The sequence below is a fragment of the Bacillus pumilus genome, from assembly GCF_009937765.1.
GTDB classification, from domain to species: Bacteria; Bacillota; Bacilli; order Bacillales; family Bacillaceae; genus Bacillus; species Bacillus pumilus_O.
Window position 1 is genome coordinate 2,075,332 of record NZ_CP047089.1, and the last position, 115,343, is coordinate 2,190,674.

114 protein-coding genes, 1 pseudogene and 1 riboswitch (2 of these 116 only partly in view) are annotated in these 115,343 nt (G+C 41.2%); of the genes and pseudogenes, 72 read left to right on the plus strand and 43 right to left on the minus strand.

Annotation, left to right across the window (positions count from 1 at the left end; genetic code table 11):
- Both GPS65_RS10160 and GPS65_RS10165 read left to right on the plus strand, forming a co-directional pair.
- Positions 1–218: the end of a lysine N(6)-hydroxylase/L-ornithine N(5)-oxygenase family protein gene (locus GPS65_RS10160; RefSeq protein ID WP_012009443.1), read on the plus strand. The gene continues 1,057 nt to the left of window position 1, outside the view; 218 of the gene's 1,275 nt are visible here — the last part of the coding sequence; its start codon lies beyond the left edge, outside the window; the stop codon is at positions 216–218.
- Between the two features lie 166 nt (positions 219–384).
- Entirely contained in the window at positions 385–1,155 is a 771-nt protein-coding gene (locus tag GPS65_RS10165; RefSeq protein ID WP_238389091.1) for an enoyl-CoA hydratase, read from the plus strand.
- A gap of 226 nt (positions 1,156–1,381) precedes the next feature.
- Here the strand turns inward: GPS65_RS10165 and GPS65_RS10170 are convergent, their stop codons facing one another.
- Positions 1,382–1,570, minus strand: coding sequence for a YhzD family protein (locus GPS65_RS10170; RefSeq protein WP_012009445.1), 189 nt, complete (start codon positions 1,568–1,570; stop codon positions 1,382–1,384).
- Between the two features lie 172 nt (positions 1,571–1,742).
- Here GPS65_RS10170 and GPS65_RS10175 point away from each other — a divergent pair, with 172 nt between their 5' ends.
- From GPS65_RS10175 to GPS65_RS10190, 4 genes are all read left to right on the plus strand, one after another.
- Positions 1,743–2,957, plus strand: a complete 1,215-nt coding sequence (locus GPS65_RS10175) for a metallophosphoesterase family protein (RefSeq protein ID WP_161985413.1) — start codon at positions 1,743–1,745, stop codon at positions 2,955–2,957.
- Positions 2,958–2,973: 16 nt separating this feature from the next.
- On the plus strand, positions 2,974–5,763 hold the full coding sequence (locus tag GPS65_RS10180) for an ATP-binding protein (protein ID WP_012009447.1): 2,790 nt from the start codon (positions 2,974–2,976) through the stop codon (positions 5,761–5,763).
- 62 nt (positions 5,764–5,825) lie between these two features.
- Positions 5,826–6,770 (plus strand): 3'-5' exoribonuclease YhaM, encoded by a 945-nt coding sequence (yhaM, locus tag GPS65_RS10185; RefSeq protein ID WP_003211952.1) that lies wholly within the window; start codon positions 5,826–5,828, stop codon positions 6,768–6,770.
- A 116-nt stretch (positions 6,771–6,886) separates the two neighbouring features.
- A complete protein-coding gene (locus tag GPS65_RS10190; RefSeq protein ID WP_012009448.1) occupies positions 6,887–7,117 on the plus strand; it encodes a sporulation YhaL family protein in 231 nt (76 codons plus the stop codon).
- Between the two features lie 53 nt (positions 7,118–7,170).
- Here GPS65_RS10190 and GPS65_RS10195 read toward each other — a convergent pair whose 3' ends face one another.
- A complete protein-coding gene (locus tag GPS65_RS10195; protein ID WP_012009449.1) occupies positions 7,171–8,049 on the minus strand; it encodes a peptidylprolyl isomerase in 879 nt (292 codons plus the stop codon).
- 161 nt (positions 8,050–8,210) lie between these two features.
- Here GPS65_RS10195 and GPS65_RS10200 point away from each other — a divergent pair, with 161 nt between their 5' ends.
- The gene (locus GPS65_RS10200) at positions 8,211–8,297 is read left to right on the plus strand and encodes a YjcZ family sporulation protein (RefSeq protein WP_008361129.1); all 87 of its coding nucleotides are present in this window, start codon (positions 8,211–8,213) and stop codon (positions 8,295–8,297) included.
- 145 nt (positions 8,298–8,442) lie between these two features.
- Positions 8,443–8,532, plus strand: a complete 90-nt coding sequence (locus GPS65_RS10205; protein ID WP_017360317.1) for a YjcZ family sporulation protein — start codon at positions 8,443–8,445, stop codon at positions 8,530–8,532.
- Positions 8,533–8,584: 52 nt separating this feature from the next.
- On the opposite strand, the gene GPS65_RS19460 is transcribed toward GPS65_RS10205, so the two are convergent.
- Both GPS65_RS19460 and GPS65_RS10215 read right to left on the minus strand, forming a co-directional pair.
- Positions 8,585–8,770 (minus strand): hypothetical protein, encoded by a 186-nt coding sequence (locus GPS65_RS19460; protein ID WP_072368131.1) that lies wholly within the window; start codon positions 8,768–8,770, stop codon positions 8,585–8,587.
- 82 nt (positions 8,771–8,852) lie between these two features.
- Positions 8,853–9,371: a DUF3267 domain-containing protein gene (locus tag GPS65_RS10215; RefSeq protein ID WP_003210901.1), complete on the minus strand. Its 519-nt coding sequence runs from the start codon at positions 9,369–9,371 to the stop codon at positions 8,853–8,855.
- A 233-nt stretch (positions 9,372–9,604) separates the two neighbouring features.
- Here GPS65_RS10215 and GPS65_RS10220 point away from each other — a divergent pair, with 233 nt between their 5' ends.
- Positions 9,605–9,949 (plus strand): YhaI family protein, encoded by a 345-nt coding sequence (locus GPS65_RS10220; RefSeq protein WP_012009451.1) that lies wholly within the window; start codon positions 9,605–9,607, stop codon positions 9,947–9,949.
- Here GPS65_RS10220 and GPS65_RS10225 read toward each other — a convergent pair.
- Positions 9,927–10,547 (minus strand): HTH-type transcriptional regulator Hpr, encoded by a 621-nt coding sequence (locus GPS65_RS10225; RefSeq protein WP_012009452.1) that lies wholly within the window; start codon positions 10,545–10,547, stop codon positions 9,927–9,929. The genes GPS65_RS10220 and GPS65_RS10225 overlap by 23 nt on opposite strands.
- Positions 10,548–10,734: 187 nt before the next feature.
- The gene (locus tag GPS65_RS10230) at positions 10,735–11,091 is read right to left on the minus strand and encodes a YtxH domain-containing protein (RefSeq protein ID WP_007497160.1); all 357 of its coding nucleotides are present in this window, start codon (positions 11,089–11,091) and stop codon (positions 10,735–10,737) included.
- A gap of 128 nt (positions 11,092–11,219) precedes the next feature.
- Between GPS65_RS10230 and yhzF the strand changes: the two genes are divergently transcribed.
- Entirely contained in the window at positions 11,220–11,411 is a 192-nt protein-coding gene (gene yhzF / locus GPS65_RS10235; RefSeq protein ID WP_003211362.1) for a membrane protein YhzF, read from the plus strand.
- Between the two features lie 50 nt (positions 11,412–11,461).
- Here the strand turns inward: yhzF and GPS65_RS10240 are convergent, their stop codons facing one another.
- The 3 genes from GPS65_RS10240 to GPS65_RS10250 all read right to left on the minus strand — a co-directional run bounded on the left by GPS65_RS10240 (position 11,462) and on the right by GPS65_RS10250 (position 13,773).
- Positions 11,462–11,980 (minus strand): tryptophan transporter, encoded by a 519-nt coding sequence (locus GPS65_RS10240; protein ID WP_003212065.1) that lies wholly within the window; start codon positions 11,978–11,980, stop codon positions 11,462–11,464.
- A 125-nt stretch (positions 11,981–12,105) separates the two neighbouring features.
- Positions 12,106–13,185, minus strand: coding sequence for a 3-phosphoserine/phosphohydroxythreonine transaminase (gene serC, locus GPS65_RS10245; RefSeq protein ID WP_161985414.1), 1,080 nt, complete (start codon positions 13,183–13,185; stop codon positions 12,106–12,108).
- 159 nt (positions 13,186–13,344) lie between these two features.
- Positions 13,345–13,773, minus strand: coding sequence for an HIT family protein (locus GPS65_RS10250; RefSeq protein WP_008348883.1), 429 nt, complete (start codon positions 13,771–13,773; stop codon positions 13,345–13,347).
- Between the two features lie 487 nt (positions 13,774–14,260).
- On the opposite strand from GPS65_RS10250, the gene GPS65_RS10255 reads away from it, so the two are divergent.
- Genes GPS65_RS10255 through GPS65_RS10265 form a run of 3 tightly spaced genes read left to right on the plus strand, consistent with a single transcriptional unit; the run spans position 14,261 to position 16,975 of the window.
- Positions 14,261–15,001, plus strand: a complete 741-nt coding sequence (locus GPS65_RS10255) for an ABC transporter ATP-binding protein (RefSeq protein WP_003212171.1) — start codon at positions 14,261–14,263, stop codon at positions 14,999–15,001.
- Positions 14,994–16,214: an ABC transporter permease gene (locus GPS65_RS10260; protein WP_119124644.1), complete on the plus strand. Its 1,221-nt coding sequence runs from the start codon at positions 14,994–14,996 to the stop codon at positions 16,212–16,214. The genes GPS65_RS10255 and GPS65_RS10260 overlap by 8 nt, the downstream gene beginning before the upstream one ends.
- 53 nt (positions 16,215–16,267) lie before the next feature.
- Positions 16,268–16,975 carry an EcsC family protein gene (locus GPS65_RS10265; protein WP_119124645.1) on the plus strand — a complete coding sequence of 236 codons (708 nt, stop codon included), beginning with the start codon at positions 16,268–16,270 and terminating at the stop codon, positions 16,973–16,975.
- Between the two features lie 28 nt (positions 16,976–17,003).
- Here GPS65_RS10265 and GPS65_RS10270 read toward each other — a convergent pair whose 3' ends face one another.
- Both GPS65_RS10270 and GPS65_RS10280 read right to left on the minus strand, forming a co-directional pair.
- Positions 17,004–18,191 carry a M20 family metallopeptidase gene (locus GPS65_RS10270; RefSeq protein WP_119124646.1) on the minus strand — a complete coding sequence of 396 codons (1,188 nt, stop codon included), beginning with the start codon at positions 18,189–18,191 and terminating at the stop codon, positions 17,004–17,006.
- A 492-nt stretch (positions 18,192–18,683) separates the two neighbouring features.
- Positions 18,684–19,169 (minus strand): antibiotic biosynthesis monooxygenase family protein, encoded by a 486-nt coding sequence (locus GPS65_RS10280; RefSeq protein ID WP_119124647.1) that lies wholly within the window; start codon positions 19,167–19,169, stop codon positions 18,684–18,686.
- 127 nt (positions 19,170–19,296) lie between these two features.
- Between GPS65_RS10280 and GPS65_RS10285 the strand changes: the two genes are divergently transcribed.
- The 7 genes from GPS65_RS10285 (at position 19,297) to GPS65_RS10315 (ending at position 29,341) form a co-directional block, all read left to right on the plus strand.
- Positions 19,297–21,432, plus strand: a complete 2,136-nt coding sequence (locus GPS65_RS10285; protein WP_119124648.1) for a transglycosylase domain-containing protein — start codon at positions 19,297–19,299, stop codon at positions 21,430–21,432.
- Positions 21,433–21,556: 124 nt separating this feature from the next.
- The gene (gene hemE / locus GPS65_RS10290) at positions 21,557–22,615 is read left to right on the plus strand and encodes a uroporphyrinogen decarboxylase (protein ID WP_012009461.1); all 1,059 of its coding nucleotides are present in this window, start codon (positions 21,557–21,559) and stop codon (positions 22,613–22,615) included.
- A gap of 32 nt (positions 22,616–22,647) precedes the next feature.
- On the plus strand, positions 22,648–23,586 hold the full coding sequence (gene hemH / locus GPS65_RS10295; protein WP_012009462.1) for a ferrochelatase: 939 nt from the start codon (positions 22,648–22,650) through the stop codon (positions 23,584–23,586).
- A gap of 22 nt (positions 23,587–23,608) precedes the next feature.
- Positions 23,609–25,021, plus strand: a complete 1,413-nt coding sequence (hemY, locus tag GPS65_RS10300; RefSeq protein WP_012009463.1) for a protoporphyrinogen oxidase — start codon at positions 23,609–23,611, stop codon at positions 25,019–25,021.
- A gap of 174 nt (positions 25,022–25,195) precedes the next feature.
- Positions 25,196–25,774 carry a TetR/AcrR family transcriptional regulator gene (locus GPS65_RS10305; protein ID WP_012009464.1) on the plus strand — a complete coding sequence of 193 codons (579 nt, stop codon included), beginning with the start codon at positions 25,196–25,198 and terminating at the stop codon, positions 25,772–25,774.
- 64 nt (positions 25,775–25,838) lie between these two features.
- On the plus strand, positions 25,839–28,148 hold the full coding sequence (locus GPS65_RS10310; protein WP_119124650.1) for a YhgE/Pip domain-containing protein: 2,310 nt from the start codon (positions 25,839–25,841) through the stop codon (positions 28,146–28,148).
- Between the two features lie 143 nt (positions 28,149–28,291).
- Positions 28,292–29,341, plus strand: a complete 1,050-nt coding sequence (locus GPS65_RS10315; protein WP_161985415.1) for a M42 family metallopeptidase — start codon at positions 28,292–28,294, stop codon at positions 29,339–29,341.
- Positions 29,342–29,374: 33 nt separating this feature from the next.
- On the opposite strand, the gene GPS65_RS10320 is transcribed toward GPS65_RS10315, so the two are convergent.
- Positions 29,375–30,664 (minus strand): glutamate/proton symporter GltT, encoded by a 1,290-nt coding sequence (locus tag GPS65_RS10320; RefSeq protein WP_119124651.1) that lies wholly within the window; start codon positions 30,662–30,664, stop codon positions 29,375–29,377.
- A gap of 339 nt (positions 30,665–31,003) precedes the next feature.
- Positions 31,004–31,141: a protein YhfH gene (yhfH, locus tag GPS65_RS10325; protein ID WP_008359029.1), complete on the minus strand. Its 138-nt coding sequence runs from the start codon at positions 31,139–31,141 to the stop codon at positions 31,004–31,006.
- A gap of 156 nt (positions 31,142–31,297) precedes the next feature.
- Here yhfH and GPS65_RS10330 point away from each other — a divergent pair, with 156 nt between their 5' ends.
- The 3 genes from GPS65_RS10330 (at position 31,298) to GPS65_RS10340 (ending at position 34,759) form a co-directional block, all read left to right on the plus strand.
- The gene (locus tag GPS65_RS10330; protein WP_186299634.1) at positions 31,298–32,041 is read left to right on the plus strand and encodes an MBL fold metallo-hydrolase; all 744 of its coding nucleotides are present in this window, start codon (positions 31,298–31,300) and stop codon (positions 32,039–32,041) included.
- Between the two features lie 2 nt (positions 32,042–32,043).
- Positions 32,044–33,033, plus strand: coding sequence for a lipoate--protein ligase (locus tag GPS65_RS10335; RefSeq protein ID WP_012009470.1), 990 nt, complete (start codon positions 32,044–32,046; stop codon positions 33,031–33,033).
- Positions 33,034–33,205: 172 nt separating this feature from the next.
- Positions 33,206–34,759 (plus strand): fatty acid--CoA ligase family protein, encoded by a 1,554-nt coding sequence (locus tag GPS65_RS10340; protein ID WP_119124652.1) that lies wholly within the window; start codon positions 33,206–33,208, stop codon positions 34,757–34,759.
- 80 nt (positions 34,760–34,839) lie between these two features.
- Here the strand turns inward: GPS65_RS10340 and GPS65_RS10345 are convergent, their stop codons facing one another.
- Positions 34,840–35,247: a YhfM domain-containing protein gene (locus GPS65_RS10345; RefSeq protein WP_012009472.1), complete on the minus strand. Its 408-nt coding sequence runs from the start codon at positions 35,245–35,247 to the stop codon at positions 34,840–34,842.
- A gap of 177 nt (positions 35,248–35,424) precedes the next feature.
- Between GPS65_RS10345 and GPS65_RS10350 the strand changes: the two genes are divergently transcribed.
- Positions 35,425–36,705 (plus strand): M48 family metallopeptidase, encoded by a 1,281-nt coding sequence (locus GPS65_RS10350; RefSeq protein ID WP_144468237.1) that lies wholly within the window; start codon positions 35,425–35,427, stop codon positions 36,703–36,705.
- Between the two features lie 41 nt (positions 36,706–36,746).
- On the opposite strand, the gene GPS65_RS10355 is transcribed toward GPS65_RS10350, so the two are convergent.
- From GPS65_RS10355 to GPS65_RS10370, 5 genes and pseudogenes are all read right to left on the minus strand, one after another.
- Positions 36,747–37,892 (minus strand): serine alkaline protease SapB, encoded by a 1,146-nt coding sequence (locus GPS65_RS10355; protein ID WP_012009474.1) that lies wholly within the window; start codon positions 37,890–37,892, stop codon positions 36,747–36,749.
- 389 nt (positions 37,893–38,281) lie between these two features.
- Positions 38,282–38,866 carry a histidine phosphatase family protein gene (locus GPS65_RS10360; protein WP_144468236.1) on the minus strand — a complete coding sequence of 195 codons (585 nt, stop codon included), beginning with the start codon at positions 38,864–38,866 and terminating at the stop codon, positions 38,282–38,284.
- A gap of 61 nt (positions 38,867–38,927) precedes the next feature.
- A complete protein-coding gene (locus GPS65_RS19860) occupies positions 38,928–39,539 on the minus strand; it encodes a methyl-accepting chemotaxis protein (RefSeq protein WP_404841273.1) in 612 nt (203 codons plus the stop codon).
- A gap of 144 nt (positions 39,540–39,683) precedes the next feature.
- Positions 39,684–40,223: pseudogene (locus GPS65_RS19865) on the minus strand (protoglobin family protein); the annotation flags it as partial.
- Between the two features lie 91 nt (positions 40,224–40,314).
- Positions 40,315–41,847, minus strand: a complete 1,533-nt coding sequence (locus GPS65_RS10370; protein ID WP_119124654.1) for an FAD-dependent oxidoreductase — start codon at positions 41,845–41,847, stop codon at positions 40,315–40,317.
- A 145-nt stretch (positions 41,848–41,992) separates the two neighbouring features.
- Between GPS65_RS10370 and GPS65_RS10375 the strand changes: the two genes are divergently transcribed.
- Positions 41,993–42,853, plus strand: coding sequence for an SDR family oxidoreductase (locus GPS65_RS10375; protein WP_012009478.1), 861 nt, complete (start codon positions 41,993–41,995; stop codon positions 42,851–42,853).
- A 62-nt stretch (positions 42,854–42,915) separates the two neighbouring features.
- On the opposite strand, the gene GPS65_RS10380 is transcribed toward GPS65_RS10375, so the two are convergent.
- The gene (locus GPS65_RS10380; protein ID WP_003210924.1) at positions 42,916–43,146 is read right to left on the minus strand and encodes an IDEAL domain-containing protein; all 231 of its coding nucleotides are present in this window, start codon (positions 43,144–43,146) and stop codon (positions 42,916–42,918) included.
- Between the two features lie 288 nt (positions 43,147–43,434).
- On the opposite strand from GPS65_RS10380, the gene GPS65_RS10385 reads away from it, so the two are divergent.
- From GPS65_RS10385 to GPS65_RS10395, 3 genes are all read left to right on the plus strand, one after another.
- Positions 43,435–44,013: a competence protein ComK gene (locus tag GPS65_RS10385; RefSeq protein WP_012009479.1), complete on the plus strand. Its 579-nt coding sequence runs from the start codon at positions 43,435–43,437 to the stop codon at positions 44,011–44,013.
- A gap of 159 nt (positions 44,014–44,172) precedes the next feature.
- Positions 44,173–45,279: a D-TA family PLP-dependent enzyme gene (locus GPS65_RS10390; protein ID WP_012009480.1), complete on the plus strand. Its 1,107-nt coding sequence runs from the start codon at positions 44,173–44,175 to the stop codon at positions 45,277–45,279.
- Between the two features lie 312 nt (positions 45,280–45,591).
- Complete coding sequence (locus GPS65_RS10395) at positions 45,592–46,074, plus strand: hypothetical protein (RefSeq protein WP_012009481.1); 483 nt, start codon at positions 45,592–45,594, stop codon at positions 46,072–46,074.
- Positions 46,075–46,104: 30 nt separating this feature from the next.
- Here the strand turns inward: GPS65_RS10395 and pdxR are convergent, their stop codons facing one another.
- A complete protein-coding gene (pdxR, locus tag GPS65_RS10400) occupies positions 46,105–47,544 on the minus strand; it encodes a MocR-like pyridoxine biosynthesis transcription factor PdxR (RefSeq protein WP_012009482.1) in 1,440 nt (479 codons plus the stop codon).
- A gap of 144 nt (positions 47,545–47,688) precedes the next feature.
- Here pdxR and GPS65_RS10405 point away from each other — a divergent pair, with 144 nt between their 5' ends.
- From GPS65_RS10405 to GPS65_RS10435, 7 genes are all read left to right on the plus strand, one after another.
- On the plus strand, positions 47,689–48,858 hold the full coding sequence (locus GPS65_RS10405) for an MFS transporter (RefSeq protein WP_119124655.1): 1,170 nt from the start codon (positions 47,689–47,691) through the stop codon (positions 48,856–48,858).
- A 65-nt stretch (positions 48,859–48,923) separates the two neighbouring features.
- Positions 48,924–49,199 carry a barstar family protein gene (locus tag GPS65_RS10410; protein ID WP_119124656.1) on the plus strand — a complete coding sequence of 92 codons (276 nt, stop codon included), beginning with the start codon at positions 48,924–48,926 and terminating at the stop codon, positions 49,197–49,199.
- Between the two features lie 166 nt (positions 49,200–49,365).
- A complete protein-coding gene (locus GPS65_RS10415; protein ID WP_119124657.1) occupies positions 49,366–50,316 on the plus strand; it encodes an ABC transporter permease in 951 nt (316 codons plus the stop codon).
- Positions 50,309–51,259 (plus strand): iron chelate uptake ABC transporter family permease subunit, encoded by a 951-nt coding sequence (locus GPS65_RS10420; RefSeq protein WP_119124658.1) that lies wholly within the window; start codon positions 50,309–50,311, stop codon positions 51,257–51,259. Before GPS65_RS10415 ends, GPS65_RS10420 begins: the two co-directional genes overlap by 8 nt.
- On the plus strand, positions 51,250–52,008 hold the full coding sequence (locus tag GPS65_RS10425) for an iron ABC transporter ATP-binding protein (RefSeq protein ID WP_088002161.1): 759 nt from the start codon (positions 51,250–51,252) through the stop codon (positions 52,006–52,008). Before GPS65_RS10420 ends, GPS65_RS10425 begins: the two co-directional genes overlap by 10 nt.
- A gap of 22 nt (positions 52,009–52,030) precedes the next feature.
- Complete coding sequence (locus GPS65_RS10430) at positions 52,031–52,975, plus strand: siderophore ABC transporter substrate-binding protein (RefSeq protein WP_012009488.1); 945 nt, start codon at positions 52,031–52,033, stop codon at positions 52,973–52,975.
- Positions 52,976–53,115: 140 nt separating this feature from the next.
- Positions 53,116–54,084, plus strand: coding sequence for an LCP family protein (locus GPS65_RS10435; protein WP_012009489.1), 969 nt, complete (start codon positions 53,116–53,118; stop codon positions 54,082–54,084).
- Between the two features lie 68 nt (positions 54,085–54,152).
- Here the strand turns inward: GPS65_RS10435 and GPS65_RS10440 are convergent, their stop codons facing one another.
- Positions 54,153–54,515, minus strand: coding sequence for a YhjD family protein (locus tag GPS65_RS10440; RefSeq protein ID WP_041815357.1), 363 nt, complete (start codon positions 54,513–54,515; stop codon positions 54,153–54,155).
- A gap of 152 nt (positions 54,516–54,667) precedes the next feature.
- Here GPS65_RS10440 and GPS65_RS10445 point away from each other — a divergent pair, with 152 nt between their 5' ends.
- Together GPS65_RS10445 and lepB are read left to right on the plus strand one after the other, a co-directional pair.
- Positions 54,668–55,285 (plus strand): TVP38/TMEM64 family protein, encoded by a 618-nt coding sequence (locus GPS65_RS10445; protein WP_012009491.1) that lies wholly within the window; start codon positions 54,668–54,670, stop codon positions 55,283–55,285.
- Complete coding sequence (gene lepB / locus GPS65_RS10450) at positions 55,285–55,797, plus strand: signal peptidase I (protein WP_041815362.1); 513 nt, start codon at positions 55,285–55,287, stop codon at positions 55,795–55,797. Before GPS65_RS10445 ends, lepB begins: the two co-directional genes overlap by 1 nt.
- A gap of 35 nt (positions 55,798–55,832) precedes the next feature.
- Here the strand turns inward: lepB and GPS65_RS10455 are convergent, their stop codons facing one another.
- Positions 55,833–56,978, minus strand: a complete 1,146-nt coding sequence (locus tag GPS65_RS10455) for an AbrB family transcriptional regulator (RefSeq protein WP_012009492.1) — start codon at positions 56,976–56,978, stop codon at positions 55,833–55,835.
- A 266-nt stretch (positions 56,979–57,244) separates the two neighbouring features.
- Between GPS65_RS10455 and GPS65_RS10460 the strand changes: the two genes are divergently transcribed.
- Genes GPS65_RS10460 through GPS65_RS10470 form a run of 3 tightly spaced genes read left to right on the plus strand, consistent with a single transcriptional unit; the run spans position 57,245 to position 58,967 of the window.
- Complete coding sequence (locus GPS65_RS10460; protein ID WP_041815366.1) at positions 57,245–57,667, plus strand: BlaI/MecI/CopY family transcriptional regulator; 423 nt, start codon at positions 57,245–57,247, stop codon at positions 57,665–57,667.
- Complete coding sequence (locus GPS65_RS10465; RefSeq protein ID WP_012009493.1) at positions 57,660–58,499, plus strand: M56 family metallopeptidase; 840 nt, start codon at positions 57,660–57,662, stop codon at positions 58,497–58,499. The genes GPS65_RS10460 and GPS65_RS10465 overlap by 8 nt, the downstream gene beginning before the upstream one ends.
- A 57-nt stretch (positions 58,500–58,556) precedes the next feature.
- A complete protein-coding gene (locus GPS65_RS10470; RefSeq protein WP_025093362.1) occupies positions 58,557–58,967 on the plus strand; it encodes a DoxX family protein in 411 nt (136 codons plus the stop codon).
- Positions 58,968–59,163: 196 nt separating this feature from the next.
- Here the strand turns inward: GPS65_RS10470 and GPS65_RS10475 are convergent, their stop codons facing one another.
- The gene (locus GPS65_RS10475; RefSeq protein WP_041815371.1) at positions 59,164–59,610 is read right to left on the minus strand and encodes a ferritin-like domain-containing protein; all 447 of its coding nucleotides are present in this window, start codon (positions 59,608–59,610) and stop codon (positions 59,164–59,166) included.
- 164 nt (positions 59,611–59,774) lie between these two features.
- On the opposite strand from GPS65_RS10475, the gene addB reads away from it, so the two are divergent.
- The 5 genes from addB to GPS65_RS10500 are packed head-to-tail and all read left to right on the plus strand — an operon-like array spanning position 59,775 to position 71,879.
- Positions 59,775–63,284 carry a helicase-exonuclease AddAB subunit AddB gene (gene addB, locus GPS65_RS10480; protein ID WP_119124659.1) on the plus strand — a complete coding sequence of 1,170 codons (3,510 nt, stop codon included), beginning with the start codon at positions 59,775–59,777 and terminating at the stop codon, positions 63,282–63,284.
- Positions 63,262–66,966, plus strand: coding sequence for a helicase-exonuclease AddAB subunit AddA (gene addA, locus GPS65_RS10485; protein WP_012009495.1), 3,705 nt, complete (start codon positions 63,262–63,264; stop codon positions 66,964–66,966). Before addB ends, addA begins: the two co-directional genes overlap by 23 nt.
- A 26-nt stretch (positions 66,967–66,992) precedes the next feature.
- Positions 66,993–68,168 (plus strand): exonuclease subunit SbcD, encoded by a 1,176-nt coding sequence (gene sbcD / locus GPS65_RS10490; protein WP_012009496.1) that lies wholly within the window; start codon positions 66,993–66,995, stop codon positions 68,166–68,168.
- Entirely contained in the window at positions 68,165–71,560 is a 3,396-nt protein-coding gene (locus GPS65_RS10495; protein WP_144481828.1) for an AAA family ATPase, read from the plus strand. Before sbcD ends, GPS65_RS10495 begins: the two co-directional genes overlap by 4 nt.
- 19 nt (positions 71,561–71,579) lie before the next feature.
- Positions 71,580–71,879: an HNH nuclease-like protein HlpB gene (locus GPS65_RS10500; protein ID WP_012009498.1), complete on the plus strand. Its 300-nt coding sequence runs from the start codon at positions 71,580–71,582 to the stop codon at positions 71,877–71,879.
- Positions 71,880–71,925: 46 nt separating this feature from the next.
- Here the strand turns inward: GPS65_RS10500 and GPS65_RS10505 are convergent, their stop codons facing one another.
- The 8 genes from GPS65_RS10505 to GPS65_RS10540 all read right to left on the minus strand — a co-directional run bounded on the left by GPS65_RS10505 (position 71,926) and on the right by GPS65_RS10540 (position 75,392).
- The gene (locus GPS65_RS10505; RefSeq protein ID WP_003211468.1) at positions 71,926–72,144 is read right to left on the minus strand and encodes a spore germination protein; all 219 of its coding nucleotides are present in this window, start codon (positions 72,142–72,144) and stop codon (positions 71,926–71,928) included.
- Between the two features lie 22 nt (positions 72,145–72,166).
- Positions 72,167–72,598, minus strand: a complete 432-nt coding sequence (locus GPS65_RS10510) for a spore germination protein GerPE (RefSeq protein ID WP_012009500.1) — start codon at positions 72,596–72,598, stop codon at positions 72,167–72,169.
- A complete protein-coding gene (locus GPS65_RS10515) occupies positions 72,598–72,774 on the minus strand; it encodes a germination protein GerPD (protein ID WP_003210893.1) in 177 nt (58 codons plus the stop codon). Before GPS65_RS10515 ends, GPS65_RS10510 begins: the two co-directional genes overlap by 1 nt.
- Positions 72,771–73,385, minus strand: coding sequence for a spore germination protein GerPC (gene gerPC / locus GPS65_RS10520; protein ID WP_144481829.1), 615 nt, complete (start codon positions 73,383–73,385; stop codon positions 72,771–72,773). Before gerPC ends, GPS65_RS10515 begins: the two co-directional genes overlap by 4 nt.
- Before the next feature lie 31 nt (positions 73,386–73,416).
- Positions 73,417–73,650, minus strand: coding sequence for a spore germination protein GerPB (locus GPS65_RS10525; RefSeq protein WP_012009502.1), 234 nt, complete (start codon positions 73,648–73,650; stop codon positions 73,417–73,419).
- 14 nt (positions 73,651–73,664) lie between these two features.
- Positions 73,665–73,886, minus strand: a complete 222-nt coding sequence (locus GPS65_RS10530; protein WP_003211745.1) for a spore germination protein — start codon at positions 73,884–73,886, stop codon at positions 73,665–73,667.
- A 127-nt stretch (positions 73,887–74,013) separates the two neighbouring features.
- Positions 74,014–74,175: an aspartyl-phosphate phosphatase Spo0E family protein gene (locus GPS65_RS10535; RefSeq protein ID WP_012009503.1), complete on the minus strand. Its 162-nt coding sequence runs from the start codon at positions 74,173–74,175 to the stop codon at positions 74,014–74,016.
- 122 nt (positions 74,176–74,297) lie between these two features.
- Positions 74,298–75,392 (minus strand): CotH kinase family protein, encoded by a 1,095-nt coding sequence (locus GPS65_RS10540; RefSeq protein WP_012009504.1) that lies wholly within the window; start codon positions 75,390–75,392, stop codon positions 74,298–74,300.
- 449 nt (positions 75,393–75,841) lie between these two features.
- Between GPS65_RS10540 and GPS65_RS19980 the strand changes: the two genes are divergently transcribed.
- The 3 genes from GPS65_RS19980 to GPS65_RS10555 all read left to right on the plus strand — a co-directional run bounded on the left by GPS65_RS19980 (position 75,842) and on the right by GPS65_RS10555 (position 77,672).
- Positions 75,842–76,264 carry a hypothetical protein gene (locus GPS65_RS19980; RefSeq protein WP_186312736.1) on the plus strand — a complete coding sequence of 141 codons (423 nt, stop codon included), beginning with the start codon at positions 75,842–75,844 and terminating at the stop codon, positions 76,262–76,264.
- A 41-nt stretch (positions 76,265–76,305) separates the two neighbouring features.
- Positions 76,306–77,211 carry a fumarylacetoacetate hydrolase family protein gene (locus GPS65_RS10550; RefSeq protein WP_012009506.1) on the plus strand — a complete coding sequence of 302 codons (906 nt, stop codon included), beginning with the start codon at positions 76,306–76,308 and terminating at the stop codon, positions 77,209–77,211.
- A 92-nt stretch (positions 77,212–77,303) separates the two neighbouring features.
- Positions 77,304–77,672 (plus strand): YisL family protein, encoded by a 369-nt coding sequence (locus tag GPS65_RS10555; protein ID WP_012009507.1) that lies wholly within the window; start codon positions 77,304–77,306, stop codon positions 77,670–77,672.
- Positions 77,673–77,710: 38 nt separating this feature from the next.
- On the opposite strand, the gene GPS65_RS10560 is transcribed toward GPS65_RS10555, so the two are convergent.
- The gene (locus GPS65_RS10560; RefSeq protein ID WP_012009508.1) at positions 77,711–78,238 is read right to left on the minus strand and encodes a DUF2777 domain-containing protein; all 528 of its coding nucleotides are present in this window, start codon (positions 78,236–78,238) and stop codon (positions 77,711–77,713) included.
- A gap of 155 nt (positions 78,239–78,393) precedes the next feature.
- Here GPS65_RS10560 and asnB point away from each other — a divergent pair, with 155 nt between their 5' ends.
- The 4 genes from asnB to GPS65_RS10580 all read left to right on the plus strand — a co-directional run bounded on the left by asnB (position 78,394) and on the right by GPS65_RS10580 (position 84,204).
- The gene (asnB, locus tag GPS65_RS10565) at positions 78,394–80,235 is read left to right on the plus strand and encodes an asparagine synthase (glutamine-hydrolyzing) (RefSeq protein WP_041815384.1); all 1,842 of its coding nucleotides are present in this window, start codon (positions 78,394–78,396) and stop codon (positions 80,233–80,235) included.
- 147 nt (positions 80,236–80,382) lie between these two features.
- Complete coding sequence (locus GPS65_RS10570) at positions 80,383–81,900, plus strand: phytoene desaturase family protein (RefSeq protein ID WP_012009510.1); 1,518 nt, start codon at positions 80,383–80,385, stop codon at positions 81,898–81,900.
- On the plus strand, positions 81,897–83,372 hold the full coding sequence (locus tag GPS65_RS10575) for a phytoene desaturase family protein (protein WP_119124664.1): 1,476 nt from the start codon (positions 81,897–81,899) through the stop codon (positions 83,370–83,372). The genes GPS65_RS10570 and GPS65_RS10575 overlap by 4 nt, the downstream gene beginning before the upstream one ends.
- The gene (locus tag GPS65_RS10580) at positions 83,365–84,204 is read left to right on the plus strand and encodes a phytoene/squalene synthase family protein (protein ID WP_012009511.1); all 840 of its coding nucleotides are present in this window, start codon (positions 83,365–83,367) and stop codon (positions 84,202–84,204) included. Before GPS65_RS10575 ends, GPS65_RS10580 begins: the two co-directional genes overlap by 8 nt.
- A gap of 25 nt (positions 84,205–84,229) precedes the next feature.
- On the opposite strand, the gene GPS65_RS10585 is transcribed toward GPS65_RS10580, so the two are convergent.
- Positions 84,230–85,606 carry an MATE family efflux transporter gene (locus tag GPS65_RS10585; RefSeq protein WP_119124665.1) on the minus strand — a complete coding sequence of 459 codons (1,377 nt, stop codon included), beginning with the start codon at positions 85,604–85,606 and terminating at the stop codon, positions 84,230–84,232.
- Between the two features lie 113 nt (positions 85,607–85,719).
- Here GPS65_RS10585 and GPS65_RS10590 point away from each other — a divergent pair, with 113 nt between their 5' ends.
- The 4 genes from GPS65_RS10590 to GPS65_RS10605 all read left to right on the plus strand — a co-directional run bounded on the left by GPS65_RS10590 (position 85,720) and on the right by GPS65_RS10605 (position 87,789).
- The gene (locus GPS65_RS10590; RefSeq protein ID WP_119124666.1) at positions 85,720–86,586 is read left to right on the plus strand and encodes an AraC family transcriptional regulator; all 867 of its coding nucleotides are present in this window, start codon (positions 85,720–85,722) and stop codon (positions 86,584–86,586) included.
- A gap of 14 nt (positions 86,587–86,600) precedes the next feature.
- On the plus strand, positions 86,601–87,158 hold the full coding sequence (locus GPS65_RS10595; RefSeq protein WP_012009514.1) for a GNAT family N-acetyltransferase: 558 nt from the start codon (positions 86,601–86,603) through the stop codon (positions 87,156–87,158).
- A 63-nt stretch (positions 87,159–87,221) separates the two neighbouring features.
- Positions 87,222–87,497 (plus strand): hypothetical protein, encoded by a 276-nt coding sequence (locus tag GPS65_RS10600; protein ID WP_012009515.1) that lies wholly within the window; start codon positions 87,222–87,224, stop codon positions 87,495–87,497.
- Positions 87,498–87,525: 28 nt separating this feature from the next.
- Positions 87,526–87,789, plus strand: coding sequence for a hypothetical protein (locus GPS65_RS10605; protein WP_012009516.1), 264 nt, complete (start codon positions 87,526–87,528; stop codon positions 87,787–87,789).
- Here GPS65_RS10605 and GPS65_RS10610 read toward each other — a convergent pair.
- A complete protein-coding gene (locus tag GPS65_RS10610) occupies positions 87,771–88,319 on the minus strand; it encodes a serine O-acetyltransferase (RefSeq protein WP_088002112.1) in 549 nt (182 codons plus the stop codon). The genes GPS65_RS10605 and GPS65_RS10610 overlap by 19 nt on opposite strands.
- Before the next feature lie 386 nt (positions 88,320–88,705).
- On the opposite strand from GPS65_RS10610, the gene GPS65_RS10615 reads away from it, so the two are divergent.
- From GPS65_RS10615 to GPS65_RS10640, 6 genes are read left to right on the plus strand one after another with little or no spacing between them, the layout of a single operon-like run.
- Complete coding sequence (locus GPS65_RS10615) at positions 88,706–90,052, plus strand: aspartate aminotransferase family protein (protein ID WP_119124667.1); 1,347 nt, start codon at positions 88,706–88,708, stop codon at positions 90,050–90,052.
- Complete coding sequence (locus GPS65_RS10620) at positions 90,039–91,535, plus strand: pyridoxal phosphate-dependent decarboxylase family protein (RefSeq protein WP_119124668.1); 1,497 nt, start codon at positions 90,039–90,041, stop codon at positions 91,533–91,535. Before GPS65_RS10615 ends, GPS65_RS10620 begins: the two co-directional genes overlap by 14 nt.
- Positions 91,532–93,313 carry an IucA/IucC family protein gene (locus GPS65_RS10625; RefSeq protein ID WP_119124669.1) on the plus strand — a complete coding sequence of 594 codons (1,782 nt, stop codon included), beginning with the start codon at positions 91,532–91,534 and terminating at the stop codon, positions 93,311–93,313. Before GPS65_RS10620 ends, GPS65_RS10625 begins: the two co-directional genes overlap by 4 nt.
- Entirely contained in the window at positions 93,310–93,864 is a 555-nt protein-coding gene (locus GPS65_RS10630) for a GNAT family N-acetyltransferase (protein ID WP_161985416.1), read from the plus strand. The genes GPS65_RS10625 and GPS65_RS10630 overlap by 4 nt, the downstream gene beginning before the upstream one ends.
- Positions 93,839–95,188, plus strand: a complete 1,350-nt coding sequence (locus GPS65_RS10635) for a lysine N(6)-hydroxylase/L-ornithine N(5)-oxygenase family protein (protein WP_119124670.1) — start codon at positions 93,839–93,841, stop codon at positions 95,186–95,188. The genes GPS65_RS10630 and GPS65_RS10635 overlap by 26 nt, the downstream gene beginning before the upstream one ends.
- A gap of 13 nt (positions 95,189–95,201) precedes the next feature.
- Positions 95,202–97,016 (plus strand): IucA/IucC family protein, encoded by a 1,815-nt coding sequence (locus GPS65_RS10640; protein ID WP_119124671.1) that lies wholly within the window; start codon positions 95,202–95,204, stop codon positions 97,014–97,016.
- 42 nt (positions 97,017–97,058) lie between these two features.
- Here the strand turns inward: GPS65_RS10640 and GPS65_RS10645 are convergent, their stop codons facing one another.
- The 4 genes from GPS65_RS10645 to GPS65_RS10660 form a co-directional block, all read right to left on the minus strand.
- A complete protein-coding gene (locus GPS65_RS10645) occupies positions 97,059–97,916 on the minus strand; it encodes a GNAT family N-acetyltransferase (RefSeq protein WP_119124672.1) in 858 nt (285 codons plus the stop codon).
- A 166-nt stretch (positions 97,917–98,082) separates the two neighbouring features.
- Positions 98,083–101,511 (minus strand): methionine synthase, encoded by a 3,429-nt coding sequence (metH, locus tag GPS65_RS10650; protein ID WP_119124673.1) that lies wholly within the window; start codon positions 101,509–101,511, stop codon positions 98,083–98,085.
- The gene (locus tag GPS65_RS10655) at positions 101,495–103,336 is read right to left on the minus strand and encodes a bifunctional homocysteine S-methyltransferase/methylenetetrahydrofolate reductase (RefSeq protein ID WP_012009526.1); all 1,842 of its coding nucleotides are present in this window, start codon (positions 103,334–103,336) and stop codon (positions 101,495–101,497) included. The genes metH and GPS65_RS10655 overlap by 17 nt, the downstream gene beginning before the upstream one ends.
- A 78-nt stretch (positions 103,337–103,414) precedes the next feature.
- Positions 103,415–103,533: riboswitch (SAM riboswitch) on the minus strand.
- 81 nt (positions 103,534–103,614) lie between these two features.
- Positions 103,615–104,106, minus strand: a complete 492-nt coding sequence (locus tag GPS65_RS10660) for a YajQ family cyclic di-GMP-binding protein (RefSeq protein ID WP_012009527.1) — start codon at positions 104,104–104,106, stop codon at positions 103,615–103,617.
- 237 nt (positions 104,107–104,343) lie between these two features.
- On the opposite strand from GPS65_RS10660, the gene GPS65_RS10665 reads away from it, so the two are divergent.
- The 3 genes from GPS65_RS10665 (at position 104,344) to GPS65_RS10675 (ending at position 108,037) form a co-directional block, all read left to right on the plus strand.
- Positions 104,344–105,192 (plus strand): CvfB family protein, encoded by an 849-nt coding sequence (locus GPS65_RS10665; protein WP_012009528.1) that lies wholly within the window; start codon positions 104,344–104,346, stop codon positions 105,190–105,192.
- Positions 105,193–105,413: 221 nt separating this feature from the next.
- Positions 105,414–106,391 carry a BMP family lipoprotein gene (locus tag GPS65_RS10670; protein ID WP_041816205.1) on the plus strand — a complete coding sequence of 326 codons (978 nt, stop codon included), beginning with the start codon at positions 105,414–105,416 and terminating at the stop codon, positions 106,389–106,391.
- Positions 106,388–108,037: a methyl-accepting chemotaxis protein gene (locus GPS65_RS10675; RefSeq protein WP_012009530.1), complete on the plus strand. Its 1,650-nt coding sequence runs from the start codon at positions 106,388–106,390 to the stop codon at positions 108,035–108,037. The genes GPS65_RS10670 and GPS65_RS10675 overlap by 4 nt, the downstream gene beginning before the upstream one ends.
- 47 nt (positions 108,038–108,084) lie before the next feature.
- On the opposite strand, the gene GPS65_RS10680 is transcribed toward GPS65_RS10675, so the two are convergent.
- The gene (locus GPS65_RS10680; protein WP_012009531.1) at positions 108,085–108,939 is read right to left on the minus strand and encodes a DegV family protein; all 855 of its coding nucleotides are present in this window, start codon (positions 108,937–108,939) and stop codon (positions 108,085–108,087) included.
- A 140-nt stretch (positions 108,940–109,079) separates the two neighbouring features.
- Between GPS65_RS10680 and GPS65_RS10685 the strand changes: the two genes are divergently transcribed.
- A complete protein-coding gene (locus tag GPS65_RS10685; protein ID WP_012009532.1) occupies positions 109,080–109,922 on the plus strand; it encodes a YitT family protein in 843 nt (280 codons plus the stop codon).
- A gap of 14 nt (positions 109,923–109,936) precedes the next feature.
- Entirely contained in the window at positions 109,937–110,392 is a 456-nt protein-coding gene (locus GPS65_RS10690) for a BsuPI-related putative proteinase inhibitor (protein ID WP_041815389.1), read from the plus strand.
- Between the two features lie 60 nt (positions 110,393–110,452).
- On the opposite strand, the gene GPS65_RS10695 is transcribed toward GPS65_RS10690, so the two are convergent.
- The 3 genes from GPS65_RS10695 to GPS65_RS10705 all read right to left on the minus strand — a co-directional run bounded on the left by GPS65_RS10695 (position 110,453) and on the right by GPS65_RS10705 (position 111,694).
- Positions 110,453–110,644: a DUF3813 domain-containing protein gene (locus tag GPS65_RS10695; protein ID WP_012009534.1), complete on the minus strand. Its 192-nt coding sequence runs from the start codon at positions 110,642–110,644 to the stop codon at positions 110,453–110,455.
- Positions 110,641–110,793, minus strand: a complete 153-nt coding sequence (locus GPS65_RS10700; RefSeq protein WP_008348539.1) for a hypothetical protein — start codon at positions 110,791–110,793, stop codon at positions 110,641–110,643. The genes GPS65_RS10695 and GPS65_RS10700 overlap by 4 nt, the downstream gene beginning before the upstream one ends.
- An 88-nt stretch (positions 110,794–110,881) precedes the next feature.
- Positions 110,882–111,694, minus strand: coding sequence for a Cof-type HAD-IIB family hydrolase (locus GPS65_RS10705; protein WP_012009535.1), 813 nt, complete (start codon positions 111,692–111,694; stop codon positions 110,882–110,884).
- Between the two features lie 136 nt (positions 111,695–111,830).
- On the opposite strand from GPS65_RS10705, the gene GPS65_RS10710 reads away from it, so the two are divergent.
- The 5 genes from GPS65_RS10710 to argC all read left to right on the plus strand — a co-directional run.
- Positions 111,831–112,616: an alpha/beta fold hydrolase gene (locus tag GPS65_RS10710; protein ID WP_012009536.1), complete on the plus strand. Its 786-nt coding sequence runs from the start codon at positions 111,831–111,833 to the stop codon at positions 112,614–112,616.
- Positions 112,617–112,661: 45 nt separating this feature from the next.
- Complete coding sequence (locus tag GPS65_RS10715) at positions 112,662–112,970, plus strand: metal-sulfur cluster assembly factor (protein ID WP_003211530.1); 309 nt, start codon at positions 112,662–112,664, stop codon at positions 112,968–112,970.
- A 122-nt stretch (positions 112,971–113,092) separates the two neighbouring features.
- Positions 113,093–114,538, plus strand: a complete 1,446-nt coding sequence (locus GPS65_RS10720) for an FAD-binding oxidoreductase (protein WP_144481830.1) — start codon at positions 113,093–113,095, stop codon at positions 114,536–114,538.
- Positions 114,535–115,083 (plus strand): MFS transporter, encoded by a 549-nt coding sequence (locus GPS65_RS10725; RefSeq protein WP_088002088.1) that lies wholly within the window; start codon positions 114,535–114,537, stop codon positions 115,081–115,083. The genes GPS65_RS10720 and GPS65_RS10725 overlap by 4 nt, the downstream gene beginning before the upstream one ends.
- A 137-nt stretch (positions 115,084–115,220) precedes the next feature.
- A protein-coding gene (gene argC, locus GPS65_RS10730; RefSeq protein WP_144481831.1) for an N-acetyl-gamma-glutamyl-phosphate reductase crosses the window boundary here: on the plus strand, positions 115,221–115,343 show its start. The gene runs 915 nt beyond the window's last position; 123 of the gene's 1,038 nt are visible here — the first part of the coding sequence; it begins with the start codon at positions 115,221–115,223; its stop codon lies beyond the right edge, outside the window.

Consider the following 115,343-nt stretch of genomic DNA (forward strand, 5'->3'; position numbering starts at 1 on the left):
GTGAAGAGCATTTTAAAGTGACAGAAGACTTCAAGCTTGTATTCAAAGACAAGCGTCCGCATCATTTCTTTACATTTACGAACCTAGATCACTCTCATGGAACAGCGGCGACCAATTTAAAACTATCCATCTACCGCAACCAGAAAGTGATTCAAACCATTCGCGGGGTCAAAGAAGCGCCATTCAAGAAGGAAACAGCCTTTCAGCAATTTGAATAAGAGATAAAAAGGGCCCAAACATAGGGCTCTTTTTCATTAGATTGTTGTTTTAACAGTTATGCTTGTTTTGGTATCAACTAATCCTGAAATTTTTTAAACTGAGGAAAAGGGATTATTCGGGTTGAAATGGAAGTAAGTCATGTGTTTAAAAAAAGGGGGATGGATGATGACATATATCAAGTGTCAGCTAAATGGGGATATTTTTGAAATCGTTTTCAATAGGCCGGATGCTTACAATTCATTTCATGTGGACATGTTTGCTGAATTCAAAGAGGCATGTGATGCGGCGGAGGAAAGTAGTGCAAAAGTCGTTGTGATCAAGGGCGCCGGAAAAGGGTTTTCAGCAGGCGGAGATATTGGCATGATGCTAAAGCAGGAAAGTGAAGAGGATTTCCATCGAGTGATGGATTTGATCGAGGGGATTACGCTTTCTCTAGCAGGTATGAAAAAAGTGACGATTGCTCTTGTCCACGGGTCAGCGGCAGGGCTTGCCTTTAGCTTTGCTTTAAGCTGTGACTACCTGTTTATGCATCAAGATGCAAAGCTCGCCATGAATTTTAATGGAGTAGGCTTAATTCCAGATGGCGGAGGGCACTTTTTCCTCACAAAAAGAGTCAGTGAACAAACCGCGAAACAATTGATTTGGAGTGGACAAAAGCTTCCTGCTGAAGAAGCGCTAAAGCTGGGCCTTGCAGACGGCGTGTTTCAAGAGGAAGTCAATGCGTATCAAAAAGAATGCGTGAAGCCATTTATGAACATGCCGCTTCAAGCATTTATCGAGACAAAACGAATTTATTTCCAGCAGTCAGAGTCACAGCTGCTAGCCGTTCTTCAAAAGGAGAGGGCAGCACAGGCAAGACTGAGGCAAAGCCATGATCATAAGGAAGGCATTCAGGCATTTTTAGAAAAAAGACGACCTGTATTCCAGAATGTATAAACGAATGTAAGTCCGGAGAATGCCGGCTTCAGCGTGTAGACAAACCCTCGCATTCGGTGTCAGGTCTCTGCTTCGGTGCTCACGAATGTTCAATTCGCTCCGCTCCGATGCTCGTCCTTCCTAGACTTCAAAGGTTTTCTATTACGCTGAAAAGAAGACAAAGGGCTAAAATAAAGATCATTTTAGCCCTTTGCCAATAATGTGAGGCGGGCGAATGCCGGCTTTTTTAACGTTCAAATAAAAGCAGCTTGCCTGCATCATCAACGAGACGATGAGAATGCTTCGTGTATTGCTGTTCTAATAAGCGATGGCGACCTAATTCCTTTGCCTTTTCATCACTATCTGTTGTGATTTTTTCATTTAATAAAGTCTCACCGGATGGGTCAAATACAGTTAAAAAGTATGTCTTCTCCATTCCTCAACTTCCTTTCCTCTGCTTTTCTATGTAATTAAACAAAGAATAAGACAAAACCTCCTTTTTATCCCTTAAAAATCTGTTTTTTAGAATAAGAGTGATAGAACGTGCATTCGCAAAAATGGCATGATAAAATATGGACAATGACAGTATCGGACAAGGAGATAGACGTTTGACTAAGCTCACTTTTATTCATGCCGCAGATTTACATTTAGACAGTCCATTTGTAGGAATGTCGAATATCCCTAGCTTACCCTTTAAGCGGCTCAAAGAAAGTACATTTCAAAGTGCTAAGAACATCTTTGATCTCGCCGTTGAGCGGGCAGTAGACTTTGTGCTGCTGAGCGGAGATTTATTTGATGAATCCAATCGCAGCTTGAAAGCACAGCTGTTTTTAAGAAACCAGTTTGTAAGACTGCAAACACACGGGATTGAAGTCTTTATTATTTATGGGAATCATGATCATTTAGGCGGTGAATGGACACCGATTGAGTGGCCCGAGAATGTACAGGTCTTTACGAGTAGTACACCAAGTGAGCTCTCCTATTATCGAGGGGATCAGCTTTTCGCGAGTATTTATGGGTTTAGCTACAAAGAGCGGGCTGTCTATGAAAATATGACATCTCATTATGTCAAAACGACAGATGCTGCCTATCACATTGCGATGCTTCACGGCACATTAGCCGGACAAGAAGGACATGATGCATATGCCCCATTTCAGCTTCAGCAGCTCATAACGCGGGATTTCGATTATTGGGCGCTTGGACATATACATAAAAGAGCCCTTCTGCATGAAGACCCATATATTATTTACCCTGGTAATGTCCAGGGCAGACATATAAAAGAAACGGGAGAAAAAGGCTGTTACTTGATTCAACTCTCCGAAGATTCACGGGCAGCGGATTTTATTAGCTGTGCAGATATCATCTTTGAGAAACTGGCAATAGACATCACAGAAACGGCTCATATGACGGACCTTGTCATACTTGTGGAAAGCAAAATCAATGAACTGAAAGAGGACGGCATTCCTCATTTTGTGAGAATTGAATTGACAGGTGATGCGCCTTCTTACCTTGAGCATACTCAGCTTGAAGCCCTCGAGGAGCTGATGACTGTTTTTCATGAACAAGAGGAAGATGAAGATGTGTTTGTTTGGGTGATGTCAATTGACTGCCGAACAAACGAGGAAGTGATCTATCCAGAAGATTCCTTTTTGAAGGAACTAACGGCAGAAATTGCTCAGTTTGAGTCATATGAAGAGCTGCTTTCACCGATCAAGCGTCACCCAACCTACAGGAAGTCAGGAAAAGCGCTCACACAAGAGGATGAATTGGATATAAAAGAAGAAGCGCAAAGGCTGCTGACAGAACAGCTAAAGCAATTATGAGAAAAGGAGAGGCACAATGAAAATACGTTCACTCCATATCGCCCATTTCGGTAAATTTTCAAATCGCACCTTTCACTTTTCTGATGACGGTTTTCAGCTAGTTTACGGTCTGAATGAATCGGGGAAAACGACATTGAAAACGTTTATTGAATCGATGTTATTTGGTTTTCCAAAAAACAAGATGTACAAGTCGAAACAGGGTTCTTTTTATGGTGGTTCCCTCACTTGTCATGATGACGAGATTGGCGTTATTCACATTGAGAGAACATCCGACCGCGGTGGGCATGCACAGGTGTTTTTACCGAATGGTGAAGTGAAAGACGAAGCTTTTCTACAGGCGCTTTTAAAGGGAACGGATCGCAGATTATATCAATCAATCTATTCGTTTGATGTGTTTGGACTGCAAAATGTCCAAGCCTTAAACCAGGATCAGATAGGCGAATTTCTACTTTTCTCAAGTTTATTTGGCTCAGATGCAGCCACCAAGATGGATAGCAGGCTGCTAAAGCAACAGGAACAGCTGTTTAAACCAAATGGCCGCAAGCCTGAATTAAACCAGCAGCTTGATCGTTTAAAAGAGCTGACAGGTCAGTTGAAACAAGCGAGATTGGTAGAAGGTAGCTATACCGAAAAGAAACGGGAGCAATCTGAATTAACGGAGACGATCGAAAAGCTTCAAAATGAAATGAAACAAACGGAAGAACACCTTCAGAAACTGACTGAATCCATTCAAGTCTATCCCATGATTGAGAAAAAAGTGGAGTTGAAAAAGGAATTAGCCCGCTTTCCAGACCGAGTCAAACGTTTTAGAGCAGAAACCAAGCATGAGCTTGATAAACTAGAATCACACCTTCACCCGAAAAACGCTCAATTAACTGCACTGAAACAGAAGTTAGATCATTTGCAAACCTCACTCGTACAAGTTCAACCGCTTTATGACAAGGATACCTTAATGGAGATGAATAGAGTCGTAGATGAAGCATCGAATGCTGAGCTTGTGAAAAAACGCATAGCAGAGTGTCGAGCAAACCGTGATTCATTGAAACAAAAAATAGACGAAGCGGAAGTAAAGCTAAAGTGGGAGCGCCCGATAAAGCTCGAACAAATCGACGATTCGCTTGAATTTGAGTGGGAATTAAAGGAGACTGTCACTCAATACATCCGTCTCATGGACAGAAAGGCGCAGTTAGATGAACGTTTTGATCACGCGAGACATGAGCTGGACGAAGCAGAAGCTGTTCTAAAAGGGTTAAAGGAACAGCAAGTAAAACTGCACGGAGCAGAAGATGATGCGAATAATACAAGATCGAAAAAGAAACCGATTGATTCACAGGCGTCGCTATTCCAAGGCTTGATCGCATTTGATGTGGTGTTTCTGTTTGTTCTATTCTTTTTAACAGAGTGGTGGATCACACTATTATTTGCGGGATTTTCTGTTTTTCTCTTCTTTGTCATTTACTCATTCAGTCAAAGAAACTCTAATAAACAAAGAAACGGAGAAGACGCCTTAGATTCCTTTCAAGTGCAGGCAGCTTCTGCTGAAACACTTATGAGGCAGAAGGAGCTGCTCTACGAAAGAATCATCCGGCAATATGAAGACTGGGAGCTAGAGCTCGAGCCTGTCCAGCAGCAAGTAGAGGAAAAGAAGAGACAGCTTGGCTTGTCGTCTGAGCTTTCTTTCCTAGTAGAGGCCTTCCATATTCTAAAACAATTAAAAATGAATACAGCGGCATATGACGAGTTTCAGCGTGAAATAGAAAAGCTCTCCGATCAGCAATCGATTTATGAGCGCAAAGTTTCAGCGTTAAGCAGTATCCTTCAAAAAAAGGAAGGAACTATTCAGGAGAATATTTCAGTCTTTCAAGAGATATTGAAAGATGAGACGAAAAGAGAAAAAGAACGCCAGACATTACATGTATCCATTCAACATGCGATGCAGCAGCTCACGACACTAGAAGGTGAAATTCAATATTACGAAAAACAAACGGATGAGCTTTTTCGTCAAGTAGAAGCAGAGTCCAAAGAAGATTACCAAGTGCTTTCTCATCTATCGAAAGAATACCGAGAACGACTTTCTGAGCTGCAGCAGCTGAATCAAGAGCTTCATAGAAGCGGTTGTTTTGATGAGGAGGAATGGATTGTTCGCAAAGGACTACCTCTTCTTGAGGAGGAGTGTGCCAAAGCAAAGCAGCACCTTCATGACGTTCAATTGAATGCGGAGAATACGGAAAAACGTTTAGCAGAACTAGCGGTGGAAATACGGCAAATAGAAGCTTCTGGAACAGTGTCTGATTTGACTCATCAGCTTACCGCAGAGCAGGAGCATGCGAAGCACCTCGCGAAAAAGTGGGCTGCCATTCAGCTTGTCCGCACCGTCATACGAGAAAAATTGAATGAGCATAAAGAAACAAGGTTGCCTGCATTGCTTCACACAGCCTCTAGTTTTATCCAACCGTTAACAAATGATCGTTATGAAGCGATTTTATTTTCACCTGAAGATGATTTGCTCATGGTGAAAAGAATGGATGGACGAATATTCCGCCCAGAGGAGCTTTCACAGGCAACGTGTGAACAGATCTATCTGGCGATTCGTTTTGCGCTTGCTTTGTCTCATCAGCAAGATTGCCAGCTTCCGTTTATGATGGATGACAGCTTTGTTCATTTTGATCACGTTCGTCTAGGCAGAGTGCTGGAGATGATGAACGAACTCACACGTTTTGAAACACAGCTGTTTTATTTCACCTGTCATGAGCATATGAAGCAAGCAGCAGAAGATGGACAGGTTACGAGTTTAGCAGTTGAATGATTGACAAATAATGACTTATGTTATACTTATATGAGCAGAAACATGGAAGGAGCTTTTATTGAATGGCTAAAGGGATCATGACCTATGATGTCGGCGAACAAGTTGACCTGCATTTATTAATTAAATCATCTACTAAAGGGATTGCGAGTAATGGCAAACCATTTTTAACGTTAATTCTTCAAGATCAAAGTGGAGATATTGAGGCGAAATTATGGGATGCGAAGCAGAATGATGAACAAACCTATGCCGCACAAACCATTGTGAAGGTAGTTGGCGATATTCATCATTATCGCGGGAGGAATCAGCTGAAACTTAGGAATATACGCCCTGTTGCTGAAAATGAGCAAATTCGAATTGATGATTTTCTCGAAACAGCTCCTATTCCAAAGCATGATATGATGGATACAATTATGCAATATATTTTTGATATGAAAAACCCTAATATACAGCGTGTCACAAGACATTTGCTGAAAAAATATGGACAGGAATTCGCTGACTATCCAGCAGCGACAAAAAACCATCACGAATTTGTTTCTGGTCTTGCTTATCACGTAGTGTCCATGCTGCATTTGGCTAAATCAATTGTGGATCTATATCCATCATTAGATCGAGATCTTTTATATTCAGGCATCATTCTTCATGATTTAGGAAAAGTCAAAGAGCTTTCAGGCCCAGTCTCAACCACCTATACGGTGGAAGGGAATTTAATTGGTCATATATCAATTATGGTGACAGAAATTGCGAAAGCTGCTGAAGAGCTTGGGATTGATTCAGAAGAAATTTTAATTCTACAGCACTTAGTACTAAGTCATCACGGAAAAGGTGAGTGGGGAAGCCCGAAACCACCAATGGTGAAGGAAGCCGAAATTCTCCACTATATTGATAATTTAGATGCGAAGATGAATATGATGGATCGTGCGCTTGAGCATGTGAAGCCAGGAGAATATACAGAACGTATTTTTGCGTTAGAGAATCGTTCATTTTATAAACCAACTTTTCACGAGTAATCATGTGAGAACGTCCGCTTATGCGGGCGTTTTTTTCATAACTTGTCTTCTTTTTGCATAAGCATGTAACACAAAGGAAAAGAGAGCTGTTCTGAAAAAAAGGAGGCGATGAAAAAATGTTGTTTTTTCCATGGTGGGTGTATGCATGTATCATTGGCATTATTTTCTGTGCGTATAAATTAATGACAACGGCCAAAGAGGAGCAAGAGATTGATCAATCCTTTATTGAGAAGGAAGGAGAGATTTTTATCGAGCGAATGGAGCAAGAAAGAGAGCGCAGACGTCAGGGACAGCAAATGAAAAGATCCCAAGATTCGGCGGCACATGAAGATCACTCGATTGCTTAATCAGATGTTATAAAAACCCCTCTGCCTGATCACGGCAGAGGGGTTTTTGGTGATTATTGGTTTTGTTGTTGTTGTTGTGCAGGTTGTTGAGATTTTTCTTTAAACGTGTTTTCAAGCTCTTTATCTTTTACTTTCACATCTGCATCTTTCACCAATTTGTTTAAGATGGTTTGGATTTCATTTGTGTCTGCTTGTTTTTGATCAAGTAGTTCTTTTTTCAAGTCTGCTTTCATGTCATCATATTTACCGCGTTCTTCGGTCTTTTTAATGATATGGTAGCCGAATTGTGATTTCACTGGTTTGCTGATTTCATTCACTTTTAGTTTGAATGCAGCTTTACTGAAGTTCTCGTCCATTTGACCTTCTTTTGCGAACCAGCCTACATCTCCGCCTTGTGCAGCTGAAGCAGTATCAGTTGAATATTCAGACACTACAGCATCCCATTTTTCACCTTTATCTAATTTCTTTTCCACTTCGTCAGCTGTTTTCTTATCAGCTACAAGAATGTGGCTTGCGCGGATTTTCCCTTTTAGGTCATCGTAATACGCTTTTACTTCTTTATCAGTGATTTTGATGTTAGCTTTGGCAGCCTTTTGAGTCAGCAGCTCATATTTCACTTGATCTTTGATGTAATCTTTTCCAAATTCATCTTGAAGTTGTTTTAAACGATCTTCACCAAGTGTCTTTTTATATTCTTCCATTTTCTTATCAATTTCTTTATCAGATACTTTGTATTTGTCAGCAAGAACCTTTTGTTGAACAAGTAGATTTAAAGCATCTCCACCTGCTTGTTTCTTAAGAGTTGTATAAAGCTCTTCTTTTGTGACATCTCCTGATTTTGTTGTTGCGATGACATCTTTATCACCGCTACTGCATGCGCCAAGAGTTAAAACACTAACTGCTGTTACAGCTGCTAAAGCCATTTTTTTCATTCAAAAAACACTCCTAATCTTTCCAATTTATTTATCATTGCTTGTATCATAACATATTGTGACACGCAGTAAAAAGAAATGCAAATGGAAGGGCATTCGTCTAGTCAAAAATTTGCGCGCGACATACACATATAGTGATCACAAAAAGGAGGCTGAATTATATGGGAGCAGGATATTCTAATGGGTTTGCTTTATTGGTCGTGCTATTCATTTTGCTGATCATCGTTGGTGCAGCATATCTTTACTAATTAAATCGCTGTGACAGAAAGGAGCCGTCCTGCCATGCGTGCGGGCGGTTCTTTTTTCAAACGATGACAGGTGCCTAAACGTTTTCAATTTTATTGCATACACTGAGCTTAGAACAGAGGAAGAATTGGCAGGAGGTGTTTTTACATGGGAGGAGAAGTCTTCGCTGGCGGTTTTGCACTAGTCGTCGTGTTATTCATCTTATTGATCATTATCGGTGCATCTTGGATTTGCTAATAATGAATATACACAAAAAGCTGCCCTCAAACTGGCAGCTTTTGCTTTGATCTTAAATAGATATGGTAATTTCAACAAATGATGAGATCAGTAAGATCAGTATCGATACATTGATAAAGCGAAACACCTTATCTTGCCGTTCTTCAGGAATCTCTCTGACAAGGCATAATGTATTAGTAAGCCTGTTTATTGAATACACAATAAACGCGGCAAAGACGATGAAGTAAAATAAAACTATCGGAGATCCCCCCTCTCTATGCTATTCCCATACTACATTACCAAATATTTTATGAAAAAGATAGAAGTTGGCTTTAAAAACCTCATGATGAGGATGTTTGGTCAACTAAAATATCAAACTCGTCTTGGGCTTGATCGATGATGCAGGATTTAGGTGCTTTGAGCAGTTTCCATGCAAATAAAAAGTCAGGCAAACAATAGCCTGCATGAATACTTGCGATGATGATAAAATAGTGTGCATACATAGGAAACGCCACACCTAACACAAAGTAAACCGGTGAAATCACACAAAATGGACTAAGAAGTGAATAAAGCATGATGTTCTTTGGCACACGCTGCCAGCAATTTCGTTTAAATAACGTCATTTTTTTCTTGTTTTTCATCACTGGGATCAAGTGAACCACACGGTGGACAAGCAACGTCACAAGTAAAAGCATAGCAAAAAGCGGTGCGTTGTGACTGCTTAGTCTCGTTTCAGGATGAGTCAGTTGAAAACATAAAAAAGCCGTAATGAAAAAAAGTATAGCAAGACTTATGGCTGAAATCAGCAGTCTTGTATAACCATAATCCTTTTCAAGATTAATGGTCTTCCAACAATTCATTTTTCATCCTTCCAATCTTAAAAAACTAATTGAATATCTCAAGATAATTTACTCTTCCTGAGGATAAAAATCAATGGTTTTTATGAAAAAAAATAAAATGTGGTGTTCATATGGAATAAAGAGAGGAAACTTTGGATTTTTCAAGAAAAAAAGACAGAAGAGGGAGGTTCGTCTCTTTCGTCAATGAGTAATTTCGGCTAGAATAGAAAGACTAAGAGAAAGAGGGAACGTACATGAGTATTGAGGAACGAATGAGCCAGCTCGAATATTATATGGAACTTTTGCTGACGGCGACCGATATGAGCCGTTATCCATATTATGCATTATTGATGAGGCAGCAGGTATCGAAAGAAGAAGCGCAGGAAATTGAGCGTATTTGTGCTGAGCTTTCAGAGGAAATGGACAAGCAAAAAGCACAAGGCTACGTCATGTTTGACGATATGCTTGCGCTTTTTGCAGGACAGTTAATTGAAAAGCTGGATGTGCATGAGACGATATTTGCATTGCATGATCAAGGGCTGTTTCAGCCGTTAATGAATGAATTTATAAAGATCATTAAACAATTTGATTTGCTTTAGCCGCTTTTTCTGCTGCATCAGCTGAGTCTTCAAGTTCCTCAGACTTTTTAGTGACTCTTCCTCGCTCGTTCAAAAAGTCCTTCTCAATGTTTGAAAACGATTTCTCAAAAATCTCCATGAAGTCCTCACCATAGATGTTTCGGATAATACACATCATTTCTAAAATCTCAGGGAATTTTCCGTAAATGTCATGAAGCGGCTGTGCGCCTTTGACAATACCAGTTCTTGCCGGGTCATAATCTTCGAGTAGTTTATGGAATGTCTCTTCGCCTTTTGGCGTTAGCTCAATATACGTATTGCGTTTATCGTTTAACTTTTTAGAAAATTTTAAAAATCCTCGTTCCTCCAGTTTCTTGGAGAAGTTAAACGCTGTTGATACGTGCATGACGCCAAACTTTGCAATTTCTGATATTGAAGCTCCTTTTAATTGATACGCAATCCACAAAATATGATGTTCATTGATATTTAGGTTATACGGTTTGATCCACTGCTGCCAGTCCTTTTCAATGGATTTCCAAAGAGCTTTGCTCAATTGGGCCATTCTTTGACTGAATAAAAGTGCTTCTTTTACATCGAAAGGCTGTTCCGAATGATTCATCCATTTCACCTACTTCTCTTTTTCTTGTAATTCTATTATGCCAATAAAATAAAGATTAATAAAGCTGAAAATTCAAGAATTTTTAAAACTCATGAAAAACATTGTCAAAATAACCTTTTTTCAACAAAAAAAGTGCGGGATACGCACCCCGCACACTTTTGTAAACGAATATTTTTTCTTGAGTATATTAGTTTTGTAAGGTTTTCTCCAGTTGCTTGAGCTTTTCCTCAATTTCCTGAATTTCCTTTTGCAAATCCTGCTGATGAGGCTTGATTTCTTCACGCCATTGCTGAATCGATGTTTGTAATTCAGTTCCGACTTCTTTAATGACCTCTGCACTTTCTTTTGCTGTTTCAACAATTTGCTCTTTTAAAGCTTGTCCATCTCTTTTTAATCTTGTCAGCGTATCTTCGAATTTGTCATAGCCGTCTTTCATCTTTCCGCGCACATCTCTGCCAGAAGAGGGAGTCGTCAGGAGCACTGCCGCACCTCCGAGGAGACCGCCTACAAATAATCCTGTTAATAAAGAACGTCCACTAGCCATTCAAATCACCTCTAGTCAAATTTTACACATTCGCATGTTCTCTCTGAGCTGACGATCAGCTTCATTGAACTTCCATACATAGCTTGCTTTATTTTAGCATACTTTTGAAGAAAAGGGAGGGGAGAAGGTTGTCTGTCTTTCTGTTCGTTTTTACGTGTATCGGTGTCGTTTTTACAGGTGGCTCTATTCATTATGCAAGACAGCTGGGGTATGCGGGGTCTTATCCGCCAAAACATGTATTAAAGCAAAAAGCACTTGTGTGTGCGGCAGGTGCAGGAATTTCGCTCCTCATTTTGCTTTTGACCCTTTTTCTTTTATAAAAGCATGAAAAAAAACCTCTTCATCTATTATGAAGAGGTTCGATTATTTGTTAAGCAACTTCTATCATTCTTGCACGTCTGAGAATGGACTGAGCAATTGGGAAGACAAATACCATAGCAATGGTATTAATCACGGCTGCTGGCAGGACGACGCCTACAAGAAGTGCAGGTAATGCAGCTGGCAGTCCAGTGATCAGTAATGCGGCAGATAGGAAAATCACGCCGGATACGATGGTTCCAATCGCAGTTAACACAGCGGTCAGCACTACTTTGTTCTTTATCTTCATGCAAGATAAGAAAAGGGCTAAGAAGATAAAGGCTGTCACTGGTTTATCAATCATATTTGGAATTTGTCCGCCTGGGAAACCTGTTGTTAATGCAGAAATGGCGCCTGTTACAAGGGCAATCACCACGACATGCTGTACCTTTGGGAAAAGGATGATGCTTAAAAACATCATGACCAGCATCATATCAGGTTTCATTCCGAAAAAGATGGGCGGGAAAATCGTATGCAAAACAGCTCCCATTGCTGCAAGCAATGACATAATGACTAATTCTTTTGTTTTCATTTCTATGCTCTCCTCTGCTAAGCTCTTAGCACTCTCCAATAATATGGCTCATCATTTATTGCAAGAGTCATCACTTTATATTTCTCGTTATTATAACAAATTTATTTCTCTATAGAAAAGCTTTTTCACTCATTTTCTTGCTGGAACTTTTTCATAAAGTCCGCAAGCTTTTGGCAGTCTTCAATCGATACCGTATTGTAAATAGATGCTCTGCATCCACCGACAGAACGATGACCGGCAAGTCCAACCATTTGTTCATGCTTTGCTTTCTCTACAAAGGATGCAGTGAGTGCATCATCACGAAGGGTAAATGTGACATTCATATGCGACCGGCTGTCAGTGCGTGCGTGTCCTTTGTAAAAACCGCCGCTTTGATCAATTGTGTCGTAGAGAATGCCTGCTTTTTGTTCATTTCTTTTTTCCGCTGCTTCTACGCCGCCAGCCTGTTTAACATGGTCAAGGACAAGAGACAGCATATAAATCGCAAAAGTCGGTGGGGTGTGATAAAGAGAGGCAGCTTTTGCGTGTGTTGAATATTTTAATATTTTCGGTGTGCTCTTTTTCTCTTTTTCTAATAAACGTTTGCGCGCGATCACAATCGTGATACCAGAAGGCCCTAAGTTTTTTTGTGCCCCAGCATAAATGAGATCAAATTGAGAAACATCGATTTTTTTGCTGAGAATATCACTGGACATATCCGCAATGAGCGGTAATGATGTACCAGGGAACGTTTTCCACTGAGTGCCGAAGATCGTATTGTTTGATGTGATGTGTAAATAAGCGCCATCTGTTAAAGCGGAGGCATCTACTTCTGGAATATACGAGTAGTTGTCGTCTTCACTTGAAGCAAACACAGATGTTTCACCAAACCCTTTTGCTTCTGATAATGCTTTTTCTGACCAAGCGCCTGTTTGAATGAAATGAGCCGTTTCGCCTTCATGTAAGAAGTTCATAGGAATCATCGCAAATTGAAGGCTAGCTCCGCCCTGTAAAAAGAGGACTTCGTAATCTTCAGGAATGTCCATCAGTTCAACCAACAATGATTTTGCCTTATTGTGGACTTCTTCATATTCACCACTGCGATGCGACAGCTCCATTACAGACATTCCAGTTTGTTTAAAATCAACAAGTTCTTCCTGTGCCTTTTTAAGCACTTCTAGCGGCAGTGCCGCAGGACCAGCATTAAAATTCGTCGTTCGCTTCATCACAATCTCTCCCTATTTCTCGCGTTAATGGATCAAAAGATAAAACCATCCTATCACAAATTTGAAGCAATTGGACAAAAAATTTGAATCGTTCTAAATATCTTACTATTAAGAAACAAAGGGGAGAAAAAGGGGTAGAAATGAGAAAAACCTCATCTATTAAGATGAGGTAAGGCGCGTATGAATGGCAGAAGAAATGTCTTTTAAATCCTCTGACGTATATTGATCTTGATGTGATTTCCATACGGCACCAAAGCCATCGCCTTTGCCGTAACGCGGAATGATATGCATGTGGTAATGGAACACAGATTGTCCAGCTTTTTCGCCATTGTTGTTTAAAAGGTTTAATCCAATGGGTTCAAATTCCTGTTTGATCGCCCTTGCAATTTTCGGAATCGCTTGGAAGTAGTGATTAGACACTTCTGGTGTCATGTCATAGATGTTTTCTTTATGTATTTTCGGGATTACAAGGGTATGCCCTTTTGTTACTTGGCTAATATCTAGAAAAGCCAATACATGCTCGTCTTCATATACTTTTGCACATGGAATGTCTCCATCAATGATCTTGCAAAAAATACAATCGCTCACGTCATGTCACTCCTCATTCATTTTCCTTCATCGTATCACAAAAATGAGCAAAAAAGAAAACAGGACAAGCGAACTCCTTTGGTCGCTCATCCTGCTCCTGCAGAAGAAATGCTGATGCTTTCATTCGATATGCCTTTTGAATTCTCTATTTACTGAAATAAAGAATTCATATGCCTGCTATTTCTGCCGTAAACACCTCATTTGACGTTTTGGTTTGTCGTATACATATTGTATAGGACACAAAAATCAAGAATCAGTGAAGCAAAACAGAAGCTAAGGTTTTTAGATGAAAAACCAACTTGTCATGCGGTTCTTTGCCTTTAACAAACACCTCATTTACTTATTGGTCATCAAGTTCATTTCTTCTACATACATTATGATGACCAAGATGCCTATTTTTTATTCATGACTTGTCTATAGGTAAACATTTCAAATTACCTTTCGTTTTTGTTACTATAAAGGAAAAACGAAAGAAAGGAACGAATTCATGTCCCTTCTCACTGTAAAAGATGTAACGGGTGGATATACGAAGAATCCCGTTCTAAAAAATATCTCATTTGAATTAGAAAGAAATCAAATTGTTGGTCTCATCGGCTTAAACGGGGCGGGGAAAAGCACAACCATTCGCCATATCATCGGACTCATGAAACCGCATAAAGGTGTGATTGAATTAAACGGGCGAACCCTTCAAGATGATCAAGAGGCGTATCGTTCGCAATTTACGTTTATTCCAGAAACACCTGTATTATATGAAGAATTAACTTTAAAAGAGCATTTAGAGCTGACAGCGATGGCTTACGGACTGTCTAAGGAACAATTAGATGAACGCCTGCCGTCATTGCTGAAAGAATTTCGAATGGAGAAACGTTTGAAGTGGTTCCCTGCTCATTTTTCAAAAGGTATGAAGCAGAAGGTCATGATTATGTGTGCATTTCTTGTTGAACCAGAACTGTATATCATTGATGAACCGTTCTTAGGGCTTGATCCTCTTGCGATTAATGCACTGCTTGAACGGATGAATGCCGCGAAGAAAAACGGCGCTAGTGTCCTGATGTCGACGCATATCTTGGCGACAGCAGAGCGCTATTGTGATTCTTTTATTATTTTGCACGAAGGGGAAATCAGAGCGAAAGGAACCCTGACGGAGCTGAGAGAACAGTTCAATATGAGAGATGCGACACTAGATGATCTTTATTTGGAATTAACAAAGGAAGAAAGCTATGAGTAAAACGACGCAAAGCATTTGGAAATCACGATTAGAGGAACACATACAAGATACAAGAAAATATTTAAAATACATGTTCAATGATCATCTTGTCATTGTGCTCATTTTTTTCCTTGCAGGCGGAGCGAGCTGGTATAGTAACTGGCTCAAACAAATTCCAGCTCATTTTCCATCCTACTGGGTCATGGCAGTTGTTTTCTCATTGGTACTGACAAGCTCTTACGTGCGGACGTTGATCAAAGAAGCAGATCTCGTGTTTTTGCTTCCTTTGGAAGGGAAGATGGAGCCTTATTTAAAACAAGCCTTTAACTTTAGCTTCATTTCTCAGCTGTTTCCTCTCATTGCTGTATTCATTGTCGCACTCCCGCTTTATTCGGCAGTGTCTTCAGGCGGCATCAAGATGTATGTGCTTATATTGGCGCAAATGATTTTGATCAAGGGACTGAATACAGCGATTCAATGGAGAATGACGTATTTTCAAGGAAAACAAATGAGATGGCTTGATGCAGTCCTTCGTTTTCTATTGAATATGATTTTAATCTATACCGTTTTACAGGCATCCTATGCAATCGCAATCGTTTTTTATCTCATCTATGGTGTCTATCTTGTTTACTTAACCAATGCAGTCAAAAAGCAGCCTTTTCAATGGGAATTGCATATTTCTGACGAATTAAAACGAAAACAGCGTTTTTATCGTTTGGCCAATTTATTTACAGATGTGCCTCATTTGAAGAAACAGGTGAAAAGAAGAATCTATATGGACTGGCTTTTGCAGTTTGTTCCGTATGACCAGCGTAAAACTTTTTCTTACATGTATGTGAGGGCATTTTTACGGTCAAATGACTATTTTGGTCTTGTGATTAGGCTTACTGCCGTGTTTGTGCTAATTATTTTGTATACAGGTGCAGCAGGCTGGGTAGGTGCGCTGCTTGTCTTGTTCACCGTGTTTATCACAGGTGTCCAGCTAGTGCCGTTAACGAAGCACTTTGCCCACCTTTCTTTACAGGCACTTTATCCTGTTGCTCAACAAGAAAAGGATCGGAGCTTTTTTATTCTCGTCCGTAACGTGCTCATCATCCAATCGATATTGTTGAGCTGTGCAGTCCTACCGGCAGGAGGATGGCAGGGAAGTGGACTTGCCCTTCTGATTTCATTGGCATTTGTGCTTGTCCTCTTCAAGCCATACGTACTCAGTCGATTAAAAAAGATGAGATAGGCAGATATATGTGACCGACAGCGAGCGTATGATGACATCAAGGAGGGGACCGGATGAATGCAGCTGAACGGGAGTTATATGAAGAAGCCATTCTTTTTCAAACGCGATTTTTAAGAAAACCTTCAAAGATCGAACGGATTTCAAAAGGAGTTCAGCAGCAGGTGAACCGCCGAATCCCTGCCAGGTTTCATCAAGTCATCACAAGTGCGGTCAAAACAATGGTTGAATCCACCGTATCAGGATCTCACTTCACTTCATTTACAGTCATGGATGAGCAATTATCCATCATTGAGCGAAATGAACTGGCAAAAGAGAAAGTGAAATACTATCAAAAGGCAGCTGCGATTGAAGGAATTGGAACAGGTGCAGGTGGTATTTTGCTTGGTATGGCGGACTTTCCGCTACTGCTTAGCATTAAGATGAAATGTCTTTATGAGCTGGCGTGTATTTATGGTTTTGATTTGTCTCAAAAAGAGGAAAGACTCTTTTTGCTCTGTATATTTCAACTTGCCTTTTCTGGCAGTGCGCATCGTCAAAAAATGATGAGCATCATAGATGATTGGGAAACGAGCCGCGAGGAAATGGATTGGTACAACTTTCAGCAGGAATATCGAGATTACATTGACCTAGTGAAGCTGTTTCAATTAATGCCGGTCGTCGGAGCTGCTGTTGGTGGTGTAGCAAATCATCACCTGACAGGACAACTCGGTGATGTCGCTCGCCATGTGTTTCACTTACGGGTGTTGAAAGAAAAGAAATAGAAAAGCCGCTGTTTGCCAGCGGCTTTTTTTATTCATCGCAGGAAAGGACGGCACTCGCGAGTACCTTTGCTGCGACTGGCATTGCCTTTTCGTTGATATCAAACTTCGGGTGGTGATGGGGATAGGCGTCTTCGCTGTTTTCCGGCATGGCGCCTGTGTAAAAGAACGTACCAGGGACATGCTGAAGGTAGTAAGCAAAATCTTCTCCACCCATTTGGGTTTCCGCTTCTTTTACTTCTATGACACCATCTGTTTGCTTGGCGATGTCAGCAATCAATTCAGTCGGCTTTGGATGATTTTTGACAGCAGGATATCCTCTCACATATTCATATGTGTATTCCGCATCATGCATGGCGCACACACCTTTCACGACCTGTTCAATTTCTCGTTCGATGGTGTGTCGCGCACTTTCTTCAAAGGACCGTGCAGTACCAGTCAAAACGGCAGAATCTGCAATGACGTTAAAAGCATTCTCTGCTACAAAACCTCCAACAGATACAACAGCAGAATCAACTGGATTCACTTTACGGGCAACGACTTGTTGCAAGTTTGCCACGATTTGTGAACCGATGAGGACAGCATCTTTCGTTAAGTGAGGCTGGGCGCCGTGTCCGCCTTTCCCCTGAACTCGAATAGAGAAGCGGTCAGCAGCTGCCATAAAGTTCCCGCTTTTATAAAGAACTGTGCCACAGGGCTCTGGAGACCAAAGGTGTGTACCGAATATGACATCGACACCGTCTAAGCAGCCGTCTTCAATCATTGGTTTTGCACCGCCTGGCGCATATTCTTCTGCGTGCTGATGGATGAGGACGATTTTCCCTTTTAATTGATCACGGTGCTCATTCAAAATTTTCGCTAAGACAAGCAGTGTCGCTGTGTGACCATCGTGCCCGCATGCATGCATCACACCAGGTTTTGTTGATTTGTAAGGCACTTCCTTTTCATCATGGATAGGGAGTGCATCGAAATCAGCTCTGAGGGCAATCGTCGGCCCCGGAGAAGTTCCTTCAATAAAGGCGAGTACACCATGGCCGCCTACCTGTGTACGTGTGGGTATATGTAATTTGTCGTAGTAGCTGGCGATGAAAGCGGCTGTTTCTTCTTCCTGGAAAGAAAGTTCAGGATTCATGTGGAGATGGCGTCTAATTTCAACCATTTCCTCATAATGTTCATCAAGACGTTCATTGATGCTTTTTTGTAAAGTAGATATTGTCATTGATTTGACCTCCTTCATGCTCTTTTACTGATTGTATGGTAATTGTTAGAATCTTTCAACAGAAGAGGATGTCACATGCGCATCAAAGGTCATTTTACATAAAAGTCGAAGTGTCTATGAAGCGGGGAAAGGGAGGAATTGTATTGGGAAGCTGTCCAAATTGTTCGAAAGCGTTTTCTTTCGTTGAAAAGTTTCATTTATCACATACGAAAATGATGATGTGTCCAAGCTGTCGGCATCAAATCAAAGAAACCTTTGTATCGAAAATGAGTTTTTTCCTGATCTGTTTGATTCCGCTATTGGTGATGCTCATTCAATTGAAAGGGGCTTCACCTATGTTAAAGTGGCCGATCTTATTAGGATGGATCCTATTGAATTTCTATGTACTCCAGCCGATCATTCATCGGTACGAGCTGACATCACGACGCTAATAAAGAGCCCATTGATTGGGCTTTTTTTCATGAAAAAAGAAGTGCTGAGAGCAGCACTTCCTTAATTGTCTGTAACGGCATGATAGGATGTGAGATAAGCAGGACGAGAGAAGATGGAGCCAGTATCATCGTTTGGCTGAAAGAATGCTTCTGATTCTTGAAAGTCTTCAAATAAGTCCTCTGATTCCCAAAGTGTCATAATTAAATACACTTCTTCATCTTTTTTCGGTCTTAACACTCGAAGAGCCTTGAAGCCCCGCTGATGTTCTGAGATATTCGTCTTTTTCTTGAAAGTAGATTCAAACAGTGCTCTACTTTCAAGCTTCACAGGGATATGATTCAAGGTGACGAAACCGGAATGGGCAAGTTCACCTTTTGCATAAATCACATCATAGGCATGTGGGGCTTTAAAAACAGTCTCACCCTCCGTCTCATGGAAAAGAGCTGCTTGTTCTTTTCCGACCATATAAAGCAGATTTTCCTGATCGTGTTTTTTTGCGATTTTATGTAAGAAATCTGCTGTTCCATAAGTCATATAGACATTCATCTAAACCGCCTCCTGCTTGATAGTATAACAAAAGAATGATATATAATTCTTTGGTAGTCAATCCATAAAACATATTATGAAGCAATACATCCCATACTATCCGTATAAAGGAATGAGGTGACCTAATTTGAAGAAAAAGAAGATAATCATTCCATTAGTCATTGTAGGAAGTACCATTGTACTTTCATTTATTGGCTATCTGACCATTTTATTTTTAGGACATTATGTCATAGATGAAAAGAAGCTTGTATTTCATGCTTCATCCCAAATCATTGATCAGAATGGAAAAGAACTCACAAGTATGTATTCAGAAAATCGGGACCCTGTGTCAATAAAGGATGTACCCGATAAAGTAGCAAAAGCTTTTGTGGCTGTCGAGGACAAGCGGTTTTATGAGCATCATGGAATTGATGCGCAGTCAATTTCAAGGGCGGTTTATCGAGATATATTAGCAGGTGGAAAGGTAGAGGGCGGCAGTACCATTACTCAGCAGCTCGCAAAAAATATTTTTCTCACAAATGACAAAACCTTTCTGCGAAAAACAAAAGAAGTCATCATTGCGATTAATTTAGAAAGAGACTATTCAAAGGATAAGCTGCTCGAAATGTATTTGAATCAGCTTTACTTCGGTCATGGCGTCTACGGTATTCAGGCAGCAGCCAATTATTACTTTAGTAAAGATGTGAAAGATTTAACTGTCAGTGAAGGAGCGACACTTGCTGCGATGCCAAAGGCGCCGTCTACTTACTCGCCTGTTTTACACCCTGATAAAAATAAACAAAGACGGGACACGATCCTTAATTTAATGAATGAGCAAGGGTATTTATCATCAACAGAAACAGTAGAAGCAAAAGGAAGAACACTAGGCATTCATTTAAAAAAGAAATCAGAAACGCCTTGGGTGGACAGCTATGTCGATCTTATCATTAAGGAAGCAGAATCAGAGTATTCCATTTCACATGAACAATTACTTCAAGGTGGTTATACCATAACAGTTCCGATCGATATGAATCTGCAAAAGGTCGCTTACGATGCGATGAAAAACAATCGTTATTTCCCGGGAAAAAGCGGTTCTCCTGAAAGCAGTGCTATCTTTATTGATAATGAGTCTGGAGGAGTAAAAGCTGCAATCGGAGGGCGAGAATATCAAGCGAGGGGTTATAACAGGGTGACAGCTGTGAGGCAGCCTGGATCTGTTTTCAAGCCGATCGCAGTATACGGACCTGCGCTACAGGAGAAAAAATTCCGACCTTATTCCCTGCTTGAAGACGAAGAAAAAAGCTATGACGGCTATTCACCAAAGAATTACGATGGGCAGTATGAAGGCAAGGTCACGATGGTGGAGGCCCTCATGAAAAGTAAAAATACAGCAGCGGTGTGGACATTAAGCCAGCTTGGTATTGATACTTCGAAAACGTATCTCGAGAAAATGGGAATCGATATTTCGGATCAAGGACTTGCGATAGCCCTTGGTGGTTTAGAAAAAGGGGTTTCTCCACTTCAAATTGCGGGAGCTTTCCACACATTTGCAAACGAAGGTGTATATAAAAAGCCTTTCTTCATTCAGAAAATCACCAATGATGAAGGAGAAACGGTAGAGAAAAATCGCAGTAAGTCAGAACGAGTGTTTAGCGTGCAGAATGCTTGGAATATGACAAGAATGCTGCAGCAAGTTGTCAAAGGCGGAACAGCCCAGAGCGGTTCATATGCTGGAGACTTAGCAGGGAAAACAGGCACCACCACATATTCAGGTGTGAAGGGTGCCACAAAGGATGCTTGGTTTGCCGGCTATACACCAAGTACAACGGGTGCGATCTGGATGGGGTATGACAAAACCGATAACAGTCACTACTTAACTGGCGGAAGTCAATACCCAGTGCAGCTGTTTAAGGATATATTAACGGCAGCCCAAATGACGAATGAAACGTTTAAAAAACCAGAGGGGATTAAAGAACTTCAAGCACCAATTCATTTAGAAGGACTTTCTGGATTTGAAGCCCGCTATGTGTTTAAAATCAAAGGATTGTTTACATTAGAGCTGTCTTGGGAGAAGCAAGAGGATAAACGGGTAGAATACCGTATTTATGAAAAGAGGAATGGAAACGAGACGCTGATTGATTCAGTGACAGGCGCAAATAACTACACAATGCCGTATGCTAATGTGTTTTCAGATGCGGAATATAAGGTGGTTCCATATAATACCCAAACGGAAGAAGAAGGAGAAGGCAGTCCATATGTCAAGCCAGAGGCTTTTGGACGTTAATATTCGGCGATTTTTTGAACAATGAGCCGGTTTAGTATACCGTGCCTTGAAAAAGCGGTATAGTAAAAGCAGTGTTTGAGCCTTATACAAAGAGAGTGTAAGGCGAAAGGTGGAATGAAAGGTAATGGGAAAAACGAAGGCTTTTAATGACACGTTCTTAAAGGCGTGCAAAGGGGAAAAAACAGACCATGTACCAGCTTGGTATATGAGGCAGGCAGGACGCTCACAGCCTGAATATCGTGCCCTTAAAGAAAAGTACGGGCTATTTGAAATTACGCATCAGCCAGAGCTATGTGCTTATGTAACACGACTTCCTGTAGAACAATATGGTGTAGATGCCGCGATTTTATATAAAGATATTATGACCCCGCTTCCAGCTATTGGAGTGGACGTTGAAATTAAAAATGGCATTGGACCTGTCATCGATTCACCGATTCGCACAAAAGCAGATATCGAACGTCTTGGGGAACTTCATCCAGAAGAAGACCTGCCATATGTGCTTGACACCATTCAGCTTTTAACGAAGGAGCAGCTAAATGTACCGCTTATCGGTTTTGCTGGTGCACCATTTACGATGGCGAGCTATATGATTGAAGGCGGTCCATCTAAAAACTATCATAAAACAAAAGCGCTCATGTACAGTGAGCCTGAGACATGGATGCTGCTCATGAACAAATTAGCGGATATGACGATCACGTACATACGTGCCCAGGTAAAAGCAGGGGTCAGTGCGTTTCAAATCTTCGACTCATGGGTGGGCGCATTAAATGCAGCGGACTACCGGACATTCATTAAACCTGTCATGCAGCGAATTTTCACAGAGTTGAAGAGTGAAAATGTACCAATGATCATGTACGGAGTTGGTGCAAGCCATCTCGTGAAAGATTGGCATGATTTGCCGCTAGACGTCGTTGGACTTGATTGGCGTATGAGTGTAGATGAAGCACGAAAAGAAGGGCTCACAAAAACGTTACAAGGAAATCTTGATCCAACAATCTTACTTTCTCCTTGGGAAGTCATTGAAGAAAGAGCAAAAGACATATTAGATCAAGGGATGAAATCAGATCACTTCATCTTTAACCTAGGTCATGGGGTATTTCCAGATGTTTCACCAGATACGTTAAAGAAGCTGACCGATTTTATTCACGATTATTCAGCTAAACATAAAAAATCATCCATCTAAACTATTTCGAATGATCTGAAGGAGTGTTGGTTGTGGAGAAAAAGAAAATGGGGCTTCTTGTCATGGCATATGGCACCCCGTATAAAGAAGAAGACATTGAGCGTTATTATACACATATTCGTAGAGGCAGAAAGCCGGAGCCGGAAATGCTGCAAGATTTAAAGGATCGCTACAAGGCAATCGGCGGTATTTCTCCTTTATCAAAAATTACAGAGCAGCAGGCACATGGTTTATGTGAGCACTTGAATGATATTCAAGACGACATTGAATTTCATGTTTACATTGGCTTAAAACATATCGAGCCTTTCATCGAGGATGCAGTTGCTGACATGCACAAGGACGGCATTACAGAAGCTGTGAGTATCGTTTTAGCGCCGCATTTCTCCACATTTAGTGTGAAATCATATAACAAACGTGCACAAGATGAGGCAGACAAGCTCGGCAATCTACAGATTACATCTGTTGAAAGCTGGTACGATGAGCCTAAATTTGTGGACTATTGGGTGAAGCAAGTGAAGGATACGTATGCATCAATGAGTCAAGAGGAAAGAGATTCCGCAGTACTTATTGTATCTGCACACAGCCTCCCTGAAAAAATTATTGCAGCAGGAGATCCATATCCTGATCAGCTCGCACAATCTGCCAAAATGATTGCAGAAGGCGCAGGAATTGAACACTATGAAATTGGCTGGCAAAGTGAAGGCAATACACCGGACCCATGGCTTGGACCAGACGTACAAGACTTAACGCGGGACTTATTTGAACAAAAAGGCTATCAAACATTCGTGTATGTGCCTGTTGGGTTTGTCGCTGATCATCTTGAGGTCTTATACGACAACGATTATGAATGTAAAGTCGTGACAGATGAAATCGGTGCAGCCTACTATCGTCCAGAAATGCCAAATGCGAAACCAGCATTTATTGATGCTCTGGCAACCGTCGTATTAAAGAAGCTTGACGAAAGCAAGTAATCATATAAAAGAAGGCGATCCTATGCATGACAATCAAAAACACCTTGTCATCATTGGCGGTGGCATCACTGGTTTAGCCGCCGCCTTCTATTTGGAAAAGGAAGTCGAGGAAAAAGGTCTTCCGATTCAAATATCACTTATTGAAGCGAGCCCTAGGCTAGGTGGAAAAATACAAACATTATATAAAGACGGCTACATCATTGAACGTGGACCTGATTCATTTTTAGAAAGAAAGGTCAGTGGGCCGCAGCTTGCAAAAGATGTCGGTCTGTCCGATCAGCTCGTCAATAATGAAACTGGGCAAGCGTATGTACTGGTCAATGAAAAGCTTCACCCGATGCCAAAAGGTGCTGTTATGGGGATTCCAACTCAAATCAGCCCATTTATTACAACTGGTCTTTTTTCAGTTGCGGGAAAAGCAAGGGCGGCGATGGATTTCGTACTGCCAAAAAGCAAGCAGACAGAAGATCAGTCGCTCGGTGAATTTTTTAGAAGACGTGTCGGTGATGAGGTCGTTGAGAATTTAATTGAGCCGCTTCTATCAGGCATTTATGCAGGGGATATTGACCGTCTGAGCTTAATGTCGACCTTCCCGCAATTTTATCAAACAGAACAAAAGCATCGCAGTTTGATTCTTGGGATGAAAAAATCACAGCAGCATGCGAAAGCGCAGCAAGTGACTGCGAAAAAACAAGGACAGTTCCAAACGATCAATCAAGGATTGCAGTCGCTTGTGGAAGCAGTAGAAAGTAAGCTCAAGCTGACAACGGTCTATAAAGGGACAAAAGTCAAACAAATTGAAAAAACGGATGGAGGCTATGGCTTACAATTAGACAGCGGTCAAACGCTTTTTGCCGATTCAGCCATTGTCACGACTCCGCATCAATCGATTTATTCCATGTTTCCTAAAGAAGCAGGGCTAGAGTATTTGCATGACATGACCTCTACTTCTGTTGCAACAGTAGCACTCGGTTTTAAAGATGAGGATGTTCATAATGAGTATGATGGCACTGGTTTTGTCATCTCAAGAAACAGTGATTTCTCTATTACGGCCTGTACATGGACAAACAAAAAATGGCCGCATACTGCTCCGAAAGGAAAAACGCTATTGCGTGCGTATGTAGGGAAGGCTGGCGACGAATCAATTGTCGAGCAGTCAGACAGTCAAATCGTCAGCATTGTGCTAGAAGATTTAAAGAAAATCATGGATATTAAAGCAGATCCAGAATTGACGACAGTGACTCGCTGGAAGACAAGTATGCCGCAATATCACGTCGGTCATCAGAAAGCCATTTCGAACATGCGAGAAACGTTTAAGCAATCATATCCTGGTGTTTATATTACAGGTGCTGCTTTTGAAGGTGTCGGAATCCCTGATTGTATTGATCAAGGAAAAGCCGCCATCTCAGAGGCTGTATCGTATCTATTTTCATAAATAACGACTCCCTTTTCTGTCATGGAAAGGGAGTTTTTCATGTGCGGATCATTCAAAAAGAGTTGGGAATCATAAATGTGAACAAAGTTGTTGCATCTAGGGAAAAGGATATGGTATATTATTTTCTGTACTTAATGACCAAAACGTTCAAATAGTCATTTCGGGAGTGAGATCATGAGTGTTGATAGGAGACAAATGATTTTAGATGGTGCGACGAAAGCATTTACTCAATTCGGATATAAAGCGACCACAATGGACCTTGTGGCAAAGCTTGCCAATGTCGGAAAAGGAACCATTTATACATTTTTCAAAAACAAAGAAGAGTTGTTCGATGAAATTTTCACATCCCTTTTACTAGAGATGAGGAAAATTGCGGATGAAGCAATTGATGAGAAGAATAGTTTCTCAGAAAACCTTCACTTAGCACTCTTTGCAATTTTAGAATTTCGAAAAAACCACCAGCTCACAATTAAGATTTTTCAGGAAAATGCGGAGCTTGGCACGTCAGCGGTCAAGGAAATGATCGAGAAAATGGAGCAGATGATCATTCGCTATATCAAAACGAAAGTACAAGAAGCGATGGATAAAGGCGACATTAAGCCTTGTGATCCTGAATTGACTGCATTTGTGATGGTGAAACTATATATTGCACTGATTTTTGATTGGGAAAAGCGATACGAGCCTTTAACAAAAGAAGAGGTAGCTGAATCGCTGGAGCTTTATGTCTTAAAAGGACTATCTGCAACAACATAATTTTTTTTGAGTTCAAATGACCAAATTGTATATTTAGTCATTCATCTATGGGAGGAAAACAGCAATGAATTTAATTCGGAATCAATGGAAAGACATTGTAACGAGCAAAAAACTACTGATCCCGATTTTAGCTGTCTTATTTATTCCGCTGATTTACAGTGGTGTATTTTTAAAAGCGTACTGGGACCCTTATGGTACAGTTGATCAATTGCCTGTGGCGGTTGTCAACTTGGATGAAGGCAGTCATTACGACGGGAAAACCCTTCAAGTCGGCGATGATTTAGTAAAGGAATTAAAGAAAAACGACAATTTCAAATGGAATTTTGTCGATAGTCATGACAAGGCGTTAAAAGGATTAAATAACGAGGACTATTATCTCGTTGTGGAAATACCAAAGGACTTCTCGAAAAATGCAAGTACAGTGCTAGAGAAACATCCGAAAAAATCGAATCTGAAATATTATACGAATCCGGGCGCCAACTATGCGGCGTCACAAATTGCGAATAATGCCATTATCAAATTAAAAGATTCGGTTTCAAAGGAAGTCACAAAAAATTACGCCGAGGTCATCTTTGATAACTTCAAAACCATTGCAAAAGGATTAGATCAAGCAAGCGATGGCGCGAAGAAAATTGATGACGGAACAAAAAGCGCAAAAGATGGCAGTACGAAGTTAAAAGACAACTTAGCCAAATTAGCTGAGGGTACACTAACCTATAGCGAAGGGGTTCATCAGTTCGCAGGGAAAATGGGTGAACTGAACACAGGCATACAGTCTCTAGACAGTGGGCTTGGTCAGCTTTTAACAGGCTATCAAACCATTGATCAGAAATTTGGAGAGCTTGGTTCAGGAATTGATACATTAACCGAAGGGTTGAACACAAGCCGAGAAGGACATCAGCAGCTCGCTTCTAAAATGCCACAATTCACAGCAGGCATTGAGCAGCTGAACAACAAAGCACAATCTTTTTCAGAAAAAATTGCAGCAGTAGAAAAAGTCTTATCGTCACCAGAATTAGCGAATCTTGAAAAGATGGCGCCTAAACTCGATCAGGTGAAAAAAGACGCAAAAACGTTCAGTACAAAACTTGCTTCACTAAAAGAAGCATTATCAAATCGAGATGCGAAAGTAAAAAGCATTATCCAAAACAGCTCTATGACAGATGAAGAGAAAAAGGCGGCAACCGATCAGCTAAACAGTCTGCCTAAAATCGAACTGCCTGATCTGTCTGGACTCGAACAAAGCTTAGCGGCCTTGCAGGAACTGCCTGATGCAAGTGAGGTTCAATCAGCAGTTGCATCTGCAAAAGCGCAGCTGCAGCAAGTCAAACAGCTGCCTGAGAAAACAGAACAGCTGTACACGTCTACAGTCGCGATACAAAATGCGATCGACCAAATGACATCTGGTACGAATAAATTGTATCAAGGTGCACTGAAGCTTCAAACAGGTCAAGGTCAATTACAAGATGGTCTCGAAACAGCAAATGGAAAACTTGATACGGCGAAAAGCGGAGCGGATAAGCTTGCCAATGGATCAAGTCAGCTTAGCGCAGCGTTAAATAAGCTAGAAAGTGGTTCAACAAATATCCAAAGCAATACATCTAAGCTTGCCGAAGGCTCAAAATCACTTGATAAAGGATTAGGAGATTTAAAGAGCGGTACAGGTAAACTGTCCAATAAATTGAAAAGCGCTGCTGATGAAACAGGTAAAATTGATGCAAATCAAGACAATTACAACATGATTGCAAGCCCTGTTAAAACAGAAAACGATACAGCAAAAAAGATTGATAATTATGGAACAGGGCTCACGCCTTATATTTTATCGATGGGACTCTTTGTTGGGGCTCTCATGCTCACCGTTGTATTCCCAATGAAAGACCCTGCTGGCCGCCCTAGAAATGCGTTTGAATGGTTTGTCAGCAAATATAGTGTGCTTCTGCTTGTTGGTATCCTTCAAGCAGTCATTGCAAGTACAATGCTCATCTTTGGGCTTGGTCTTGAGGTGGAAAGCCTCTGGCGCTTCTATCTCTTTGCGATCGTCGTCAGTCTGACATTCTTAGCGATTATTCAGCTGCTAGCGACAACAATGGGGAACCCAGGACGCTTCATTGCCGTCATTATCTTAGTTCTTCAGCTCGCAGCAAGTGCTGGCACATTCCCGCTTGAGCTTGTACCGAAATTCTTCCAAGTCATTCATAGTCTGCTTCCAATGACGTATACGATCAATGGATTTAGAACGATCATTGCAAGCGGTGATGATAGCTATTTATGGCACCAAGCAGCGATTCTTGGTACAGTTGCGATCATCATGATGGCGGCAACAACTGCATACTTTGCTTGGAACGTAAGAAAAATGAAACAAGACGAAGCTTAATCAATGAATCCTTTCTCTTAATAGAGGAAGGATTTTTGATTTGAAATTAGACATCTTGAACCCGAAGCGATATATTTTAAGAAGAGATGCTATAAAAGGCATTCATGGAAGGAATTGCTTTCACACAAAGGAGGAAATGCCGAATGACAACGGAAGTAAACGAAACCGTTCAGCTGATTCAAAAGCTCGTATCGATCCCAAGTCCGTCAGGGAATACAGAAAAGGTGATCGGCTTTGTTGAACGCTTTCTACAAGATGTAAATATTGAGACAAAACGAAATCGTAAGGGCGGCTTAATTGCCACTATTAAAGGAACTGATGACAAGGAACACCGCATGCTGACAGCACATGTCGATACGCTCGGTGCGATGGTAAAGGAAATTAAATCAAATGGACGGCTTCGTCTTGCACTCATTGGGGGCTTTCAGTATAACTCAATCGAAGGTGAGTACTGTGAAATTGAAACATCAACAGGTCATACATACACAGGTACCATTCTTATGCATCAAACGTCCGTTCATGTCTATGCAGATGCGGGAAAAGCAAAACGAAACCAAGAGAATATGGAAGTTCGTCTTGATGAAAAGGTGCAAAATGCAGACGATGTCAAAGCACTTGGCATTCAAGTAGGGGACTTTATCTCATTTGATCCGAGAGTGGAAGTGACGTCATCAGGTTTTATTAAATCCAGATACCTTGATGACAAGGCAAGTGTAGCGCTTTTGCTGCGACTCATCCATCGCATCCAAAAGGAAAACATTACACTGCCGCATACGACGCACTTCTTAATTTCTAATAATGAAGAGATTGGCTACGGTGGAAACTCCAATATTCCAGAAGAAACGGTGGAATACCTCGCTGTTGATATGGGAGCGATCGGCGATGGTCAATCAACAGATGAATATAGCGTGTCTATTTGTGTGAAGGACTCAAGCGGTCCTTATCATTATGGATTACGCAAGCATTTAGCCGCATTAGCAGAAGAGAACAACATTGATTATCGTCTAGATATTTACCCTTATTACGGATCTGATGCATCAGCAGCGATTCGAGCAGGGCATGATATCATCCATGGATTGATTGGTCCTGGGATCGATTCCTCGCATGCATTTGAACGAACACATGAAGATTCTCTTGTGCATACAGCAGATCTTCTTTATCACTACGTTCAATCATCATTAATTACAGCATAAAAAAAGAACCCCATTTATCGGGGTTCTTTTTCATTAGCTTGAAAGCTGTGTTGGTTCAGGTACATCTTGTCCAGTCATCACGCGATGTCCTTTTTCAGGGTCATATTGCCCTTCCCATTTAGACATCACAACTGCTGCAAGTGCATTTCCTGTTAAGTTAACAACTGTACGTGCCATATCCATGATTCGATCTACACCTGCAATAAATGCTAGACCTTCGGCAGGTACACCGATTGTGCCTAATGTGGCAAGTAATACAACAAAGGATGTACCAGGAACGGCAGCCATTCCTTTAGATGTCACCATCAGCACAAGAATAAGTGTGAGCTGCTGGACAATCGTAAGGTCAATGCCGTATACCTGTGCAAGGAAAAGCGCAGCGATCGCTTGATACAAGACGGAGCCGTCCAGGTTAAATGTATAACCGATTGGGATAACGAAAGAAACAATTCCCTTCGGACATCCAATGCGCTCCATTTTATCCATGACTCTTGGTAAAACTGTTTCAGAGCTGGATGTACTAAAGGCAAGAAGCATTTCGTCTTTCATGTAAGCAAGAAATCTGAAAATATTAACGCCAATCATCTTTCCAATAATTCCGAATACAACGATAAGGAAGAGAGCGAGCGCAAAATAAACAAGACCCACAAGCTTACCTAATGAAATAAGAGATTCAAGACCAAATTTTGAGACAGTCACACCAATGAGTGCGAAGACACCAAATGGTGCAGCTTTCATTACAACATTGACGACATGGAACATGGCGTGTGACACACCTTCAAAGAAGGCGAGCACTGGTTTGCCGCGTTCACCAATGGCTGAAACGCCAAGTGCAAATAACACAGTAAAGAAAATAATCGCAAGCAAATCACCTTCCGCCAATGATTGGAAGAAGTTCGTTGGAACGATATGTAGGAACGTGTCAGCAACTGATTTGCTGCTTTGCTCTTTTTCCGTTTCAACATACTGGCTAATATCTTGTTTTTCCGTATGACCAAAGTCAACGCCTGCACCAGGTTGAACAAAGTTTGCAAGCACAAGACCAAGAATAATCGCAAATGTTGTGATAATTTCAAAATAAAGAATGGTTCTAAAACCAAGTTTCCCTACCTTTTTACCATCACCGGCACCTGCAACACCTAAAATTAAGCTAGATACGACAATTGGTATCACAATCATCTTAATGAGTCTTAAGAAGAAGTCTCCAATTGGTTTTAAATAAGTCTCAACGCCTGGGTTACCGAAAAAGATTGCCCCAACAACGACACCGAGAATAAGACCGATTAGGATTTGTGTAGCTAATCCAAATTTTAATTTTTTCATAGATTTCCTCCCTAACATATTCATTAAAGGAATATTCCCATTATATTAAGTTTTAATATATGAATTAAAGTATAACTAAAATTAAAGAGTTTCGTCCACGATTAAATTATATTGAGAAAATACAAAATTGTTTGAAAAAATGAACACTTAGAACCTCCATTATTGATTCAAGTCAATAAAAAGTGCCTTCTGAACTAAAACTCATCAGATGAAAATACTAAAAAACCCTTTTGTGACAAGGGTTTTACCTTTTTACCTATTTTTCAGAAAAAATAAAAAGCACTTTTGACTCCAACTGATGAAGGAGGAAAAAAGTGCTTTTTAATTCAATTTTTTACCTTATTTAAGATAACTTACTTGTGAGCATTCCTCACATTCATTACCGTAACACTCATGTTGTTCCATTAAATCATTTCCACATTTTGTGCATTTTTTTGAGGGCAAATTTCTAAAAAACTCTGTGATTTTTCCTAGCATTTGTCATCCTCCAATACGTTTTGTTGTTATCATTGTATTATAACAGATTAATAATTGTCAATCTGTTTTGTAACAATAGGCAAGAAGAATGCTTTTTCCATGAAAAATGGGTATATTGTAAGATGGGGACTTTTAGAAAAGGAGGGAAAAATGACGATGAAATTAACTGTCATTGGATGCTACGGAGGGTTTCCTGCCGCTGGTGAAGCAACGTCAGGGTATCTTTTTGAATCAGATGGCTTTCGTCTGCTTGTAGACTGCGGAAGCGGTGTTCTTTCCAAACTGCAGCAATACATTGATATAGAAGAACTTGATGCTGTTCTCCTTTCTCATTATCACCACGATCATATTGCAGATATCGGACCACTCCAATATGCGAAGCTAGTGGGATATCATTTAGGAAAAAGCAGCGGTCCGCTTCCAATCTATGGACATACGGGTAATCAAGAAGCATTTGGGCGGATTGCGGATGATGTACATACTAAGGCTAAGGCTTATCAGCCAGAAGAGGGTATTCAAATTGGTCCATTTCAAATCAATTTTTTGAAAACAGTTCATCCAGCAGAATGCTATGCGATGAGAATTCAGGCAAAGGATGCTGTGGTGGTGTATACAGCAGACTCAAGTTATCAGGAGGCATTTGTCCCTTTTAGCAAGGATGCAGATTTACTCATTGCTGAAAGTAACTTCTACGCTGGACAGGACGGATCGAGTGCAGGACATATGAATAGTACAGAGGTTGGCAAGCTTGCAATGGAAGCAAATGTTGGGGAACTGATCATCACCCACCTGCCCCATTTTGGCCGTCATAAAGACCTAGTCAATGAAGCACAGGCGTTATATACTGGCAATATACAGCTTGCCCATTCAGGGCTTAGATGGAACAAGGAAGGAAGATAGAGATGCTGTTTATCGATAACGAACAACATTATGATCCAATGATTAATTTGGCAATTGAAGAATATTGCTTAAAATATTTAGACCCAGAAGAAACGTACTTGCTGTTCTATATTAACCAGCCGTCAATTATCATTGGAAAGAACCAAAATACAATAGAAGAAATCAACACAAAGTATGTGGAAGACAACGGCATCAAAGTTGTCCGCCGCCTGTCCGGTGGTGGCGCAGTTTACCATGACAAAGGAAACTTAAACTTCAGTTTTATCACAAAAGACGATGGGGACAGCTTCCATAATTTTAAAAAGTTCACGGAGCCAGTCATTCAGGCGCTAGAAAAACTAGGCGTCAAAGCTGAATTAAGTGGTAGAAATGACATCATGGCAGATGGTCGGAAAATTTCAGGAAATGCCCAGTTCGCGACAAGAGGACGTATTTTCAGCCATGGTACACTGCTATTTGATTCAGAAATTGAACATGTTGTTTCGGCTTTAAATGTGAAAAAGGAAAAGATTGAATCAAAAGGTATTAAATCCATTAGAAGCAGGGTTGCCAATATTAGTGAATTAATGGATCAAAAAATGACAACAGAAGAATTCAGAAAAATTCTGTTAAGCTACATTTTCGACACAAATGGGGATGTCCCTCAATATCAATTGACTGAGAAAGATTGGGAAAAGATTCACGAGATTTCCCGGGAACGATATCAAAAATGGGAATGGAACTACGGCCGTTCACCGAAATTTAATTTGCAGCATTCTAAGAGATTTTCAGCAGGCTCCATTGATCTTCGATTAGAAGTGAAAAAAGGGATGATCCAGGATTGCAAAATCTTTGGTGATTTCTTTGGTGTAGGGGATATTGCTGATATTGAAAAAAGACTCATTGGGCAGCAATACGATCGCAAAACGATCAGCGACGTATTAGAAGATATGGACATGCGCCACTACTTCGGCAACGTATCAAAAGAGGATTTTCTTGATTTGATTTATTAAGAGAGACAAGCACTGCTAGAGATAGCGGTGCTTTTTTTGATTGAAAGAAATGAAAGCGATTTACATTTGATCTTGTGAATTTTTTCGATTGTCTATTATAATAGAAAGGAGGAATGTTTGGCCATAAAATGAATGGTCATTCATTCATTGATGACATGTAAGGGGTGGGAGAATGGATTTGATCAAAAACCTAGAGCAGACGGCGATGACGAAGGGAGAAGATATCGCACTGATCTTTGAAGGAAATCAGATGACCTATCGAGAGCTCATGACAAGTATCGAGCGCTTTGCAGATGGCTTAGTGAGCGAAGGGTTTCAAGCTGGGGATCATCTTGCGCTTATTTTAGGAAATTCACCGCATTTTGTCATTTCTTTTTTTGGTGCCTTAAAGGCAGGGCTTGTCGTAGTACCAATCAATCCAACATACACGCCTAGTGAAATTGGGTATATGCTGATTACAGGTGATGTAAAAGGGATTGTTGCCCCTGCACAGCTACTGCCAGTGTACGAGCAGGTGTACGAACAACTTCCGTCTATTGAACGGGTGATTATTTGTGCAGAAAATGAATCTGCGTGCAGATCAAGTTTTAAGGAAGTAGCAGATCAACTTGTCTTCTTTGGAAAGCTTGTGTCTGGTCATGCGAAAGAGAACGTGCATCCATCTATTCATCAGGACGATACGGCAGTTATTTTATTTACATCTGGCACGACAGGAAAACCAAAGGGTGCAATGCTGACTCATTTCAACCTGTATTCAAATGCTAGAGATGTTGCTGAGTATCTATCCATTGATGAAAAGGACAAGGTCATTGCTGCATTGCCGATGTTCCACGTATTTTGTTTAACGGTTTGTATGAATGCACCATTGATTCATGGCGCGACCATTTATGTTCTACCGCATTTCAGCCCATCAGAGCTTTTGCGTATGATGGAAAAAGAGAAACCAACGTTATTTGTGGGTGTTCCGACCATGTATAACTATTTGTACCGCCAGGAAGGGCATGAGGATGCGATGTCCTCTGTGAGGATTTGTATATCAGGCGGTGCCTCAATGCCTGTTGCTTTACTTCACGGTTTTGAGAAAAAATTTGGTGTCACGGTGCTGGAGGGTTACGGATTATCAGAAGCTTCTCCAGTAACTGCATTCAATCCTCTTGATGGAAAAAGAAAACCCGGTTCAGTCGGGACCGACATTATGAATGTGAAGAATAAGATTGTGAATGAACTAGGAGAAGAAGTCGGTCCAAATGAAGTCGGAGAGCTCATAGCAAAAGGACCCAACATTATGAAAGGCTATTATCAAATGCCAGAAGATACTGAAGCTGCACTAAGAGACGGGTGGCTGTACACTGGCGATTTAGCGAGAAGAGATGAAGAAGGATACATTTATATTGTCGATCGAAAAAAGGATATGATTCTTGTTGGCGGTTATAATGTGTATCCAAGAGAAGTAGAAGAAGTGCTTTATCAACATGAAGCTGTAGCAGAAGCTGTTGTCATCGGTGTGCCAGATCAGAACACCGGAGAGGCTGTCGTCTGTTACATTTCCCCTAAGAAACATGCTCACATCGATCAAGAAGACATCATCACACATTGTTCACGCTTTTTAGCGAAATATAAGCAGCCCCAAACGATCCATTTCATAGATGATATTCCAAAGAACACAACAGGTAAAATTTTAAGAAGAGCACTAAAGGAAAAGTATCAAGCAGAGGAAAGTAAATAAGAAAAGGGAGTCTCTTATGAAGAGGCTCCCTTAGTTTGTTGAGGTATATCACGCTGTTAAAAAGACAATGAGATAAAATTTCAGCTCTTTTGAATGGCTTCTTTTAACTGTTTCTGAAAAGATTGAGACTGTTTTTGATTCAGCTCATAATAAGTCCCATCTACTAAAAAAACAACCTGCGAACGGTTTGTCCAAAGCTGAAAGGTGGTGCCGTTTGTTCGGCCGTACATCACCTTGGCGATATAATCTGGTTCTTTTAGATTTTTCTTGAGATGATTACTTGTTTGTTTGCCTTTATTTAATTCTTCTATTAAATCTTCTGCTGTGTCCTTATCGTCTATTTCATAAGAAATGGATTCTCTTTTAGATGAAAGGAGCAATTTTTCTGCTCGATTCTCATCAAAGATTTCGCCTGTCCGACTGAATACATAAAAGAAGGTAATAAGTAAAAGTCCAAAGATCACAATTCCTGCAAGGATTTTCTTCATTTCGATCCTCCAACACTCTATTTTATATGTAGCATCTCCGATTTTCGAGTAGCATAATCATTTTTTTCGAGAAAGCTTTTTCAGATAGGGCATGCTATGATGGAGCCACATGAGACAGGTTCTAAACAAAATACTGGATGATTAGAATAGAGAGAGGGATGGAAAGGAGGCTGACCTGTGCGAGTACGTAAATGGGTAGCTCTTGCAACGGTAGCATACATATTGTACGGTCTTTTTATTTATTCTTATTTGTTTCTATTTGGGGATGCATCGGTTCCTGACAGTGTAAAAGGAACAAGTGCAGATCCGCATACCTTTATGACAAGCCATGAGCTTGTCATCAGCGAGCATTTCTCGAACATACGTAACTTGCTGTTTTTCATGACAATTCCATTAGATTGGTATGTCTTTTTTCTTCTGCTCATTTCAGGGTTTTCACGAAAATTAGCAGACTGGAGCCTGACAGCAGCTCGCTTCACATTTTTAAGCAAACTTGTATACGTGTTTGTGCTGTCATTTTTGACAATGCTGATTTCATTTCCTATTAAATGGATTGGCTATCAGCTGTCTTTGCACTACGGAGTATCTGCTCAAAGTACGGCAAGCTGGTTGAAAGATCAAATTCTAGATTTCTGGATTCAATATCCGCTTCTTGCCCTATGTGCAATTGTATTCTTTTGGCTTATTCAAAAAAGAAGAAAACGCTGGTGGCTGTATGCTTGGTGTTTAACAGTCCCATTCACACTATTTCTCTTCTTTATACAGCCGGTCGTCATTGATCCGTTATATAATCATTTTTATCCACTAAAGGATCAAGCTCTTGAGAACAAGATCTTAACACTTGCAGACAAAGCTCATATCCCAGCGGATCATGTATATGAGGTCAATATGTCTGAAAAAACGAACACGATGAATGCTTATGTCACAGGGATTGGTGAGAATAAGCGTATTGTGTTATGGGATACGACACTGCAAAAGCTGAAAGATCGCGAAATTTTATTTATCATGGCACATGAAATGGGACATTACGTCATGAAGCATGTCTATATAGGATTAGCAGGATATCTAGTACTGTCGCTTGCGGGATTTTTTGCGATCGACCGTCTCTATTTTTATTTCTATCGTAAGGGAGCAGTTTTATTTCGGCTGAGGGAGCCGCGCGACATCGCTGCTCTTCCGCTTCTTCTCATGATTGTATCAGTGCTTTCATTTACAGCTTCACCTTTTACAAATGCAGTTTCAAGACATCAAGAACGTGCAGCTGATGAGTATGCGATAAACCTGACAAAAGACGGAGAGGCAGGGGTGACGTCTTTCCAAAAGCTTGCAAAATCAGGGCTGTCTCAGGTGAATCCGCCACTTTTAGTGAAGGTCTTCCGCTACGGACACCCAACGATGATGGAGAGAATCATGGAGATGGAAGCAGCGGAAAAAGAGAAAGCGTCGAGGAAGCAATAAATAAAATCCGGCTGCATCAGCCGGATTTTTTTCGTTCTTGTTTAGTTAGAAGCCGCTTGAACGTTGATTAACCCTTTTCCGTAATAGAAGGAGTTACCAAGCGGTGTTGCTGTGTTTTCTAAGCGCTGGCGAACCTGAGTAGTTGATAGATTCGGGTACTTAGAAAGAATAAGCGCTGCTGCTCCTGCTACATGAGGAGACGCCATAGATGTTCCAGTATAAGATGTGTATCCACTGCTTGGTACTGTACTTAAAATAGAAGTACCAGGTGCAGAAACATCTAATTCAGGACCTGCGCTGGAAGACGAGTTTCTGACATTGCTGCTGTTCACATTAGCAACGGCAATGGTAGAATCATACTTTGCTGGATAGCCAACTGTACTTGTAGAACCAGTAGAACCTGAGTTACCTGCAGCCGCCACAACAACGACTCCGCGGTTATTCGCTGTATCAACGGCATTTTTAAGTGCTGTTGAACCGTTTGGTCCGCCTAAGCTCATGTTGATGACATCCATATTATTGGCTACTGCCCATTCAATACCGCTAATGATCCAGCTATATTGTCCGTCGCCATAGCGGTCTAATACTTTCACAGCATATAGAGAGGCACTTGGAGCGACCCCAAGAACACCAATTGTGTTATCAAGGGCAGCGATCGTTCCGGCTACGTGAGTTCCATGTGATTGAAAGTCTTGGGTGGCATTTGGCTCTGAAGGGACGAAGCTGGCACCGCCTGCAACATTTAAGTCAGGGTGTGCAGCGTGGATGCCAGTATCAAGGACAGCTACTTTGACATTAGCACCTTTATAACCTTGAGCGTGTACAGCTGGAGCTTTGATTTGAGGGATTCCATAAGGGACGGTTTGTGCATATGCTTCTGCTTTGTGGTCTTCTTCTACGTAAGCAATGCTAGGGTCATGTTCAAGTTTTTTCGCGGCTTGTTCTGACATCTTTACTTGTGCGGCATTAATGAGACGATATTGCTTTTCTAGTTTTCCACCATTTTGAGTGACGGCTTGTTTCTTAGAGCTGTTTGTGGTGGCGGAGGCTTTAAAGCCAACAATATAGCTCTTTTCACTATCTGACTTTGAGACCGTCTCGGCATTTGCCATGGAGCCTCCAAATCCTGCTGAAAACAGAAGAGGGACAGCCAATAAAACACTTGTCATCACATTTTTCTTTTTCACGCACAATCCACATCCCTTTTTTCTTATTTCAGAATAATCATCCGTAGTCTATAAGAATGAGACGTTTGATTATTCTGTATATTCAGTTTAAGGGAAGTAGGCAAATAAGAGTAGACCTGAATTTTTGTGAAAGTCCTAGCGAAAATTGGGGAATTAAGTCACTTGGAAATAGTGGTAAAATATGTTTATTCTACTGTTTCAGCGATTATCTATTAAAAAGGAAGTATGCTATTTTTCTTATGATCCATTATCGGAGAAATATTCGATACCCGAAAAGCCTTAAAATAGGTAGAAACGTCTAGCAGCTATTTCGAATTTCGATATAAAAAAATATTATTTTATCATTGTTTTTGTCATTTAAAAAAGAACCTGTTTCTATAACAGGTTCTTTAAGAAGGGGAGGATTGAGTTAAATGGCTAACCACATTGTAATCAAGCACCTTCCATTTACCATCTTTCCATTCCACATAATTTAAGCAAGCATTGACGAGTCTCGTGTTCTCAAGACCCAAATGTTCATCAGCTAAGGTGGTGAGCAAAGCATGGATGGCAGCGCCGTGTGCTACGATCAGGACTTGTTGATTTGGATAGGCTGCTCTGACTTTTTCAATGCCTTCTACCATTCGATCTTGAATCGTCTCAAGCGGCTCCATATTTGGATACTGTTTATTTGGAAACAGCTTTTGACGCTCCTCAAATGACATGCCTTCAGCATCGCCATAATCACGCTCAATGAAATCATCCATGATGACAAGAGGCGCATCTACATGTTTTAAAATCAAGTGTGCTGTTTCTTTTGCCCTTGTGAGTGGACTGGAAATGACAACATCCCAATGGGCATCTTTTAAATAAAGGCCCGTTTGTTCAGCCTGCCATTTACCAGTATCATTTAAAGGGATATCTGTTCGTCCTTGAATTCGTTTCGCTGCATTCCAATCTGTTTCCCCATGTCTGACTAGGCAAATTGTTGTCAATCAAATCCCGCCTTTTCTCTCTTTTCTTCTATTATACTAAAGCAGAAGAAAAAAGACTGGATTAGCGATTTGTGAGATTTGTTAAGGATTCGACTGAGCTGGCAACTTGGGAGACCGTTTGTTTGACTTCCTTCAATTCGTTCAGGAAGGTTTGAAGGTCTATTTCAATTTTTCCATTTTGATTTTTGCTTAAGTTCATGCTGCTGACGATATCATCGAAGAGTGAATTGATTTGGGTCATTTTTTCTTTACTATCTGTCACGAGTAAATTCACGTCCCCAATGTGCTGAGACACAATGGAGATTTGGGAATTGGTATTGTTGACGAGTTCAGACACGGTTGAAACCGTTTTCTTTGTGTCCTCTGATAATTTACGAACCTCATTTGCGACGACAGCAAAGCCTTTTCCGTGTTCACCTGCTCGTGCAGATTCGATTGACGCGTTTAAAGATAATAAATTCGTCTGTTCTGCAATGCCTGTGACAATCCCAAAGATTTGTTCAATCTGTTTGGCGATTTCTTCTAAACGCTTAATTTCTGTTTCAATCTTTGTCATGCTGCCATCAATTTGGTTCATTTGAGTTTGTTGAATCTCTAATTCTTTTTTACCACCGATCGATTTTTCCTCGACTTGTGCTGAAATTTGTGTGCCAGCTTGCGACATATCTGCCATTTCATCAGATTTTGATACAAGCTTGTCCACAGCATTTGTTGTGTTTGAGAAGAGCGAAGCAAGCGAGTTTGATGTTTCTGTGATTTTTGTATGAAGCTCCTGTTGCTGCAGTTCTGCTTCATCACGAATTTTAGAATATTCATTTTGGAATGTATCCAAAACAAGCTGCTGCTCTAAATTTAAAATTTTCGTCGTCGCTTTCACTGCTGTCTGATATTCTTTGAAGTCTTGGATATGCTGAGCAAATAAGTCCATAATCGATAGCAGAAGATCCTGGAATGCGGCCATATACCACTTAGGCTGGAGGCCAATCCGCAGATGAACTTGTGCAATTTTAATTCGTTTTGCCACATAGGCTTCATCAACCACACCTGCAAACATTTCACTAATATGGATGCGAAGTGTTTTTTTCAGACGCTCGACAGAACTATTATCTTGAATGATATGCATCAAAGAAGACTCGACTTCTAAATTTTTATAAAATTTATCAACGATATGTGCAATATCTTCCTGAACAATTGAATTGAGCTGATTTAGAATCAATAAGTCATTCTGCGTCAGGTCAATCATTTTGATTTGTTTCGCGATATCCGTATTGTCAGAAAAATTGATACGTTTTATTCCATCATCCTGCTTAGTGAAAAAAGCAGTGTTTTTTCTTTTCGTCTCTTTTTTAAATAACAATGTTTTTGTCCCCCCATAATCATCACAAATTATCAGACTTTATATTATTTATCGGATAATATTGGATTTTTTAAAGGGAATCAGTAAAATTTTACTGTTCTTTATAAGACCTTTTTAGTGGTTTCTTTGCTGGACCTTCTACTACTTCTCCAGTAATCGAGAACCGTGAACCGTGACAAGGACAATCCCAAGTGCGGTCACTATTATTCCATGCGACTTCACAGCCTAGGTGAGTACACGTTGTATCAACAAGAAAGATGTTCCCGTCCTCTGATTTAAAGGCGCCACATTTTTTATGTTCATAAGAAACAATGCCGCCTTCTCCTGGCTTTAAATCATCAATGGTTTGATCGGTTCGTTTTAATTTACCACTGATGAGATTGGCAGCGACATTGCTGTTTTCTTTAACGAAATCTTTGACGAAAGAATCAGAAACAGGTCTTGATGGCGTGAAAATGGATTCGTATGGATTCGATTTTCCTTCAATCAAATCCCCGATAAGAGTAGCTGCGACATGGCTTGTCGTCATGCCCCATTTTCTAAAACCGGTCGCAACAAAGATATTTTGATGGTGTTTGGTTAGGCGGCCAATGTAAGGGATTTGATCCATTGTGACCATATCGTGTGTCGACCAGCGATACAGCACCTCTTCAATTCCAAGGGTAGCTTCTCCAAAACGTTCTAATCCTTCATAGTGAGCAGATTCATCCCCACCTTGTCCAGTTTTATGACCTTCTCCTCCGATGAGCACCACTTCCTCACCATGCCATTCTGCCGTTCTTAAAGATTGAGCAGGCTGATCGATCCCTAAGTACATTCCGTCTGGGAGTGGTTTTGTTGTTTTGGCTGCTACTACATACGATTGCTCTGGGTGAATACGCGTGAAATAAAGTCCTTTTCCATCATAAAAAGGAAAGTGTGAACAGGAGATGATATAGCGGCCTGTCAGATGATGGCCGTCTTTTGTGATGACAGCAGGGCGGTTTCCTTCTTTCACGTCAACAGCAGTCGTCTGTTCATAAATACGTACACCTCGCTCTACAAGCTGGTCAATGAGTGCATTGAGGTAATGAAGGGGATGGAACTGTGCCTGCTGCGTCATTGCTAGGGCAGCCTTGATGTCAGCAGCAAAAGGAAGGGCTGTTTTCCATTCCCGATCAATCCCAAGCTGTTTGTAGGCATCTAATTCCTTTTTTAATTTTTTGACACCACTTTCTTCCTTTGTATAGAGGTATGCATCTTTGACTTCTAGCTGACAATCAATGTCGTACTTTTTGACGCGAGCTTGAATCAGCTCTTTTGCATTCTCATTCGCTTCTACATACAACCGGGCTTTGGGCATACCAATTTGCTGGATCAGCTCATGGTAGTACACATCGTGCTGTGAGGTAATCTTAGCTGTCGTATGTCCAGTCGTACCTTGTAGCAGTTGATCAGCATCAATGATGATGACATCCAGCCCGCGTTCTGTCATTTCAAACGCGGTAGCGATACCGGTAATACCGCCGCCAACAATGATGACATCTGCTGTGAGATCCTCATGAACAGCAGGAAAAGAATGCTTTTGACTATCCGCTATCCATAACGATTTTGCCTGTTCCAATCCTTTATGTTCTTGTTCCATATTGTCGCCTCCAGTTAGTCACTTGTTGTGTATAATTTTTCCACAATGAAGAAAATCATACATTCGAAAGGAAACTAGTTCGACATACATAAAAAAATAGCCAACACATAAAAATAAACAAGATAAAAGGAAGGAGTGATCAGACGTGTCAACAAAGCAGCCGAAGAAAACATTGCCGCCTCAGCATCAAAGTGAGCGTCCAGGTCTTGAATATAAAATGAATCCAAGGCCTGTTTTTGATCGAGAGATGCCGGATAAAAAGTTAGCAGGAAAAACAGCCATAGTGACAGGTGGAGACAGCGGGATTGGAAGAGCGGTGTCGGTTTTATTTGCGAAGGAAGGCGCCAATGTCGCCATTGTTTACTTGAGTGAGCACCGTGATGCAGAGGAAACGAAGGACTATATTGAAAGGGCGGGAGGTCAAGTCATTTTAATATCAGGTGATTTAGGAGATGAGGCATTTTCGAATGAGGTTGTCAAAAAAACAAAAGATGCTTTCGGTTCCATTGATATTTTGGTGAACAATGCCGGGGAACAGCATCCGCAAAAAGGCATTGAACAGATTACCTCACATCAGCTTCTTCGAACATTTCAAACGAATATTTTTGCCATGTTTTATTTAACAAAAGCGGTACTTCCTCATTTGAAGAAAGGAAGTAGTATCATTAATACCGCATCTGTCACAGCCTATAAAGGGCATGAAACCTTGATCGACTATTCATCTACAAAAGGGGCAGTCGTGACATTTACGAGATCATTATCTTTATCGCTCATTAAACAGGGAATCAGAGTAAATGGGGTAGCACCAGGCCCCATTTGGACACCGCTTATTCCGTCGACCTTTACGGAAAAGGAAGTCTCTGAATTTGGCGGAGATGTTCCAATGGAGCGTCCTGGTGAGCCAGTAGAGCTTGCGCCGAGTTATTTATTTTTAGCGAGCGAAGACTCCTCTTATATAAATGGACAAATGCTTCATGTAAATGGCGGAACCATTTTAAATGGATAAACAAAAAACTTGCGGTAAAGAGACGAGTTGCTGTCTCTTTGCCGCAAGTAAAATCATCATGATTAATGTAAGCAGTGTTCTGCATATTGAGCTGACAGGTCGTTGAATCGCTTTTCATCACGCTGATCCAGTGCCTTATCAATCTCTTCTCTAAGGAAGGTTAAGCGCTGTTTATAAAGCGCCTCATCTAAAACCATTTGAATATAGATGTCTAAAATCGTCACGCCGTTTTCTTCGGTTTTTTGGGTGTTGCGGGACTTCATGAGCTCAGCATACGTTTTTTTCTCTTTCATAAAGAATCCCCCCGATGCCTTTTTTATAGTATATGGATTGGTGAAGAAAAAATCAACAAGAATTTATAATTTTTAGACAATTTATTTTTGAGCGAAATCGACACCTCTTGTCCAATCGACACGATGTGATATATCTTTAAAAAAGTCTTTTCGATAGATCGAATGGACTAAATAATACGATAAAAAAATGATTTTTAATAAATTTTGAAAAAATCCTGTCGTTTCTTATATGTTGGTGATAGATTAATAGTATCTAAATAACCAAAAATTAACACAGGAGGAAATGAAGTGTCAGGAATTAGTGAAACACCTTTAGATTCATACGTCATTAATCAAGCAACAATGGCGGTCCTTCCGGTTGAAGAAGGAAAAAGAGTATATTCAAAAGTCATAGAAAGAGAGACAAGCTTTTATGTTGAATTAAAACCTCTGCAAATTATTGAACGCAGCTGCCGATTCTTCGGCTCAAGCTATGCAGGCAGAAAAGCGGGAACATATGAAGTAACAGGTATTTCTCACAAGCCTCCCATTGTGATTGACTCATCCAATCATCTGTATTTCTTCCCAACTTATTCATCCAATCGTCCTCAGTGCGGCTGGATCTCCCACAAATACATTCATACCTTCCAGGAATCATCCCTCGGAGACACGGTGGTCATCTTTACAAATGAGCAAACCGTCAAACTTGATGTCTCATATAAATCATTTGAGAGTCAGGTGCACAGAACAGCGTATCTCCGAACAAAATTTCAAGATCGTCTTGATGGTGGTCTTCCTAAAAAACAAGAATTTATGCTGTATCCAAAGGAACAACAGCTCAACCTTGTATACGATTTTATATTAAGGGAGCTACGGAACAGATATTAATTAAAACCAGCGGCTGTACTGCCGCTGGACTCCTTATGTTTCGCATATCGCCTTCCTTTCTCGAAGAAAAAAAGATTGATAATTGTATAATAAATTATATAATTTAAATATAATGTATAAAATTTTATATAATGAATGGCAGAGAAGGGGGATTTGATGATGACTTATGATGAACTAGATACACCGGCACTATTAATTGATAAACAGGTGATGATGGAGAATCTAATTGCTATGCAGCAATATGCGGACCGTCAGCAAGTCAAACTGCGTCCTCATACGAAAACACATAAGACACCTGGTCTTGCGAAAATGCAGGAAGAGATGGGCGCATCTGGCTTAACCGTAGCGAAAGTAGGGGAAGCGGAAGTAATGGCAGCTCATGGGCTGACAGATATCTTTATTGCCAATCAAATTGTAGGTGAGACAAAGCTGAAGCGAATTCGAAAGCTGGCAGAGTCGATACACATTTCATTTGGAATAGATTGTGTAGAGCATGTGCATCAAATTGAAGATGTCTTTCGTGGAGCAGAGAAAAAAGCAGAGGTTTTAATTGAGATAGAGGTTGGAGAAGAGAGGTCTGGTGTCATTGAAGAGAGTGATTTCCGTCAAATTTTGCAGGCGATAAAGACATGTGATTTCGTTCATTTAAAAGGGATTTTTTCTCATGATGGTCACACATATAAGGCAGAAAGTAAAGCGCATTGTCAGACATTATATGAAGACGCTGTGAATCGAACGCTTCAATTTGCACAGATTGCAACAGAAGCAGGCATGATGCTAGACGTAGTGAGCATAGGATCAACACCGCCGTTTTTATTTCAATTTGATATTCCAAAGGGAGTGACCGAAATTCGCCCTGGCACTTACATCTTCATGGATGCCTCTCAGTCCAATGTGATCGGCACTTTTTCACATTGCGCAGCAACAGTGCTGACGACAGTAATTAGTAAGCCAACAAAGACTCGTGTCATTACAGATGTTGGAGCCAAAGGGCTCACGGCTCAAACCCGTACAAAAGGGCTGACACAAACAAAAGGACTAGGCAAGGTAAAAGACTATGAAGATGTATTTGTTTCCAGTGTATTTGATGAGCATGCCATCATTTATCACGAAGGTTTCCGTCAGGCTGTCCAGATCGGTGAGAAGGTTCAAATCATTCCAAATCATATTTGCCCCGCTGTCAATCTTCATGAAAAAGCTTATCTCATCCAAGATGATGAAGTAGTTGAAGAGCTTGATATTGCTTGTAAAGGTAAACTTCAATAAACCAACAGGACAAGGCGACTTTGTTTGGTATCATCATGATGATACGAAAACATTCACCATGACATGAATTTGTTGAAACCAAATCCATATATCCAGTCGTCTAAAGAGTGTATCGGTAGACTTGCCCTCCAAATGACAGGGAAATGTGGATCCTTAGACGTATTTTCAAGCAATTCCTCATAAATCACAGAAGTGACACGAGCCGTCTGTTACAATAAAAGAAATCATTTCTTGCAAAGTGTTCGTATGTGGTAAAGGATCCTCCTATTTTGACCGATATGAACGAATGGGAATAAGAAATGGAGGCTCTGTATGAAAAAACAATCGCAATTGCTGCTACTATTCACCTTGATAGTGACCTTACTAGCAGCCTGTCAGCAAGCAGGTCAATCGCCTTCAAAACAAGACACTAAAGAAGCTGAGTATGAACAATGGGTTCAGCGTTATATGGATGAGTTAAATGAAGCTTATGAGAACATGACAGACCAATTTATTTCAGATGGACAGGGAAAGATCCAAGCAAATAAAAAACTGCAAAAGGCGACGAAAGCCTTTGATCGTGTGATTCAAAAGGGGCTTACTCATCAAGAAGTTCCAGCCGCTTATCAAAAGGCAGATAAACAATTAAAGACAGGTCTTCATTCATTTGAAAAAGGAATTAGTCAGGTGGAGCAGCTATTAAAGCGTCCAGATCAAGAAAAGCTGTTTATTTCCGCTACACATCATCTGCAAGATGGATTGCAGAGGACAGCTGCATTCATTGAAGAAGTAGGCCGCATTCAGCAATCAACGTAAAAAAGCTTGGAAGGCGGACTTCCAAGCTTTTTACATATAAAGTATTTGCTTTAAGCGGCGCACACCTTCTTGGATCATGTCTTCATCCGTACAGGCGAAGCCTAGTAGTAATCCTTTTCGATTGCTCTCAAAACAATAAGGACTTAATGGATAAATGCCAATACCTGCTGCTTTTGCTGCCTCAATACTGCCTTTTTCGTCAAAGTCTGGTGCACCTTCTAAAAAGACATGAAGACCTGTATCTGTTCCATAAATATGAAAGTGCTTGTCAAATTGATGTGTTAAAAGGGCATCCATCATGGTAGCCTGTCTTTTTTTATATAGCTGTCTCATTCGCCTGACATATCGCGTGAATTCTCCTTCTCTGAAAAAAGAGGCGAGTGTGATCTGTTCCATAATGGGCAGCTGTCTTTGAATGAGTGATTGCAAGGAAGCGATTTCTTTTATGACGGCTTTGGAGCCGATAATGGCGGCAAGGCGGATGCCTGGTGCCAGCACTTTGGAGAAGCTTAAGATATAAATCACATGGCCTGTTGCTTCTGAAAATAAGGAAGGAAGCGGTCCGCCATGATAACGATAATCTCCATCAAAATCATCCTCTAGTATATAAGACTGATGACTGACAGCAAATTTTAGCAGCTGCTGCCTTCTGCTCACGCTCATACATACACCGGTTGGACGCTGATGGGAGGGCGTCACCGCAATCAGCTTTGTTCTTCGTGGTAATGTATCCACCATAATCCCTTCTTCATCGACGGGCGCGGGATAAATGTTCATTTCACGATGCATAAATGAAAGTCTTGCTCCAGGAAAGCCTGGATCTTCAACAGCTACTGTATCGCCTTTTTTAAGCAATACCTGTGAAATCAAATCAATGGCTTGCTGCGTACCTCCTGTTAACACGATTTGATCCTCTTCTACATCGATGCCGCGTTCTACAGATAAGTATTGGCGTATTTCTGAACGTACTTCCCATAAACCATGCGGGGAGGAATAGCCCCAATCTTTCATCTCTAATTGCTGTAAAGCTTTCATGAGCGAGCGTTTCCATATGTTTTGGAAATGTTCGTCGATGGCTGGTTCCTGATGACGAAAATCAATATCAAGCTTCTCATGAAATTGATTGGCCGACAGCCAGTGGTCCATTTGTTTCTCCGCCTCTTGAAAGTGTGGTCTTACCGGAAGAGGAAAAGGAGGCTCACCTTGATGGGGAGCGGAGGCCGCATAGTGGTCACTCGAAATGACCCTCGTACCGCCTCTTCTAGATGTGCTGACATATCCTCTTGCAAGCAGTTCATCATAAGCAAGCTGTATTGTGGATCTTGATACATTGAGCTCCTGTGCTAATACGCGTGTCGGTGTTAACTGATCATGAGGATTCAGTTTTTTGGAATGAATTTGTTGAATGATCCCAGTCACGATTTGCTGCCAAAGCGGGGTCGTACTTGAGCGATCTAAATAAATATACATCAGACACCTTCTCTCATTGTCACATATAACATGATAATGACACGGAAATATGGAGTGGTCAATAGCATCATTTTTGGATGTAGGAAGTAAGCCAAAAGGTGTGTACACTGTTCTCATATGCTTATGACTAGAGGAGAGAGTGAAATGATTCCTGCATCTAAAGAAGAAACCGAACACCTATCCATCATTCCATTTATATTCGTTTTATTTGGTCTTTTTATGATTACAACCGCAGTGAATCTGCAGGTGCCCCTTTATACGTTGTATGCCGAACAAGCAGGGTACGGAAAAGCGGCGACAGCCCTTGTATTTGCTGCATATGTCTTCGGACTGATTCCAGTCTTGCTTTTTCTTGGCGGAATATCTGACCGGGCTGGACGCAAACCGGTTTTATTGGTCGCACTTGGTTTTTCGTTGTGTGCTACCTTATTGATGATCGTACATCCTACCATTCAGATGCTCTTTTTGGCGCGGCTGCTGCAAGGGGTGGGGCTTGGCCTGAGTGTTGGCACATGCACCGCTTATTTGATTGCTTTATATCCAGAAAAATCAAGCTGGATTCCAACTTTTATTGCGCTATGCAGTTCGGTTGGCTTTGGGGGCGGTGCTCTTTTTACAGCACTTCTTTCTTTTGAGCATGTGTCGCTTGCGCCGCTTAGCTATTGGATTGTGCTGGGCTTTTTAATCCTAACGATCGTGGGTGTCTTCTTTTTCGTTCCGCCTGTACAAGGAGATACAGGTAAACCGATGATGAATATGCCAACATTTCCAAAAGGAACCATGCCAGCGAATGCAGCGATTGCTGTCGCGTGGTCGGTGTGCGGTCTTGTGATTTCAGTTTTGCCAGCACAGCTTAAATTGAATGGATATGAATTATGGGTAGGGCCGGCACTATTTTTGATTAATATGGCAGGTGTCCTGATGCAGCCTTTTGTTCGCAAAATGAATAGTACAGCCGCCCTCCTTACCGGGTTTATCTGCCTTCCATGCGGATATGGCCTCTTGCTATTTGGAGCAAATAGCGGGTCCATCTTTCTTGTGCTTGCCGGAACGATGATTGCGGGTACTGCCTGCTATGGATTCACTTATTTAGGTGGTCTGCAGCTTATTGTCGAGCGGGGTAAAAAGGAGGCAGCTAGAGCTGTCGCAGGTTTTTATTTGTTTGCCTACTTAGGTCTGGGACTTCCAAGTGTTTTCGTCGGGCTTTTCGCTGATCTGTACGGAACCCAGATGGTGTTAACCGTCTTTTTCTTGGTCGTTTTGGCAGCTTGTCTCATCCTTTTGACGTCAAGTGTCAGACAGAAACAAAAGTGAAGAAGTCTTGCTTTCTCTTTTTTCTTCCATTCGTTTAAAATAAAGGCAGGAGAGGGGAAGATGACATGAAAAAAGTGCAGCTGGATGGCTCATTATGCAGATCGCAAGAAGAGCTTCATGACCAACTAAAAGCAGTTTTACACCTTCCTGACTATTACGGGAAAAATCTTGATGCTCTATGGGACTGTTTGACAGGAGAAGTAAATCTGCCAGTAGAGCTGACATGGGTGAATTTTGACACGAGTAAGGACGCTCTTGGAGAGTATGCTGAAAGCGTAAAGCAATTATTTAAAGAAGCAGAAGAGGAATTAAAGGGACAATTCCAAGTGAGTATTCAATAACGTTGAAAAAGCAGCCGCTGCCGCAGGCTGTTTTTTTTATGAATTTCTGTCTTTCCCATTCTGGTATTGAATATTTCACTAAATGTGATAATATATGAACTGTCGTTTAATTGATAATGATAATCATTTATAGCGGAAAGAGTTTGATAGAAAGTGAGAAACTAGGATGAAGTTGTATCAATTAAGTTTATTATTTGTATGTTTGGCATGTGTATCACTGTTTGTCGGTGTACAGGATGTGTCCATTTTACAGCTGTTTCATTTAACAGGTGAACAAGTGCATACGTTAGTTTCAAGTCGCATCCCGCGTCTCATGAGTATTGTGCTTGCTGGCATGAGCCTTAGTTTATGCGGCTTTATCATGCAAAGCATGACGAGGAATAAATTTGTTTCCCCCACCACTGCAGGGACGATGGATTGGGCGAAGCTTGGTATTTTAGTCGCAATGCTTGTTTTTACGAATGCGAGCCCGCTCATGAAAATGGGAATCGCGTTTCTATTTACTTTAGCTGGGAACCTTCTATTCTTAAAAATTTTGCGTCATATTAAGGTGAACGATACGATCTATGTACCGTTAGTCGGCTTAATGTTTGGCGGGATTGTCAGTTCAATATCTACGTTTATAGCCTATAAATATGATCTGATCCAAAACGTATCCGCATGGCTTCAAGGGGATTTTTCTCTTATTGTTCAGGGACGTTATGAACTGCTCTATCTGAGTGTTCCACTATTGATCATTGCGTATTTATATGCTGACCGCTTTACAGTAGCAGGTATGGGCGAGAGCTTTGCTGTTAACTTAGGTTTAACGTATAAACGTGTGATGGCGGTTGGTTTGGTGATTGTTTCGATGATTACATCTGTCACCATATTAACTGTCGGAATGCTGCCATTCCTAGGCTTAATCATTCCGAATATTGTATCGATCTACCGCGGCGATCACTTGAAAAAGAGCCTTCCGCATACAGCCTTACTAGGAGCCATTTTTGTTCTGATTTGTGATGTGCTCGGAAGGGTGATCATTTATCCATATGAAATTTCAGTTGGGCTTATGGTCGGCATCATCGGGAGTGCGATCTTCCTGTACATGTTATTAAGGAGGAAACGCTATGCATAAGAAACGGACATTATACCTGATTGCAGCCATTGCAGCAGTGCTGATCGTGATTTTCATTACCTATCAAATGGGGTACTGGCCGTACACAGTACCAAGTCGATTAAAGAAAGTGCTGGCGATGACATTGACAGGAGGCGCGATTGCCTTTTCATCTGTTGTCTTCCAAACCTTGACCAACAATCGAATCTTAACGCCGAGCATACTAGGTTTAGATGCACTTTACTTGTTTTTGCAAACAGCGATTATTTATCTATTTGGTTCGACCAATTTCATGATCGTCAATAAAAACCTGAATTTTTTCCTTTGTGTTGGGCTGATGATTCTATTTTCTGTCCTGCTATATACAGTCATGTTCAAACGCAAAAATAAGCACATTTTCTTGCTTCTGCTTGTCGGAATTGTGTTTGGGACATTGTTCAAAAGCCTTTCTTCTTTTATGGAAATGCTAATTGATCCAAATGAATATCAGGTCGTACAAGATAAATCCTTTGCGAGCTTTAATCACATGAACACAGATATCTTACTCATTGCTTCTATTTTATTTGCAGCGCTGTGCCTTTACATTTGGACATTCCGCTCCAAATTAGATGTCATGTCACTTGGGAAAGAGCATGCGGTGAATCTAGGGATTGACTATGACAGCATCACAAAAAAGATGCTGATCGTGATTGCTGTCCTTGTGTCTATCGCAACAGCACTTGTCGGACCGATTACGTTCCTCGGCTTACTCGTCGTAAATGTTGCACGAGAGCTTTTTCGGACATACCGGCATACATACTTGCTACTTGGCTCTTTTTTCATCAGTGTGATTGCCCTTGTAGGCGGAGAGTTTCTTGTAGAAAAGGTATTTACTTTTCAAACGCCGCTTAGTGTATTAATTGATTTAGTCGGCGGACTGTATTTTATTTATTTACTGTTAAAGGAGAGTCGTTCATGGTCTTGATGAAGGGCGTCAGTAAGGCGTATAACGGAAAAACAGTGCTTCACGACACAACAATCAGTGTGAAAAAAGGACAGCTGACCTCTCTCATTGGTCCGAATGGTGCGGGAAAAAGCACACTTTTATCCATCATGAGCCGCCTGATTCAGCCAGACTCAGGTGCAGCATATTTAGAAGATAAGCCATATAGCGCGTACCCACCACAGGAACTAGCGAAAAAGATGAGCATTTTAAAGCAGGCCAATCATATGAGTGTGCGTCTGACCGTTCGGGAGCTTGTCAGCTTTGGCCGTTTTCCTTACTCACAGGGCCATTTGACAAAAGAGGATGAGAAAATGATCGATGTGTCCCTTCAGTACATGAAGCTAACCAATATCCAGCATCAATATGTTGATGAACTGAGCGGCGGACAAAGACAAAGAGCCTTTATTGCAATGGTGCTGGCGCAGGATACAGATTATATTTTCTTAGATGAGCCTTTAAACAATTTGGATATGAACCATTCTGTCGAGATGATGAAGCTCTTTCAGCAGCTCGTCAAAGAGCTTGGGAAAACCATTGTTGTAGTGCTCCATGATATTAACTTTGCCTCTGTGTATTCCGATCATATCGTCGCTTTAAAAGATGGAAAGGTCATCACAGAAGGCGGAGTGGATGAAGTGATTCAAACAGAAGCACTTGAACAAATTTATGACATGCGTATACCGATTGAAATCATTCACGGTGAGCGCATTTGCTTATATTTTTCTTAAAAAAATGAAGAGGTGATGACATATGAAAAAATGGATTTGGATGATGACTGTGTTAACCGCAATCGTCGTACTCGCTGCCTGCGGGAACCAAGGAAAAACAGAAGGAACAAAAGAGGAAACCGTCACGGTAAAAGACATGCTCAATAAAGATGGTGTGAAGATTAAGAAAAACCCGAAAAAAGTAGTCGTGTTTGATATGGGAAGTCTTGATACGCTAGACAAACTAGGTGTGAACGTGACAGCTCTACCGAAACAAGTCGTACCTAAATATTTATCGAAATATGAAGGGGACAAATATAAAAATGTCGGTGGATTAAAAGAGCCGAACTTTGAAAAAATTGCAGAAATCGATCCTGATTTAATCATTATTCAGCATCGTCAAGCAGATGCATTCGATGAATTTTCCGAAATTGCCCCGACGATTTATATGGATGTAGACAATGCCAACTACATGGAATCATTTAAAAAGAATGCTACGACACTAGGCAAAATTTTTGATAAAGAAGACAAAGTCAAAGAAGAGCTTGCAGCCATTGATCAAAAAGTGGATGCTTTAAAGAAACAAGCAAAAGAGATAAAGAAAAATGGGCTGGTGATCATGGCGAACGACAGCAAAATGACAGCCTTTGGTCCTAAGTCTAGATACGGTCTTATCCACGATGTGTTTGGGATCACACCGGCAGATCAAAAGCTTGAGCCATCTGATAAACACGGTCAAAGCATTTCGTATGAATACATGGTCAAAACGAACCCAGATTATCTATTTGTCGTTGATCGAGGCGCAGCGATCGGAGAAGAAACTTCTGCGAAACAGCTTGTTGAAAATGATTATGTGAAATCAGTCAAAGCGGTCAAAAACAACCATGTGGTGTATTTGAACTCTGACATGTGGTATTTATCTGGCGGCGGCCTTGAATCATTGACTGCCATGATTGATGAAGTAAAACAAGGGATTGACCAAAAATAATAGACCAAAAGCTGCTCATCTTGAGCGGCTTTTTTTATTGTGGATTCATAAAAATATGTTGCATGCAGGAAACTTTCATCAAAATATGTTATAGTGGAATCTACATTGATAGACTAAGATAGAGTGAGGGTTCGGAGAGGATGAAGGAAAAAACGAGATCAAAAACAAGATCCAAAAGAAGGCTGAGACCTTGGGTGAAAGCTGTGCTGTTTATCATGGCTTTTGTCATGGTGATGGCAGTATCCGTCACAGGATATGCTTACTATAAAATTTCAAAAGCGTCGGATAAGGCGCAAGTGTCATTAGAAAGAGGAGAGACCTCGCAAAAGCGTGTGAAAGCTTTTGATCCAGGAAAGGACAGCTTCTCGGTGCTCTTGCTCGGAATTGACAGTCGTCCAGGTGAAACGGTAGACGAAGCAAGAAGTGATGCGGTCTTACTGGCGGCGGTGAACCGAACAGAGAAAACGATAAAGCTCCTTAGTATTCCTCGTGATTCTTATGTTGATATACCGGGAAGAGGATATGATAAAATCGCCCACGCCCATGCATTTGGGAGTGCAGATTTGTCAGTCAAAACGGTCGAAAATTTGTTGAATATCCCTGTAGACTATGTGATTTCAGGGAACTTTAAGGCGTTTCAAGACATTGTAGATGAGCTAAACGGAATTGACGTAACGATAAAAGATGAAGGTATCGCAAAACAAATGGAAAAGGATTCAAAAGGGAAGGTTCATGTGCAAACAGGAACTCATACGTTAAATGGTGAAGAAGCATTAGCCTTTGTAAGAACAAGAAAGGCAGACAGTGACCTTATGCGCGGGAAGCGCCAAATGGAAGCACTTCAAGCCATCTTTGAAAAATCTAAATCCATTTCTTCGATCCCATCCTATGACAACATCATTGATACACTTGGTGATAATGTTTCAACCAATTTGTCCATGAAGCAGTTTATCGGTCTTTTCCCGTTATTGAGCTCATTGAAATCAGTGGATACCATTCAGCTAAAGGGCCATGATTATCAGCCTGGGAATGTGTATTACTTTGAGTTAGATGGCGCTGGATTAGAAGAAGTGAGAACAGAGCTGAGAGAACAGCTTGAATTATCATAAAAAAGCATTAGCCTGCCGCTGTGGCAGGCTTTTTGTTTTGAATGGAGAAGCGCGACAATGAAGCCAATTCAATTCGCTTGATGAAGAAAATAACGAGTCAGCAGTTCCTCTACCCGGTGACGTATACGTGGATTAAAGTATTTATGTTTTTCTTCATAGCCATCCATGATAAATAGATACGTTGTAAATCCTTCATCGTGTTCAATTTGCTGCACCTTCATTTTTTCTTTACGTAAATGCTGCTTTAGTTCATAAAGTGCCTTTTGTGCTTCCTTTAAGACAGAGGTCACTAGCTGAATGTATGGTTCATTTAGTTTAAATGTTTGATGTTGTTTTAAGTGAGTCAAATCACGATTGAGGATGGAGACGACCATTGGAAGAAAGATGGCCTGTTCCATCATTTGAAGCTGTATTCTTGATAGTCTCGTCATGTCCAAGCCTGCTTTCTTTCTTGATAGAACACACGTTCTTATCTATTATATCGAATGGATCTAATAATCTCAAGGGGGGGGGATTCATTTGTATATTTTTATGTTTTCCATGTAAAATGAAAAGTAGACAAATGTTGAAGGAGTCAAACAAGTTGACATCATTTCTTTCCCTATTTACTCATGAAAATATCACATCATTTTTTGAGAGCTACAAGGCCTTTGGACCGATTGTGGCCATATTGCTCCCTTTAATAGAAGCATTTCTTCCGTTTTTACCACTTGTTGCGTTTGCTGTAGCGAATGCAAATGCATTCGGCCTTTGGGAAGGCTTTTTATTGACCTGGATTGGCGCAAGTGCAGGGTCTATTCTTGTCTTTTTACTGATCAGAAAATTTGGACAGATGAGAATGCTCAACTTTATCAGCAGGCATCCTTCTATAAAAAAATTGATGCTTTGGGTGGAGAAACGGGGATTCGGTCCATTATTTATTTTACTTTGCTTTCCTTTCACACCCTCTGCTGCCGTCAATGTTGTAGCAGGTTTATCAAGAATTAGCTTTTGGCAATTCTCATTAGCTACTTTATCTGGTAAGTGTGTCATGCTCTTTATCATTAGTTTTATTGGTTATGATCTTTCTGCTTTAGTTAAGAATCCGTTAAGAAGTGTTTTTGCGGTTCTAGTTATTGCGATATTATGGTATGTTGGAAAGAGAGTAGAAAATAGGTTAAACATTCGAATGAGTAAACGTGAGGACAAAGGAGGCTCTTAATGAAAAAGAAGCCATTGCTATGGTTGATGATTATTACAGGCATCGTCTTATTGTTCCAAGTAAAGAATTTCATGTTTGTCACGTACAAAGTAGAAGGGGTCAGTATGGACCCAACTTTTACAGATGGGACAGAATTATTAATCAATAAGTTCTCGCCAAAACTCACGAAAATTAGCCGGTTTGATTATGTGTTATTTCACGGACCTAAAAATCAAATCTTGATCAAGCGGGTCATTGGACTCCCAGGAGAAACGATCAAGTATGAAGATGATCAGTTATTTGTCGATGGTGAAAAAAAGAAAGAACCTTATTTAAAAGAGCAGAAACAACATAAAATGGGGAACGTCCTAACAGGGGATTTTCAGCTGAAAGCCATCACAGGAGACGATAAAATCAAAAACAATCATTACTTTGTGGTCGGAGATAACCGAATACATAGTTTCGACAGCCGGCATTTTGGCACCATCTCAAAGGATCAAGTTGTCGGTGTCAAAAGAAATACCAGCGAATAAAAAAAGGCGCTCTGCCCATGCAAAGCGTCTCTTTTTTATTTTGCGGCTTTATAATCAGGATGCCTTTTTGCCCATACATGATGTAAGAACCGGAAAAACGGTGGCAGCATGGCAATGACGAGAATAATTCTGACGACTTGTACAGCTACAACAAAGGTAGAATCCTCGTGCAGTGTGACCGCTGTTGTTGCCATCTCTGCAATACCGCCAGGCGAAAAAGCAAGGATGGCTGTAATGACAGAAATACCAGTGATCTCAGCAATCGCAATTGAGCTGAGGACAGTGGCAGCAATTAGCCCAGCTGAACTGACGACAGCCACAATGAGAGTGTTTTTTAGTCCGACAAACATCTCTTTATTCATTTTTGAACCGATGGTTGCACCTAGAAATACTTGAGACGCAATGTTCGCTTGTGCTGGCCAATAAGGAATCAAATCATAACCCATGAGTGCCCCCGCACTAACTTGAAGAGCTGCGACGCCTAGCATGCTGCCAATCAGCCAAGGAGCAGGGAAATGAAGACGAACTGCTAGGCGTGACATAAGCCAGGCACCTAAAATAAGCGCAGCGGTCCAAGAGATGTTTGAAAGGGTGAAAACGCCCGAAGAAAAAGCGCTCCCTTGTGTAACGACAGCCGCATCTGCTTGGTTTTTTGTATTTAAATAAAACACTGTAAATGGGATAGTGAGTACAACCATTAATACACGTATCGTTTGCACGAGACTCACAACAGCTGTATTGGCTCCCACCTCTTGGGCAATCCCCGGCATAGCGGATAAACCGCCGGGGGCAGTTCCGACAAAGCTTGTCAGCATATCTGTTTTGCTCAGCTTCCATAAGACAAAGCCTGAGAGCATCGCCAGTAGAATAGAAAAGACGAGCATGAAACTCACAGGGAGCCAATTTTCAGCGAAGATGTGAAGGACCTTCATATTCATTTTCTGTCCGAGTTCGATTCCGAGAATGAATTGCCCAAGGAGCAGCCATCTGCTGTGAATACGTAAGGTGCTGGTTCCTTTACGCTGAAACAGGGTGGGGCGGCGCATCGCAATAAAAGCTGCTGTCATTAATGTACCTACCATCCAGCCAATAGACATACCTGTTAAAGACAAAAGAAATCCACCTAAACCGCTTATCGCAATGAGAATGAGATCGGTTCGAAGGCTGTTTCCTTGTTTCATCACATGTAAACCTTCTTCCTATATGTTTGTTCAGTAAGTGAAATGTTGTTAACTTCACTATAATACAAAAGTCTCTATAAATAAAATACGAATTTTTTCACCATTTTCATAAGATTATCTTATCACTAAATGATTGGTACATTTTTATAAAGAAAGATACCATTTTTACCAAAAACAAAATCAATATACAACGATTTTCCCCTATTTTTGTTATCAGTTGACTATCATTTTCAATTACACTACAATGCTTAGTGTGAGGTGATAACATGAAAATTCCTTCTTTTAAATATAATGAAAAGGGATTGAATCGTTTTTTTGGTCCTTTAGAGGGAAGAATTATGGAGATCCTTTATGAAGGTGAGGATATGCCGATTAAAGAGGTGCAGCAAAAGCTGTCAGATGAAAAGCCGATTAATTTCAACACGGTCATGACTGTGCTGAACCGCTTAACCGAAAAAGGAATTGTGGAGAAAAAAATAAAAGGGCGCTCATCTATTTATAATCCTGTTTTAACAAAAGAAGAATTTCTCAATGAGCAAACAAAATGGATTACACAAGGACTGATGGACGATTTCGGTCCACTGGCAGTGAACCATATGGTGGATGCGATTGAAAGTGCTGATCCTGAATTACTCAAAGTGCTAGAAGCACGGCTAGCATCTAAAAAAGAGGAGCAGCAAAATGAATAAAATGAAGTCGAGTATGCTGTTTTCAGGCGGTATATTGATTGGTTTAGCCATTTTTTATCAGATGGGGTATTACGTGCTTTCAAGCTTTTTTGGCTGGAATCAAGCATATAACCTGATCCATGTATGCCAGTCTGTGCTCGAATTCTATGGATTCACTCCTTTAAAATACTTTTTGGATGCCTTGGTCCTTTACACATTGGGTTTTGCGATTTTCTATATGGCAAAGCAAATTAGAAAGTATATTCAATTCAAACGGCATTTGATGTTGGCAGTCGATCAGCCGTCAACCGAATCTCTGTCAGAGACATATCAAAATGATATCATTGTGTTTCATTGCCTTGAACCACTTGCTTTTGCAATGGGGATGCTTCACCCAAAGGTTTATTTATCAACAGCTCTCATGGACATGCTGGATGAAGAAGAGATTGATGCTGTTGTTCATCACGAATTGCATCACAAATACAGCTATGATCCTTTAAAGGCTTTCATGTTTTCAATGCTTACAAAAGTCATTTGGTACATTCCAGTGTTAAAGCATATGAGACAAAGCTACTCTGTTTTTCGTGAAGTGATTGCAGATGACTATGCCATTCAGCAGACAGGCACTGAGCTTGGAGTAGGGCAGGCCCTTTTGAAGCTGATTAAAAAGAGAACCCAGTTTCAAAAACAAACAAAGTTTGCGGTGTCCTTTGGGGATCGGGCATTGAATTTAAGAATACAGAAGATCTTAAACCCAACATACAATATTCCTTTCAATGTACCCATCATTCCCATTGTCACATCAACCATTCTCATGGTGGCCTTAATGATTATGCTTAACCTAAATTACTAATTTTTTTTACTTATTAACATTACATTATGTAGTGTAAAAACAGGAGGAAATCACTATATGAAAACGAATCAAGAAATAGGAACACTTTTCGTACGTGTTATTTTAGGTATTATCTTCTTTCTACACGGACTTCAGGCATATCAAGGAGGTCTGGGAGGAACAGCGGCATTCTTTGGACAAATCGGTATACCGGAATTTATGGCCTATATTGTGAAGACGATTGAACTGGTCGGTGGTATCGCCTTGATTTTAGGTCTAGGAACACGTATTTTCGCAGCATTATTTGTACCAATTATGGCTGTGGCGATTATTACGGTTGGTTTTTCTAAAGGATTTGTTGGCGGTTATGAATTTGAACTATCGCTGCTCGTCATGGCGCTTTATTTAACACTTAGCGGCAGTAAGATGCTGTCCATTGATGGGATGCTGAAACATCAGCAGCAAAGCAATGAAGCAAAATTTCATTAAACGATCATGAAAAAACTCCTTCTGCTATTTGTGGCAGAGGAGTTTTTTTATTTATCAAATTGTCGTTTTCGCGTTTGAAAAAGGGAAAGAGGTGAGAGGTTTGCTGAAAATAGTCCTTTATTTTATAGATTGAATGAACAAAAAGACGATTTCATTTTTTGACGGAACATACGATCTCCTATTAAAATAGGACTATCTAAGACACATGGTGCGTTAAAAGATATAAAAACCATACAGCATGCTGCTGTTCATCTTGAGCAATACGTTTCATCAGCTCTTTTGTTCCTTGATCCCGGACATAATCTGATACCGTTAAGTAAAAATCGACCGTTTTTTGTTCATCTTTAAATGCGAAAAGAAGCCCTTCTCTAAATTGGTCTGGACAAGGTTCTGTTACGCTTGGTTTGTGGTTTTTACCTGTTAAAGAATAATATAGCTTTGAAAATAGTTGATAGTGTCTGACTTCATCCTGGCGTATTTCTTGAATGATCTTCTTTGCTTCAGGATTTTTTGCCTTTTGGGCAAGTTTTTCGTAGCATTGAATCGCAGAATACTCACCATTGATCGCTTTCTCAAGATCTGAAATGATCCTTGTATTTTGCCGTATGTCATAAGGCGAGTAGTCATAGTAACCATAATACATGATATTGCCAGCCTCCTTTTAGTTCATGATGGTTTATGATATGAAAAGAGTGAGGAAAGGTGCCTATGTCTTTTTTAGAAAGGAGAATAGGAACGTGATAGGAAAATAGCTATTTCCCTTTATTTTCGCTAGAATATGAGTACATAAGAAAGGTGTTGTGGAACGTGGAGATTCAGTTTTTAGCAGGCAGATCGGGGAGTGGAAAAACGACTGCAATCTTAGAGGAAATCAAAGAACAGCTTCGGCTTGATCCGTTGGGTCCGCCAATCATTTTTTTAGTCCCGGATCAAATGACATTTTTAATGGAATATGAGCTTGCGAAAACGTCTGAAGCTGGTGGAATGATCAGAGCTAAAGTATTTAGTTTCACTCGACTTGCTTGGTCTATTTTACAGCAGACTGGTGGAGCGAACCGGCAATTTGTGACAAGCACAGGAATTCAAATGCTTTTAAGAAAAGTGATTGAAGAGCAGAAAGACAAGTTTAAAGTATTCAAAAAAGCGAGTGATAAGCCGGGGTTTGTAGAGCAAATCGAAAAAACGATGGCTGAATTCAAAAGATACTGTATGCTGCCTGAGGAAATTGAGAAAATTTCAGTGGAGAGCATGCTTTCAGAGTATACAGAAGAAAGACGGGCAGCCGAAAAATTGCATGACCTCCATGTTCTTTATCAGCAGATGGAGGAGCATTTACAAGATGAATATGTGCACTCAGAAGACTATTTGAATCTACTTGCCCAGCAAATTCCTTCAGCAGAAGAAATAAAAGGAGCACATATTTATATCGATGGTTTTTATCAATTTACACCGCAGCAGCTTCTTGTCATCGAACAGCTCTTGCTGCATGCAGCAAAAGTAACTGCGGCTTTTACAGTAGATCAATCTTATCATGATAGGCAGCCAAATGAACTTGATTTATTTCGTATGACAGGTAAAACGTATTTCCAACTCTATCAGCTTGCTAAAGAGTGCGGAGCTGACATTTCTGAAACCATTTTTGAAAGAAATCATCGGCACCTTTATACACCAGATCTTGCTTATTTAGAACACCAATATGAGCAGCGGCCAGTACAACCATACCAGGAAAATACCCCTCATCTCACAGTGTCTAAAAGTGCAAGTAAACGAGCTGAAATTGAAGGAGTAGCGAGAGACATCCTTGATTTAGTGAGAGAAAAAGGACTTAGACTGCGAGATATCTCGGTTGTAGCGCGGCATGTAGACGACTATAAAGATACGTTAAAAGAGGTTTTTCGAGATTACGATATTCCATTTTTTATTGATGGAAATGAATCGATGCAGTATCATCCGCTCATCGAATTGATTCGTTCGAGCTTGGATGTCATAAAAGGAAATTGGCGGTATGAAGCGGTATTTCGCTGCGTAAAAACAGAGTTCTTATTTCCGCTTGAAATCACTAAGAACAAAGCACGAGAGCAGGCGGATCAGCTCGAAAACTATTGTATTGCTTACGGTGTAAAAGGAGAGCGCTGGACAAACGGTTCCCGGTTTCATTACAGGCGCTTCCAATCATTAGATGAGGATTTCAGACAAACGGATCAAGAAATTGAAATGGAACAAATGCTGAATGACGTCAAAGAATGGATCACGCCTCCGCTTTACCAGTTGCAGAAAAGGCTCAAAAATGCGCAAAAGGTAAGAGATATGGTAGAGGCTGTCTATGTCTTTTTAGAAGAGATACAAGTACCAGATAAGCTTGAAAAAGCGAGGCTAGAAGCTGAAGAAGCAGGTCGATTAGCTGAAGCAATGCAGCACGGGCAAGTATGGGATGCGGTCATTCAATTAATGGATGAATTTGTTGACATGCTAGGTGACGAAGAGCTCTCATTTCCTTTATTTCAACAGATGATAGATACAGGGTTAGCTTCTCTAAAATTCGCTTTAATTCCGCCATCACTCGACCAAGTATTTATCGGAAGTATGGATTTATCCAGAATGTATCAAGTGAAGTGTATGTTTATCATTGGTGTAAATGATGGCGTTATTCCCGCGCGTCCCTCTGATGAGAGTGTATTGTCTGAAGATGACCGAGAATGGTTAAAGCGAGCAGGAGCAGAGCTGGCAGAGACAGGAAAGGAACGGCTGCTAGATGAACAATTTTTAATTTACCAAGCGTTATCAAGTCCATCCCATCATTTATATCTATCCTATGCGGCTTCTGATGCAGAAGGACGTTCTCTATTGCCTTCGCCACTTATCAAGTATTGCCAAGAGCTTATGCCAAATCATCAGCAGGCTCTTTATGTGTTAGATCCAGAACTGCTGGAAGACGATGAGCAATTAAAATTTGTAGCGAATGAGCATGTTTCGTTGTCTTATACCATCTCACAGCTCCAGCAATGGCTCAATCAATATCCCATTAGCGGTGTATGGTGGAGTGTCTATAACTACTTAATGACATCTCCTAATCGGGATGTATCAAAAAATATCATGTCAAGTTTGTTCTTTACAAATCGAGCAAAGCCATTAAAGCCTAATGTCACAAAAGAGCTTTACGGTGATCATATTCAGGGCAGTGTTTCAAGAATGGAGAAGTTCAATGCGTGTGCATTTTCTCACTTTGCTTCCCACGGTTTAAAACTAAAGGATCGGCAATTTTACAAATTGGAAGCACCTGATATCGGCCAGTTGTTTCACTCAGCTTTGAAGCATATTTCAGATACGCTAGTTGAACAAAAAAAGGATTGGAAAAACTTAACGAAGGAAGATTGTGTCACCTATTCAAGACATGCAATCGAACAGCTTGCGCCGCGTCTTCAAAAGGAAATTCTATTAAGCTCTAATCGGCATGCTTATATTAAAGAAAAGCTTCAGAAAATCTTAATTCGAGTCTCTTCTATATTAAGTGAACATGCCAAAGTGAGTGGATTTTCTCCAGTAGGGCTTGAGTTAGGTTTTGGAGGCCAAGGACCTTTGCCGCCGTTTACTTTTCAATTAAAGAATGGCTGCACGATGGAGCTAGTCGGAAGAATTGACAGGGTAGATAAAGCAGAAGGTTCAAAAGGGCTGTTTTTAAGAATCGTCGATTACAAATCCAGTGAGAAAGGTCTTGACCTAGCAGAAGTATACTATGGTCTTGCCTTGCAAATGCTCACATACTTAGACCTCACCATTACGTATTCGAAGGAGTGGCTAGGCATAGAAGCAACGCCTGCTGGCATTTTATATTTCCATATTCATGACCCGCTCATTCAAGCCCCGATTCCACTTGCAGAGGATGAAATTGAGCAGGAAATATTCAAGAAATTTAAAATGAAGGGCTTATTACTTGAAGATGTGGAAGCAGTCAAGCTAATGGATCAAACGCTTGAGTCAGGTAGATCACAAGTCATTCAAGCCGGCTTGAAAAAGGATGGGTCTTTCCGTTCTGATTCGGCGGTTTTAAGTGAAGATCATTTCCATATACTCACACAACACGTTCGGCGCACATTTGAAGAAGCAGGCGAAAGAATTACAAATGGAGAGGTCGCAATTAATCCATATAAATTAAAGGACCAAACACCTTGCCGCTTTTGTTCATTCAAGTCTATTTGCCAATTCGATGAATCAATAGAAGATAATGATTTTAGGGTGCTCACCTCTGAAAAGGATGATGTTGTGATAGAACGGATCAAAAAAGAAGGGGATCAGTATGCAAATACCAAAACCGAATAACAGTACGTGGACGGATGACCAGTGGGAAGCCATCGTTTCAGAAGGACAAGATATCTTAGTTGCGGCGGCGGCAGGTTCAGGTAAAACAGCTGTTTTGGTTGAACGCCTGATTCGAAAGATGACCCGGCCTGAACATCCAGTTGATGTCGATCGTCTGCTCGTTGTGACTTTCACAAATGCATCTGCAGCAGAGATGAAGCATCGGATCACAGAAGCACTTGAAAAAGAATTAGCCAAAAATCCTGGGTCTCTTCATATGAGAAGGCAGCTGTCCCTCATGAATCGAGCCAATATTTCAACCTTGCACTCCTTTTGCTTACAGGTTTTACGGACCTTTTACTATGAAATTGATCTTGATCCAGGCTTCCGTTTGGCTGATCAAACAGAAGGAGAACTATTAGGAGATGAAGTGTTAGACGAACTGTTTGAGGATGAATATAAGGCTGGGAAGCCATCATTCTTTGAATTGGTTGATCGTTACACGTCTGACCGTCATGACTTAGATTTGCAATGGCTCGTGAAGAGAATCTATGATTTTTCAAGATCTCATCCTTCTCCGGAGCAATGGATGCGGGCATTCCTTTCACTATATGATGTAGATGCTCAAACAAAAGTAGAAGAATTACCGTTTTATCCCTATATCAAAGAAGATCTTTCGCTCGTTCTCCGGAGCTGCCAGGAGCTGCTTGAACGAGCTCTTTCGCTATCAAAAGAGCCCGGCGGTCCAGCACCGAGAGCAGAGAATTTTATAGATGATTTAGAGCAAGTCAATGAATTAATCCGTCATCAAGATGATTTTGAGAAACTATATGAGCTTTTACCGAACGTCAATTTTAAAAGGCTTAAAACGTGCAAAGGGGACGAATATGACCCTGTTTTATTAGAGAAAGCTACTGATGCACGTAATCAAGCAAAAAAACAATTAGAAAAACTAAAAGATGAGTACTTCATGCGCAGTCCTGCCCAGCATTTAAAAAGCTTAGCTGAAATGAAGCCGATTGTCGAGACACTTGTAGAGCTAGTGATCCAATTTGGTGAGCGCTTCGAAAGAGCGAAGCAGGAAAAGTCTATTGTCGATTTTTCCGATTTAGAGCACTATTGCTTACGCATTTTAGCGGAGCAGGATGCAGAAGGACATTTGATCGAAACAGAAGCTGCTAAGTACTATCAACAGCAGTTTGAAGAAGTGCTCGTTGATGAATACCAGGATACAAACCTTGTACAAGAAACAATTTTAAAACTTGTATCTAAAGGAGAACATTCTTCAGAGGGTAATCTGTTTATGGTTGGTGATGTCAAGCAGTCTATTTATCGTTTTAGACTGGCTGAGCCCATGCTCTTTTTAAACAAATATAAACACTTTCAACCAGACGGCAAAGAAACAGGAAAGAGAATCGATTTAAATAAAAACTTCCGCAGCCGTTCAGATGTTTTAGATAGTACGAACTTTTTGTTCAAGCAGCTGATGGGGGAAACAGTTGGAGAAATTGAATATGATGAACAAGCTGAATTAAAGCTTGGAGCGAGTTATCCAGAAAGCAAAGATACAACGACAGAAATGCTTCTTGTCCACTTAGATCAGCAGGAAGCAGAAACGGGCGAAGAGCGAGAAGAGCTCGAGACCGTCCAATTTGAAGCGAGAATCATTGCTAAAAAAATAAAAGAATTAGTTGAGCAGCCATTTCAAGTGTACGATGCAAAGCAGCAAATGACCCGGAACTTGCAGTATCGAGACATTGTCATTTTACTTCGGTCTATGCCGTGGGCTCCGCAAATGATGGAGGAATTAAAGAAGCAGGGAATCCCCGTATATGCGAATCTTTCCTCTGGTTATTTTGAAGCAACAGAGGTGTCTGTCATCCTTTCTTTGTTAAAAGTGATCGATAATCCATATCAGGATATCCCGCTTGCTGCTGTTTTAAGATCACCTCTTGTTCATTTAGATGAAAATGAGTTGGCACTGATTCGGACGAGTGATAAAAAAGGCACGTATTATGATGCTGTAAAGGCCTTTATGAGTGTGACTCATTCTGATCATCCTACATGCAAAAAGCTAGAGCGATTTTTCCAATTACTGCGCAAATGGCGTGATTTCTCCATCAATCATTCGGTGGCAGAATTAATTTGGGAAGTCTACCGCGATACACAGTATCTTGATTATGTTGGCGGAATGCCTGGAGGTAAGCAGCGGCAAGCGAATCTTCGTGCCCTTTATGACCGGGCCAAGCAGTACGAAAAAGCTGCCTTTAGAGGGCTATTCCGATTCCTTCGTTTTATTGAAAGAATGCAGGAGCGTGGGGACGATCTTGGTGCGGCAAAAACGTTCAGTGAAACAGAGGACGTTGTGCGCATGATGACGATTCATAGTAGTAAAGGATTAGAATTCCCAGTCGTCTTTACCGTAGGACTTGGCAGAAACTTTAATATGATGGACTTAAACCAGTCTTATTTACTTGATAAAGAACTAGGCTTTGGAAGCAAGTATATCCATCCTGAGCTGAGAATTAGTTATGCGACTTTACCACTTGTGGCGATGAAAAAAAAGATGAGAAAAGAGTTGTTATCTGAAGAGCTTAGAGTGCTTTATGTGGCGCTCACAAGGGCTAAAGAAAAATTATTTCTCGTCGGCTCTGTCAAAAATCAGGTGAAAGCATTAAGCAAATGGCAAAATGCCGCAACCGGAGAAGAGTGGCTGCTCCCAGATTTTGAACGGTATCAATCGAAAACATACTTAGATTTCATTGGACCTGCCCTCATCCGTCATCAAGCGATGTCATCTGTTTTAGAAGAAACAGGGGATGTTGTTCTTTCGCATCCGTCTACATTCACTATCTCATTTACGCAAGCTTCTGATCTTTTAAAGGAAGATATGTCACTTGAAAAGAAAGAGCAAGACGAGATTGTACAAGCATTGATGGATGGTCTACCTGTTGAAGGATATGGCGATGCTGATGAGAAGGTGGCAGAGAGGCTCTCGTGGAAATATCCGTATCTAGCGGCCTCACAAGTCGGCACAAAGCAGTCTGTTTCCGAGATAAAAAGAATGAAAGAAATACAGGATGAGTACAGTGTTCCTTCTTCTATTCGAAAAGCTCGTGCAACGTTGTATGACCGGCCGGCTTTCATGAAGAAAAAAACACTCACTGCCGCAGAACAAGGCACCGCCATGCATACAGTGATGCAGCATATCCCGCTTCCTTCTGAGGAGCCCTATGATGAGTCACGTATAGGACACTTGCTCGATTCTTTACAACAGCGAGACCTGCTAACAGATGAGCAGGTTCAGTCAATTAATCAAGAGGGAATCGCTGCTTTCTTCTCTACTTCAATTGGTCAAAAACTGCTAAAAGCGGACTGGGTGAAACGAGAGGTGTCATTTAGTATGGTGTTACCTGTTAAGGAGGTATACAGTCATATTGATACTGAGGGAGAGCCTGTTCTAATTCAAGGAATGATTGACTGTTTATTTGAAACAGATGGAAAGCTATATTTACTAGATTATAAAACTGATAGAGTTCAAGGCAGATATACAGGTGGAATTGACGCTGCTGTACCAATCTTGAAAAAGCGTTATGAAACCCAAATCGCGTTATATGCAAAAGCGGTAGAGCGTTTGACAAACAGAACATTAGAGGAGAAAATTCTTTATTTCTTCGATGGAAATGTAGAGATATCTTTATAAATGTATCGGAATGAGAGGTGAATCACATGAGGATTCTGCATACAGCGGATTGGCATTTAGGGAAAACCCTTGAAGGCCGAAGCCGGCTTGATGAGCAAGCACAGTTTTTAGATGAACTGTATCAAATCGTGAAAGACGAGCACATTGATGTCATTGTGATGGCTGGTGATGCCTTTGATACAGTGAATCCGCCTGCTAGAGCAGAGCAGCTTTTTTATGAAAGCCTATCTGCCTTATCTGATAAAGGAAAACGACAGGTAGTAGTCATTTCAGGAAACCACGATAATCCGGATCGCTTATCAGCTGCATCGCCTTTAACAAATGATCAAGGGATTCATTTAATTGGATATCCGACTAATGACATCATTCGAGTCGATGTTCCTTCTGCGGATGAACGTTTATCCATTGCGGCACTCGCTTATCCGTCTGAGGCGAGGCTGAATGAGGTACTGGCTGAAACATTTGAAGAGAAATTGCTTCGTGATCATTACAATTTAAAGATTCAACAAGCGTTTCAACATTTAAGTACTCAATTTCAACCGGATACGGTGAATATCGCAACAAGCCACATTTATGTGGCTGGAGGAAGTCAAACAGATTCAGAAAGACCGATTGAAGTAGGCGGCGCATATACCGTTGCGGCTGAAAGTCTGCCAGAATCCGCTTGCTATGTTGCACTTGGTCATTTGCACAGGCCGCAAACGATCAAACGTGCCAAAACGATTGCTCGTTATTCTGGATCACCACTTGCTTATAGCTTTTCTGAATCAGGCTATGCCAAATCAGTCACAATTGTAGAGGCAAAACCGAATGAAAAAGCAAGCTGGAAAGAAGTGTTTTTATCGAGCGGAAAGCCACTTATGAAATGGAAGGCGACTGAGGGACTGAGTCAAGTGTACGAGTGGTTGGATGAAAAACGGGATCTTCAGGCATGGATTGATCTAGAGATTCATTTAACAGATCAGCTCTCTATTGAAGAAATCCATCAGCTCCGAAAGCAGCATAGTGGGTTTGTTCATATTCGTCCAAAATTCAAAGAACTACAGCAAATAGAAGAGCAAAAGCAAGTGGAAAAACTCTCGATCGAAGAGAGGTTCGTGAAGTTTTATGAGCGCCAGACAGGTGGCGGTTTGCCTGATGAAAAAACAGTCAAACTGTTTTTAGAGCTAGCCAATGATATGCAAGAGGAGGAAGCGACTTGAAGCCGATTACGCTGACCATTAAAGGACTTCATAGCTTCAGAGAAGAACAAACAATCGACTTTAGCTCTTTATGTGATGCGGGTGTGTTTGGCATATTTGGACCGACTGGAAGTGGAAAGTCGTCCATTTTAGACGCCATGACCCTAGCACTCTATGGAAAAGTGGAGCGTGCGTTAAATAATACACATGGTATTTTGAACCAAGCGGAAGAAAAGCTGTCGGTTTCCTTTACATTTGCTTTGCAAAAGGAACACCACATTTCTTATAAAGTCGAACGTGCTTTCAAACGAGCGGATGAAATGAAAGTCAGAACGACTTTATGCCGCCTAATTGAAATCGGTGATACGCAGACAGTTCTCGCAGATAAAGCGAGTGAGGTGAATCGTAAAGTAGAAGAACTACTCGGATTAACCATTGATGATTTTACCCGTGCGGTTGTTTTACCACAAGGGAAGTTTGCAGAATTTCTCTCCTTAAAAGGGGCAGACAGACGTCAAATGCTTCAGCGTTTGTTCAATTTGGAAAAGTATGGGGATCAACTCGTCAAGCGTTTGCGTGCAAAGGCTCAAAAACATTATGGGCAAAAAAATGAACTGCTGGCTGAACTGAATGGTCTAGGAGAAGCTGGTCCAGAGGCGCTGGCGAAAGCAAAGGAAGCAGCTGAGCAGGCCAAGGCCATTTTTCATGAGAAAAAACAAGCGCGGGACGAAGCGTTCACTGCTTTTACAAAGGCGCAAGCGATCTGGCAGTATCAAAAGGAACAAGAAGCTTACGAGACTGAACAAAACAAGCTGAATTTACTGGCACCTTCAATAGAAGAGAAAAAGAAGAAGCTCCATATCGCAGAGCAGGCAGAGACGCTAAAGCCCTATGCGGATGCATTGACAAAAGCTGAAAAACAGCTTTCACAAGCATCGCAAGAGAAACAGGAAGCAGAAAAGCAGCTGCTGCATCAACGAACGATCTATGATCAAATGGCGCGGGAGTATGAGCAAGCCCGGCAAAAGAAAATAGAGACAGAGCCAGACCTTCTCAAAAAGAAAGAACAGCTGATTCAGCTAAAAGAAATTGAACGTAAAAAAGAGGCAGCTCTTCATGAAAAGACGGGCATAGAGCGCCAAAAAAATGAAAAAGCGCAGCAGCTCCTCCAAAAGAAGGAAGAAGCAGAGAATCTCCAATCTCTATTAGAGCGTGCACTAACGAAACAAACACAACTGAATCATGAGCTGGAGCAGTTACAAGTTTCAGTGAAAGAACGCAAAAGTGTACAGGATGCTTTACGTTTAAGTGAAAATGTGGAAAGAATAAACCTCAGCGTTCAAAAGGAAAAGCAAAAGCTGGACGAGCTGAACAAGCGAGCCTTACAGACTTCAGAAGCATATGAAAAGCTTCAAAAGCAGCAAAACGACCATCATGAAAAAATAGACCAGTCGTTTCAAGCAATTGAACACCTCTATTTTTATGTATGTGAACTCGAACGAGCTCTAACAGAATGGAATCAAAAAGTACAACATCAGAAACTTGAAAAATTAAAACAGCGTGATGCGGTAAGGGCGGCAGAATTAAGAAAAGAATTAGCGGCAGAGCTAGTAGATGGTGAGCCATGTCCTGTTTGTGGGTCGATTCATCACGATCCAAAGGCTTTGGAATCCAATAACCATGACGAAACCGTGGCACAAGTCGATGAAATCATTCAACGGATGGACCAAGAGCTGAAGCAGGCAGAGGCGTATGGAAGAGGTATATATGCCGCAAAGCAGCTCCTCGAAACGCATGCCAATCAATTAGTGAAACAATTTTCTTTCTTATCTCAAAAAGCCCCTGAAGCGGAAGTCGCTGCAGCAGTAGAAACGGTACAAAATTCGCACTCTTTGCAGGGGTTGATGCAAGAATGGAAAGGCGTAAAGCAAGATATTCAAGAGGTTGAACAGAAACGGGCTCGTTTAATGGATGAAACGCATAATCAAGCAACAGAGATGAGCAAGATCAAAGAGCAAATGACTTTTGAACAGCAGCGTATCAAAGAATTAGAGGTGCTGATCAAAGAGCTTCATGCTGAGCTATCAGAGCAAACGACTCAATTTGAACAGACCTTCCCGCACCTTACATTGAATCAAGTACAAGACATGCAAAAGCAAATCGATGAAAAGGACCAACAAGCGGAAGGCTATAAAGAACGTATTGAGAAAAGCATTTCATTTTTGGAAGAAAAACAGCTAGCAAAAGAGCAGCTGCAGACAGCGATATACAATGTCGAGAAAGAACTTGATAAACTAGCGCATCAGCTAGAAAGTCAGCAGCAGCTTATCCAACAATATGAAACAGATTTAGGCCGATATCCATTAAAAGCTGCCTCTATTTCTGATGAACTTATTGAGGTTGAACACACCCTTTCTCTTCTTAATGAAAAAGAGCAACAATCGTACAAGCAATTGCAGCACGCGCAGCAGTTGTTTAGTGAGGCGCAAAGCCATTTTTCAAGCAGTGAGCGTCAGCTTCAAGAGGCGAACAGGAGAAAACAAGAAGCAGAAACATCATGGGAAAAAGAAGCAGAATCCTCTCCTTTTCATATACCGCAGGACATTGAGTCTGTTTCAATGGAACAGGTAGAACGTCAATCAGTTAAACAGGAAATTGAGGAATTTGAGGATAAAAGAAAGGAATGTGCCGCAAACTTAAAGCGAATTTCTGAATTACTGAAAGAAGAGTCACTGGATGAAAACCAGTGGACAGATATTCAGCACAGAAAAGATGCAGCTGAAAAAGCATTGGAAGAAGCGACAGCAATGAATGGGTCGGCACATGAACACCTGCGTGTGATAGAAGAGAATCATCAGCGCTTTGCAAGTATTCACGAACGATTGGAAGCATTGCAGCAAGAAATTGATCGCCTTGATAAACTGCAAACTGTTTTTAAAGGAAATACGTTTGTTGAATTTTTAGCAGAAGAACAGCTGGAAAGTGTCAGTCGTGATGCATCCGCCCGCTTAAGTATGTTGACGAGACAAAGATATGCAATTGAGGTCGACTCAGAAGGCGGCTTCGTGATGCGTGATGATGCAAATGGTGGTGTTAGGCGTCCTGTGTCCAGCTTGTCCGGTGGGGAAACCTTCTTGACATCGCTTGCTCTTGCTCTTGCTCTTTCTGCACAAATTCAGCTGAGAGGTGAATTCCCGTTGCAATTCTTTTTCCTTGATGAAGGATTTGGTACGCTCGATCAAGACTTGCTTGATACGGTCATTACTGCATTAGAGAAGCTTCAGTCTCACAATTTAGCAGTTGGTGTTATCAGCCACGTGGAAGAATTGAAAATGAGACTACCGAAGAAACTGATTGTCCATCCAGCAGATCCAAGCGGGAAAGGGACAACGGTCTCAATGGAATTAATGTAAATGTCGAGGTGATAACAGGATGGCAAAGCAAACGATTGGATTATGTGAGCTGTGCGGAAGGCAAAATGTCCTGCTCACAGAACACCACTTAACACCAAGAGAAGAAGGTGGGGCTTTTTTACCGACTGCCTTCCTGTGTATCCCCTGCCATAAACAAGTGCATGCCCTCTTTACAAACCAGGAGCTTGCCGCGCGCTTAAGCACACTTGATGCACTAAGACAAGATGAAAAGCTTGCTTCGTACATCAAATGGATTCGAAAACAGCCGGCAAGCAAACTGGTTAAAACAAAAAAATCAAGACAACGCAGAAAAAAATAAGCATAAAAAGCGCTCCTCTTAATGAAATGTCTGTAGAGGAGCTGCTTTATGCATTGCCTACCATATTCTGATCATTTAAGTCAGGATCCACATAGTTGGTGGCGCTAATGCCATTATTTAAGATCAAGAAATCTCCGGTATTTCCCGCTCCAGAGCCTAAAGCAGACTTTGACGAGCTTTTAGGCGACAAGTAGAATGAGTCACCGACGTTGACGACGCCTCCAGAAATAGAGTTAATGTAAATGGGTCCGACAATTGCTGGCATAATCGACATCCTTTATTCGAAGTCATATCACCATCATATGCGCAGGTAGGTCCATTTGTGAGTTTGGCGGACTTTCGTCGTTGCTAAATAACTCTCGAATATGCTTCACTCTTGCAACGCCATTCATTCCACACGTAGAGCCAATTTGAAACACAGAGGAGGAAGACACCCCTTCTACATGTATTGAAGAAACTTTAATCACAGGCTTCTCGTGATAAAAAGCTGTTCTGACAGATCGTTCTGGCAACATCAATGGAATAGGCTCATAATACACTTCAAATTCTTTCGCATCTAAGTTTTCTGCTTCATTCCCATAAAACAAACTAACGGTTCGCTGAACAGCTAACACCTTCACTTTCGGGCATAGCTCCTGTGTATCACCGATTTGAACAACACTTGAGATCCCGACAGAATTCACCTTCGAGAACTTCACTTGAGATGTGCGCTTTATCATTATCGAGGTGCAAGAGGAACAAACGGGCCAATGATCAAAGATTCTGGCGGTGTATCAAAGATGGAGGATAATTGTACATGATCTGTGTCCCCAATGATAAATAGGGAAGAGGACGAAACCCCAACTACTTTAATGCTTCCGGTCTCGATGTTGCGGTTGACGACTGTGAAATTCATCCGTTTTCCTCTCCTTTCGTTTCATTTGGAATATGGGCTAAGAAGTGTTCAATTGCCCGTTTGACATCATGCTTCACATATTCAGCAATTTGCTCTGAACGCTGCAGCGGGGTCATATCTTCCCGGTGCGGGAGCTGTCCTGCATAATATTTGATTCTGCTGTCAATTTGTTTTCGGATGTCTTCAATGATGTGGTGTTTGTTACTTTCATCAAGAGACCCTTCGTATCGTTGCTCTAGCTCTTCAAGAAGTTCTGGCGCTTCTTCGTTTAAAAATGCGTCGACAAGCTGGCGTGTTTGATTGAAAAATTGATCAGCCATTTCTTGCTGCATCATTCCAATGCCCGGGGCTGTTGTTTGGCCCACTTCAAAGTTTTGAACACTGTTTGGATCAGATGGATTGAGGCCGATATTCAGCGTACCTTCCAGCCGCTCGATTTTCAGTTGATCAAATTGATAATCAATCCGTTCAATCGTCGTTGTCGGTTTATCCTTGATCATTTGCATTTCCTGCTGAAGCTCGTTAAGCCTTTTTTCAAGCATCATGATTTGTTGTGTTTGCTTTTGAATGATGCCATGCACCTGTGAAGCGTTGCTTTGATATTCATACATTGACATACACCTCCGGGGATTGCAGATGAACTTAAGTTGTTGGTGACTGAAGCGGTACAAAAGGTGTTGTGCTTGCGCCTTGGGATTCTTGAATTCCTTGTGTGCCTGCTGCGGCAGGTGCTGCTTCTACGTAGCTGCCCGTGTTATACAAATTAGAAAGAGCTTTAATTGACCCAGCGCTCCCAATTTGTAGCACAGAGGAGTTACTAACAGACTCTACACGCAAATAATTAATTTGTATCGCTTGATTAATATAGAAGTTCAATGAATATTCACTCCTTACAAGTTACCAACAAGCGGTTGATCAATGACATCACTGTCGTACGTATTTGTCACACTTTTATAGTTGCTAATGCGCAATTGATCACCAGTGTTAAAACTGCCTGCGCCAGCAAACGTTTTAACCTGACTATTTGGAGAAATGGTGATGCAGTCTCCAACATGAACGACTCCGCTCGTTCCGACGGCATTTACTTTAAAGGCTCCAACAATAGCCGGCATAGCGGTGCACATCCTTTATAAAAATAAGGCACTTTGTTTTTGGGCGTTTCACCATAGCTTATGATGGGTCTTTTAATGTGTGATTGTCTTTTTGAAAGCTTTTGATGAGAGGAATGAGGTGTATGGTTTACCCTTTTTTAGAGCATTCATTCGAGGTGTATTTGATGCCTTTATTTAAGAGTGTGTCAAGCTCTTGACTGCACCTGATGGTTTCTTCGGCATTCATCCCGAATTTTTTTGCGGTCTCAATTAAATGTAATCTTTTTTGTTCAATTTCATAATTGATCATAACGGACGCCAACTCTCACATTTTTTATCAAATAGAAGGATATGGCTAGTATACCCTATTTTTCTATAAAAAAAGTTGTTTCGTCAATATGAGTAATAAAGTGACAAAATTCGAAAGCGTCCTTACGTTCCCTCTCTCTCTTTTCTTATTTCAGCCTGTAAATAACGTCGCCTTTTGTTGATATATTGACGGATGATTTCTCGTTCTGATTGTAAGATGTCTTTGCGGTCTCTTGTATAAGGATCATTTCCAATTCGCTTCTCAATAGAAGCATGCCATTTCTCAATCACTGGACAAAGCTGGTCTGCTAAAAAATGTGTATCGAGTACGTGCTGGAAAAGCGTGTAATAGGCTTTCTTAAATGAAGGGATATCTAGTAATCTCGCAGTTAACGTATTAAAGCCGCTTACTGGAATATAATCAAACGCCATTTCTTCTCCATGGATGTCACGGCCCCATGTCGCATCATAATCCCAAGGAAGCACTTGGAATCTGCCTTGTTCATTCACATAAAGAGCGTAGTTATGGACAAAGCCGTCAAAGTTTTGTGTGCACACGACACCAATGAGCCAGCGGAAATACTGGGTCACATCTAGGTAATGTTCAATCTTTTCTGCAAATATGTCATCTTTCGCTGTGTTGAGAAAGTAAATAAATTCACTTAGCTGCTGATCATGTTGAGAAGTCCCTGTTTTTTTCTCATACCCGAGGAGAAGGTGTTTTTTTGGCTTTTTATCAAATGAACTCAAAAGGGAAAAATTGGCGTCGTCATCGACTGCATAATAAATGCCGCCTCCTGAAAGCTGTCTTTTTTGAAAAAAGTGCTCATCGACGGATTCTATTTTTAAATAAATGCCTTCTTTTCTTCCGTTTATCGTGAGAAACACATGAGACGCAGCAGGGCTTAGCACTCCTATCTGCTCAAAGAAATAAAAGGACAGTCTGTTTCGGATAAATGAAGGGTCATTGTATTCTGCATTTAAATGAAAGATAGATTCGCCTTGTCTTTGCTTTGGCTTTCGATATTCAATTTGATAGGACTTTTTTTTCAGCTTTCTGATGTGAGATCCCCGGTATGAAGCGTAAATGTGTGATTTGATCTGACCAGTTTTCAAAATGCCCTCAACAGGTTCGTCGTTCCATATGTCTTTTCTTAATTCAATCAGGTCCTTTGGATGAATCCAAATATCCATTTGCTTTAAAGGTTCTGTGGTCATGCGTTCATCCTCCTCCTATGTTCTTCTTTACGATATGAAAATGAAGGAATGTCCTGTACCCGTTTGTTAGGTATTCATGGAGTTTTAAAAGAAAGGGACATCCGCCAAGAACAGTTGTCTACCAAGTCTCGTAACATAAAGCAGAGAAGATAAACAGCTTGATCTGTTTGTTTTGTCAAAGTATAGACTGGGAGGGGAATCGTTCGTGAGCACATTTGATCATTCACATATTGAACATGCAGTGGATTCACTTCGAAGTGAAGGACGTGATCATCACTTAGATCGTGAACCAGAATCGAGACGCTCGCACAAGTCAGCACGTTCTCGCCATTCAAATCGCCGTCATTGGTTCTTTGGTGGAGGAGGATGCCGTAAATCACATCGCAGCAAAAAAAGCTATAAGAGCTATCGTTCGAAAAAAAGCCGCTGTTCAAAGAAAAGCGTGAAAAGTGAGAAACCATGCAAAAGTAAAAAGTCGTGCAAAAGCAAGAAATCTTGCAGAAGCAAAAAAAGTGAGCCGAAAAAATCATGCCGCAGCAAGCACAGATCCCATCATAAGAAAAGCTGCCGTAAGTCACACCGCAGCAAATGCAGATCGCATCATAAGAAGAGCTGTCGCAAGTCACATCGCAGCAAGCACATATCGCATCATAAGAAGAGCCGCAAGTCGCACCGCAGTTATTCTTGCAAAAGATGTGGAAAGAAAAATCATCATTCCCGTAGAAGTGGAAATGTTGACCGCAAATGGGATCAGGGGAACATGTGGGAGTATCGCCGCTACCGCTAAACATCAGATCATCTTTTTTGAAACCCTTTTTAAAAGAGAGTATGATAAAAAAGGGTTTTTTTTATTTGATAGAGAAATAAAATGAGACATCACCACTTAGCGAAATGAAGATTGTGAGGGGAAGACATGAAGTTTTTTACAGGAGAGATACATAGCAGAATGTTTATTGGGGTAGTCATTGATGATGAATGGGTTATGGATGTCAAAAAGGCAGAAGCCAAATTATTCGAGCTTGAGACATTGCCAAACTCTTTAGCTGAATGTATTCATATGGGAGACAAGTTTGTTGAGCATGTCAAACAACTCCTTGACTGGGCTGAGAAAAAACAAGAAGACCGTGGTTCTTATGTTTATCCGCTGTCGGACGTGAAACTCCATGCGCCAATTCCAAAGCCAGCTAAAAATATTATGTGTGTTGGAAAGAATTATCAAGATCATGTCATGGAAATGGGAAGTGCAGCGGATATTCCTAAAGATGTGATGATCTTTACGAAGGCACCTACTTCAGTCATTGGACATGAAGCGGATATCCTCCTTCATGAAGATGTGACGAGTGAACTAGATTATGAAGGGGAGCTTGCGATCGTGATCGGCAAAACAGGGAAGAATATTGCACCTGAAGATGTCCGCGATTATCTATTTGGTTACACCATTTTAAATGACGTAACGGCAAGAGATTTACAGAAAAAACACAAACAATTTTTCATAGGTAAAAGCTTAGATACAACCTGCCCGATAGGACCTTATATTGTGCATAAATCAGTGATTGAGGATCACGGTGCGCTTCATGTGGAAACAAAGGTGAACGGAGAAGTTCGCCAGTCTGCAAGTACAGAATTAATGATTTTCTCCATCGAGAACATTGTGTCTACTCTTTCAAAAGGGATGACACTAGAAGCTGGTGACATCATTGCAACGGGAACACCTTCTGGGGTTGGCAAAGGCTTTGAACCGCCTAAATTCTTAGCTTCAGGGGACCAAATCGACATTACGATTGAACCGATTGGAACGCTATCAAATCGCGTCAAATAAAGAGTAAGATGACACAGGATTGTCGCTTTGTGTTCGACTTATTTCGTGGTACGATGAGAAGGTAATTGTTCTGATAAAGGGGGAAATAACGAATGGGAACGCATTTACATATTACAGCATGGGTGCTAGGAATTATCTTATTCTTCGTGGCCTTTGCTCTAGCTGGTAAAAACGACAAAGGTGCTAAAATTGTGCACATGATTGTCAGATTATTGTACTTAATCATTATCGCCACAGGCGTAGAGCTGTATGTTCGCACAGGAATGAAGATTCCAGGTTTCGGTGGCGAGTATATCGGTAAAATGATTCTCGGTATCCTAGTGATCGGCTTCATGGAAATGACACTTGTACGCAAGAAAAAAGGAAAATCGGTGACTGGTGTATTGATTGGTTTTATCATATTCGCGATTGTGACCATTCTTCTCGGTTTACGTCTGCCGATTGGTTTCCATATCTTTTAATGGAAAAAGGACATTGCTTATACGAAGCAGTGTCCTTTTTATATGCCATCAAACTGCGAAACTGAACGGTGACCATCAGAAGTGGTCCATTCAAAACGAATTTGTCCCAAAGCGAAATCGTGGTGACATTGAAGGGCAAGTGATTGTGTATCTGTCGAAAACTGAAAGAAAGAAACTTGTTGAAAAGAATGAAAGGAGGAGAAAACACAATCGTAGACAGAAAAGCCAAGCTGCTCGATCTGTGCAATGATGTCATAAAAGACGTTTTCAGGAACAAACATGAGAAGGTCAAGCAAGCCTTTGGCAAGTGATGCCGTATATTGAATCTCTTCACCGCCTTGTATGTCTAACAGCTCTCCATTTTCATGAAGTATCATGGAACCGAGCAGTTCACCTTTTGTCCATCTATCATTTTCCTTTAAACAGATCATCGTGCTTTGAAGACTTTCTGGTAGCATGATGTCTCCTTCTTCATCTTCAATCAGACAATGCCCGTTTTCAATGAGTAAATATCCGTTGCACCATCTTCGGTCGCAGCGTTCAAGCTGATTCATTCGTTTTTCCATTTGCAGACGCTCCTTTCCTCTTTCTTTTCTTACCAAATCATGCTTGTCCTATACGCCCGTTAAAAAAGGACAAATCAACTATCAAGGAGACGATGCATAAACTAAGAAAGGTTGAATGAGATCACTTATGGAAAAACGGATGGGAGCTGATGATGATGTGTGGAATAACAGGCTGGGCAGACTTTAAAAAGCAGCTCATCCAACAGGATCATGTAATCAATCAAATGACAGATACATTATCTAAAAGAGGGCCAGACGATACAAATACGTGGAAAAGTGAGCACGTTTTATTTGGGCATAAAAGGTTAGCGGTTGTAGATGTAGAAGGCGGAAAACAGCCGATGACATATACACATCAAAACCATGCTTATACCGTTGTATACAATGGAGAGCTCTATAACACAGAGGATATAAGAAAAGAATTGTTAAAAAGGGGCCACCGCTTTCTTGGGCATTCTGATACAGAGGTGCTTCTTCACGCCTACACAGAATGGAAGGAAGAGTGTGTGACCCATTTTAATGGTATTTTTGCATTTGTCATTTGGGATAGTGAGCGTGAATTATTATTTGCAGGGAGAGACCGGCTCGGCGTCAAGCCATTTTTCTATACAGAACGTCATCATTCCTTTTTATTTGGTTCAGAAATCAAAGCGCTTCTTGCTCACCCTGATATGAAAGCAAAAGTCGATCATGAGGGATTATCGGAGATTTTTGGTTTAGGACCGTCTAGAACACCAGGGCAAGGAGTGTTTAAAGGGGTAAAAGAGCTGAGACCTGCTCATGCCTTGACCTTTTCAAAAGACGGATTGCGTGTGTGGAGATACTGGAATGTCAAAAGCAGGGTGCATACGGACTCACTTGATGACACCGCACAGAACGTCAAGGACCTCTTTACAGATGCCGTCACAAGGCAGCTCGTCTCTGATGTGCCTGTTTGTACATTTTTATCGGGTGGCGTCGATTCGAGTGCTATTACCGCCATTGCCGCTAAGCACTTTGAGAAAATAGGGAAAGCACCACTTCATACGTATTCCGTTGACTATGAAGGGAATGATCAATTTTTTGAAGCAAGTCATTTCCAGCCGAATGCGGACGGTCCATGGATTGACCGCATGACCAAGGCGTTTCAAACGAATCATCACAACTGCATCATTGGACAAAAGGAGTTGGCTGCTTATTTAAAGGAAGCGGTTGAGGTCCGAGACTTACCGGGTATGGCAGATATTGATTCTTCCTTGCTTTGGTTCTGTCGTGAAATTAAAAAGGACTTTGTGGTTGGTTTGTCAGGTGAATGTGCGGATGAAATTTTTGGAGGTTATCCTTGGTTCCATTCTGCAAGTGAAACGAATGGTTTTCCTTGGATGAGATCGACGGAAGCTAGAACGCAGCTCTTACAAGACTCGTGGCAAAAAAAGCTGTCACTAAAAGAATATGCACAAAGCAAGTATGAAGAAACCGTGGCTGAAACACCTCTTTTAGATGGAGAAACTGGAGTAGATAAAGCCCGGAGAGAACTTTTTTACTTAAATATGGTCTGGTTTATGACAACGTTGCTAGATCGAAAAGACCGAATGAGTATGGGTGCGAGCCTTGAGGTACGTGTGCCATTTGCGGACCATCGCCTTGTCGAATATGTATGGAATATTCCTTGGGAAATGAAAATGTATGGAAATCGTGAAAAAGGGGTTTTACGGAAAGCATTAGAGGGAATTTTACCGGATGAAGTGCTTTATCGCAAGAAGAGTCCTTATCCGAAAACACATCATCCAGCCTATACCCATGCTGTGAAAGAGATGTTAACAGATTGCCTTGCGCAAAAAGATTCTGTCCTTCACGAATTTCTAGATCCGAATCAATTAAAGCAGTTGATTGAAACGGAAGGAGCTTCCTTTCAAGTCCCTTGGTATGGTCAGCTCATGAAGGGCCCGCAATTAATCGCTCATCTGGCGCAAATTCATCATTGGTTTGAGACGTATCGAATTGATATAGAAGCGTAATAAAGGGTCGGCTTTCTTACATTTGTTGAAGGGAAGCCGGCTTTTTTGATACATAACATGAGACGAAAAGAGCACATCGAAAGTTGATCTAATCTTTCTAATTTGTATAATTAACTTAAAGTGAATTAATTTGGAGGAAAAAGGATAATGAAAATCATTGTGATCGGAGCAGGACCAGGGGGACTTGCGGCAGCTATGATGCTTCAAAGCAAAGGACATGATGTTCATGTTTACGAAAAACAACCCTTTGTTGGCGGACGTAACTCTAAGTTTCAACTGGGTGATTTCACGTTTGATACGGGTCCTACCTTTCTCAGCATGATTCATATTGCAGAGGAACTGTTCACCTTTGCTGGTAAAAATCTTTATGACTATATTGATGTGATTGAATTAAAAGAAATGTATAGATTGATTTTCCAAGACGATCAGCTAGATATGATACGAGATCGTGATGAAATGTATAGACGGTTAGAAGCCTTTGCACCTGGAGAGGGCGAAGGATATATACGATTTATGAACGATACGAAGCGAAAAATGGATCGGCTTACTCCTATTTTACAAAGTAAAATGGATCGTTTTCATCATTATTTGCGTCCAAAAGTGCTTAAAGCACTTCCGCAGCTTTCATTGAATAAGAGTTTATATGATGTGCTGTCAGATTATTTCTCAAATGAATCAGTGAAATATGCCTTTACATTCCAATCAAAGTATTTAGGCATGTCACCGTGGGAGTGCCCAGGTGCTTTCTCCATTTTATCATTTATGGAGCATGACACAGGTGTGTTCCATCCGAAGGGCGGGGTCAATCAGCTGTCAGAAGCGATGGCAAAAGCAGCGGTTGAAGCTGGAGCAACGATTCATCTGTCATCCGGCGTCGAAAAACTGCTGACAGAAGGCAGGAAAGTAAAAGGCATTCGCTTAGAATCTGAAAAAGAAATACAGGCAGATGAGGTTGTCGTAAATGGAGATTTTGCACATGTGATGACAAAGCTTGTAGAGCCAGGCCTTTTAAAGAAATATAGCGAGAAAAAATTAAAAAAGAAGAAATTCTCATGCTCCACCTTTATGCTTTATTTAGGACTAGATACTATGTATGAGGAGCCGCATCATACCATCGTTTTTTCTGATGATTATGCGCAATTCGTCAAAGGCATTACGAAAACATATGAGCTGCCAGATGATCCATCTATTTATATTCAAAATGCTAGTGTCACAGATGACTCACTTGCGCCAAAAGGAAAGTCAGCTCTTTATGTATTGGCACCCGTTGCCAACAATCAAAGTGGCATTGATTGGGAAGCGCATCAAGATGAATTCAGAGAGCTTGTACTGGATACACTCGAGCGAAAAACCGGATTTAAGAATATAAGGCAGCATATAGAAGTCGAGCGGATGATCACACCGAAGCAATGGGAGGAAGACCTTTACGTATACGAAGGAGCCACATTTAACCTTGGTCACCAGCTGACGCAGATGATGGTTCTAAGGCCGCACAATGAATTTGATGAATTGGATCACTGCTGGCTTGTAGGAGGAGGAACGCATCCAGGAAGCGGACTGCCGACCATTTTAGAATCAGCACGTATCACGACAAATGCAATTCTTTCAAAAGACAAACATACACACAAAACATTGCCGCAACAAGAAAAGGGGAGCGCCTCATGAAAAAACATATATTGATTGCAGGTGGCGGTATTGGCGGGATGATCTCAGCACTTTATTTAAAAAAAGCTGGACATGATGTGACGCTTGTCGAAAAAAACGAGCGACTTGGCGGAAGACTTGCTTTTGTACGTGAGAAAGGATATAAAGTAGATGAAGGTCCGACCATTGTCCTACTTCCAGATATGTTAAAAGGTATTTTACATGAGGTTGGAATTGACGAAGCATCTCTTGATCTTTTGCAGCTTGATCCGCTGTATACAATCCAATTTCAAGATGGAACCTCCTACACGAAGTACTCCGATGCACTTCGTCAGCTAGAGGAAATCAGACGTGTATTTCCAAACGAAGATCAAGGATTCCTAAAGTTTATGGAAGAAATGACCGACCGATTTCAAGAAGGGCAGCAAGCCTTTCTAGAGAAATCATTTCATGAAAAGCGAACATTTTTTACAAAAGCAAATATGAAGATTTTAATGAAATTAAAGGCGTATCGCACGGTTCAAAGTGCCTTGAAAAAGTATTTCTCAGACGAACGCCTGCGAGATGCATATGCACTTCAAACCCTCTATGTCGGAGGAAATCCATATGAAGCATCTGCTATTTATTCGCTTGTTTCATATAGTGAGCACGCGCATGGCATCTACTACTTAAAAGGTGGTTATGCGAGTTTAGTAGATATATTGGAAGGACAGCTCATGAAAATGGGTGTGTATGTGAGAAAAAATGCAGAAGTCACGGAGCTTGAGTTTGAGGGGAAACGCATAGTTAAAGCAAAAGTCAGTGACGACCATATAGCAGCTGATGCTTTTGTCATCAACGGGGATTATCCAGCTGCGTTAAAACAACTTGGTTTAGGCGAACAAGATCGGCGTAAATACGTGCCGTCTTCAGGCTGTGTGATGGTATATCTCGGGCTCAATAAAATCTACCATGATGCGCCTGTGCACCAATTTTTTATGGGCGAACACTTTGATCAGCATATGAAAGAGGTTTTTCAATCGAAGACGATTCCTCAAGATCCGTCGTTTTATACATTTAATCCATCGATCATTGATCCATCTCTTGCTCCGGAAGGCTGTAGTGTTTTATATATGCTGATTCCCGTTCCCTCAGGAGATCATATCAACTGGGAAGAGGAGACAGATTTTGTAGAGCAAATGGTGGATCGACTTGAGAAAAGAGGCTTTCCAAGATTGCGAGAGTCGATTGTCTGGAAAAAAGTCAGAACACCAAATGATTCCTTGCGAGAAGGATTGTTTGAAGGCGGAAGCTTTGGACTTGCGCCTAACTTATTTCAATCAGGTGTGTTCCGCCCGCAAGTGAAGGCAGCTGAGACCGATAATCTTTATGCGGTAGGTGCTTCCATCCATCCTGGTGGCGGAGTGCCGATCGTGATGCAAAGTGCGAAACTGATGGCGTCTGTGCTGTTAAAAGATTTGAATGACAGAAAGGAAGTGAAACTAAGTGGTTGATGTACAAACAGCATTGAAATTGTGTGAGGAGACCATTCAAACCCATTCCAAAACGTTTTACCGTGCCTTTTCCATGCTGCCTAAAAAGAAACGGCAGGCTGTCTGGGCTGTGTATTCCTTTTGCCGGAAAGCAGATGATATTGTAGATGAATCACCCTCGCCAAAAGAGGAGCTTGCCTCCTTTCGAGAGACGTTTGATCGATTTTTACAAGGTGAGGTAGATCGGAATGATCCGATGTGGGTAGCGCTAGAACATACCTTTCAAGAGTTTCGTATGGATGAAGCACCGTTCCGTGACTTGCTCCAAGGTCAGGAGATGGATTTAGAGCAGCACCGATATGAAACGTTAGATGAATTGCTCATTTATTCCTACCATGTTGCTAGTACCGTTGGACTTATGCTGCTTCCCATTATTGCACCGCGTAAAAAAGAACAGCTGAAAGAAGCAGCGATTTCATTAGGGATTGCTATGCAGCTGACCAATATCCTTCGTGACATCGGCGAGGATAAAGCCGAAAGAGACCGCATTTATTTGCCAAAGCAAGTCATGGATCAATTCGGATATACAGAGCAAGAATTGCAAGAAGGCATTGTCAATCAAGCATTCCAGCACGTATGGGAGTACATTGCCTTTGAAGCAGAGGCATACTACGAGGAGTTTTTTGACCATCTTCATGAATTCCCGCTTTATTCACGTATACCAGTGAAAGCAGCTGCTCACTTTTATAAAGCCATTTTAGATAAAACAAGAGAAAATGAATACCGCGTATTTACAGAGCGATCATTTATTTCGAACCAAGAAAAAGCACTTATTTTAGAAGATATTACGTAAAAAAGGACTGCACCCGCAGTCCTTTTTATGTGGAAGAAAAGCGATATTCCGTCCAAACCCTTGAACGCCACCGCCTATACATAAAGATGCCTCTTACCCATTCATCTACGATAAAAGAAATCCAAATCCCAATGAGACCCATCTCAAACTGAATACCTAATAAGTAGGCGATTGGAAGCCCGATGCCCCACATTGAAATCATCGCCATATACACTGGAAACTTCGCGTCGCCAGCAGCCCGCAAGGAATTGATAATGACCATATTAAACGAACGGCCTGGTTCCAAAATAATGGTCAAAAGGAGGAGTGTGGCGGCGGTTTGAATGATCTCGCTGTTGCTAGTAAAGAAAGCAAGCAAATGCGTCGATGATAAAGATAAGGCAGTAGAAGAAAGAAGGGAGATGCCAATGGCCCAGTATAAACTTTTCATGCATCTGTGATAGGCAGCATCGAATTCCTTCGCCCCAATATGGCGTCCGATTAAAATTTGTGTCCCTTGGCTAATGGCTGCACCAAATAGCATGATGAACATCATAATATTTTGAGTATAAACCTTTGCAGCTAATGCCTGCGTCCCCATTAATGTAATAAACAGTGTAATGATCATTTGAGAGCCATTATAAGAAAGCTGTTCTCCAGCAGAAGGAATGCCAATTTTCAGCAGCTTTTTTAAATATGTCCGCTGGATATGAAACATTTTCTTCAGGGAAAAGCGTAATCCAATTCGGCGGCGTACAATGAGGATCATGGCCATTAATCCGATCAATCGAGCGAGTGAGGTTGAAAAAGCGACCCCCATGACACCTAATATAGGGAAGCCAAACGGACCGAAAATCACCAAATAGTTACCAGCGACATTTAGCAAGTTCATTCCGATAGTGACATACATCGTATCTCTTGTATATCCATAGCTTTTTAAAATAGCACTATACGTCATAATGAGCGCTTGAATAAAAGAAAGCAGCCCGACAATTTGTAAAAATACAGTCGCATCCGGCATGAGCTCACTTGATAAGCCCATCAGGTGTAAAATGGGAACAGCTAATACAAACATGAGAAGACTAATAACAAAGCTAATCAAGAAATTGGTTCCTAGTGAGACATAGGCGACTTGAGCCGCTTCCTGCCTGCGGCTTGCTCCTAAAAGCTGTGCAATCACAATTGTTGTTCCAGTTGTAATGAAACTGAACATGACAATCAATAAATTCAGCAGCTGGTTGCTTACACCAACTGCGGCAACACTATTATCGGAATATTGGCTAAGCATGAGGGTATCAGCGCTTCCCATCAGCATATATAAAGAGATTTCAATAAAAATAGGCCAAGTTAATGCAAATAATGAAGGGTGGTTTTTCTTCCCTTTAGCTTGAGTCTGTTGAATTGGTAGTGATTGAGGTTTCATCAATCAACCTCCTTTCGTATAAATCCGATTTATAGTGTACCTTGCATCGACTATAATAAGAAGAGATGAAACCGAAACTTATTGGAGAAATCCGACTTCATAAGGGGATGCATATGAATCGATTTATTACATTTACTGTACCGCCGTTCCCAGTTTATATCGCTTCTGGCAAAGGCGTATTTGATCAAGGAGAAAGACATATCTCTAGAACCTTCACCGTGTTTGATCTTCTTTATGTCACAAGGGGACAGCTATGGATTACAGAAGACAGGGAGGCTAATCACGTAAAAGAAGGAGAATATATCATTCTCTCACCTGGCTTGTCGCATGGTGGACACTTGCCATGCGAAGAAGAAACACACTATGAGTGGCTCCATTTTTCGATTGATCCTTTTGAGTTGACAAATCGGCCGAGAGAACACTGGTTTGATATGAAACAAAATCAAGCCACCTTTGAAAAGCCGGCGACCTATGAATTTAGCTTGCCCCGTAAAGGAAAAGTGAAAGGGAGAAATGTATTAGAAAAGCACCTTGCACAGATGCGGGCCCTAAATGATGACGCATCTGAACTGCCGCTGAAAAAACAGCTACAGTTTGAGGAACTGCTCATTCATTTACAAAAAGAAGCCTTTCATATTCCAAGTGCAAAGGAGAATGTCGCTTCAGAAGTGGTTCATTATCTTGAGCGTCACTTTATGAAGAAACTGCAAATGGATGAGCTTGCAGAGAAACTGCACTATCATCCTGATTACATAACAAGGTGCATGCAGACGGTGTATGGACTCACGCCAAACCAATACATCAATCGTCTCAAGGTTGAAAAAGCCAAAAGCATGCTTGCCTCAACGAATGATCAAATCGCAGCGATCGCTGAACAGGTAGGCATTGACGACCCTACGTATTTTTCTAAGCTGTTTCGGCAAAACGAAGGCATGACACCTATCGAGTACCGTCATCTCGCAAAAAGAACGACCAAGTAAAGGAACGTGAACAGATGAAAAGAGAAAAGGAAAAGCTTGTGAGCATTCGACCATTAAACGAAGCTGATTTAGAGTTGGTATGGCATTTGAAATTCAAAGCACCAGACCAGTCCTACCGAGAGTGGAACGCCCCTTATTTTCATGAACACGAAATCCCGTTTGCTGCATTTAAAAAACGATACTTACAGGATACATCCATTCCATCAAAGTTATATGGTATTGAAATAGACGGCGAGATCAAAGGTACCGTGTCATATTATTGGGAGAATGAACGTACACGGTGGCTTGAATGCGGCATTCTCATTTATGATTCGCGCTTTTGGAGCGGTGGCGTTGGGACAAAGGCGTTAAGTCTATGGGCTGATGAGTTATTTACACACATTGATATTCCTCGAATTGGTCTTACTACATGGTCGGGAAATGAACGGATGATGCGATGCGCAGAGAAATGCGGATTTGTCCTTGAAGGAAGACTGCGAAAGGTCCGTTACTATCAAGGAGAATATTATGATTCGATGCGCTATGGGATGCTGCGGGAGGAATGGAAAAGCCTCCCGCGCAATATCCTTTGAATTATTATTTTTTCAGGATAAAAGTATCATATAATGGAATAAACTGAAGAAGAAGGGTGGCGGATGAATGTGGGCTGGATAACTGGATGGTTTGTTTCTATTTTAGTTGCCATCTATCTATTTATAGATGCACCAAAACATGGGAAAAATAAATGGTTATGGTCTATTTTAGGTCTTTTATTTGGGCTCTTTGCATTTGGGATATACCTCATCAAAACAGGAAGAAAAGGATTGGGCTGGCCAGTTCTGATCGTGTCTATCATCATCTATTCTATTGTGATCATAGTCTATGTCTTTTATTTCCTGCTTCTGATTTTCGGATACTCAAACGCATCATAGAGAACGCGTATACATAAGGAGGAGTTTAATGTTGAGAATAACGGGTCTATTCGTTTCGCTGGCTGTTGCCATTTATTTATGGTTTGATGCGCCAAAGCATGATAAAGACAAATGGTTGTGGGCCATTTTAGGTGTCCTATTTAGTACGATTGTTCTCGGTATTTATTTGATCAAGACAGAGAGGAAGGGGCTTGGCTGGACCATTCTTATTTTAACGATTTTGTTTTACCTCATGCTGCTCATCTCTATTTTAATCGGTGTCATTCTTTTTTATCAAGTGGGTCCTTCATGATGAAGGGCTTTTTCTTTTACCTTTTGCGCCGGTACACCCGCAATAACAATTTTCTCCTCATGAAAGGAACGGTTTACCACAGCATTTGCTCCAATTGAAATATGATCTGCAATATAGATATCCCCAAACAGCTTTGCGCCTGGGCCAATCCATACATGATCCCCAATGGTTGGCACATCTTTTTCATGATGATTTTGACCAATATTCACCCCTTGATGAATATCACAATATGCTCCAATTTTTGCATGTTTGTTCACAATTAAGAGCCCCGTATGATTGATTCTAAGGCCGGGCCCGAAAACACCAATCGGGATATCAAAGCCAAGTTGCATGCCTTTCTTTTTATGTAAATAGCGATAAAGCCATTTGCGAATTGTAGCACCGCTATTAGAATAGTATTCATATTTTCGTAAAATCCTTTGGTATTTCCATATATCATCCCCAAACCACTTAGGCTGTTTGCGCTTAATGGCTAATGCTTTCTTGTCCTGAGCTAAGTAGTAGTGAAGATCATGCTTCGTTACAATCATCAGATTCCTCTCCATTCCCTTTTGTTTCAGAGAAATTATACCATTATAACCATTTATATCAATGTGGAATGACGTTTGTTTCTTTCTTTTTCTACATCACTTTTATCCACTTTCCTGTATAAAATAAGTGCTTTTTCATGAATAGAACAAAAGAACCAGGAAGAATGATTTGTAATTTTTTTCTACATTATTCCGTCTCACGCGTTTATTCTCCTTATAGCAGTAGAGGTTTGTCAAAATGACACGAAATTACTCATTAAATAGAGAATATAGCATTCATATGCTTTTAGAATCATCTTTTTGAATACAATTGACTTTCATATCTCACATCCTCTAGGCTAGTAAATGAAAATGATAATCTTTATCAATTGGAGGAGTGTTTTATTATGTCCATCAAAACCGTTTCTAAAAATCAGCAATTTTTAGAGCAGCAAAGTCAAAGAGAATCGAATGCAAGGTCTTACCCGAGACGGTTCCCATTAGCCATGCAAAAAGCCGAAGGTATGATCGTGACAGATGCGGATGGCAGAGAGTTTTATGACTGCCTGGCAGGAGCAGGAACACTTGCACTTGGTCACAATCATCCAGTTGTGATAGAAGCTATTGAACGTATGCTTCATGAAAAAAGACCGTTGCATACGTTGGACATAACCTCAGAAATTAAAGAAGAGTTTGTGAATGAAATTTTTTCTCACTTACCAGAAGAGTTTGCAAAGAGAGCCAAAATTCAATTTTGTGGACCAACTGGTGGTGATGCCATAGAAGCAGCAATTAAATTAGTCAAAACAGCGACAGGGAATCGAAGCATTCTATCATTCCATGGTGCATATCACGGTGCGACACATGCCACGATGTCATTAAGCGGGAATTTATCTCCAAAAGAAAGAGTGCAAGGGTTAATACCTGATGTTCATTTTATGCCTTACCCATATGAATATCGCTGTCCATTTGGAATTGGTGGGAAGGATTCGCACCGCATTTCAAGTTCGTATATTGAGCGCGTATTAAATGATCCTGAAAGTGGTATTCTTCCGCCAGCAGGTATGATCTTTGAAGCAGTGCAGGGCGAGGGAGGCTCCATTCCAGCATCGATTGAATGGATGAAGGAAATGAGAAGAATCACAAAAGAAAAAGGGATTCCGCTCATTATTGATGAGGTTCAATCAGGCATTGGTCGAACAGGTAAGATGTTTGCCTTTGAACATGCAGGAATTATACCTGACGTTATTGTGCTGTCAAAAGCCATTGGTGGAAGCTTGCCGCTTTCAGTTGTGATTTATGATCAAGATTTAGATCAATGGAATCCAGGTGCACACATTGGGACCTTTAGAGGAAATCAAATGGCGATGGCTGCTGGAACCGCTACGCTTAAATTTATCAAAGAAACCAACCTGCTTGATCATGTAGAACGGTTAGGAGATCGTATGCATGCGCATCTAAAAGACATCCAAAAACAAGTCCCTGCTCTTGGTGATGTTCGAGGGAGAGGTTTAATGATTGGCGTTGAAGTAGTCGATCCAAATGAGAAACAGGATGTGGACGGAAGCTATCCAGCGAATCCAGAGCTGGCCAGTCTTATTCAAAAGAACTGCTTCGACAAAGGCTTAATTGTGGAGACAGGGGGCCGTTTTGGAAGTGTCATTCGATTCTTGCCACCACTTATTATGACAGAAGAACAGCTTGAAAAAGTCATCGCTATTTTTAAAGAGGCTGTGTACGATGCAATCAACTAAGGCTCCAGTAGATTCATTATTTATAAATCAAAGCCAGCTTGGAAGAGAGTCCTTCCAAGCGGCTCTTCATACATCTATCGACAGCTTACTGGATCAATGGCAAAAAGACACAGGACCTTACAGTGGAATATTGCCTGGGAAATTAGCGGCAAGTGTCGAATCGCTATTCCGATTTCAACCGTCTGGAGAATCTATTGAATCTGTCTTTCAAGATATAAAAGAGCATCTTTTACCGCATTTGATTGATGTATCGCATCCTAAATGCTTGGCACATCTGCATTGTCCACCGCTCATTCCTGCACTTGCCGCAGAGGTGATGGTGAGTTCCTTTAACCAATCAATGGACTCCTTTGATCAAAGTGGTATTGCTTCTTTGGTTGAGGAAGAAATCCTCAAGTGGCTATGTGCAAAGTTTTCTTATGGCGACCAAGCAGATGGGACATTTACAAGCGGTGGAACCCAATCTAACTACATGGGGCTGCTTCTGGCGAGAGATGCCTTTTGTGAAAACACATGGCATTGGAATGTTCAGCAGAAAGGCTTACCAAGTGAATCTCACCGCATGAGAATTCTTTGCTCGAAGAATGCTCACTTCACTGTGAAAAAATCTGCTTCCCAGTTAGGTTTAGGAGAGCAGGCAGTTGTACTAGTCGAGACAGATGAACATCACCGAATGGACGTCAATGATTTGAAAAAGAAGCTGGTTGAGTTGAAGGAGCAGAGCTTGCTGCCTTTTGCGGTAGTAGCCACTTGCGGAACAACGGATTTTGGCAGTATTGACCCAGTTCGAGAGGTATATGACATCGTCAAGCCATACGGTCTGTGGATTCACGCAGATGCTGCCTACGGTGGAGCACTTGTATTAAGCGAAACATACCGAAAGAAATTAGACGGTATTGAGCTTGCTGATTCAATCACGATTGACTTTCATAAACAATTTTATCAGCCGATATCCTGCGGAGCATTTTTGCTAAAGGATAAAAGCCATTTTGGTTTGATCAATTATCATGCGGATTATCTTAATCCAAAGGAAGACGAACTCGATGGTATTCTACATCTCGTCAATAAATCTGTTCAAACGACGCGCCGATTTGATGCTCTCAAATTACTTCTCTCTCTTCGTCTAATTGGAGAAGAAGGATTTGGAGAGATCATTGACCATACCATTCATTTTGCAAAGGAAGTGGCCGCGCTTATTGAGAGAAATGATCACCTTGAAGTGATCAATCCTGAGCCAGAAATCAATGCAGTTGTGTTCCGATTTAAGGATGACGACCAAACAGATGACGTCAATAAAATCATTCACCGGACACTATTCAAAACAGGAACTGCTGTCATTGCGAAAACTGTGGTCCATGGTCAAACATGCTTAAAATTCACTTTGTTAAATCCGAGAACGACAATCACACATATTGAGGAAATCCTTTCTGACATCGTTGATATCGGGATTGCTCATATTCAATCCGGGAGGGTACTACGTTGAGTCAATATAAACAAATGGCTGAAAATGCAACCATGCAAAGCTTTTTAAACTGTTTTTTACGCGAAACAGGAATCGATCGATCTGCCAAAAAAGAGACGAGAGCAGATGGCTCGCTTGTCTTCATCGCAAAACTAGTAAAGCAAGATCTTGAGCTTGTGATTCCGATGCGATATGTTTCACCTGTTGGCCGCCATCTCTTTGATTTTCCGATTCGCTTTCGCCCGCAAGGCAGTGAGCAAGAGGGCACAATTGTCGATTACACGACACTTGTTGCTTTATGTTCAAAGGAGCTTCTCATTGAATATGGCCGTACAGATGCAGAGGATGAATTCATGCTTCGCATCATTTTAAGCTGCCGAAATATTGAACGGTTCTTAAAGGAGCGAGAAAGTGATCGAGCCGCTCTTTCTGAAGCCGATTTCGAGTATATCGAGGCTGAGCAGTCACTTCTCCTTGGTCATTTAACGCATCCTACTCCAAAAAGCAGACAAGGAATGACAGAAGAGGAGGAAGCGATCTATTCTCCTGAGCTAAAAGGAACTTTCCAGCTTCATTACTTTAAAGCGCATCATTCGATTGTGCTACAGGATTCGTCAATTACACAGTCTGCGGCAAGCCTTATGCTAGAAGAGCTCTTGCGCCAAGTACCAGAAGAAAAAGAGAGACTGAATACGTTAGTAGAAAACGGAGAATATGTGCTCATTCCGATTCACCCGCTTCAAGTGAAGGTGGTTATGGAGAAAGCATTCGTCAACCGTTATATAGAGGAAGGAAAACTGACTTATTTAGGACCGATGGGTTCTGAATACACAGCGACCTCTTCTTTCAGAACCGTCTATCAAAAGGATTCTGCTTATATGCTCAAATTCTCTGTTCCTGTGAAAATTACAAACTCCTTACGTGTCAATAAACAAAAGGAACTGGATCGCGGAGTAGAGATGTCACGCATTCTAAAAACTGAACTGGGCATTTCTTTATACGATAAATTCTCTGGGTTCCGGGTCATTGAAGATCCAGCCTATTTATCCATTCAAGGAGAAGAAGCGGAATCTGGCTTTGAAGTAGTCATTCGTCAAAATCCATTTTTACATCAAGAAAAAGGGGCAAGCTTAATTGCTGGATTATGTCAGGATCATGCGTATGGTGGAAAATCGCGGTTAGCAGGGATCATTCATGATCTTGCAGGCGCAGAAGGCCGATCAACGGAGGCTGTGAGCGAGGATTGGTTTAAGCAATATTTAACCATTTCGTTAGAACCGATGCTTTGGCTGTTTGAAACGTACGGTCTTGCCCTTGAAGCCCATCAGCAAAATGCTGTTGTGCAAATGAAGGATGGTTACCCGCACACCTTCTATTATCGTGACAACCAAGGCTACTATTATAGTGAATCGAAAAAGGATAAACTCGCAAATCTTGTCCAAAACCTGAGCGTGAGAAGTGAAACCATTTGTGCAGACGATGTAGCCGTTGAGAGACTGCGCTATTATTTCTTCTTTAATCATTTATTTGGTCTCATTAATGGCTTTGGTACAGAAGGTCTGGCGAAAGAAGAAGACTTGCTCGCACTTGTGAGAGATACATTACTCGTTCATGAGGAGACTTACGGTGCATCTGAACTAACAAACAGCCTACTTCGCTCAAAGGAACTCCCTTCGAAAGCGAACTTGCTGACACGATTTGAAGACATGGATGAATTGACAGGGTCATTGGAAACACAGTCTCGTTACACAGCTGTCTTGAATCCGCTGTTTTTACATAAGGAGGCGCTGATTGGATGAGGCATCGTATTCATTTTATTCGAGCTGAATATGAAAGAGATGTACGGCTTGTCCACAAGTGGATGCAAGAGGAGTATGTTCACCCATTTTGGCATTTGAATATTCCGTTTCCTTCTTTTGAAAAGCATTTTTATCAGGCGATTCATGATCCGCATCAAACCCTGTATTTAGGCACCATTGATGGGACGCCCATGAGTTATTTTGAGGCATACAACGTCAAAGGTGACATCATTGAATCTTACTATCAGCCTTCTCCGCATGATCAAGGAATCCATCTATTAATAGGGGAGCCGAATTATGTGGGAAAAGGTTTTGCGACTCCGCTGCTTCAGGCCATGACAGCATTTCAGTTTGAGCAAAACAAACGAACAGAAAAAATCGTTGCTGAGCCGGATATTCGCAATGAAAAAATGATCCATGTATTTGAAAAATGTGGATTTGAACGTGTAAAACCAGTCAATTTACCCGATAAAACAGGTCTTTTGATGTTTTGTGATCGAGAACGATTCGAAAGGAAGTATAACCATGACGCGGTTCAACAAGCAAAATAATGTAGTGGATGTAATCGGAATCGGCATTGGCCCATTTAACTTAGGACTTGCCGCATTATCTGAAGAAGTAAAGGAAATTGACGCTTTGTTTTTTGAAAGAAGTGAATCCTTTCATTGGCACCCAGGGATGCTCATTGAGGGAACGACACTACAAGTTCCTTTTTTAGCGGACCTTGTCAGCATGGCAGATGTGAAAAGTAAATATAGCTTCCTTAACTATTTACAGGAACAAAACCGTTTGTATTCATTTTACTTTCTAGAAGATTTTCATATCCCGCGCAAGGAATATAGTCATTATTGCCGCTGGGTCGCAGACCAGTTAGACTCTTGCCGATTTGGCATGAACGTCGAATCTGTCTCATTGATCGAAAAAGCAGGAGAAAAGCGATATGAAGTGCATGTTCGCCATGTGAAAGAACAAACGGTAGAGGTGTTTGAAAGTAAGCATCTCGTCTTAGGAATTGGTACACAGCCGGCGATACCAGCATCTCTCCAACCAGCTTTAGGAGAGAAAGTTTTTCATTCTGCCGACTATTTAAAACGAAAGAAAGAAGGCTGTTTCAAAGGGAAATCTGTGACCGTCATCGGCTCTGGTCAAAGTGCGGCAGAAGTGTTCTATGATATTTTAGCAGATGATGAGGCGAAGGATATTCACTGGTTCACACGCTCTAAAGGATTTTTCCCAATGGAATATTCAAACCTTGGTCTTGAATATTTCTCTCCAGATTATATAGATTTCTTTTATGAGCTCCCGCAAACAAAAAAGGATGCGTTGTTAAAGCAGCAGGACTTGCTTTATAAAGGTATCAGCTCTGCAATGATCCGTGATATTTATCATTTGCTATATGAGCGTTCTGCTTGCGGAGAGCAGTTGAACACAGTGCTCCAAGCGATGACGGAGGTCAACTTGATTGAGGAAACAGCGGGTGGTTTGTCCCTTTCATGCACGCAATGGGTCAAAGAGGACTCCTTTACTCACGAGACAGATATTGTCGTACTGGCGACGGGCTATCAATCCGTACTGCCGCCGTTTATCAACCCAATTTCTCATCATATTCAATGGGACGATAAAGGGCGGTTCCAAGTTGAACGTGAGTACCGCTTGAAAACAAATACAATGGGTGAAAATGATATTTTTGTTCAAAATGCAGAGCTTCATACACATGGTGTTGGCGCTCCAGATTTAGGACTTGGTGCTTACCGAAATAGTGTGATTATCAATGAACTTGCTCATCAAACCGTGTATCCACTTTATCAAAAGCACGTCTTCCAGACATTTGGTACACACAAGAACGTCAACACATTCGAAGAAATCAAAGGTTAAGGAGGATGCAGCGATGAGTGTACAAGATGAATTGAAAAAAGCGGTGAATCCTGCTGCTTGGAAAAAGGCAAATCAGCGAATGGTGGCAAAAATGCTGTCTGAATACATGTATGAGGATATGCTTCATCCCGTGCAGTTAGATCATAAGGATGGCATTGCTCAGTATGAATTAATCATTCACGAACAAAAGAAATATCGTTATCTTGCAAAACCTCGTTTGTTTGATAGTTTTGATACGATCGCTGAATCAATCGAGTGCTGTCAAGATGGAAAATGGTCAAAGGATGTCAGTGCAATCGTGTTTTTACTAGATATTCAGCCGCTCATTCCAATGGCTTCTGAGACAACAGGACATCTAATAAAAGAGCTTCATCACACCCTGTTAGCAGATGTCCATTTGCTGTCGAAAAAAGCCCTTCGTGCGGACGAACTGACAGATACTGATTATGCATGGATTGAAGGAGAAATGACAGGACATCCTTGGATTGTGTATAACAAAGGACGTATTGGGTTCAGTTATGATGACTACCTAGCCTATGCACCTGAAAGGCAAGAAAGTGTGCAGCTGTCTTGGATTGCTGTTCACCGAGATCTTGCCACATTCCATGCTGTCGATCATGAAAACTATGAGCAGATAATCACCAAAGAGTTAGATGAAGTCACGATCCGTCAATTTCACCGTGTGCTAAAGGATGAAGGATTGAATGAAGCTGATTATTATTTGATGCCTGTTCATAAATGGCAGTGGACACATATGATTATTCAGCATTTCCCGGAAGATTTGGCATTGCGCCGGATTGTGTATGTAGGGGAGGGACTGGATCAATATATCCCACAGCAGTCGATCAGAACCTTTACGAACATCTCAAATAAAGGCAAGCATCATATTAAACTGCCAATGAGTATTTTAAATACGCTTGTGTACCGCGGACTTCCATCAGAACGGACAGTCATTGCCCCTCGCATTACAGCGCATATTAAAGGGATTGCAGATCAAGATTCATTTTTATCTGATGTCTGCCGCGTGATATTACCTGGTGAGAATGCAAGTATCAATGTTGATCATCCTTACTATAGCAAGCTGCCTGGTGCGCCGTATCAATATCTTGAGATGCTCGGTGTGATTTTTAGAGAGAGTATTTACTCGTACTTAGATGAAGGAGAGAACCCTGTTACACTTGCGGCACTCACTTATGAGGATCATGAAGGTGAGCCCTATGTGAAACAGCTGATTGAAAAATCAGGTCTCTCAGCAAAAGAGTGGATGGCGAAATTTTTCCATGTGGTCATGCCGCCGCTACTCCACTTTATGTATCAATACGGCACCGTCTTTTCACCGCACGGACAAAATACGATTCTTGTGTTAAAAGATCATCAGCCTCATCGTTTAGCGATCAAAGATTTCGTTGACGATGTAAACATTAGCGATCAGCCGCTACCTGAATTGGCTTCTCTAGGAGACGATTTAAAAGAAGTGCTGCGGAGTGAACCGCCAGAAGGTTTAGTGCAGTTTATCTTTACAGGTTTGTTTATTTGTAACCTGCGTTACGTATCAAATGTGCTAGACAATCATCAGCTGTTAGATGAAGCAACACTTTGGCGCTTGCTTGCCGAAGAAATACAGCAGTATCAAAAGCAATTCCCGCAGCTGAAAGACCGTTTTGAACTATTTGATCTCTTCCAGCCGAAGCTGACAAAGCTGTGTTTAAATCGTAATCGAATGATTGATTATGGGTATGGAGATGGAGATGACCGCCCGCATGCATCAGAGCATGGAAAGGTTACAAATGCACTCGCGCATGTTCTATCACCCGCCTGGGAGAAGTAATAGAAAAGCTGTAGACATCAAGTGTCTACAGCTTTTTATATTTTACGAGAATGCTTGAGAGGCGAGGAAATAAAGAAGTGCAGGATCGTTCAGCTTTTCTTTCCCGCGAATCATCATATAATGCGCTTTGTTTGTTTTCGTAAAACCTGCTTCAACAAGTGATTCGTGGAGGCGCTCGGCTGTTTCCTCCTGCATATCTAAACGAATCGGACCGGAATAAGACGAAATAAGCGATCGAATCAGCGAGAGAGCTGTAATTTCATCATTTGCAGCAAGCGGTCCAATCATTAAATTAGCAGGTGTTTCAACACCAAATGCAAAACCAGTTATTTCGTGATGTTCATTCTTTGCAATGATACGCTGCGCTGCTCGGTTCATCCGGTTTTTTAGAAAGCTTGAACGATTTGTGCCTGCGCCTTTTTCATCTAATGCTTCAATACACGGAAGGTGCGATTCATCGGCAGAAGACAGGTGAATGTCATCTGACACACGAAGCGTCTCTGGGGTTGTTTTTTGCGCTTTGTAAGTCGTAATATAACCTGCCGTGTGAAACCCGATTTTTTCGTAAACTGGCCGTCCTTGGACAGTAGCGGTTAAGACGACAGGAATGCTTTGATCACATTGATCTAGCAGGGTGTCAATCATTTTTCTTGCAAGACCTAAGCCGCGATGTGTCCTAGATACAATGACGGCACCAATTGACGCCATTCGATCATACTGGAAAAGTCCTGCACACGAGATGACTTGTCCATCCACTGTTGAAAAACCTATGAAATATCCATTTGTTAAAAGAGATGTGAGCTCTTCCGCATTGTAATCAGGCCAGTCCACCTCTTGAGACAAGGCGATAAGATCTGGTATGTCATCGAGTGTTAATGCTCGTTGAACAACGTTTGTCATGACACGCAACTCCTTCTTAGCTGAATTCATCTATGTGTATCGTATCATAAGAAGGATGAGAAAAAGGAAAAGGCTTTCCTTTTCTTTTCAGCGTGTAGACAAACCCTCGTTGGCGTAATCACTGTCTGGATAATGGTGCTCCAATTCCTCTTGTGGAGGTCCAGCATTAATGAACATTAAAATATCGAGCTTCAGGATGAGAAACGACGATCGCTGTAACAGATGCTTCAGGTTCCATCATGAATCCTTCTGTCAAATGGATGCCGATTTTCTCAGGTTGAAGCAGCTTGAACAGCTTTTCTTGGTCTTCAAGGTTTGGACAAGCAGGATAACCAAAGGAATAGCGCTGCCCTTGATATTTCGCTTGGAATCGTTTTTCCATTGTGAAATCGACTGGATCAGGGAAGCCCCATTTGTCACGAATCACTTGGTGGGTTCTTTCGGCTAATCCTTCTGCAAGCTCAAGTGCCAGAGCTTGAACCGCATGCATTTTTAAATAATCTCCTTCTTGCTTAAATTGCTGTGCGACTTCACGTATACGCGCTCCAGCTGTGACGGCAAATAAGGCAATATAATCTTTCTCCTTTTCACCGTTTCCCCTCACATAATCAGAAATGGACCGGTATGGAAGCTTCTCTTGTCTTGGAAATTGGAACGTTTCAATGATACGGTCAGGCACTTCGGGATCATAAATATGCAGATCATTTCCGTTAGAACTGGCAGGATAAAATTGATAGACAAATGCAGGGGCAAACCAGTTCTTCTCTCTGCCTTCATTTAGAAGATCTGTGACAAGCTGCTTTAATTCCAATGCTTTTGGATGCTGTTCGGCCAATAGCTTTTTCACCTTTCCTTTTAATCCAAGGTGGTGACCAATGAGCATTTGTTCATTCACATAAGGCATAATGTGGTGCAGGTCGATATCCTTTACATAATGACGTGCCGTATTTTCCGGCGTGAAAATAGGTGCCTCAGGGAGCGCGGCACGTTTTTCTAGTAATTCAATGACAGCTTGTGGCTGCTTTGTTTCTTTCTCTTTGACAGTTGCCACAGGCTCTTCATCGGGCTTTATTTGAAATTGAAGAGGATTTGCTTTTAACTCATTGGCTAAAGATAAGCCGTCCATGGCATCTTTGGCATAAAGAACCGGTCCGTCATAATGAGGCGAGATTTTCATTTTCGTAAATTTACGAGAAAGAGCAGCGCCACCGACTAAAATGGGCACGGAAATATTCGCTTTTTGTAAATCTTGAGCGGTGAGAACCATTTGCTGGGCTGACTTTACAAGTAATCCTGATAATCCAATCATATCGGGCTTTTCCTTTTGCACAGCTTCGATCAATGTTTGTGGTGTCACCTTAATTCCGAGATCGACCACTTGAAAGCCGTTGTTGCTCAAAATGATGTCGACAAGGTTTTTCCCAATATCATGGACATCTCCTTTTACAGTGGCAAGTAGGATTTTACCTTTCCCGCTTGCATGCTGCTTTTCCATATATTGCTCGAGATACGATACAGATGCTTTCATGACCTCTGCCGATTGAAGCACTTCTGCCACAATCAGTTCGTTTTGATTAAAAAGACGTCCAACCTCAGCCATTCCCTGCATTAACGGACCATTGATGATATGAAGTGGTGATTCATATTGCTCTAGAGCAAGGGATAAATCATCGATAAGACCTTCTTTTGTTCCTTCGACGACGTATAGTGCGAGCCTTTCATCAAGTGATAGGGAGACCTTTGGTTTTTTCTCCGTTTTCTTTTTGCCGCGGTAAAATTGGGTGAATTCAGCAAGGGTTTGATCATTAGTTTCATAGAGCAACGTTTCAGCGAGCTTGATTTCTTCCTTTGGAATAGAAGCGAAGCGTTCAAGTTTTTCTGTATTGACGATGGCGTAGTCAAGTCCTGCTTGGACGCAGTGATACAAGTAGACGGCATTCAAGATTTCTCTCCCAAGAGGCGGGAGTCCAAAAGACACGTTGCTGATGCCTAAAATCGTCAAGCACTCAGGCAGTTTTACCTTGATCATTTTGATGCCTTTGATCGTTTCTTCGGCAGCGCCAATGTACTGCTCGTCTCCAGTGCCTACTGGAAAGACAAGTGGATCAAAAATGATGTCACTTGCGGGAATGCCATATTTCTTCGTTAATAGATCATGAGAGCGTACCGCAATCTCGAGCTTTCGTTCTGCAGTTACGGCCATCCCTGTTTCATCGATTGTGCCAACAACAAGTGCACCCCCGTACAGCTTCACAAGAGGAAGAATTTCTTCAAAGCGTTCTTCGCCATCTTCAAGGTTAATGGAATTAATGATGGCTTTCCCTTGCGAATAGGTGAGCGCCTTTTCGATCACGTGTTTATCCGTTGAATCAATGACAAAAGGGGCTTTCACTTTTTTCATGGCCTCTTGTAAAAAACCTTCCATGTCAGCTATCTCGTCTCGATCTGGATCAGCGAGACACACATCGATCACGTGAGCGCCGTTTTTTACCTGTGCACGAGCAATTTCTGATGCTTCTTCAAACTTTTGTTCCGCAATGAGTCGTTTGAATTTGCGTGAACCAATCACGTTGGTCCGTTCTCCTACAAAAAGAGGCCGCATTGATTCGTCATATATTAGGGGCTCAATTCCTGATACGGTATGTTGAGACGATTCATGCGTAATGTGACGCGGCTGAATCGTGCGTACTTCATCTGACAATGCCTGTATATGTGCAGGTGTTGTTCCACAGCAGCCGCCAACAATATTTAACCAGCCTTCTTTGGCAAAGGCGGAAATCTTTTTAGCAAGTGAAGCAGGGGATTCATGATATTGACCTTCTTCATCTGGGAGACCAGCATTTGGATAGCAGCTAACCGCTGATTTGGCGATGGAGGATAGGGTGCGGATATGGTCTGTCATGAATTCAGGACCCGTCGCACAGTTCAGGCCGACACTCATCGGTTTCATATGCTCAAGAGAGATATAAAAGGCTTCAATATCCTGACCAGCAAGGGTTGTGCCCATTGGTTCAATCGTACCTGATACCATGAGAGGCAACTCAATACCTGTCTGCTGGAAGGCTTCCTGAATGCCTTTGAAACCAGCTTTTACATTGAGCATGTCTTGGCTTGTTTCTAAAAGAAGGGCATCACATTTGCCATCAATCAGGGCACGGGCTTGCTCTTCATAGTTTCTAACGAGCTCATCGAAGGTAGTGCCGCCTGTCACAGATAATGTTTTCGTAGTCGGACCCATCGCACCTACAACAAATCGAGGCTGCTCGGGTGTGGAGAAACGGTCAGCTTCATCCTTTGCCAGCTGCGCAGCCCGTACATTGAGTTCATAGGCAAGGTGGCCAAGCCCGTATTCATCAAGGACGAGCTTTGTAGCCCCGAACGTATTCGTTTCAATGAGATCGGCGCTTGCCTCAAGGTATTCTTTATGAATCGTGCGGATGATGTGAGGGGCTGTTACATTCAAATACTCGTTACACCCCTCATACTCTTCGCCACCAAAGTCTTCTGCTGTGAGATTGGCATTTTGAATCATGGTCCCCATTGCACCATCAAGGACGAGGATGCGTTTCTTAAGCTGTTCAGTGATAGTTGACATGGATGTTTGACTCCTTTTCTTTCTGATGAATGTAGGTGGTTAGTTCTGCTGTTAAGTCTGATCGTAGGAAAGGGGTAATTAAATAAATGCCATTAAACAATTCGCAGGCTGTATCTAATAAAGAGCGGGCAATCGCTAAGCCTTCTGCTCGCTGCTTTTCTTTATCCTCACCGGCCCTCGCCATAATGTCACGAATGGAATCAGATAATTTGATGCCCGGAATTTCATGGTGAATAAACTCCGCATTTCTGCTGCTTGTTAATGGCATAATGCCAATATAAATCGGTTTATCTAAATGACGGCTCTCCTCATGAATTTTCACAAGCTGTTCCTCAGAATATACAGGCTGTGAAATAAAATAATCAGCACCGTATTCGATTTTTTTCTCAAGACGTTTGACCGCCTTATCAATGTGACGAACATTCGGGTTAAACGCGCCAGCTACTGAAAAATTGGTCTTTTTGCCAAGCGGCTTTCCTGAGAAAGAAAGGCCTTCGTTAAACTGCTTAATCAGGCGGATTAAATCAAAGGAGGTTAAATCATAAACTGATGTTGCCCCTGGGAAATCCCCAATTTTAGAAGGATCGCCTGTAATGGCTAAAATATCAGTTAAACCAAGGGTATCGAGACCCATCAAATGGGATTGAAGTCCAATTAAATTACGATCACGGCATGTGATATGGACGAGTGAACGCATATCAAGCTGCTGTTTCAATAATGCGCCGCAAGCCACATTGCTAATGCGCGGGGTTGCAAGAGAATTATCAGCTAATGTCAAGGCATCAATGCCTGCATTCTTTAATTCCTTTGCCGCGACGAGAAATTTTTCGAAATTCAGCTTCTTCGGTGGGTCAAGCTCTACAATGATCGTCCGTTTTTTCGTAGCGAGCTCATCAAGTCCTGGTTCAGTCCGCTGATCTTGAATCGAAATGATTTCTTCTTTTAATACTTTCACTTCTTTTTCAGTGATCGGGGCTAAATCCTTGACCGCTTCAGCCATTGCGTGAATATGCTGAGGCGTTGTTCCGCAGCACCCACCGATAATACGTGCACCTTGATTTCTAAATTCGAGTGCACTTTTTCGGAAATAATCGTTATCTGTATCATAGACGAGTCTGCCTTCTTCAAGTGAGGGAAGACTGCTGTTAGGATAGACTGATAAATGAGAATTTTCTAAAATCGGTACGCCTTCGAGTGCCTGAATCATATGATAAGGGCCTAGCCTGCAGTTAATGCCAACGACATCTGCGCCAAGAGAGGACAATTCAGATAAACCATCCCTAAGCGGTGTTCCATCCTGTAACACGCCTTGTTCATGCATGGAGACGTTCATGACAATGGGGAGCGTCGTTTCTTTGCGTGCAATTTGGAGAACGGCCTTCGCTTCTTCCATGTCATAATACGTTTCTAGCAATATTCCATCGGGTTCTTCATTTAATAGGATGTATAGCTGCTCTCTAAAGCTTCTTTTAATTTCTTCAATCGTGTAGGCATTTTTGTTAAACGTTCGAATGCCACCAATCGTTCCAAGGACATAAGCAGAACCTGCGGCTGCTTTTGCGATTTGTACCGCCTTTGTATTGATACGCTTTGTTTCTTCCTCTAAACCGTAACGGGATAGTTTAATATAATTTGCGCCGTACGTATTTGTTTGAATGATGTCCGCACCAGCCTGCACATATGCTTCGTGCACGCGCTTTACTTCATCTTCTTTCGATAAATTTAATTCTTCAAAGCAGCGGTCAATGCCGTAAGAGTATAAAAGTGTTCCCATTGCACCGTCAGCAATCAGTACGCGGTTTTGTAAGTCTTGTAATAGGCCCATTGGTTTCCTCCTTATTTCTATGTAACAAAAAAAGCCTTCTGATAAGAAGAAGACTTTTTGGCTGTATCGTAATTCTTCTTCTTATCTTCCAAGCAGTTGCTTGCTGGATTTAGCACCTTGGTCATAGAAAATAGATTTCTACTACACCGGTTGCTGAGGCTTCACAGGGCCAGTCCCTCTGCCTCTCTTAATAAGAAAGCGATATGAACATGTCAATGAATTGAACTTCCATCCACTGTATCGAAAAAATCGGAAATAATCAATGGAAAATTTGAAATTTATCGAAAATTTATAAATTGAACGTCAATCGGTAAATCTGCCTTACGCATAAGAGAAATCACTTCTTGTAAATCATCTTTATTTTTTCCTGTTACACGCACTTGGTCATCTTGAAATTGTGATTTCACTTTGATGCCGGATTGCTTAATGAGTGCATTGATCTTTTTGGCGTTGTCCTGATCAATTCCGCTGATCAGCTTCGCGCGCTGGCGTACGGTTCCGCCAAGGGCATGCTCGGTTTTTCCGTAGTCGATGTTTTTAGTTGGAACATTTCGTTTGATCAGCTTTGTCACAAGTACATCTTTTAGTTGCTCCAGCTTGAAATCATCATCAGAGATGAGCACGAGCTCTTCTTTTTCAAGAGAAATATCACTTTTGCTTCCTTTAAAATCATAACGATTTTTAATTTCCTTGAGCGCTGCTTGAACGGCGTTTTGCACCTCTGGCAGTTCAACCTTCGATACAATGTCAAATGAGCTTTCTTTTGCCATAACACATGACCTCCATGTATAGATATTGCGTCTATTTTATCATGCAACGTGGAGAAGAAGAAACTTTATCGAAGAGACGAGTCAAAGAGTTCTGCTGGCAGCGGTATAAATCGTGTCCGGTTTGTCCACTTTAGCTAACAGAACTAGAGATGTTCATGTGAGGAGAAGTATAGTAGAATAAAGTGAATCAAAAGATGAACGAACGCTCTTGTACGAGCAGATAGGAAGGAAGAGAACATGAGACCAGGTGAGCAACTGACCTTGCAAATAGAGAACGAGATGGAATACGGCTACTTTTTGACAGATGGTGAAGATTCGGTCCTCTTGCACCGTAGTGAAATGACAGAAGATATTGATGACCAAGATGAAGTAGAGGTCTACTTATACGTAGATCATGAAGAAAGGCTAGCTGCAACGATGAAAATACCGACAATCAATGCGCATACATATGGCTGGGTAGAAGTCGTAGACGTCGTAGAAGACATGGGTGCATTTGTGGATGTTGGCTTGTCAAAGGATGCACTTGTCGCAACAGAACATCTCCCTCCTTTTGAGGAAGCATGGCCGAAAAAAGGAGACAAACTTTACTGTATGCTGAAAGTCACAAGCTACGGTAGAATGTTCGCGAAGCCAGCCACAGAAGATGTGATCAGTGACTTATTTACTGAGGCACCCGAAACCTTAATGAACAAAGAAATCACTGGAACAATTTATCGCTTAATTGCGACAGGCTCGTTTATGCTGACAGATACAGGGGTGCGAGGGTTTATCCACCGGACAGAACGAAAGGAAGAGCCAAGATTAGGATCGACCGTGACAGGACGCGTCATTGCAGTGAAAGAGGATGGAACTGTGAACGTGTCTCTGCTTCCTAGAAAACAGGAAGCGTTATCTGTCGATGCAGAAGAAATCTTAACTTATATGAGAACGAGAAATGGTGCGATGCCTTATGGAGATAAAAGCGATCCAGAAGACATCCGCGAACGATTCCAAATGAGCAAGGCAGCCTTTAAACGGGCATTAGGTCATTTGATGAAAAACGGCCTAGTCTACCAAAAAGAGGGCTGGACATACGAGAAAAAATGAGCAGCGTGAAAGAGAACCTTAACCTTATGGGTTTTCATATGACAATGAAATAAAGAAAAAGGGATAAAATCATCATGGTTTTATCCCTTTTTTTATATTTGTATAAATATTGGTTTTTTTCAGTGAAAAAAGTCATGAAAAACCTTCACATAGCCATTGAAACAACGCCTCTCAAATCCGATAAGAAAGGAGTAAGGATGATAAAAGGAGTGTGTGTTTGGATGAAAGTGAAAATTTCATTACTTCTGTTGGTAGCCATGCTTATGGTGCTAGCCGCATGCAGCAATCAACAAGGGAAACCACCAGCATCAAATGCGAAGCATATTGGCGTTATGCTCACAGATGATGGTCTTGGTGATCAATCATTTAACGATTCTTCATTTAAAGGATTAGAAAAAGCACGTGATGACCTAGGAATTGAATTTGATTATAGAGAAATTGCAGAAACCGATACATATGAAAAAGGGCTGACCGAGCTCGTAAAAGCTGGCAATGACCTCGTCATCGGGGTAGGCTTTAGTATGCAAGAAGACTTAGAAAAAGTCGCAAAGAAATATCCGAAGAAGCAGTTCTTGCTCATTGATGCCGTATCTGAACTGAAAAACGTGACCTCCGTGACGTTTAAAGAAGAGCAGGGTAGCTATTTAGCAGGCGCGCTTGCTGCCATGACAACAAAAAGTGATGTCATTGGATTTGTTGGCGGTGTCGATGCGGATGTCATTCATCGTTTTGAAAAAGGGTTCCAAAAAGGCGCCAAATCAGTGAATCCGAAAATCAAGATTTTATCGACCTATGCCAATACGTTTAGTGATGCGGGCAAAGGCAGTAAAATAGCTAAAGACATGATCAAAAAGAAAGCAGACGTTTTATATGCTGCAGCAGGATATACAGGTGTTGGTGTATTAAAAGAAGCACAATCAGAAGGCAAGTATGCCATTGGTGTCGATAGCGATCAATACTACACTGCTGAAAAAGCGGTGATTTCGTCCATGGTGAAAAAAGTCGATGAAGTGGTGTATCAATTCAGCGAACAGCTTGTCAAGAGCAATCAAATTAAAAATGGGCATGTTATTTACGATTTAAGCAATGACGGAATCGATATGGCAAGAATTCGGGTGCTGAAGAATGCTGAAACATTAACCAAAAAAGTAAATGAACTGAAGCAGAAATTGCTAAAAGAAGAGGGGGACGCATCATGAGCTTGCGCATCAAAATTTTACTCAACTCACTCGTCTCACTTCTTTTAGCAGTTGGCGTCATCGCCTTTATCATTGTCAGTATGACAAAGATCCAATCTTCAAATGAAACAGAAGTTCAAACCTTATTAAATGTTCAAAAAACAAAAGCAAGCTTTGAAAGTGTTGAACAAGCCATGACCAATTACTCAATGACACTTTCTGATGAACAGCTAGAAGTTGTTCAAACCGATATTTCTACAGCAAAAAAACAGCTGCAAACGTTAAACAAAAACGCAGGGAATATCAACAAAGCTGCATTAACAAGGTTAAATGCAAAATATGATACGTGGACCAAGGAAGCGAATGGTGCCATTGGTGAAAAAAATGCATCAGATGCAAGACGGGTCGCTGCAAGAATTGATGGCGTTTTAAATGACGTGCATACAATGAATAAAAGAGCAGAAGAAGCGTATAAACAAAATCTAGAGAATACAGCGGATAATGTGCAATGGATCATCACAAGTGCACTCGTCGCAGCCCTCACACTGATTGTCATTGCTGTCTTTTTAAATATTGGATTAACAAGATCCATCGTGACACCGATTAAATCACTTTCCTACCGAGCGAAGCAGATCGCAGAAGGCAACCTTGCTGTCGAGCGAATGGACATTCAGCGTAAGGATGAAATTGGCGGCTTGAATGAATCCTTTAATCAAATGACAGATCAACTGATTAGTTTGATTAAAGAAATCAGTCATGTCTCAAGTCAAGTAGAGACATTCTCGATCCAGTTAGATGATGAAAATAAAAAGCTGATGGAATCTGCAAATCAAGTATCTGTCTCGACAGACGAAATGGCGAATGGATCACAAGCCATTTCAGAGGATCTCCAGCATGGCGTCAGTTTGATTGAAAAGATGGATCAGCATGGACGTAAAAATTCCGAACGTTCACAAACCGTCATCCAAAGTACAGAGGATGCGATAGAAGCAGTGGATAGTGGAAAGCACACGTTAACAGAAACCAAAACGGCGATTGAAAAAAACACACATGCCACAAGACAAATCGAGCAGTCGGCAGGAGAATTCACGCAATATGCCAGCGAGATCTCGGCTATGGCCAAAACAGTTTCGGACATTGCGGATCAGACAAACTTACTTTCGCTAAATGCGGCGATTGAAGCGGCAAGAGCAGGTGAGGCTGGAAAAGGTTTTGCCGTTGTAGCAGATGAAATTCGTAAACTTGCCGACGAATCATCTACCGCTACAAGACAAATCTTTGATATGGTCAGTCATATTGAAAGAGGCATTCAATCCATTAGTCAAACTGTCAAAGAAGGAGTCGAGCTTTCACTTCAGCAGCAGGATGCGATGGACAAAACCTCACACTCCTTTGAAGATATAGAATTAAAAGCACAGCACATTAAACAAGAAATGGCGGTCTTAAACGACCAAATTGTCCAATCGACAGAGCTTGGCGGACAAGTGCTCAACTCAATTGAAAATATTAGTGCGGTTGTAGAAGAAACAGCAGCCGGCAGTGAAGAAATTTCTGCCTCTGCCAATGAACAGCTGCAATCATTCCATCAAATGAACAAACAGGTAGAAGAACTCATGAGCATGACGGCAAGGTTAAATGAAACCGTCCACCGTTTTAAACTTTCATAAATGATAAGAAAAGCACCCTTCCCGATGTGTCAGGGAAGGGTGCTTTTTTATGGTTTGCCTGTAAAAAAGATGGCAAGTGTGCCTGGACCTGAATGGGACCCAACAGCTGCGCCGACCATCTGAATATCAATTTCTTTTGGATGAAATTCGGCTTCAATCAATTGTCTCATGTCTTCTGCAAGTGCAGGATCATCACCATGACTAATGCCAACTGTTTGATTTGACCAATCCGTTCCACGTTCTTTCATCAGTTCAATAATGCGTTTCAACAGCTTTTTACGTCCGCGGATTTTCTCAAGGGGGATGAGCTTTCCATCCTCAACGTGTAAAATGGGCTTAATACTTAATAAACCACCAACAAATGCGGACGCTTTACTGATTCTTCCGCCTCTTGCTAAATACGATAAATCGTCTACAGTAAAAATATGTTGTAAAGATTCGCAAAAATGCTTTACAGACGTTTCAATTTCTTGTATTGTATTTCCGTCAATGGCAAGTGATTGAGCGTGTTTGACAGCAAGCCCATAGCCGAGTGAAGCACATTTAGAATCAATGATTCGCAAATCAAAATCAGGGTATTCTTCCTTCACTTCGTTTGCCATCATCACAGCCGTTTGGTATGTACCGGAAAGCTCTGATGAAAAGGCAACATAGATTGCAGATGTATGGTTTTGTGCAAGAGAAACAAAGGCTTCTTTAATTCGGTTTGGTGAAGCCTGTGACGTTTTTGGGCTGGCACCTTGTCTCATCGCATCAAATACTTGTTTTGGTTCAATGGTGATCAAATCTTCAAATTCCTCTTCGCCAAGCAATACACGGAGCGGAATGAGCGTCATGTTATGTTCATCATAATAAGAAAGAGGCAGATCAGCAGCACTGTCTGCTATGATATGAACAGTCATCAAAATCCCTTCTTTCTAAAAAAATCAGCCATATTTTGCAACTTTTTAGCCTAACTATATCACAGAAATCATTTTTTCGTGTTCAAATTCTAAATTTTAGGGAAAACCATAGAGAGAATGGTAAGTGGAGGAATGACAATATGTTCATCGGAGAAGCAAAAAAACTCATTGTCGTCGTCATTGGTGCACTGCTCAATGCGATTGGACTGAATTTATTCTTAATCCCAGCTGATGTATACGCGAGCGGGTTTACAGGGGTAGCCCAGTTGTTATCCAGCTTAATGGATCAATATGCGCCATTTTATATATCCACAGGGATTCTATTATTTATTTTAAATATTCCAGTCGGCATTTTAGGCTGGATGAAAGTGGGCCGTTCCTTTACGCTTTACAGCATTATCAGTGTTGCACTGACGACCATTTTCCTCGGAATCTTACCAGAAACGAGTGTGTCACATGATATATTACTAAATGCTGTGTTTGGCGGCGTGATATCCGCAGTAGGGATTGGGATCACGCTCAAATACGGGGCATCGACAGGCGGACTCGACATCGTTGCTATGGTTTTAGCGAAATGGAAGGATAAACCAGTCGGCACGTATTTCTTCATTTTAAATGGTATCATTATTTTTACAGCAGGATTATTACAAGGTTGGGAGAAAGCATTATATACCCTTGTTACATTATATGTGACCACAAGGGTCATTGATGCCATCCATACAAGACATGAGAAGCTGACTGCGATGATTGTGACGAAGAAGGCAGATGAAATCAAGGAAGCTATTTATGGAAAAATGGTCAGAGGCATTACGACTGTACCTGCAAAGGGAGCTTTTACCAACGAGCCAAAAGAAATGATGGTGATCGTTATTACAAGGTATGAGCTGTATGAACTTGAACAAATTATTAAAGAAGTCGATCCAAAAGCCTTTACAAATATTGTGCAAACAACTAATATTCTTGGATTTTTCAGACGAGATTAAAAGGTGGGTAGCGAATGAAAAAAGGATTGGTACTTCTTCTCATTGTATTGATTTTAACCGCTTGTGGACAACAAAAAAAGGATGAACCAAACAAGGAGGTATCCGGTCAAATGGGAGAAAAAACGGTTGTGCTCACAGTAGACCCCGTCCAGAAAGGTTCTTCGGTTCAATTTAACATGTCACTGAAAAATGAATCAGATCGAGATATTGAATTTACCTTTAACACAAGCCAGAAATTCGAGCTCAGTGTGTATGACGAAAACGGAAATGAACAATACCGTTATTCAAAAGACCGTATGTTCACACAGGCCATCCAATCATTTGTCCTGAAGAAAGGCGAAGCCTATGATTTTCAAGATACATGGTCAAATGGTGTCAAGCCGGGAACGTATGAAGCGGTTGTCACATTTAAAGGAAAAGCAGAAGGGCTGAAGCAAATCACAGAAAAGAAAACATTCCAAGTGAAATAAGTGCTTTCAGCTTCATGAGAAACAGAAAAAGCTGTCCAGTGATGGACAGCTTCTTTTATGTTAGAGATCATCGAGCAAGTCTTGGAAGGTATGCAGCTGGTTTCTTTCCGCATCTGTCGAATTGGCAAATGCAGAAGATACGGCATTTTTGGCTCGTTTGACCGCCTCTTGACGCTCTAACCCAGATGAAAATGAAGAAGTAAGAGCTTCTTCCGTAAATGATTTGGCTTGATCAAAAAGTTCGTTTCTCACAATGAACCTCCAGAAGCATCAGTCTTCATATTTCCCCTGTCCTCCGCAGCTTCTTCAAGCGTAGAACGATAAGGAAAACGTGCATCATGCAGACTGACTGAATCTTTACCTTGTTGTATAAAGCGTTTCGATTTGCTTCTTTTACCCATTCGGAATCCGCCCCTTTACACAAGCTGACAGGACAACCTGTCTAAAGGTAGTATGCCCGCTTCCATCTGGTATGTATGAATGGAAAAATTAAAGCGAAAAGTAATTCGTTAGAAACTTTGCAATCCCATCTTGTTCGTTTGTATCAGTGACTTCATTTGAAACACGTTTAACGGCATCGATTCCGTTGCCCATTGCGACTCCGCATCCGGCAAATTCAAGCATTTCTAAATCATTGTCTTCATCTCCGAATGCCACAATCCGCTCCTGTGGAACGCCGTAATAATCACTGATCTTTTGCAGCCCAACGGCCTTGTTCATACCTGTTTTAATGATCTCAATCACGTGCCACGGAGCAGCCCATCGCCTATGATCAATCACTTCTGCATGAACATCTGATAAATAACTTCGAATAGCTCCGACATCCTCTTCTTTGGCGTGAATCAACACGCTCGTCACATTCTCTCCAAGGTTGTCCCGAAGGTCTCCAACAGTGACTTTATTGGCATTCATATTAAATATATCAATGAGCTTCTCATCATGATAATGGAAATACAAATCGTCTAACACTTCAGCTAGCACGTTGTGCACTTTATACTCTTCACTAATGTCTACAAGCTGTTTAACGACTTGAAGATCAAGTGACGTATGAAATCTGCCCCATTTTTCATCAAGAGGATGATGGACAAACGCTCCATTAAAATTCACAATGGGTGAATCAAGCTGTAATTGCTGATAATAAGGAGAGCTGGAACGAAATGGCCGGCCGGTTGAAATGCAGACATGATGCCCGCTGTCTTTCACTTTTTGAATGACGTCAAGTGTGTGTGTAGAGATGGTTTTATCATCTTTTAATAACGTGCCATCCAGGTCAAGTGCGATTAGGTAAGGTTTAGTCTCCATAAAATCTCCTTTGATCTGTAAGTGATAGGAGGCAGTTCGTGCGGCGCCTCTACCTATAGTGTATCTTTATCACATCTTTGTTGTCTACATGTTAAAATAAACAAAGACGGGAATGATAAAGGAGGATTCATAGGCTGTGATCACCATTGATGAGCAAATTACGCGCGATATTCCATTTTTACATATCGTAAAAGCTGAAAATAAAGACAAACCGCTCCCGCTTGTATTTTTTATACACGGATTTACAAGTGCACGCGAGCACAACTTACACTTCGCCTTTCATTTGGCGGAAAAAGGCATGAGAGTGATTTTGCCTGACTGTGCTTATCATGGTGTAAGATCAGAAAACCTCAACTTAGAGGAACTGGCGTCAAGGTTCTGGGAAATTGTCCTGAACGAAATACGTGAAATCGATATACTCAAAATATATTTTCAAGAAAAACAATTGATTGAAGCCGATCTGATCGGTGTTGCAGGTACTTCCATGGGCGGCATCACAACCTTTGGTGCACTCGCCAAGCATGATTGGATTAAAGCGGCAGTTAGCCTGATGGGCAGTCCGAAATATACGACATTCCTACAAGCACAAATTATGGACATGCGGCACAAAGGATTGATGCAAGACATTACAGACGAAGAGGTTCAACAGCAATTAGACGCTCTGCGTCCTTATGATTTAACGCTGCAAACAGATCGATTAAATAAAAGGCCACTGTTATTCTGGCATGCAGAAAACGATCCAGTTGTCCCTTACCGTCATGCAAAAGCTCTTTATGATGAGTTAGCAGCAACCCAATATAAAGAAGATCCGCAGCTAATTCGTTTTATTACAGATGGACAGGCTGGCCATAAGGTCTCAAGACAAGCAATGTTTGAAACGATTGACTGGTTTGTGACACATCTGAAAAGCACAAACGTTTAGTCAAAAGAAAAAGTACGTTATACTAATGGAAAAGGAGTGGATATCATGGATGAAGCATTGAAAGAAAATATTTTAGGCGCCCTAGAACAGGTGATTGACCCTGAGCTAAATGTCGACATCGTCAACCTTGGACTTGTCTATGATGTCGATCTTGATGAGAATGGAAAAGCGGATATCACGATGACCTTAACATCAATGGGGTGTCCCCTTGCACCAGTGATCGTGGATGAAGTGAAAAAAGCATTAAGTGATCTTCCAGAAGTGAAAGAAACAGAAGTTCACATCGTATGGAATCCGCCTTGGACGCGAGACAAAATGTCAAGATACGCAAAAATTGCACTCGGTATTCAATAAGCACTAATAAAAATGCCTGGTATGAGTTGAACTCATGCCAGGTTTTTTTATGAAAAAATAAGGTAGGGGAAGAGAACGGATTGATATAATGGGTGTAATATGACAGAACGGAGTACCTCATAATGAAACGAAAATGGTTATGGATTGTTCTTTTAATGGGATACACTGCTGCATTTTTTGCATCAATCACCATTCGTGAGGAGCAAGTACACAAAAGCAAAGATCTTGAAGCCTTCACAGATGTCAGTCATCTCATGCCTGTCAAAATAAAAAAAGTCGTTCAAGGAAAAGAAATAGACACGTTAAAAGAAGTATTAAAAGAAGCGAAAGCAAAAAAGTTGCCGATATCAATTGCAGGGAAACAGCATAGCATGGGTGGCCACACGTATTATGAAAATGGCATCGTGCTTGATATGACGGAATTTCGCCAGATTTTAGCATTTGATGAAAAAAAGAAAACGATTCGGGTCCAAAGTGGTGTGACATGGGATGACATACAAACATATGTGAACCCATATGGTCTTGCTGTGAAGGTGATGCAATCGCAAAATATCTTTACAATTGGCGGATCTTTAAGTGCAAACGCACATGGACGTGACATTCGTTACGGGTCACTCATTGACACAGTTCGTTCCTTTAGGCTGTTAAAAGCAGATGGCGAGATTGTCACAGTGAAGCCGGGCGATGATTTGTTCACTGCGGTCATTGGAGGATACGGTTTATTCGGTGTCATTTTAGATGTTGAGCTTTCTTTAACAAAAGATGAACTATATAAAATGGAGACAACCTCTCTAGATTACGATGAGTATACGGATTATTTTCAAAAGCATGTGAAACAAAATAAAGAAGTACGCATGCATCTTGCCAGAATCTCAACAGCGAAAACCAACTTTTTGAAAGAGATGTATGTAACGAATTATTCCCTCACTTCACAACAAGAGATTGAATCATATCAAGAGCTGAAAGAGGATCAACTCGTCATGCCACTCAAATTTATGCTTGGTCTTTCAAGAAGATTTGATATGGGGAAAGATCTGCTCTGGCATTTGCAAAAGAAGTATTTCCAAAGTCAAAATGATCAGCTGATCACTAGAAACAATGTGATGCGCTCAGATTCTGCTTATTTAGAATATGAAAATGAGTCAGATACAGATGTACTTCAGGAATATTTCGTCCCAGTGGACCGCTTTCGTGCGTATATCGATGACATGAGAAGTTATTTACAACAGGAAGAATTGAACTTAATGAATATCACAATACGCTACGTACAAAAAAATGAAAAAGCGGATCTCTCATATGCGAAAGAAGATATGTTTGCCCTTGTTCTTTTAGTGAATTATGGTTTTGAGAAAGAAGAGAAGGCAGAAGCAGAGCGGATCATCCGGCAAATGACAGATATCACGCTTCGGCACCATGGAAGCTATTACTTACCGTACATGCCTTATCAAACGAAGGTACAAATGAAGCGGGCCTATCCTAAAACCGATGTATTCTTCCAAAAGAAAAAGCAAGCAGATCCAGATGGCAGATTTATCAATTATTTTTATGAAAGGTACAATACACAATGAATGCAAAAGCAATGAAATGGTTCGTCTACTCACAAAGCCTGCTGTTTTTCGCTAGCAGTTTGATTTTCCCTTTTTACATTCTTTTTATTAAAAATGTTGGTTCAAACTATTCACAGTTTGGTCTTGCCTATGGTCTGTTTGGTTTAAGCGGAGCGTTTATTCATTTACTCTTAGGGAAACTACCAGAGACCACTGACAGGCGTCTCTTTTTAATCATTCATTCGTTCGGAATGGCATTTCTTTTATTGCTGTTTCCTCATATCACAGAAGTCGAGCAAGTGTATATGATTCAGCTTGCACTTGGTGCGCTAGGCGGCTTTCAAAAGCACGGGGAAAAACTGCTTGTCACGGAGCTGACAACAGAGAATAAAAGAATGAAAGAGGTCGGCCGCTATCATTTTTGGACTGCTCTTTTTTCATCGATAGCGATTATGCTTGGCGGCCTGTTTGCAGATTTCTTCACCGTGTATTTCATTTTTTATGCAAGCTCCATATTATATTTATGCAGTGCCCTCATCGTCATCATGATGAAATATGAAAGATAAATCCGCATGTCTCACGAAGATATGTGGATTTTTTTATGAAAAAAAATGAAAAGAAATATTAAATATACAATTGAATTAATTTTTATACATGTTATAATGTTAAATAATTTCACAAAGATCAAGAGGGTGTATTAACGTTGAAAATAGGTATTATAGGTGCTACAGGATACGGTGGAGCGGAATTAGTTCGTATCTTCAAGCAACATCCACATGTGGAGGAATGTATATTGTATTCATCGAGTGGTGATGGGCAATTATAC

Coding starts and splice junctions, on each gene's coding strand:
- GPS65_RS10165 (WP_238389091.1), top strand. CDS start 385: ATGACATATATCAAGTGTCAGCTAAATGGGGATATTTTTGAAATCGTT.
- GPS65_RS10170 (WP_012009445.1), bottom strand. CDS start 1,570: ATGGAGAAGACATACTTTTTAACTGTATTTGACCCATCCGGTGAGACT.
- GPS65_RS10180 (WP_012009447.1), top strand. CDS start 2,974: ATGAAAATACGTTCACTCCATATCGCCCATTTCGGTAAATTTTCAAAT.
- yhaM (WP_003211952.1), top strand. CDS start 5,826: ATGGCTAAAGGGATCATGACCTATGATGTCGGCGAACAAGTTGACCTG.
- GPS65_RS10190 (WP_012009448.1), top strand. CDS start 6,887: ATGTTGTTTTTTCCATGGTGGGTGTATGCATGTATCATTGGCATTATT.
- GPS65_RS10195 (WP_012009449.1), bottom strand. CDS start 8,049: ATGAAAAAAATGGCTTTAGCAGCTGTAACAGCAGTTAGTGTTTTAACT.
- GPS65_RS10200 (WP_008361129.1), top strand. CDS start 8,211: ATGGGAGCAGGATATTCTAATGGGTTTGCTTTATTGGTCGTGCTATTC.
- GPS65_RS10205 (WP_017360317.1), top strand. CDS start 8,443: ATGGGAGGAGAAGTCTTCGCTGGCGGTTTTGCACTAGTCGTCGTGTTA.
- GPS65_RS10215 (WP_003210901.1), bottom strand. CDS start 9,371: ATGAATTGTTGGAAGACCATTAATCTTGAAAAGGATTATGGTTATACA.
- GPS65_RS10220 (WP_012009451.1), top strand. CDS start 9,605: ATGAGTATTGAGGAACGAATGAGCCAGCTCGAATATTATATGGAACTT.
- GPS65_RS10225 (WP_012009452.1), bottom strand. CDS start 10,547: ATGAATCATTCGGAACAGCCTTTCGATGTAAAAGAAGCACTTTTATTC.
- GPS65_RS10230 (WP_007497160.1), bottom strand. CDS start 11,091: ATGGCTAGTGGACGTTCTTTATTAACAGGATTATTTGTAGGCGGTCTC.
- GPS65_RS10240 (WP_003212065.1), bottom strand. CDS start 11,980: ATGAAAACAAAAGAATTAGTCATTATGTCATTGCTTGCAGCAATGGGA.
- serC (WP_161985414.1), bottom strand. CDS start 13,185: ATGAAGCGAACGACGAATTTTAATGCTGGTCCTGCGGCACTGCCGCTA.
- GPS65_RS10255 (WP_003212171.1), top strand. CDS start 14,261: ATGTCCCTTCTCACTGTAAAAGATGTAACGGGTGGATATACGAAGAAT.
- GPS65_RS10260 (WP_119124644.1), top strand. CDS start 14,994: ATGAGTAAAACGACGCAAAGCATTTGGAAATCACGATTAGAGGAACAC.
- GPS65_RS10265 (WP_119124645.1), top strand. CDS start 16,268: ATGAATGCAGCTGAACGGGAGTTATATGAAGAAGCCATTCTTTTTCAA.
- GPS65_RS10270 (WP_119124646.1), bottom strand. CDS start 18,191: ATGACAATATCTACTTTACAAAAAAGCATCAATGAACGTCTTGATGAA.
- GPS65_RS10280 (WP_119124647.1), bottom strand. CDS start 19,169: ATGAATGTCTATATGACTTATGGAACAGCAGATTTCTTACATAAAATC.
- hemE (WP_012009461.1), top strand. CDS start 21,557: ATGGGAAAAACGAAGGCTTTTAATGACACGTTCTTAAAGGCGTGCAAA.
- hemY (WP_012009463.1), top strand. CDS start 23,609: ATGCATGACAATCAAAAACACCTTGTCATCATTGGCGGTGGCATCACT.
- GPS65_RS10305 (WP_012009464.1), top strand. CDS start 25,196: ATGAGTGTTGATAGGAGACAAATGATTTTAGATGGTGCGACGAAAGCA.
- GPS65_RS10310 (WP_119124650.1), top strand. CDS start 25,839: ATGAATTTAATTCGGAATCAATGGAAAGACATTGTAACGAGCAAAAAA.
- GPS65_RS10315 (WP_161985415.1), top strand. CDS start 28,292: ATGACAACGGAAGTAAACGAAACCGTTCAGCTGATTCAAAAGCTCGTA.
- GPS65_RS10320 (WP_119124651.1), bottom strand. CDS start 30,664: ATGAAAAAATTAAAATTTGGATTAGCTACACAAATCCTAATCGGTCTT.
- yhfH (WP_008359029.1), bottom strand. CDS start 31,141: ATGCTAGGAAAAATCACAGAGTTTTTTAGAAATTTGCCCTCAAAAAAA.
- GPS65_RS10330 (WP_186299634.1), top strand. CDS start 31,298: ATGAAATTAACTGTCATTGGATGCTACGGAGGGTTTCCTGCCGCTGGT.
- GPS65_RS10335 (WP_012009470.1), top strand. CDS start 32,044: ATGCTGTTTATCGATAACGAACAACATTATGATCCAATGATTAATTTG.
- GPS65_RS10340 (WP_119124652.1), top strand. CDS start 33,206: ATGGATTTGATCAAAAACCTAGAGCAGACGGCGATGACGAAGGGAGAA.
- GPS65_RS10345 (WP_012009472.1), bottom strand. CDS start 35,247: ATGAAGAAAATCCTTGCAGGAATTGTGATCTTTGGACTTTTACTTATT.
- GPS65_RS19860 (WP_404841273.1), bottom strand. CDS start 39,539: ATGGCAGATATGTCGCAAGCTGGCACACAAATTTCAGCACAAGTCGAG.
- GPS65_RS10370 (WP_119124654.1), bottom strand. CDS start 41,847: ATGGAACAAGAACATAAAGGATTGGAACAGGCAAAATCGTTATGGATA.
- GPS65_RS10380 (WP_003210924.1), bottom strand. CDS start 43,146: ATGAAAGAGAAAAAAACGTATGCTGAGCTCATGAAGTCCCGCAACACC.
- GPS65_RS10390 (WP_012009480.1), top strand. CDS start 44,173: ATGACTTATGATGAACTAGATACACCGGCACTATTAATTGATAAACAG.
- GPS65_RS10395 (WP_012009481.1), top strand. CDS start 45,592: ATGAAAAAACAATCGCAATTGCTGCTACTATTCACCTTGATAGTGACC.
- pdxR (WP_012009482.1), bottom strand. CDS start 47,544: ATGTATATTTATTTAGATCGCTCAAGTACGACCCCGCTTTGGCAGCAA.
- GPS65_RS10405 (WP_119124655.1), top strand. CDS start 47,689: ATGATTCCTGCATCTAAAGAAGAAACCGAACACCTATCCATCATTCCA.
- GPS65_RS10410 (WP_119124656.1), top strand. CDS start 48,924: ATGAAAAAAGTGCAGCTGGATGGCTCATTATGCAGATCGCAAGAAGAG.
- GPS65_RS10415 (WP_119124657.1), top strand. CDS start 49,366: ATGAAGTTGTATCAATTAAGTTTATTATTTGTATGTTTGGCATGTGTA.
- GPS65_RS10420 (WP_119124658.1), top strand. CDS start 50,309: ATGCATAAGAAACGGACATTATACCTGATTGCAGCCATTGCAGCAGTG.
- GPS65_RS10425 (WP_088002161.1), top strand. CDS start 51,250: ATGGTCTTGATGAAGGGCGTCAGTAAGGCGTATAACGGAAAAACAGTG.
- GPS65_RS10430 (WP_012009488.1), top strand. CDS start 52,031: ATGAAAAAATGGATTTGGATGATGACTGTGTTAACCGCAATCGTCGTA.
- GPS65_RS10435 (WP_012009489.1), top strand. CDS start 53,116: ATGAAGGAAAAAACGAGATCAAAAACAAGATCCAAAAGAAGGCTGAGA.
- GPS65_RS10440 (WP_041815357.1), bottom strand. CDS start 54,515: ATGACGAGACTATCAAGAATACAGCTTCAAATGATGGAACAGGCCATC.
- lepB (WP_041815362.1), top strand. CDS start 55,285: ATGAAAAAGAAGCCATTGCTATGGTTGATGATTATTACAGGCATCGTC.
- GPS65_RS10455 (WP_012009492.1), bottom strand. CDS start 56,978: ATGAAACAAGGAAACAGCCTTCGAACCGATCTCATTCTCATTGCGATA.
- GPS65_RS10460 (WP_041815366.1), top strand. CDS start 57,245: ATGAAAATTCCTTCTTTTAAATATAATGAAAAGGGATTGAATCGTTTT.
- GPS65_RS10465 (WP_012009493.1), top strand. CDS start 57,660: ATGAATAAAATGAAGTCGAGTATGCTGTTTTCAGGCGGTATATTGATT.
- GPS65_RS10470 (WP_025093362.1), top strand. CDS start 58,557: ATGAAAACGAATCAAGAAATAGGAACACTTTTCGTACGTGTTATTTTA.
- GPS65_RS10475 (WP_041815371.1), bottom strand. CDS start 59,610: ATGTATTATGGTTACTATGACTACTCGCCTTATGACATACGGCAAAAT.
- addA (WP_012009495.1), top strand. CDS start 63,262: ATGCAAATACCAAAACCGAATAACAGTACGTGGACGGATGACCAGTGG.
- sbcD (WP_012009496.1), top strand. CDS start 66,993: ATGAGGATTCTGCATACAGCGGATTGGCATTTAGGGAAAACCCTTGAA.
- GPS65_RS10500 (WP_012009498.1), top strand. CDS start 71,580: ATGGCAAAGCAAACGATTGGATTATGTGAGCTGTGCGGAAGGCAAAAT.
- GPS65_RS10505 (WP_003211468.1), bottom strand. CDS start 72,144: ATGCCAGCAATTGTCGGACCCATTTACATTAACTCTATTTCTGGAGGC.
- GPS65_RS10510 (WP_012009500.1), bottom strand. CDS start 72,598: ATGATAAAGCGCACATCTCAAGTGAAGTTCTCGAAGGTGAATTCTGTC.
- GPS65_RS10515 (WP_003210893.1), bottom strand. CDS start 72,774: ATGAATTTCACAGTCGTCAACCGCAACATCGAGACCGGAAGCATTAAA.
- gerPC (WP_144481829.1), bottom strand. CDS start 73,385: ATGTATGAATATCAAAGCAACGCTTCACAGGTGCATGGCATCATTCAA.
- GPS65_RS10530 (WP_003211745.1), bottom strand. CDS start 73,886: ATGCCGGCTATTGTTGGAGCCTTTAAAGTAAATGCCGTCGGAACGAGC.
- GPS65_RS10535 (WP_012009503.1), bottom strand. CDS start 74,175: ATGATCAATTATGAAATTGAACAAAAAAGATTACATTTAATTGAGACC.
- GPS65_RS10540 (WP_012009504.1), bottom strand. CDS start 75,392: ATGACCACAGAACCTTTAAAGCAAATGGATATTTGGATTCATCCAAAG.
- GPS65_RS10550 (WP_012009506.1), top strand. CDS start 76,306: ATGAAGTTTTTTACAGGAGAGATACATAGCAGAATGTTTATTGGGGTA.
- GPS65_RS10555 (WP_012009507.1), top strand. CDS start 77,304: ATGGGAACGCATTTACATATTACAGCATGGGTGCTAGGAATTATCTTA.
- GPS65_RS10560 (WP_012009508.1), bottom strand. CDS start 78,238: ATGGAAAAACGAATGAATCAGCTTGAACGCTGCGACCGAAGATGGTGC.
- asnB (WP_041815384.1), top strand. CDS start 78,394: ATGTGTGGAATAACAGGCTGGGCAGACTTTAAAAAGCAGCTCATCCAA.
- GPS65_RS10570 (WP_012009510.1), top strand. CDS start 80,383: ATGAAAATCATTGTGATCGGAGCAGGACCAGGGGGACTTGCGGCAGCT.
- GPS65_RS10575 (WP_119124664.1), top strand. CDS start 81,897: ATGAAAAAACATATATTGATTGCAGGTGGCGGTATTGGCGGGATGATC.
- GPS65_RS10585 (WP_119124665.1), bottom strand. CDS start 85,606: ATGAAACCTCAATCACTACCAATTCAACAGACTCAAGCTAAAGGGAAG.
- GPS65_RS10590 (WP_119124666.1), top strand. CDS start 85,720: ATGAATCGATTTATTACATTTACTGTACCGCCGTTCCCAGTTTATATC.
- GPS65_RS10595 (WP_012009514.1), top strand. CDS start 86,601: ATGAAAAGAGAAAAGGAAAAGCTTGTGAGCATTCGACCATTAAACGAA.
- GPS65_RS10600 (WP_012009515.1), top strand. CDS start 87,222: ATGAATGTGGGCTGGATAACTGGATGGTTTGTTTCTATTTTAGTTGCC.
- GPS65_RS10605 (WP_012009516.1), top strand. CDS start 87,526: ATGTTGAGAATAACGGGTCTATTCGTTTCGCTGGCTGTTGCCATTTAT.
- GPS65_RS10610 (WP_088002112.1), bottom strand. CDS start 88,319: ATGATTGTAACGAAGCATGATCTTCACTACTACTTAGCTCAGGACAAG.
- GPS65_RS10615 (WP_119124667.1), top strand. CDS start 88,706: ATGTCCATCAAAACCGTTTCTAAAAATCAGCAATTTTTAGAGCAGCAA.
- GPS65_RS10620 (WP_119124668.1), top strand. CDS start 90,039: ATGCAATCAACTAAGGCTCCAGTAGATTCATTATTTATAAATCAAAGC.
- GPS65_RS10630 (WP_161985416.1), top strand. CDS start 93,310: ATGAGGCATCGTATTCATTTTATTCGAGCTGAATATGAAAGAGATGTA.
- GPS65_RS10635 (WP_119124670.1), top strand. CDS start 93,839: ATGACGCGGTTCAACAAGCAAAATAATGTAGTGGATGTAATCGGAATC.
- GPS65_RS10640 (WP_119124671.1), top strand. CDS start 95,202: ATGAGTGTACAAGATGAATTGAAAAAAGCGGTGAATCCTGCTGCTTGG.
- GPS65_RS10645 (WP_119124672.1), bottom strand. CDS start 97,916: ATGACAAACGTTGTTCAACGAGCATTAACACTCGATGACATACCAGAT.
- metH (WP_119124673.1), bottom strand. CDS start 101,511: ATGTCAACTATCACTGAACAGCTTAAGAAACGCATCCTCGTCCTTGAT.
- GPS65_RS10655 (WP_012009526.1), bottom strand. CDS start 103,336: ATGGGCCTATTACAAGACTTACAAAACCGCGTACTGATTGCTGACGGT.
- GPS65_RS10660 (WP_012009527.1), bottom strand. CDS start 104,106: ATGGCAAAAGAAAGCTCATTTGACATTGTATCGAAGGTTGAACTGCCA.
- GPS65_RS10665 (WP_012009528.1), top strand. CDS start 104,344: ATGAGACCAGGTGAGCAACTGACCTTGCAAATAGAGAACGAGATGGAA.
- GPS65_RS10670 (WP_041816205.1), top strand. CDS start 105,414: ATGAAAGTGAAAATTTCATTACTTCTGTTGGTAGCCATGCTTATGGTG.
- GPS65_RS10675 (WP_012009530.1), top strand. CDS start 106,388: ATGAGCTTGCGCATCAAAATTTTACTCAACTCACTCGTCTCACTTCTT.
- GPS65_RS10680 (WP_012009531.1), bottom strand. CDS start 108,939: ATGACTGTTCATATCATAGCAGACAGTGCTGCTGATCTGCCTCTTTCT.
- GPS65_RS10685 (WP_012009532.1), top strand. CDS start 109,080: ATGTTCATCGGAGAAGCAAAAAAACTCATTGTCGTCGTCATTGGTGCA.
- GPS65_RS10690 (WP_041815389.1), top strand. CDS start 109,937: ATGAAAAAAGGATTGGTACTTCTTCTCATTGTATTGATTTTAACCGCT.
- GPS65_RS10700 (WP_008348539.1), bottom strand. CDS start 110,793: ATGGGTAAAAGAAGCAAATCGAAACGCTTTATACAACAAGGTAAAGAT.
- GPS65_RS10705 (WP_012009535.1), bottom strand. CDS start 111,694: ATGGAGACTAAACCTTACCTAATCGCACTTGACCTGGATGGCACGTTA.
- GPS65_RS10715 (WP_003211530.1), top strand. CDS start 112,662: ATGGATGAAGCATTGAAAGAAAATATTTTAGGCGCCCTAGAACAGGTG.
- GPS65_RS10720 (WP_144481830.1), top strand. CDS start 113,093: ATGAAACGAAAATGGTTATGGATTGTTCTTTTAATGGGATACACTGCT.
- GPS65_RS10725 (WP_088002088.1), top strand. CDS start 114,535: ATGAATGCAAAAGCAATGAAATGGTTCGTCTACTCACAAAGCCTGCTG.